The following is a 115343-nucleotide window of genomic DNA, read 5'->3' on the forward strand; positions in this document are numbered from 1 at the left end:
TCACTTGAAACTCACGCTTTTGGCATTCTTCTTCAATAGCGTGTAGCACTTGCGTCGTCAACATATGAAGCATATTAAACACAATGACGCCGATCGTCGCTGTTGTCTTTTGCTTCAAACTGCGGGCGATCACGTTCGGCTGGTAGCCGAGTTCTTCGATCGCCTGGGCAATGCGCTTTCTTGTTTCTTCACTCATATATTCATAGCGTTTATTCAAATATTGCGAGACCGTGCTTTTGGAAACGTTGGCCAGTTTCGCGACATCAGCCATCGTTACTTTTTTCAACAGAATCCCTCTCTTGTACTAAATCGATTTAGTTCAAAAGCGCTTTCATAAACCGGTTTAGCTTTATTATAAAACAAGTGAAAGCGGTTTACAACTATTTTCTTTATTTTATTATTCTCTCTACCCGCGGGGGTGGCAGACTTCTTTTCACACCGCCACCCACAAGAAGCTTATGAAAATAACAACCGAGCAACATATACAACACCGGTCACGGTAATGGCGCTTAATAGCGTTGACAGAAGCACCGCCTGGGCGGCGTAGTCGGGATGGCAATCATACTCGAGCGCATACAGCGCCGTGTTGCGTGAACAAGGATAGGAACTGGCGATGAGCAACGCCTGAGCAGTCACCCCCTCAATCCCTAACAGAAAGATGAATGCCGCAGCCAATAGCGGCGAAAAGAGCAGGCGTCCAAACACGCTCGCATACAACAGTGGCGGCAAAGCGGTAAAACGAGCGTAAGCGATTTGTGCTCCTAATGTAAAGAGGGCAATAGCTAAAAACGCATCAGCGATGCGTTGAAGTGGAGTCCATAAAAATGATGGAACCGGGACATGCAGCCAACGGCAAACGACGCCTAGCAACAACGCATGAAGAACCGGATTTTTCCATAGCTCGGCAACCCACTTTCCTTTTTTCCCGTTTCCTGAAACAAACTGATAAACGCCATATGTATTGGTGAGAAAGTTTTGAAATATGGTCACGACAATTTGAATGGCTGCCCCGAGTGGTTGTTGGTGAAACACAAGTTGGCTGACAGGAATGCCAAAGTTGCCAGAGTTATTCAGAACAATCGTATTTTGAAACACTGCCGCCCTGCTTCGTTCGAGTTTGAACAATTTTGCCATCATCATACTCAAAACGATCAACCCGCTGCTTTGTAAAAGAAGAAAACCGAATATAGCCGCCAACACTTTCCCGTTCAACTCGCTGTCATACACGTTGATGAACGCGACCACTGGCAACAGCACATACATATTCAGTTTGGACAATGTATTCATGTCAAAATGAAACAAACGGTGCAATAGCGCTCCCACTCCGACAATGAGCAACATAGGAACCATCACTTGAAGCAAAATGCCACTAAAAACGGCCAACACTCTCCCCCGCTTTCTTTGTGCATATGGAAGCCGCTATGCTTTTCTAAACGAGAACCTTGCTTACCCTCTCTTTCTATAAATCCGTTCCGGGCGTCCGACCGATCCATAAGCAATATCGGCCAGCACTTGTCCTGTGGAGACAAGGTACTCTAAATACCGACGAGCCGTCGTTCGGCTCATACCAATTTGCTGTCCGACTTCTTCGGCCGTCACTCCATCCCGGCATTGTTTCACGACAACTAGCACTTTTTCAAGCGTCAACGGCTGGATGCCCTTTGGTAACGAGGGCTGCTCCTTGGCCGACAGTTCTCTCCCTATCAGTTCATCGACATCTTCTTGGCCGATCCATTCTTTCTCTTTCATCCATTGCTGCATTTTGTCATGGTAATCTTTATAGCGATTTAATGTTTCGGCAAAACGGTTGAACATAATCGGTTTGATGATATAATCAAATACTCCGCCATGCAGCGCCTGTTTCAACGTATCAATTTCCCGTGCTGCTGTGATCATGATAATATCAATATTAGAAAAACGTTGACGAACCCATTTCAAGAAAGAGATACCGTTCATATCTGGAAAATAGACGTCAAGCAACAATACGTCCGGCCGCAACACTTCGGTCAGTTCCCTTGCCTCTTCGGCGTTCGTGGCAATGCCAACAACTTCATACCCTTCTACTTTTTCCACAAAGCGTCGGTTAATCTCGGCAATACGATGGTCGTCTTCGATAATCAGCACGCGAATCATCGACTCTCTATCCCCCTCTCAATGGTGATTGGCGTCGGCCAGCTGCTTCGGAATAATGACGGTAAACACCGTTCCCTCCCCTTGTTTCGATTGATAAGTGATTTGCCCGTCAAGCATTTCCAGCGCCTTCTTGACAAGATCAAGTCCATACCCACGGAGTCCGCTGGCTTTGGTCGAAAAACCGCGGTCGTATATTCGTTCTGCCACAGCCGGATCGATGCCTAATCCGTTATCTTCGACTTCAATAATCAAGTCATTGCCGAGGTCGGTCAAAAAAACGGTCACTCGCTTCTCTTCTTTTCCGTTGTGAAGAACCGCTTCCATCGCGTTATCCAACAAGTTGCCGATAATCGTCACCAAATGATCGCGATCCATCCATGGAGGTACATCTCGAAAACTGCTTTCCCGATCAATTTCAAATGCTATTTTTAACTCATTGGCACGGTTGAATTTGCCAAGCAGCAGTCCACCAATGATAGGGTCAGGGATTTCTTTCATGACAAATCGAACGATGTTTTGCTGCAAGTCTGTTTCCTTTGTGATGAGTTCTAGCGCCTCTTCGTATGATTCAAGCTGAATCAGGCCTGAGATTAAATACAGTTTGTTGGAAAACTCATGCGTTTGCGCGCGTAATGCATCGGCATAGGTTCGCAGCTGTGACAGCTCTTTCGTCAGGCGGTACAACTCCGACTTGTTGCGAAACGTCGATACCGCTCCGATCACCCGTCCTTGCTTGTTTTTGATCGGAATCCTGTTCGCAATGACGGTCTCTCCTCCTAAAACCATCTCATCATCATATTCCGCTTGTCCCGTTCGAATTACTTCAGGCAGCCGGGAATGGGGAATCAGTTGCAAGATAGGCGTTCCTAATACGTTACGCTCATTGTCATAGCCCAGCAACTTCAAAGCAGTTTGATTGACCATCGTAATTGTCCCTTCTTGATTGATGGCGACGATTCCTTCACGAATCGCCTCTAAAATTGCCTGTTTTTCTTGGTACAACAAGCCGATTTCTTCCGGTTCAAGGCCGTGAATCGATTTTTTCACTGCCTTAGCAATCGCCACCGCACCAACTGCCCCAAACAAAAGTGCAAGAACGGAAAAAAAGAAAATCTTCATGCTATACGACCACACGGTGCGCTGAATATCTTCTAACAAAAACCCGACCGAAACAATGCCGATCACGCTTCCGTTCTCATCAAAAATCGGCGCCTTCCCGCGGATGGCTGGACCGAGTGAACCGACCGCCTCAGAAATAATGGATTTGCCTTTCAGTACCTCCTTGTTATCTCCCCCAATCATTGACTTCCCAATTCGTTCCGTCAGCGGATGGGCATAACGAATGCCTTGTCGGTTGCCGATCACTACGTATTCCGCCCCTGTCTTTTGGCGAATGCGCTCTGCAAACGGCTGCAAACGCACGGACGGATTTGAGTCACGAAATGCCTCGCGCACAAGCGGAGTCGAAGCGACCGTCTCCGCTACATTCAGCGCCCGCATTCCGATTTGCTCTTTCAGTGTAGCAGCAAACATATGTTGAAACAAAAAAGTCAGAAAAATGATCACAAATAATAGCAGGGAACAAATAATGACCATTAACCTTGTCTGAAGCTTCATAGTCCTTCCTCTCAAAATAGAAAATAAAGAAAGACCGTCCGCGTGTTAGGCGAAACGTCTTTCTTCCTTAATTATTACATATCTTCTATTACATATCTTCGTTGACGATGATCGATTTTCCTCGTAGTTTCATGACCATTGGCACAGCGATCCACAAAAAGGCAATGATCAATAAAACAAGAGAAATCGGCTTTTCAACGAAAACGAGGTAATCCCCGTTCGATGCTGTCAAGGCCCGGCGCATATTGTTTTCGATCATCGGCCCGAGCACTAGTCCTAAAACGAGCGGCGCGAGCGGATAGTCATGTTGAGCGAGCCAATAGCCAAGCAGACCAAACGCCAGCAGCAGGAACACATCAAACGTCGTCACTTGCACCGCATACACGCCGAACACGGAAATGGCAATAATCAGCGGCAGCAAATATTTCGTCGGCGTCTGGATAATTTTCGCGAACACTTTGACGAGCGGCATGTTGAGGATTAACAACATTACATTGCCGATAAACATACTGGCAATCAACCCCCAGGCCACTTCAGGATGCTCGTCAAACAAAAGCGGGCCGGGTTGGACGTTGTACATAATAAGCGCGCCCATGAGAATCGCTGTCGTCCCCGATCCTGGGATACCGAGCGTCAAAAGCGGAATCATTGCCCCCCCGGATGCACCATTGTTCGCTGACTCCGGAGCCGCCACTCCTGCGATTGCTCCTTTACCAAAATTCTCTGGATGTTTACTCACTTTCTTTTCAAGAATGTAGGAGAAAAAGGAAGCTAGTGTTGCTCCGGCTCCTGGCAGCACACCGGTGAAAAACCCAAGCAGCGACCCGCGAGCGATCGGTCCCGCACTTTCTCTCAAGTCCGATTTGGTCGGCAAGATACGCCCGATTTTGGCAATTTCCCCGTCGTTCTTCTCATTATGGAGAATGGACTTGAACACCTCTCCTAATGCAAATAGACCAACTGCTACTGTTAAAAACTCCAAGCCTCCATATAAATAGGAAATGTCATACGTAAAACGTGCCACGCCGGAAACGTTGTCAAGTCCAATCGTAGAAAGCAACAAACCACACACGGTCATGATCCACGCTTTTGTCATCGATTTGCCGGCCAGCCCGCTCACCGCCGCCAACCCAAGCATCATCAGCGAAAAATATTCCGCCGGACCAAACTTCAACGCAACATTCGATAACGGCTCAGCTAATAATACAAGGCCGATTAGCGCAACGATTCCGGCGACAAAAGAGCCGATCGCGGCAATGGCGAGCGCCACCCCCGCTCTTCCTTGGCGGGCCATCTGATAGCCATCAAGCGTCGTAACGACCGACGAAGACTCCCCGGGTGTATTAAGCAAAATCGATGTCGTCGAGCCACCATACATCGCGCCGTAATACACACCGGCCAGCAAAATGATTGAACTTGCTGCCGCCTGTTCCGGGCTAAGACCAGACGTCATCGACGCTGTTACAGGAATGAGCAGCGCCACCCCGCTTATTGGACCGATCCCAGGCAGCACACCGACCGTCGTGCCGATCAGCACTCCAATAAAAGCAAACAGCAAGTTATGCGGCTGCAACGCCGTCTGAAATCCATCGAGTAAAAACGATAGCGTGCTCATGCTGCCCCTCCTTTCATTGGAACCACACCGGCCAACTTGGCAATGTTCCTTGCAACAGTTTGACATAAAGGCCGTAGACACCTAGCGAAAAACCAGCCGCAACAACAACCGACTTCCATAATGTTCCTTTCGCCATCGTTTGAAATCCGACCACGAGGAAAAGAAAAGTCATAATCACGTAACCAATGGTTTCCATCAAAGCTGCGTACAAGATGGCGGCGACCAAAATGATGAGAAACTTTTTATATTGTCGTGGCGGTTTCTTATCTGCCGCCTCCGCATAGCGCCGTGTTTCAAACAACAGTTTGACACTTAATAACACAAGAATGAGTCCAAGCAAAAATGGAAACACGTTCGGTCCCACCACACTACCATAAGCGCTTTTCGATAGGCGCAAGCTTTCCACCATAAACAAGGCGCCAATCGCTAAGAATGCCACGGCCGCGATCCGGTCAGCTGTTTTATTCATCCCTTCACCTCCGGCTTTTTTGCGAAAAAGGGGAAGGATCTTCTTCCCCCTTTGTTTACTTGTACATGCCAAGCGACTTCAGAAGGTCCCCGACTTGTTGCTCTTGCTCTTGCAAAAACTTCGTAAACTCATCCGAATTGCGATACTCTGCTTCCCAACCTTGTTTTTGCAGCTCTTCCTTCCATTTCTCGTGCTCAGACAACTTTTTCAATGTCTCTTCCCAAAACGCTTTCGCTTCTCGAGACATGTCTTTTGGTCCAAAAATCCCACGCCAAATTGTAAATTCCGCATCAATGTCAAGCTCTTTCATCGTCGGCACATCTTTGAGTACACCGTCAAGGCGCTCTGGAGCCGAAACCGCCAACACCCGCACTTTTCCGGCTTTCAAATACTCACCGACCGAAGACGCATCGGTTGCGATCACATCAGCATTGCCGCCAAGCAACGCAGCCATCGCCTCGCCACCACCATCGTACGAAACATATTTGATCGATTTCGGATCAATGCCAGCTTTATAGATTGGCAGAATGGCGACTAAATGATCCATCGAGCCCGGTGCTGATCCTCCAGCTACAGTGACCGATTTCGGATCTTGTTTAATCACGTCGAGCAATTGGGTCAATGTTTGAAACTTTGAATCGGCCTTAACTACAATGGCTCCGAAATCTTTCGTCAATTGAGCAAGCGGCGTCGTGTCTTTGTAGCCAAACGGGCTGTTTCCTTCTTTTTTCAAATTGTTAATAATAATGGGTGGTGAGTTGACAAATAATTTATAATCGTTTTTTGCTTCTTGGGTAGCGTATTCGGCCATAAAGACCGCCCCGCCACCGCCCGGTTTGTTTTCAACGATCATCGTCTGTTTAACAAGACCTGACTCATCGAGCACTTTCGTGATTGCGCGAGCCGTTAAATCCCAACCGCCGCCCGCTCCGGACGGAGCAACAATAGTAATTGGCTTCGTCGGGTAATTCGTAGCAGACGAGTTGGACGGTTTGGACCCTGCCGATTCATTTCCTCCACATGCCGCCAGTGCTAGCGTCATCATTGCAGCCGCTAGTAAACCCCTCCATCTTGTTTTTTTCATCCTCCCTTGCCCCCCTTGCTTTTGATAACGTTTTCAAAGATAACGTTATCACACTACTATATGAAGTGTGAAGTTTTTGAAAATAAAATGAATTTTGTTCATTTTGTTCATGACAACGTAAACTCAAAAAAGAGGATTTGTAAGGACTTACTCCCCCCGTCTTACTTTATCTCACGGAGCTTCGATGACAGAATGAACAAGAGAAATAGGAACATTGGTGAAGGGGAAGCCTTTCTTAAGATTCTGCATAAAAACAGAAACTATAGTGAAAACGAAGATTCGTTTTGATCGATAGCATTGTAACGGAAAAGACGATAATCGGCATGTTCATATTCACAAAAAAATGCCGCCAGCCGTGAAGGCTAGCGGTAAAACGAGACGAACCCCTTATCTTTATTGCTCTTTTTGCATCTTCTTATATTCTTCCTTCACCGCCACGACGAGCGGATGGCTATTGTCAAGCCCGGCATATTGGACGAGCGCCCCTTCGACACCGCTCTGTTCGATCGTTTGCTGGAGAGCAGTTGCTTCGGCATCGCCGGTCTCATCAAACAACAGCAGCGCAGCAATGCCTTTGACAAGTCCGGACGGCACACGTTCGAATAAAGTGTAATATTGCACAGCCGGTGCGACAAGCCGATCGTTCGGCCCGAGCTTGCGGATTGGTGAACGGGCGACGCGGACGATGTCATCGGAAAGGGACGGATTGGTGAAACGTCCGATCGTCGTTTCAATATACGAACGGTGCTCTTGTTCATCCCAGCCGTGCTTTTTCACTAAGACGGCGCCTGACTCGCGGAGCGCCTGCTCGACACTCTCCCGGATGCCGCTATCCTTCATCGCTTCCTGAACCGTTCGGTATTGTTTTTGATAACCTAAATAGGCAGCCAACGCATGGCCGGTATTAACTGTAAACAATTTGCGCTCGATATACGGTCCTAGGTCAGCGACAAAATGTGCCCCTTGAATCGGGGGAACGGCGCCGATAGTGTTTTTCGTCTCAATCGCCCATTCGAAAAACGGCTCAACCGTGACGGCGAGTGGATCGTCATACGTCTGATTCGGCACAATGCGGTCGACCGCGCAGTTAAGGAACCCGACACATTCTTCCACCAGCTGCCGTCCGGCTTCGGAAAGATGGGTAACGACATGCTGTTTCAGCGTTTCCGTGCCGCCGATCATATTTTCGCATGCAATGACGTGAAGCGGCTTCTGATGAACCGTGAATCGTCGCTCCAATCCGGCGGCGATGACGGGCGCAATGACCGGCAAAATGTGCGGGCCGACGGCAGTCGTCACCAAATCAGCGGACGCGATCGCCTCAATGACATCATCCTGTTCGGTTTGACTGTTGAGTGCGGAAACACCGCGCACCCATTGTTCTTCCTGCCGCTCGCCGGCAATAATAACGCGATACTCTCCCCGCTCCTTCAGCAGGCGGACAATTTGTTCGTTGACATCGACAAACACGACATCATATCCCGACGCTGCAAGCAGGCTGCCGATAAAACCGCGGCCAATATTGCCTGCGCCGAAGTGAACGGCCCTCATCAGCCGTTCACCTCATTAAGCAGCGTAAGAATTTCCTCCGCTGTTTTGGCGTTCGCCATAGCCGCAACATTGTCCGCTTCCGCGCAGACGAGCGCGAGTTTCGAAAGAATGTCTAAATGTTCTCCGTCTTTTCCGGCGATGCCGATGACAATCGTTGCTTGGTTGCCCCCGCCAAAGTCGACGCCTCCTGGAACTTGCACGATCGAAATGCCGGACTGCTTAACGAGCGATTTCGCTTCTTCCGTTCCGTGCGGGATAGCGACATTGTTGCCGATATACGTAGTCGTCAACTGTTCGCGCTCAAGCATTGCATCAATATACGATGGATCCACATACCCTTGCTTGACGAGCACTTCGCCAGCTAGGCGAATGGCTTCTTCTTTCGTTTTTGGTTGAGCATTTAGCACAATGTTTTCTTTCTTTAAAATTGAATAAGCCAACATGACCTTCACTCCTTCATTGTTGTCCAATAATGATCGAAAAATTGTTCTAAATGGCTGCTAACGAGCGAATATACCTCGTTTTCGCCGCCACGAACCAACGTGGCCGTGCTTTGTTCGTCCTTGACGAGCAAAGTGCTCACTTGGCTCAATACGGAAAGCATCTCTTCATCCGCATCGGCAGGGCCAAGAAGCAGTACAACCGTGTTTACTTCCATCGGCTCCCCGTCCATGCCTGCCACCGTTTGTGGTTCATCAAGCCGGTACATCGTCAGCGATGGACGAAGGACAGAGAAACTGCGGGCGTGGTAAAGCGCCAGCTTCGTGCCGGGAACGCCGAGCCCGCCTAGCGACTCGCGGCGCTCCAGCTCCTCGATGACGACTTTGGCATCGACAAGAACCCCGTTTCGCTCGAGGCGACGGCACGCGTTCATCAATAATTCATGGATCGAACGACAAGTGACCATCTCAAGGAGAAAACCGTCCAAAAGATGGATGATCGTCTCACTGATGCGTCGAACGGCTTTCATCGTGGCGAGCATCGACCGATTTCGACGTGCAATGGACTCGTTTTCCCTCCGCTTTTCCACAGCTGTTTTCCGTTCCAACCGCTGGCGGATCGCCCGCGCTTCCTCTTCGGTGAGCATTGGACTGACGATGACATGCGGCCCGTACTCTTCCGGAAGCGGCACGGTCGAAATGACGAGGTCGTACGCCCGCAAATCTTTCTTTTTCAATTCAAAGACAGACGCCTGCTCCATGACAGTGATATCCGGAATCGCTCTTTTCAGCCTTGTCGCTAAAATTTTCGCCGTTCCGAGCCCGCTCGAACAAATAACGAGCGCCCGCCAACCTTTTTTCTCCCGCATGAGCGCAGCCGCAAAATGGAGCACCAAGTAACCGATCTCCTCCTCCGGCACCGGAATGTAGCCAAACAGCTGCTTCGTTCCATTGGCGACAACCGCAAACAGCTCCGGATAGTCTTTCCTAATTTGATCCAGGAGCGGATTGGCGACCCCCATCCCGTGCTCTAAACGGTACAACGCCGGTTTTAAGTGAACGACGAGATCTTCGTATAGCGTGCGGTCGGTGGACAGATCGACTCCAAGCTCACGGCTGACGAAACGAATGAGCTGTTGCGCTTTCATGCCGACAACCAAACTCGGCTCCTCCATCATCATTCCTTGACGGCTGCGCCATTTCGCTCCCATTAAATGCATCGTCATATAGCCGATTTCTTCTTTTGGAATGTTAATGCCAAAAGCTCTTTCCAACGATTCAGCGAGCATTTCGGCGATCGCAAATTCTTTCGCTGCCTGGAGCGTCCGCAAATCGTGCGGGTCGAAATGAATCGCTTCCCCCCGCTTGATGCGCTCGATGGCGAGCGCCAAATGGACGACGAAGGCGATGTACGAACTGTCCGCCATCGTAAATGGGAGCTTTTCTTTTACTTGCTCGATTTGTTTCTCAATGATGGCAAGCTTTTTTCGATCCACAAGCCCGAGCAGCTTTTCCGCCACCGTATCAAGCGGATCATCTGACCGCTTCTGAATCGTCTCTTTCATCAGCTCCAAAAACTCGTGTTCATTGACATGGCGGAATAGCAGTTCGCTAATGAGACGCCGTTTCGCTGATTCGGAACCGGCAAGCTCCACCCCGTACCCGCGCTTGCGAATGAGCGAAAGCCCGTACGCTTTGAGCGTTTGTTCCAATTTGTCCAAATCCAAACTGACAGTGGCAACCGTGACGTTCAAGTCGTTCGCCAGTGAGACGAGTTTCACTGGCTCACCGGCTTCTAACAAGGCGATTAAAATCATCAACTGCCGTTCTTCCGGCGTATATTCACGGTGAGAAAGATGAAGCAGCTCGGCAGCCAGCGCCTGCTTTTGTTTCTCTTCCCCAACGAGACGAATGCCGACCCCTGCTTTTTTCACCAGCTCAAGTCCGTAGTGCCGCAAAACGGATTCGAGGCCTTGCAAATCGCGGTGGATCGTGCGGGTGCTGACATTCAGCTCTTCGGCCAGCTCGCCGACTGTTATCTCTCGCCCTCCTACTAACAAACGCTCAAGCAGCTTTCGCTCCCGCGCCGATACGTACATCGCCGTTCACCTCCTATCTTGGGGCGTTACTGTTGACATTTTTAAAATGTTTGATTCTCTTCTCCTTCTTATTGTAAGGGCTTTTTTTCCGATTTTACAATGATTAGATGTTTTATTTTCGTCATTGTTATTGTTGACAGTTTTTAATTTCGCATACCTCGGCCGTTTTCGTCGTTTGAAAAGATGTCTGCCAGTCAAGCTGATGCGTGCAGGCCGAGACAAAGGAATGCCGTTCGCGCAAGGTGTAAATAAAGACGCAGAGGTGCCATGATTCCCCTGCGTCTACTGCTATGTTATGCGTTTTGTTTTAACTGTTCGATCAACTCATCGTATTTCGGACTGTTCAAGAAGTTTTCGACCGATACGTGGTAAGCGTTTGGCAATTTTGCTTTCGCCCGGTCGGTTAAATTTTGATGGGTGATAACAATATCGGCGTCTGCCGGCAGTTGGTTGATCGCGGTGTTCGTTACTTCGATACTGAGTCCAGCCTTTTGCACTTTGTTTCGCAAAATCGATGCTCCCATCGCACTCGATCCCATTCCTGCGTCACACGCGAACACAATTTTTTTCACACGGTCAGGAACCGCTGAAGCGACGCCTGCCGAAGCAGCTTCATCTTTTTGTTGCAGAGTTGCAGCTACTTGGCTCTTTTTCCCTTTCAGCTGTTCCATTTTTTCCGCTGCTTTCGTCAAATCTTCTTCCTCTTCGTTTTGTTTTGCTGTTTTTAAGCAAATCGAAGCTACGAGGAATGACACCGCTGTGGCGACAAACACGCCAGCAAGCACACTGAAGTAATTCCCTTTCGGTGTCATCGCCAGCAGGGCAAAAATGCTTCCTGGCGACGGCACGGCTACCAGTCCGGCGTGGAGAACCGTAAACGTGAACACTCCGCTCACTCCGCCGGCAATTACCGCTAACATTAAGATCGGGCGCATAAGAATGTACGGGAAGTAAATTTCATGAATCCCGCCTAGAAAGTGGATAATAGCCGCCCCCGGTGCCGATTGTTTTGCCATTCCTTTGCCAAACAGGCAGTACGCCAGCAAAATACCGAGTCCTGGACCAGGGTTGGTTTCCAACAAGAATAAAATCGATTTTCCGGTTTGCGCCGCTTGCTCGACGCCAAGTGGGCTTAAAATCCCATGGTTGATCGCGTTATTCAAGAACAGCACTTTCCCTGGCTCAATGAAAATACTCGCCAGCGGCAACAAGTGCCAATCGATAATTTTTTCTACTCCAGAGGCTAATGTTTTGCTGATGGCGGTGACGACCGGACCGATTCCTTTAAAGGCGAGCAACGTCAACAGAGCGCCGATAATCCCGGCCGAGAAGTTGTTAACAAGCATCTCAAACCCTTGCTTCACTTTTCCTTGGAAGAGGGCGTCCACTTTTTTCATCACATAGCCGCCAAGCGGACCCATGATCATTGCACCTAAAAACATCGGAATTTCCGAGCCGACGATCACCCCCATCGTCGCCGTTGCCCCGACGACGCCACCGCGGACGTCATAAATCATTTTGCCGCCTGTATATCCAATTAATAGTGGCAGCAAATACGTAATCATTGGCCCGACGAGCTTGGCAAACGTCTCATTTGGCCACCAGCCAGTCGGGATAAATAACGCCGTAATTAACCCCCAAGCGATAAAGGCTCCGATATTCGGCATAATCATGCCGCTCAAATAACTGCCAAACCGTTGAATCTTCACACGGAAGCCTGTTTCATTTCCGGTTGTATGCGTCATGAAGATGTTCCTCCTTTTTTGCTTGACTGTACTTCTATATTACAAACGCTTACAACCGACCTTCAATGATAAGTAAATGTGATTTTGTCAAGAGGACTATTGACATGTTTTAAAAAAGAAAAACACCTAGCTTAGTAGGCGAGACGACAGCGCTTCTTCGACTAACTACAAAACCTCCTAGCAAAGATGCTTAGCGAAAAAATCCATTTTTAAGCAAAGTGCCTAACAGCGACTTCACTCCTATTATTTTCCTGGGAATCAAAACCTAATTGTGCCGCTTGGCCGTAAGGAAAATCATTTAGATAACATTCTAGCCACCTGCTCATCAATGACCACTCGGTATCAAACGCTTTTTCTCCAATCATCATCTTGATCTCTCCTGTGTGTAGTTTTCCGTAATAAACTTTGGGCAAGATCACGATCTTTTACACAATATAGCAAGCTTCCTCATCGCCCCATCTTTTGAGCTCTGCTTTTCCATAACGGCGCGGGGAGTGCTCATGAACCATTTCGTTGTGAACCTTTGTTCACCAAACTCGTCGGATCTACCCAACAAAGCGCGATGGGATAAGTGTTGGAGGCGGTTGAAAACTCTCAAGTGATTGGGAACATGTTGTTGTCAACCTTGACTTGCTCGATATTCTCTACACCACAAAATGGAAAAACAACTTCAAAGAAGCAACCCTAACAAAAAGTCGTCTGTCCTCAGTGAAAGACCCAATATAGAATAACGAATCCATTAGATGCTTAGCAGTGAAAGGGGGTGTCTCTTTGCTTTTGAGACCCCCCCTTTACCATTAATGTCTCGCCGTCACCATTTTCTTTCTCGTGTAAAATTCAACGCCGTCGCGGCCATTGGCGTGGAGGTCGCCGTAAAACGAGTTTTTGTAGCCGGAGAACGGGAAAAACGCCATCGGTGCCGGGACGGCGACGTTGACACCAAGCATGCCGGCGTCGATTTCTTCGCGGAACTGGCGGATCGCTTTGGCACTATCCGTGTAAATGCAGGCGCCGTTGGCGAATTCCGACCGGTTGGCGATTTCAATCGCTTCATCCAAATCGCGGGCGCGGACAACCGACAAAACCGGGGCGAAAATTTCATCGGTCCAAATCGTCATACCCGGCTTGACATGGTCGAAAATCGTCGGGCCGACAAAATACCCTTTCCCGCTTGTCGCAGCGTCGCGGCGGCCATCGCGGACGAGCAGCGCTCCTTCTCTTTCACCGATTTCAATGTATTTGATCGTTCGTTCTTTATGCGACTCACGGATAACCGGGCCTAAGAAGACGCCTTGGTCAAGCCCGTTGCCAATTTGAATACGATCGGCAGCCTTTTTGAGCCGCTCCACCAACTCGTCAGCGATATCGCCGACGGCAACAACGACCGAGCACGCCATGCACCGCTCACCCGCTGAACCAAAAGCGGCGTTGATGATGTTCGTTACCGCCATATCGAGGTCGGCATCAGGCATGACGATCGAATGGTTTTTCGCGCCGGCAAGCGCCTGCACCCGCTTGCCATAGGCGGCAGCTGTTTTGTATACATACTCTGCGACCGGTTGTGAGCCGACAAACGAGACGGCTTTAATGTCTTTATGTTCTAAAATGCCGTTCACGACCTCGTGCGCCCCATGGACAATATTCAGCACCCCTGCAGGCAAACCGGCTTCGGTGAACAGCTCAGCCAGGCGATTGGCAAGTAGCGGTGTCCGTTCAGACGGTTTCAACACAAACGTGTTGCCGCAAGCGATGGCAAGTGGGAACATCCAGCACGGCACCATCATCGGGAAGTTAAACGGCGTAATGCCGGCGACGACACCAAGCGGATAGCGGTACATGCCCGATTCGATGCCGGTCGCGATGTCGGGCAACTGCTGGCCCATCATGAGCGTCGGAATCCCAGCCGCAAACTCGACACATTCAATGCCGCGCTGCACTTCACCGTACGCATCCTCGTATACTTTGCCGTTTTCCAGTGTCACGAGACGGGCAAGTTCTTCCCAATGCTCGACAAGCAGCTGCTGGTAGCGGAACAAAATGCGGGCACGGCGCGGGACCGGCACTTTGCGCCATTCACGGAACGCCTCTTTGGCGGCCGCGACCGCCGCATCAAGTTCCTCGCGCGAAGAGATCGGCACTTTCGCCAGCACTTCTCCTGTCGCCGGATTCGGCACAATTTCTTCTTTTCCAGATGTCGAAGCGACCCATTGACCACCAATAAAGTTTTTCAACGTCTTTGTTTCGGTTACAGAGCTCATCAATAAAACCACCTTTCTAGAAAATAGAGTATAAGAGAATAGCCAAGAACATACCGGCGAGCGGAATGACAACCGAAAGAACGAATATCGGTTTATACGTCCGCTCATGTGTTTCATGACAGACGGCGCGAATTGTCGTCACAATATACCCGTTATGCGGCAGCGAATCAAGCCCTCCGGAAGCAAGCGCCGCCACCCGATGCATGGCACCGGGGTCAAGCCCTTTCGCCATATAGATCGGCGCTAAGATTGGCAAGGCAATACCGAGACCGCCAGAAGCCGACCCGGTCATGCCACAAATAATCGTGACAGCCAACCCCAATCCGAGCAGTTCCGGTCCGGGAATGTTCACGAGGACGTCAACCGCTTTTTGAAAGGCTGGCACATTTTTCGCGACCTCCCCGAAGCCGACGACGGCGCACGTATTAGCGGCAGCAACTAACGCATCTTGAGTGCCGGACGCCATGGACTCCCAAAATTTGCGAACGAATTTCGCGTTTAACACCCAACAAAGCACAATACCAAGGATAAGTGACGCGACCCCTGCTGAAGTCGAAGAAATGAATTTTGCCAAAATGTTTAATGAAACGATCACCACCACTAACGGAAGCATCGCGCACACAATGTTCGGCAGCGGACGGCCGGCACCTTGCTCGATCGAAGCGGCAACTTCACTCACTTCGCCGGAAATGTCATCAGTCCGATATGGTAAAGAAAATGTTTCACCGTTTTGTTTCGCTTTTTGGACAACACGCGTTAAATAGAGCGAACCAGTCACGGCAATCGTTGCACCGACAAAAAGGCCTACCCATCCCCCAGCTCCCGGCGTTGTATGGAAAAATTGCGTCGGAATGATGTTTTGAATCTCCGGCGAATACGGAGAGGTCATTGTGAACGAAACCGAACCGAATACCATGGCGGCCGGAATAAAACGATGCGGCGTATTCGACTGCCGGAACAGTGACACAGCGATCGGGTAAACGGAAAAGCCGACAACAAACAGGCTAACGCCGCCGTATGTCATAATGGCGCAGGCAGCAACGACCGCCAATACAGCATGTTTAGCGCCAAACTTCTCTTTGACCCAATGAGCAATGGAGTCGGCAGATCCGGTGTCTTCCATCACCTTGCCAAAAATGGCCCCGGCCAAGAAGATAAGGAACCAACTGGCGAAATAGCCGGTAAAGCCCGTCATGTAGCTTTCCATCAAAGCTTTTTCTAAGTTTAAGCCGCCTGTCAGCGCGACAAGAATCGAACTGATCAGCGCGGCAATAATGATATTGATCCCCCTCATTGTCAAAAAGATCAACAACCCTAATGAGGCCAATAAACCAATCATCCCCAACATCCTCTTCCCCCTCGTTTGACCGTCTCTTCATTAATGACTGACCGTGTTCGTATCATACCGATAGTCGTAACAAATATGATACAGCGCGACAATTTCCTCATGAGTCGGCACTCTCGGGTTGTTGCTAGGGCTGCCGCTCGCAAGCGCGTCGGCCGCCATTTTATCGACCGCTTTGTCAAACGCCGTTTTGTCAATGCCCCATGTTTTCATATTCGGGATGTGCAAATCCCGGCAAAGCTGCTTCACTTCCTCAACGAGCGCATCGGCTGCTTCGGCGTCGGAAACGTCTTTAAGTTGTGGATTAATGAGCCGGGCAATTACCGCCAACCGTTCTGTGGCGCTCTCTTTCGTAAATTCGAGTACTCCCGGCAAAAGCATCGCATTGGACACGCCGTGCGGCACGTGGAAGAGCGCGCCGATCGGCCGCGACATGCCGTGTACAAGCGTCACTGAGGCGTTGGAAAACGCCATGCCAGCCTTCATGGCGGCGATCGCCATTTTCTCTCGCGCTTCAATGTCTTGTCCGTTTTCATACGCCCGGCGCAAATGGCCGATGATCGCTTCAATGGCGGATAGCGCCAACACATCGGTCACCGGGTGAGCGCGACGGGAAATATATGCCTCGATCGAGTGGCAGAGCGCATCGACACCAGTCGCTGCGGTCACAGAAGGCGGACAGGAAACGGTAAGAAGCGGGTCAACGATGGCCACCGCCGGAAGGAGCGCCGGCTGGGAAATCATCATTTTGACATCCGTTTTCGTATCAATAATAACTGTCACTTTCGTCACTTCTGAACCGGTACCGGCCGTCGTCGGAATAGCAATGAGCGGCACTGGTTTTTTCGTGAACATCTTGGCGTTGCCAACGTAGTCACTGATCGTTCCCTCATTCGTCATCATCACTGCCACCGCCTTGGCGGCATCAATGCTGCTGCCGCCGCCGATGGCAACGATGACATCGCATTGTTCGCTCCGGCAGACATCAAGCGCTTCTTTCACATGAACATCCGTCGGTTCCGTGTCGACCCTTGTGTACGTGGCCAACGGCAGCCCCGCTTCCCGCAAATATTGCTCACAGCGTGCGACAAGACCGATGTTCTCCATCACCGGGTCACTGACAATGAGCGCTTTCGTTCCAAGTGTTTTCGCTTGACGACCGACTTCGCGAAACGTATCGCGCCCATAAATGACCCGATTCGGCACTAATAACTCGTACATGATTTCCCCTCCTTTAATTTGACAACGCTTTCAACACATTCTGTATGCAAACTTCGTGCCAAGCTATAGTAGAGCCACAATTAAGAATTTTTCATCTTCTTAAAAGAACATCTCCCTACAACTTCCCAACAATCTCCCTACACTACCCGACACTTTTCCGACATTCCTTCACTCTCGCCACAAAAAACAACGGCGCCACTGCCGTTGTTGATCATCCCGAACCGAGAAACCTTCCTACTTAGAAAGTGGGGAATTTCATAGAAAAGGCGACTGAAAAATCCTATCCATCTTGATCTTCGTTATGCTTGAAGGCGGCTGTGCGAAGGGGGAGATGATGATTTTTCCCCCGCCTTCTAGGCTCTTGTGTAGGTGAAGGGCGTTCAAAACCCGTATTTTTTCAGCTTCTCATATAAGGTAGACCGATGAATGCCAAGCCTCCTTGCCGCTTCCGCCTTATTGCCATTCGCCGCAACAAGAGCAGCGGCGATTCGTTCACGTTCGGATTGATAGACTATTTCTTTCCATCGGTCAGCGATATTCGCACCGCCATCCGGCATTGGTGTGACCGATGGTTGAATAGTTGACAAATAGGCAGGCAAATGTTCGCGCTCAATGTTCTCCCCTTCCACCATACTAATCAACCACTCGACGACATTGACTAGCTCACGAATGTTGCCCGGCCATGAATAGTTGATCAGCACCTCCATCGCCTCTTTGGCAAACGATTTCGATACAACGCCAAACTGCCGGCAAAGCCGTTCCATGTGATGAGCAAGCAGCGCCGGAATATCCGTTTTCCGCTCACGCAACGGCGGGAGATGGATGCGGATAATATTTAAGCGATAAAACAAATCTTCTCGAAACGTTCCGTCCCGCACCATCTCCTCGAGCGGCTTGTTCGTTGCGGCAATGATGCGCACATCCACCTCTGTCTCAGATAATCCGCCGACTTTCTCCACTTTCTTTTCCTCAAGCACGCGTAAAATTTTCGCCTGCATAGCAAGCGGCATATCACCGATTTCGTCTAGAAACAGCGTCCCTCCGTGGGCGAGCTGAAACTTGCCGGGCTTCCCCCCTTTTTTTGCACCGGTGAACGCCCCGTCCTCATAGCCGAACAGCTCCGCTTCCAAAAGGGCTTCCGGGATGGCCGCGCAATTCACACTGACAAACGGCCCGTCCGCATGCGCACCCGCCTCATGGATCGCCCGCGCGACCACTTCTTTCCCCGTTCCGCTTTCGCCGGTAATCAATACGGTCGATGGCACGCGCGCCGCCCGACGAATCATCTGCTTTACCGCAGCGATCGTCGGATGACGGCCAATGATGCGCTCAACTCCTACTGCAGCAGATGCAACCGCCTCTTGTTTTGACGCTTCCGCCTCGTTTTTCTCCTTCCTGCTTGCCTCGCGCGACAGCTCTTGCAGACGTTGAAAAATGGCGTACACTTCCGATACCCCTTGAAAAATCAACATCCCGACTGCCCCGATTACTTTGCCGTCACGCCAAATCGGGATGCGGTGCACGACCATCGGTTGACCGTAAATTTTTTGAATATATCCGCGTTCCGGAATGCCGGATTGTACACAAATGTGCAAACGAGTATTTTCGATCACTTCCGTTACATGTTTCCCAATGGCGTCTTCCCGGCGAATGCCGAGAAACTGGCAGTACGCCCTATTAATTTCCCGCACCATACCGTTTCCATCGACGACAACGACCCCTTCATACGCCGCATCTAACACCGTTTTCATCGTTTCAGCTAGACGGTGCGTCTCTTCCAACTCGCGCCGCAGCCGTTCAAGCTCGGCTGCCGCACCCGAATCACCTTCTCCGTCGGACGTTTCCATGCTGTCTTCTTTCGGCTCCGTCTTACCATCCATAGAAAACGCGGCCAATACATCTCCTATCAACGCCATACGGTCCATTTCCTTCGCTATCGCCCGCAGTAACATCCGCCACGTACATCGTCCAACGCTCCGTCCATGTTCATCAACCACATCAACAGCCGCCATCCCGTGTTCTGAAAAGAGCTGGATGGCCTCTTGCACAGTTTGATGGCAGCCGAGGACTAGCGAGGTTCCATGACTGATCGCCATCGTCATCCCCCCTGACCATTGTCTCTTCCGATATCGTTCGCCATTGGAGACCAAAATCCTTTTTTCTTGGGAAGATGGATGGTGGTGGACGGCGAGGTGCCATACAAATCCGTAAGATTTCCTCAAGAATCGCTAGACGAGCGATTTTTTCATCCACCTAAAAAAACCATTATCCCCTGCCATTCACGAAGAAATGGAATCCAATGTTTGCAAGAGCCCCTCTATTTGACACCGCGTCTCCATGAAATGACTAAGCCCTCAAGACATCATAACCAACAATGCCCTCCTGAAGGCTGACAACAAGCGGACGTTTCGTCCATGAAAAAAGGAGACAGGCATCACCAACTGTCTCCATTTCCGATTACGCCAAAATCCCCCTCTATTTTCTCAAGCACTTCTTCGCTAAGCACCACATCGACCGCCTTGACGTTTTCTTCCACTTGTTACGGACAGCTGGCGCCGATGAAGGTGCTGGTGATATTTGCGTATTGAATATATTGAGAAATAAATCTTCCTATACGTATGATTCTTTCACTTTCAAGCGCACCTTTTCTTTCACACGAGGATTGACTAAATATCTTGGGTAACATCCTGATAGTACATCGGCAACATTCTGAGCTGTTTTTCGTTTTAATTCCATTTCGGATTCCTCAGAATACCAAGCAATATGCGGTGTAATCACTACATTCTCCATCTGAAGAAGAGGATTATCAGGGTGAATCGGCTCGTATTCGGTGACATCAAGTCCCGCACCGGAAATCTTCCCATCTTGCAAGGCGCGAATTAGAGATGACTCATCAATAACGGGACCGCGGGCTGTATTGACAATGATTAGTTCCTTTTTTGCTAGATGAAACTGTTCATCACTGATCATACCTTTTGTCTCTTTGGTTAAGGGGGCATGCACAGAAATGTAGTCCGATTGCCGGAATAAATCGTTGAGTTCCACTAAATGAACATTGAACTGCCTAGCCACTTTCGCAGGAATATATGGATCATAGGCGATGACATATAAGCCGAGAGATTGAGCCTTTTTCGCTAACGCTTGAGGAATTCTTCCAAACCCTACAAGACCGAGCGTTCTTCCCCTTAACCGGTAAATTGGTTTGCCGACATTGAAATTCCATACTCCGCTTTTCACTTCGTCATTTAACTTAACAATTTTTCGGGCTAACGAAAGCAGCAATGCTAATGCATGATCTGATACTTCATCCACTGAATAGTCCGTTACATTGGCTACAATAATGCCCTTCTCAGTGGCGGCGTCCACATCGACAGTGTTGACACCGACTCCGTACCGAGAAATCACTTTACATTTCTCTAATTGGTCAATCACCTTTGCAGATATCGGAGCATATTGGTTGATAATAGCATCGGCATCCTTGCAAACGGCGATGACTTCTTCCTCTGTGTAACACTGAGCGACTACGAAATCGACATTAAGCGGCGAAAGCACTTCCTGCTCGGGTTTCAATGTTTGAAATTCATAGTCTGTCACTACTACTTTGTACTTTTTCATTTTGTCCTCCCCTATTCCCTACAAAACGGTAGAAGTTAGAGGGCTGCTGTAGGCACTGTATCCCTACCACTCAGCAACTGAACCGTCAACATGGCGCCAAACTGGATTTTTCCAGGTGTGTCCAATCTCGCTCATTTCCCTTACATACTCTTCATGAATCTCGATTCCTAATCCAGGTCCTTGCGGGATTTTGACATATCCATTTTGATATTCAAAGACGGAAGGATCCACTAAATAATCAAGGAGATCATTTCCTTGGTTGTAGTGAATGCCAAGGCTTTGTTCTTGAATAAACGCGTTATAAGATACGGCATCGACCTGCAAAGAGGCTGCTAACGCAATCGGCCCCAACGGGCAGTGCGGTGCCAAAGCGACGTCGTAGGCCTCAGCCATCACGGCAATTTTTCTCACTTCAGTAATTCCGCCAGCATGGGAAAGGTCCGGCTGAATCATATCAACATAGCCCTCGGATAAAATCGTTTTAAAATCCCAACGGGAAAACATCCGTTCTCCGGTGGCAATGGGGATAGTGGTGTGCTTGGCGATCTCCTTTAATGCTTCATTATGTTCTGGCAATACAGGTTCTTCGATAAACAGCGGATGATACGGTTCAAGCTCTTTTGCCAAAATTTTTGCCATTGGTTTATGAACGCGTCCGTGAAAATCGATGCCAATCCCGAACTCTTTGCCCACCACTTGGCGCACTGCAGCCACCCTTTCAACCGTTTCGTCAATCTTTTTATAAGAATCAATATATTGAAGCTCCTCGGTCGCATTCATTTTCACCGCTGTAAATCCTGCTTCTTTCGCTTTTTTTGCTGCCTCGGCAACGTCGCTTGGGCGATCGCCGCCAATCCAGCTGTAAACCCGAATGGAATGGCGAACCGGGCCGCCGAGCAGTTGATGAACCGGGGCATTGAAGTATTTCCCTTTGATATCCCAAAGCGCTTGGTCAATCCCAGAGATGGCGCTCATTAAAACAGGGCCCCCACGGTAAAATCCCCCCCGGTAAAGGACGGTCCAATGATCCTCAATCGCTAATGGATCCTTTCCGATTAAATAATCGCCTAGCTCCTCTACTGCCGCTCGTACAGTATTGGCTCTCCCTTCAACAATCGGTTCACCCCATCCAGCAATTCCTTCATCCGTACTGATTTTTAGGAACAACCATCGAGGTGGGACAAGAAAAGTCTCGAACTTCGTAATCTTCACGTTCCTATTCCCCCTCTCTTACGGCTGCGTTTCTAACCGTTTCGACAAATCTCTTTGCCGTTTCTGTAAGAAGGTTGAATCTCCCTTCCTCAATGACCCGTTTATCCAGTAAAGCGCTGCCGACTCCTATGGCTGCGGCGCCGTTGCGGATAAACTCCGCTGCATTCTCCAACGTTACACCACCTGTCGGCATCAACGGAATATGCCCTAACGGTCCTCTTAACTCTTTAAAATATTGGGGCCCTAAGGAGCCTGCCGGAAATACTTTCAAAAGGTCAGCTCCCATCTGATAAGCCTTAACGATTTCGGTCGGCGTCATCACACCGGGAATGGAAATTTTTCCGTATCGGTTCGTTAAAGAGATCGTCTCTTGATCAAAAATAGGTGAAAAAATAAAGTCTGAACCGGCTTCGATGGCTCTCTTTGCGGTCTCGGCATCTAAGACTGTCCCTGCGCCGATGGTCGCCTTTGCTCCGAACGTTTCCTTCAGCGCAGCAATCATCTCAAAACTGCCTGGCGTATCAACCGTCACTTCGAGTACCTCGACTCCTCCAGCGATAAGAGCCTCAGCAATCTGAAATATTTGCGACCGTTTCGGTTTTCGGATCACCGCCACCAATTTGACCGTTTTTAACCGGTTTAAATGGAAAATTTTATCCATTATCCCTCCCCCTCATCGCTTCACATCTCGATGATGTACGGCGCCTTGTAAAAATTCTTCGAGCTCTCCCTCGTTTGGCAGTCCTTCCACATCCCCGTTTATCCCTACAACGATCGCCCCAACTGCATTTCCGCGCTTCACGACATCAGGAATCGACTCATTCCGTAAAAGCCCGCTAATCACTCCGGCTGCAAAACCGTCTCCTGCTCCTACCGGATCTACAAGTTGCGGCACGGCAAACCCTTTGACATATCCACTTTCACATTTAAACCGATAATACGCTCCTTGCTCCCCTAGTTTGATAATGACCAGCTTCTCGTTGCCAAAAAAGCGTGCGATCTCCTCGGGCGTGTTCCGGCCAGACAACCATTCGCCTTCGTCAAGCCCTGGCAAAACAACATCTGCTTCCGCCGCTATTGCCAGCAGTACAGGCCTTGCCTCTTCGAGCGTCCATAGCTTGAGGCGAATGTTAGGATCAAAAACGATTTTTACTTTGTATTTCTTTGCGATTTCTATAGCTTTAAAAACGGCTTCCCGGCAAGACAAGCTAAGAGCAGGGGTAATTCCTGTCAGATGAAGAAACTTCGCGCGGCCAATATACCCCTCATCCAAATCGTCCGGAGACAACAAACTAGCTGCTGATTGTTTACGGTAATAATATACTTTGATATCGGTGGACGAACGTTTTTCTTTGAAGAAAATTCCGGTCGGGGCTTCATCGGTATAAATACAGCGAGACGTATCAACTCCTTCGCCTCTCACAAATTTATGAATATATCTTCCGAATGGATCATTTCCTAGTTTGCTAAACCAACCGACAGAATGGCCAAGCCTTTGCAATCCGATGGCAACATTCGATTCCGCTCCCCCGATTTGCTTATAAAAATGGCTGCTATACTCAAGCGGAGTCATCGGTTCGGACGTCAATAAGACCATTGTTTCTCCGAATGTTACCACATCGAGTTCTTTCATAATGAGTCCCTCCGCGTATTCGCTTTATCTAGCGACATGAAAAACGGTTAGGTGAGATTAAAATGTTGGGCCGATTCTCCAAATGCCAAAATCATGCTGTTTTAAGATCTCAGATTTAGTCAATTTCCCTGAAGCTGTAAGAAGCAGTTCATCGAAAATTCTTCTTCCCACTGACTCAAGCGACTCTTTCCCTTCAATGATCGTACCGGCATTGATATCCATATTTTCTCTCATTCTTTCAAACATCGAGGTATTCGTCGCAATTTTAATAACCGGCGCAATCGGCGAACCGGTCGGCGTGCCGCGCCCACTTGTAAACAGAACAATTTGCGCTCCACCAGCCACCATCCCTGTCAGCTGTTCAATGTCGTGCCCAGGAGTATCCATCCAGACTAGTCCCTTTTTCGTTGGCCGTTCGGCATAATGAATCAACTCTTGCAACGGTCTCGTCCCGGCCTTGGCCGCCGCCCCGAGCGATTTCTCTTCAAGAGTTGTAAGCCCTCCTTTTCGATTTCCGGGGCTCGGATTTCCAGTACGAATATCTACTCCCATTGCAATCGCACGCTTTTCCATGGCCTCGATCACCTCGTACACCTTTTTAGCCACCCGGTCATCTACAGCCCGATTGGCTAGAAGGTGCTCTGCCCCAATCAATTCTGTCGTTTCCGCTAAAATGGCTGTTCCTCCTCGGTCGACGATCATATCGCTCACATATCCGACCGCTGGGTTAGCGGAAAGCCCGGAACATGCATCCGATCCCCCACATTCAGTTCCTACGATCAATTCGCTGACGTCAAACGGTTCGCGCACCAAAGCGGAAGCGTCTTGCACCATTTGAGCGGCAATTCTTGCCGCCTCAGCGATCGCGCCAAGGGTTCCTCCATGGTTTTGAATCGACACGAGCTCAACGGGCTTGCCGCTTTTGGCAATTTCCTGAGCCACGCTTCTTCCTTGGTGAGTTTCACAGCCAAGTCCCATCACTACTACACCGTACACATTCGGGTTCGTTCCCATGCCAACGTACGTACGGAACGTTTGTTCATAATCGGCTCCAACTTGAGCGCACCCATGCTGATGAATGAAGGAGACGGTACCGTGGACGAGCTCTGTCACCTGTTTCGCTGCTTGGGTCGCGCAGACAATCGTCGGCAAAATCAGCACATGGTTTCGAACTCCGACCCGGCCATCAGGGCGTCTATACCCCCAAAATTGAGCGGTCTTCATGCTCCTTATCTCCCCTTCCCCTTTTTCCTTCAACGTTATGCACGTGCACATGCTCCCCTTCCGCAATATCGCTAGAGGCGACGCCGATCACTTCTCCGTATTTCAAAATGTCTTCCCCTTTTTTGATCGACACAATCGCAAACTTATGACCAAACTCGATGTTTTGTTTTATCGTCATATCGTACTCTCGATCTTGACGGGTGACTTTGACTATGCTTCCCGCCGGAATATTGTCCAAGGCAGTAGCAACATTATCCTTTTGGTTTAATATAACGAACCGGTAAGAAGACATCGTATCGCTCCTTCCCCTCGTTCAAATCCCGGCATTTTCCATCACAACCGGAACACCCAATCCCTCAGCACCTAATTTAGATGTAACGGCTTCGGGATTATATTGTTCAATGATCCGCATGCCTAGTGCCGCCCGCCGAACTCTTTCCCGGCATAACTCAATGTTTACGGATTCCAAGTGTTTTCCAGATGGGTAGACATCCGGGTGATTGCGTAAACCGAACTTAATATAAACAGGTGCTAAAATGCGAATGATCTCTGGAATTTCATAATGTCTGATGAATCCGCCAAATCCATCAGGCGCTTCCACATATACATCGAGCGGCAGATCAACCGCTTGACGGATCGCCGCCAGCTTCGGCAAAGTTAAAGCAGTCGGAACATTGTACGTATCAGCCCCTAACTGCTCCATCAGCTTGATCGATACAGGGTTGGAAGCCATCATTTGCACGGACACTTTGACGACAAAATTTTGCGGCAAGATTCCTCGCTGTTTCATTTCCTTTGTCAGAAGCAGCAGCCCTTCATCCGCCACCAATGCTCCTCTTACCCCTAATTTCACCGCCCTCTTCAAATCTTCAATAGCATAGACTAACTGATCCATTCCTTCATGTCTAAGCCCAGCCGCTTTTCCAGAGGGAGTGAACGGCAGCGCACTAATATCCCACGTGCCTCTCGGACCGACGAATAGGCTAAGCTCTATCCCACGGTTAGCACACATCTCACACATGTCACTAATCTCCTCATCCGTCAACAGCATGATTCCACTCCCTTGCGACACCCGGTGAATCGTGACCCCTAGACGTTCTGCCTCTTCAAGAACAGCCTGCAACGCCCGCGGTCCTTCGACACTCGGAATTTCCACCCGATATTGCGCCCCGTCAGGGAACCGTTTGGAAGAAGTGGGGAGATCATAGCAATCTCCCGACGGATAGCCTAGCGATTCGAGAAACTCCCTCGTTTCTTTCATAAACATGTTTTTAACACCCTTTCATTTTCTGTTTTTCGGAAAAACAAGGCGATTCCTTGCCTCTCTATATGATTGAATGTTATTTTTATTCAGAAATATTCGGATGCGATCTTCCAACTCATCACATTCCTTCACAGGCGGCCGCAACGCCGTATGTCGGCCAAGAATAAGCTGATGAACCGCTTCTTTAATGGCGATATATAACGGTTGGGAAAGCTCGTAAATTGCCATAAGCTTCAAGATTGATTCATTGGCCTTTAACGTCTCCTCATATTGTTGGGCATGAAAACTCTCAAACAACTGAACCGACAGCTCCGGCAGAAAAACAGCTGTGCCATTAATAGCACCAGCAGCTCCCATTTGCAAGGACGGAAGAAGAAGGTCATCGAAAGCAGCAAACACGGCGAAATCTTCTCTTTGTTCTTTAATACGGATCAATTGCCGAATATGCCCCAGCTTCTCCGTTGTATCTTTGATTCCTACAATATTCTCGTGCTCGACCGCCAACCTTAACACAAGATCAGGAGACAAATCCTGTCCAGTGAGCAAAGGGATATTATAAATCAACAACGGAATGCGAATGCTCTTCGCCACACTTGTATAGTAGTCATACAGTTGACGATCTGTATATTTCCAGTAAAATGGGTTGACAACAAGCACCCCGCTCGCCCCTATTGATTCAGCATGTTGTGATAAATATATCGTCTCCTTTAATGAAGTTGAACCCGTGCCAATCAAAACCGGAACACGCCCATCTACGTATCGTACCATTCTTTCGGCGAAAACTTTTCTCTCCTCGGATGTTAAGGAGGAAAACTCTCCTGTGCTCCCCATATAGAGCAGCCCATGAACTCCCTGTTGAATCAAATAATCAGCAAGAAAATAGTTGGCTTCCCAATCAAACCCACGCTTCTCATCGAATAAAGTGACAACTGGGGGAATAATACCTTTCCACTTGCAAGCCATCCTCTCTCACCCTCTCATCATTTGGCTGCATCTTCCCCAATATAACAGGAAAGGCTAAAGCGGAAGCAAAAGAAAACATTCCAATGAATGTCTTTTGCCACCAGATGACTGGCTAAATCACTACTCTTCTAAAAATGCTTTACTCCTAAGAACAGACCTGCAATTAACGTCGAAACGACTCCCACCTCCATTCATCATTCTTCTTTTATCTTTTTTCTAGCCTGTTGAGCAGCTTCTGCGTAAACATCTAGAAACGCTGCTTGATGAGCGAGGGCTGCTTCTTTCACATCCTCATACTCTGGCATCTGCCTAATCACCTTTCCTTGATGAATAGCCTGTTTAACGCGAATATTCCCATACGATGTAGCAACAGACACGACCTCTCTCTCTAAAACCTTGCGCATCCAAATATCCTTTCGAATGCCAAGAGTCGTTGTCTCTTTCAGCACAAATTGCTCACACTGTTCTACATGAGGTGCTGAAGCCAAAACCGTTAACAGAACGCCAGGACGGTTTTTCTTCATAAAAACAGGAGTATAATATACATCGAGTGCTCCCTTTTGAAAAAGTCGATCCATCACATATCCAAGCGCTTCTCCTGGCATATCGTCGAGCTGGCACTCAAGAATATAAACGGTCTCTTCTTCTAAATGGGATGATGACAGACTATCCGCTCGTGCATGAGTCCCCTCTCCGATTACTACTCGCAGCACATTGGGTTGATCGGGCAAGTCGCGCGCCCCAGCGCCATATCCAATTGCTGATACTTTCATCGAAGGAAGAGGCCCGTATGAGTTCACTTGGCTTTTGATAATCCCAGCTCCGGTCGGGGTTGTTAACTCAAACGACAAGTGGCTAGATCGGATGGGCACGCCTTGAAGAATTTCTAACGTTGCCGGGGCTGGAACAGGATATGTACCATGTGCACAGCAAATCGACCCACATCCTAGCGGAACAGGGGCAGAAACAATATAATCGACATTAAGTTCCGTAAGGGCAACCGCTGTAGCGACGATGTCGACAATAGAATCAACAGCTCCCACCTCGTGGAAATGAACTTTTTCAACAGGCATGCCATGGATTTTTGCCTCGGCAACAGCGATGCAATGAAAAATTTGTTTGCTTCTTTTTTTGACTTCCGAACTTAACTCCGAGCGGCAAATCATATCGATAATATCAGAATAATGCCTATGGGCGTGATGGCTCTCATGGTCATGATGATCCATAGCACTCTCTTGCATCATCACCTCGAATTTTGTAGCATAAATCCCCTTTTTTACTACTCTATCCCATCGCAATTGATAGCCTGACAATGGCAGTTTTTTCAGTTCCGCCTCAATTTTCTCCGGCGGCACACCCGCATCCACCAGAGCACCTACCGTCATATCACCGCTAATTCCGGAAAAACAGTCCAAGTACAAAATCCTCATTTTTCTTCTCTCCCTAACGTTTTGGCCTCGGCGACAGCCTGCTCAATAACAGCCATGATCGTAGCAGCGTAATATCCTGCGCCAAACCCGTTATCAATATTGACGACGGAAACACCGCTCGCACACGAATTCAACATGGTAAGCAACGCTGAGAGCCCTTGGAAACTAGCTCCATATCCCACGCTTGTAGGAACAGCGATGACTGGTTTGGAAACAAGCCCGCCGACTACGCTGGCAAGCGCTCCTTCCATCCCAGCAACGACAATGACGACACTCGAACGCTCGATCATCTCGATGTTGTCGAGTAATCGGTGAATACCCGCAACGCCTACATCATATATTCGCTTCACTTTGCATCCTAATAATTCAGCCGTTACTGCCGCCTCCTCGGCGATAGGAACATCTGACGTTCCTGCGCTGACAACTGCTATATACCCGTGTTTTTTTGTTTCTACATAATCCTGGGAAATCCAATAGAAAATATGACAATCATCTCTGTATTGAAAATGTTCCTCTGGATAGCGCGCTTTGAGAGTAGCCATTAGGTAAGATGCTTTTTCTGAATCAACACGTGTAGCAAACACCTTTTGATGGAATTTCATTAATCGTTCAAAAATACCAAGCAAATGTTCCTTTGATTTCCCCTCTCCAAAAATAATCTCCGGAAATCCTTTTCTTCTCTCCCGCTGAATATCTAAAGTGGCATATCCGATATGATCATAGGAGGCTAGTGTTCGATATGCTTCCTCTACTGAAATGCTTCCTTCTTTTAACTTGTTCAACGTTTCTTTTATAATTTCGCTCATTTCACCATTTCCTTTTCTAGCATCTCATTCATGCTTCCAGACTTATATCCTCTGAGGTCAAGAGTTACATATAAAAAACCTAACTCTTTCAGTTTATGATAGATCGCCTGATGATACTTGATCGCCATCTCCATTTCTTCCGGCAACACTTCGATTCTTGCTATTTCTCCATGGTGGCGGACACGAATCTGGCGGAAGCCGAGATTTAAAAGGAACTCTTCCGATTGATCAAGCTGCTCAATTTTCTCTTTTGTAATTTTTTGTCCATAAGGGATGCGGGAAGATAAACAAGCAAACGACGGTTTATCCCACGTTTCCAGTTCCATTTCTTTCGATAGAATACGAATCTCCTTTTTGTAAAGCTGCACTTCTTGAAGCGGACTCCGCACTCCGAGTTGTCTAGCTGCCTGAAGTCCTGGGCGGTATTCGCCTAAATCATCCATATTGGAACCATCAACAACAGTGTACATGTGGCCATATTTGCGAGCCAATTCCCCTAAATGAGTGTACAAGTTGTGCTTGCAATGGAAACAGCGATGGAGGTCGTTTTTGACAAAATCCTCGTTCTCCAGTTCATGAATTTGGATTTTTATATGTTTGACTCCTATTTGTTCAGCCAGTTTAGTCGCATGTTGTACTTCACGAGCCGGAAATGTTTCGGAAACAGCAGTCACAGCCAGCACTTGATCACCAAGCGCCTCTTTTGTCATTGCTAATAAAAATGTGCTATCTACCCCGCCGGAAAAAGCAACCAATACATTTCCCATCTCCTTGAGAAGATGAACTAGTTGTTCCCGCTTTTGCCATAAATGTTCTGCCAACCTGCTCTCCCCCTTTCTGTTGTGGCCGTCTCTAAACTTTTTGACAAGAAGGTGCCCCAAGGAAATGGGACACCTATTGTTATCGTCCAAAGCGCATGAAAATCATCATCGAGGTATTTTTTCTGCGCAATTAAGCTTTTACAAATACTGTTTTGATCGATGTGAAAAACTCGATAGCTGCCTGCCCTTGTTCCCGTGAATGGGAGCTTGATTGCTTCATTCCGCCAAACGGCGCTTGAAACTCGACTCCTGCCGTTTCTGCGTTCACTTTGATCAACCCTGCCTCAATGTCTTTGATGAATTCCAAAGCATTCCCAATATTCTTTGTGTAAATCGAGGCACTCAACCCGTACTCTGTATCATTCGCCAGTTTAATGGCCTCTTCAATACTGTCGACTTGAATCAACGCCAGCACAGGGCCGAAGATTTCTTCGCGGGCAATCGTCATCTGAAGATCCACATCTTCAAAAATCGTTGGCTCGACAAAAAAGCCGTTGGCCAGTTCTCCTTCGAGGCATCGGTTTCCACCGTAAATAAGCTTGGCTCCTTCGGACTTTCCTTTCTCAATATAGGACAAAACCGTATGGAACTGCGATTCGCTCGCGCACGGCCCCATCCATGTTTCAGCGTCCAGTCCGTTTCCAATTTTCAGCTGCTTCACCCGTTCGAGAAGTTTTGCTTTAAACGGTTCATACACTTCCCGTTCAATAAAGACGCGGCTCGTCGCTGTACATTTTTGCCCCGTCGAACGCAAACCGCCGCTGATCGTTCCTTCGACCGCCAGATCCAAATCAGCATCTTTGGCCACAATGACCGGGTTCTTTCCGCCCATCTCGAGCTGATATTTGGCCCCACGTTCAAACGCCGCTCTCCCCACTTGCTTTCCAACCGTGTTCGAGCCGGTAAAGGTGACGCCATCAATATCCGGGTGGTTCGCAATCCCTTGGCCAACGACCGAGCCGGATCCGCACACCATATTAACGACCCCTTTTGGGAAACCTGCCTCATGGAAGCATTCGATCACTTTCGCCGCCGTCACCGCCGTTTCGCTGGCCGGTTTGAGCACGACGGTATTCCCATACACAAGCGCCGGCGCCATTTTCCAGATCGGAATTGCCACAGGGAAATTCCACGGCGAAATGACCCCAACAACTCCGAGCGGAACACGGGTCGTAAACAGGAGCCCCTCGCTGTCGCTTGATGGGATCACATCACCGATTTTTCGTGCTCCTTCCCCCGCATAGTAACGCAATATATGCACGCCTCTCATCGTCTCCGCTTTCGCTTCCGCAAGCGTTTTCCCCATTTCCCTTGTCATTGTTTCGGCAATGTCCTGGAGACGTTGTTCTAAAATGTGAGCCGCTTTGTACAAATACTCTCCTCTCTCGACACCGGACCGTTTCCACCATGATGTTTGCGCCTGCTTCGCTGCGGTTACCGCCTCGTTGACATCCTCTAACGTCGAGCGTTGAACATATCCGACGATGTCATGTCGATTGGCCGGATTGATGCTCGGTTCTACGTTGTTGCTCACTGAACTGACCCAATTGCCGTTAATGTAGTTGAAATACGTTTTGATTTCTGTTTGTACCTTCATCTTCTCTTCTCCCCTTCTCCTTTTATCGTTTATTTTTAGTTGGCCACTGCTTGTTGGGCCAACGATTGAACTGGATTGGACAACACCCCGATCTCAGGGATCTCAATTTCAATCCGATCCCCTTCTTGGAGGGTGAACTGGTTAGGCGGAACGATGCATGTGCCCGTTAATAATACAGTGCCATCAAACACCTCATTATCGCGAATCAAGAAAGAGACTAACTCATCGTATCTTCTTTTCAACTGTCTTGTATTCGCGCTTTCTTCCACAACAAGTTGGTCGTTGCGGTAAATCCGGCAAGTCATTTGCAGGTTGTATGGATCTTCTACCGTCTCCGCCAGGCGGATGGCAGGTCCAATGGCGCACGAATGTTTCCATATTTTCGCCTGCGGCAAATACAGCGGGTTTTCCCCCTCGATATCCCGGCAGCTCATGTCGTTTCCGATCGTATACCCGACAATTTCGCCTTCCCTTGTGATTACCAACCCTACCTCGGGCTCAGGAATTTGCCAGTTCGAATCACTTCGCAAATAAATGGGAGCGTTCGGGCCAATCGTTCGGGCTGCGGTGGATTTAAAAAAGATCTCCGGCCTTTCCGCGTTGTATACCCGGTCGTAGCACGTCTCCTGTCCGGTTGTTTTTTCAGACGTTTCATAGTTCCTTGCCTCACGGCTTTTTTCGTAGGTGACTCCCGAAGCCCATACCTCAGGAGCGACAATCGGAACGAGCAAATTCAGCTCAGCCACCTCTTTTTCAATCCCCCGTTTTCCGCTGATGAGCGTTTGGATGTAGCGGAACGTAGACAGTTGGTGACGCTTTGCCTCACGAACCACATCCATAAACTCAGTAAACGGAAGCGGATGCACAGCATTGTCATCCGTCACTGCAGCTAATACAACACGTGAATCCTCGACATAGCGAATCACTCTCATAAACCTCTCCCCTTATTACTTGTTTTATATTAAAAAACTCTGTTTTATCATTTTGTTAGAAAGAACCGGCCATATTACACAGACAAATGGCCATGTTGGACATATCCCATTTCTGTCGAGATCTGTTCCGCTGCCCTTTGCAGCAGCTGAATTTCTTCGTTTAGCACAGTATCATTTACTTTGGCAGAAGGCTGGGACATGCTGATTGCTGCAATAACATTCCTCGAATGGTCACGAATCGGAACAGCGACACAAGTAATTCCCGGTTCATTTTCCTCTCTATCCAAAGCATAGCCGCTGCTCCGAACTCGTTCGAGTTCTTTAAGGAATTCCTCTTCACTAGTAATTGTATTGGCGGTATGGCGCTTATAAACATAGCCATTTAAAAGTTCTTTAAGTTCCTTATCACTTTTGAAGGCCACCAGCACCTTTCCTACCGCACTGCTGTGAATAGGAACTCTCCTTCCAATTCTTGAGTACAAAACTGTTCCGGACGTTCCCTCTACCTTGTCGATATAAATTCCTTCTTTTCCATCGAGAATAACAAGATGCACCGTGTTCCCTGTTTTCATCGAAATGTCAATTAAATATTTCTTGGAAACAGAGCGAATATCGAGATGACGAATCACTAAGTTTCCTCTCTCAAACAGCTTCATGCCTAACCGATATTTTCCGTTCTCTGGATTTTGCTCAATATAATGGTGGTGCTGCAGCGTTTTCAGCAACGAATGTACCGTGCTTTTATGAAGCTGCATACGTTCACTAATATCGGTAATTTTGAGTTCAGTCTCGTACTCGTCGAACAAATCTAAAATACGAAGAGCTCGATCGACTGCTTGGATTAATGGCAATGCTTTCACCCTCTTTTCTAGAAGTTTTGCGGACTATGCAATCAGGGAATTTGCCTTGGTTCTATTATAATACAGGAGGGTGAAAAGCTCGAATCACTTCGGTCCACCCGTTATGATTTTTTCACTGTTGGAAGAATGATATCCTTTTTGTAATCATATACCGCCTCTTCAGCAATGTGGAGCGGAACAACGCCATGGGCAGCGTCGGTATGTCCGATTAGCCGGTTGCTTGCCGCAATGCGCCGTTGACGTTGACGCATGTTGGCCATGCGTTGATTGGCGATTTCTTCTCTTTCCTGTTTCACCCCTTCAAACTCGAATACAAGTTTCCCATGTTGGAACGCCCCTTCATTGACGAATTCGATTTTCCGTTCGCGAAGGCCAATATATAGAAGATCTCCTGTCTTTAAGTACAAAATCCCTCCCCCGCGAATGGCTTCGGGAGTCATGTGCCCGATAGCCGCCCCATATGTGACACCGGAGTAACGCCCGTCACTGATCAGAGTGGCAAGCCGTTTTAACTGGCGGTTCGCATTAATATGTTGCATCGGGGTGAACATTTCTGGCATGCCGAACGCTTCCGGTCCTTGGCCAGCGATGACTACTGCAATTTTTAACGCCCCTTCTTTCACCATCGCATCAAACAAATCATCATATTCACGATGTTTCCACTCCTCAAACCAATGCGGGGCATTATGTTTCAATGCAGCGATCAAGCTTTGATGACGGAAGCAACGGCTCCGTTTCAACTTTTCAAGCAAGTGAACATCGAGCAGCCCCTCATTCGCCTCATCCTCGTTTTCATAATACAGGACAAAGGCAATTTTCTTGTCAAATTCATCAATTTGTTTTGTCGACATACCGCTGATTTTCACGACCGCACTTTCAAAGAAGTTCCCTGATAGAACGTCGACGCCGCTAAACGGCCGTCTCGGCTTGGACAAAATGATCGGGTTGTTTTCGACGTTCTCGGCTGACAACTGCGCTTGATTGACGGCGAGTCTTTCCCGCCAAGTCGTCCCGGTGACAGTTGGGGCATCGATATCCATCGGCACCCCATTGCTCATTAATTCATGGAATACGGTTTCCATTCCCCTTATTTTCCCGCTGCAGCATTGAACCGCCAACGCGAAAATATCTCTTCCCTCAGTTAAACTGTAGTCAAACAAATCAGGAACCGGTACTTCATGGTGGATGCGGTCGTACTCCCACAAATCGAACCGATATCCCCCATACAGCATGGCTGCCACAATATGCATCATAATGTTCGTTGATCCGCCGGTGGCGCTATGAATGCGAATCGCGTTTTTAATATTGGCCGCCATAAGATTGGCCACACCATACACCGGATCATTCATTAAATCGACAAAGCTGTCGAGGGCCGCGTTAATCTGTTCTTGTGTCGGCGGGGCCGTCAACAGTTCCAAAGCAGGATGGACCAAGCCTAATCCGGCGATTAAATGCCGAGAGCTGTTGCCGGTTCCGTTAAAGGCGCAAACGCCGCCCTGGCTGTCACATGTCGCTACAGCCAATCGTTTTTCATAGTCTTCGTGCTGCTCTTTTGTAATGATTCCTTTTCCTCTCGCCCGCTCGAGCACTCCTTGAAAAGCTGTGTTGGAAGAACATTGTAAAATATATGCCAGTGCATCCCGCAAATCATACGCGATGTCTTCTTCCCCAGCTAATTCCGCCCGTCGGGCGACTTCCTCCAGTTCGGCATACAACTTGGGTGGGATCGTTCCTCCTTGTAATACATGGGATGGCGCAAAGGTGGCGAAGAAAGGCGCCTCTCCTCGCTCCCGACGGACACGGTCAAGATGTGCCAAAGCGCTGACGACGCCGAGCGGCTGCTTGTCGCATCCTTGAATGACAAAAGCACCGTGGTAGCTATGGGCTTCCAACTGGTTCACGATCATTTGCGCCACCGCATTGCGACTTTGCAGCGAATAGCTCATTCCCTGGTTGCTCTGCGCCGTTCCGTCGCACATGACCGGTGTCGAAAACTGAAACGGCACTCCCCCGTTTTGCCAAATCCGAATGGCTGCCCGGGCAATCGTTTGAAAATCCATGATGTGCGCGGGATGGTCCGGCGATCCCCCTATGATCGCAATCCGGGGGGCGTTGTGGTGCAGCCTATCGTAGATTTCCTCTAACGTCCAGTCTGGCTGCATCCCTTTTAACTCGGAACCTAAAATTTGTTTTGAACGGTCGAGCAATCCGGCTACACATATTGGCTCATTCGCCTTCCCTTGAACATTATCGCGGTATGGGTTGATCTGGCTTTCAATACGTGGATAAACAACCGCCGCCATTTCAAATCCTCCTCGCCCCATATGATTTAATTTGAAAAGTCCATCGCCATTGGCGCTGATAAAATCTCAATTCCTTCTGTTCGATATGCCTCATCTAAAAGACTTTCAGAAATCCAAATCTCCCTAAGTGCCAATGTATTTTTGATCCTGACCATTCTTACTTTTTTGATATCAAAGGCATTACATGTTTTAATCGCTGCTTTCACTGCCAGTTCTTCTGTGTCTAAGAACATGGGCAATTTGACGACGGAGACGACCGTGCTTGTCAGAGCGTTTGCATACCCTTTTTCCCAGATGATCTGTTCTTTTACTTTTTTGGTTGTAATATCGGCTAGACCGATTCCGTTGGCATTGCCATCTGTTTTTTCCGACAGCCCCAACACGACGATCCGCGCAATGTCCGGACCGCCGCTTGCATAAGGGGTCGCATACCGACCTGTAATGTTTGGGTCCATTCCGTCTCCGGAAATATCTTTTCCGATTTCATCGACGACAAGCACGTCAATCGGGTTAAACATAATTCTCGGCATAAGCGATTTGGCCTCAATGAGCAGTTCAGGCTCCACCGTTTCAAATTGCTCAGCTGGCACCGTCACAATTTTGGCGGGACGGTCATACGCATTCTCTAACACTGCAACGCCAAAAATAATCGGCGCCTTCTGTATTACAATTTTCGCCATATCCACCACATGCCGTGCCATGTATTTGAAACTATACTGATGGGCTGCTTCCGCACCTTTTTGCTTGCCGAGACCAATCGTAATCATCTTCATCAACCCGCTTTCAACAGGTCCACGAAACGCTGTATGGGGCTTGACCCGATTGACGACGATAATTTTGTCTGCTTCGTATGCCAGTTTGTCTATGTAGACAGGCAGTCCATTTTCCAACCTTCCGACTTCAACAACATCCATATTTGAACGGATCGGCGCCCTAACAAACTCTTCCGTCACCCCTAAATGGGCCAACACCTCTTTCTGCCCTTCCGCTGTCGCCCCACCGTGGCTCCCCATTGCCGGCACGATAAACGGGTTGCCGCCCGCCTGCTTGACTGCGCTCACGACTTCCCGGACAATCGTCGGTATATCGGCAATCCCGCGGCTTCCGACAGCGATGGCGACTTGGTCGCCTGGGGAAATCCGCTCGAGGACGTCAGCCTCCTTGATGCTTTGGCGGACTGCCTCAGGAACATTGGAAATCTCCGGGGCATAGAAATGTTGTCTTACCTTTACCATTTTAGGAATGGGAATATGTTTGAGCATATCATTAATGATTTTCATCTATTCTTCCCTCAACCTTTGAATTGTTCGCTCGATCCCTAGCACATTTTAGAAAGGGGGAGGGCAAATACAGCTCATTGCCCCCTCGACCTAACAACCACCAACTTCACTACTGCTTACTGGCGAATTTTATCCAACTCGTTGTATAGTTCGTTTACAAGATCGTCTCCGAATTTTTTTGCATATGTTTCAACAACCGGTTGAATGATTTCCGCCATTTTTTGACGTTCTTGATCGCTAATTTCATTAATTTTTACGCCTGTCTTTTTCAACTCATCCAATGCTTTTTGATCCTCTTCCCGGCTCAGCTGCCGTTGATATTTCCCTGCTTCGATGGCAGCTTCCTGCAAAATCTTTTGTTCCTCAGACGACAGCGTATCCCAAAACTTCTTGCTGACAAGGAACACAAACGGAGTATAAACGTGTTTGGTTAAGCTTAAATGTTTTTGCACTTCGTAAAACTTGTTCGATTTAATCGTTGCCAACGGATTTTCTTGACCATCAATCGTATGGCTTTCCAATGCAGTGAACACTTCCGAGAAAGGCATTGGCGTCGGATTGGCACCAAGTTCTTTAAACGCATCAATATGCACTTCGTTTTGCATTGTCCGTAATTTCAATCCTTTAAAGTCATCCGCTGTCTCGATAGCACGTTTGCTATTCGTTACATGACGGAATCCGTTTTCCCAATAGCCAAGCCCTATCAATCCATATTCAGGCAGTTTTTTCAATAGTTTTTGGCCTATCGGTCCGTCCAAAATGGCATCCGCTTCTTCGAGCGTGTTAAAGAGAAACGGAAAATCAAAAATACCAAATTCCTTCATAATTCCAACCAATGGCGAAGTAGACGGGATCGTAATTTCTTGTGTGCCGGCTTGAAGCGCTTCCGTCATTTTTAAGTCATCGCCCAAAGTAGCGCTGAAGTATGTTTGAACTTTTAATTTTCCGCCACTTTTCTGCTCAACAATCTCTTTGAACTTAAGCAATCCTTGGCCTTCGGGATGGTCTTCGTTTAGACCGATGCCCGCCTTTATTACCCGTTGTTGGATCCCCTTGTCTGTACCGCTCCCTTGGGTCGTTCCTGAGCTGCAGGCAGTCAGGAAAAGCAATCCCATGGCCATACAGCCAGCCATCATCTTTCTAAGTACATTCCTCTTTTTCATCGGTTTCAATCCCCCTAGTTATAAATGGCATTTATCAATTGCCCGCAAACCACTCAAGTGGCACAGTGACGAGCGATGGGAAGAAAATGAGCAACAGAAGCAAAAGCGTTTCCGCTAATAAGAACGGCCAAATCCCTTTCAGAATATCTTCCATCCCGATTTTCCCGACTCCGCAGGCGACGTTTAGCACCGTACCAACCGGCGGGGTGAGCAACCCGATGCTGCAGTTTAGAATAAACAGCACCCCGAAATACACCGGATCGATCCCTGCTTTTTCGATAATCGGCATAAGCACCGGAGTTAAAATAAGCACCGTCGGTGTCAAATCCATCGCCGTCCCGACCAACAGCACCAGCGCATTAATGGCTAACAAAAGCACCAACGGATGTTCTATAAACGGCGCCAACACATCCGTGACAATGGACGGAATATTGGCAACTGTGATCAGCCACGCTGACACCATAGCTGCCGCCACCAAAAACATGACGACGCTCGTCGTTTTTGACGCGGCCACGAGCACATGGAACAAATTCCGGACTTTCAGTTCCCGGTAAATGCACAAACCGACAAACAGGGCGTAAAAGGCGGCTACTACCGCAGCCTCTGTCGGCGTAAACACCCCTCCGCGAAGCCCACCGACGATAATCACCGGCAACAACAGCGCCCAAAACGCTTCACGAGCCGCCTGCCAAATCTCTTTCGCCGACTGACGTGGAAGCACTTCCAATTGATCTCTCCGGGTCACCAGCCACCAGCAAACCGCCAAGATAATCCCAAGCAAAATGCCTGGGACGATGCCGGCCATAAACAGCTTCGTAATCGACACCCCGCTAGTCACCCCGAAAAGGATCATCGGAATGCTCGGCGGAATGATCGGAGCAATGATGCCCCCGGCGGCAATGAGGCCTGTCGAACGGTTGCGATTGTATCCAGCCTTGACCATCATCGGGATGAGAATGGCGCCGAGCGCTGCCGTGTCAGCTACCGCGGAACCAGACAGGCCGGCAAATAAAACGCCAGCGATAATGGCAACATACCCCAACCCGCCGCGGATGTGGCCGACAAGCGCCAAGGCAAAGCGGACGATCCGCTTTGAAATGCCCCCAGCGTTCATCAACTCCCCAGCGAGAATAAAGAATGGAATGGCCATCAGCGGGAAGTTGTCCGCTCCGCTGATCAAGTTTTGGGCGATGATTTGTGTATCAAAAATATTCAGGTAAAACATGAGTGCAACCCCGCTGACGAGCAACGCAAACGCAATCGGCATCCCGATCGCCATCACGCCAAGGAGCGATCCGATAAACACAACTAATGCCATCTACCTCTCACCTCCAACGGCGTCCTGTTTTCGTTCCTGTGGCAGCTCTGTTGCCTCACTGTGAGCAACGGCGATGATTTCTTCTTCCGATTCTTTCATTCTCGTCAGCTCATCAATCGCTTCGGGACGAAACAGCGCCTGATAAATATGAAACAAAGTGACGATGCCCATGCCAATACTCACGACAAGCCCGGTTCCATAAATAAACGCCATCGGCAAGCCGGTCGCCGGAGCCCGGCTTCCGATACTGCTGAGCGTAATTTTCCAGCTTCCGTCAAGAAGCAAGTAGAGCACGTAAAGGATGATGGCATTGCTGATGATAAAAACAACCTGCTTGGCGCGGGGCGGTAGTTTCTTCAGCAAGATGTCGACGCCCAAATGGTTGTTATCCTTTAAAGCACCAATAGCTCCAAAAAACGACAGCCAAATAAAAAGGAAGCGAGACATTTCTTCCGACCAGGTGATACCGGAGTTGAATCCGTACCGCAACACAACGTTGCCGAATACTAAAATACACATAAAGGCAAGCGCTACCGCCATCAATACATTCAACGTGGTATCTAATATTTTCCCGATTCTTCTTAACAATTTAATCACCCTTTTAACTGTAGCCTGGTTTATTTCGCCTCTGCTTTGATTCTCTTATACAGGTCTTCGGCCCAATCGTATTTCTTGAACAGCTCATCATACAACGGCTGTACTGCTTCTTCCATTTGTTTTACAAACTTATCATCAGGAGTGGTGAACTTAATGCCATGTTCTTGTAAAAACTTCTTGTCTTCTTCGTAGCTTTTTTCCATCAACTCAAATTCATAATCTGCCGCCTCTTTGGCTGCTTCTTGAATGATTTTCCGCTGTTCGTCAGTCAAGCTGTCCCAAAACTTTTTATTGACCACATACACATTCGGGCTAAACATATGTTTCGACTCTAATACATCCGTTTGAACTTCGTACCATCCCGAAGCTCGTAATGTGGCGATTGGATTATCCTGTCCGTCTACTACCTTTTGCTCTAAGGCGGTGAAAACTTCCGAAATCGGTAGCGGGGTGACGTTTGCTCCTAGAAGTTTCCCGATCGTAATATAATTCGGAATGTTTGGCATTCGCAGACGTAATCCTTTAAAATCTTTGATTGAGTCGATCGTTCTATTCGATGAAAACATGCGAAATCCATTTGCACTCCACGCCAACGGAACAACACCATGTTTTGTCTCGAGTTCTGCGGTGATTTCCTCCCCGATCGGGCCGTTCAGCACGTTCTTTACATGCTCAAAATCTTTGAATAAAAATGGCCATTCTGGAACTCCCATTTTCGCGATATCATTTTGCATAATCAATCCCGGAATCCCCATTTCAATTGTGCCGTTGCGAACACCATTGTAGAACTCCTGCTCTGCCCCTAACGCACTGTTAGGGTAAATCTCCACTTTGAGACTTCCTCTAGATTTTTCCTCAACTATTTTTTTAAACTTTTCACGCAAGGCGACATTTTGCGGGTGATTTTCAGCAAAATAGTTGGCTACTTTAATCACTTTGGCTCCACCTGATCGTCCATTTCCGGCTGTCGATTTTGTGGTTTCTGAGCTTCCACAACCTGAAAGCAGCAAAAGCAGTACAGTAAAAAATAGAAACAGAATTGCCCTCCTCTTCACTAACTATCAACCCCTTTCTAACTTGTTTTTATATTAAGATTGAAAAGACAACCCACGGCAAATTTTTAAGCGCTTTCAAAATATACTTTTTATGACTCCATAGCACATAGAAAGGGAACTATTCGGATGGACATAAACATTTCAGTAGTTTTATATAGTAAAACATGGTTTTGAAAAAGATATAAAAAAATATAGTTTTATATTATAAAACTATATTTTTTAATGTAATACAATTCAACCGTTGTTTTTATATTAATTCAAATTTTCTAAATAGTCAACAGATAGAATGAGTTTTTTTTCACTCAACTTTTATATATAACGTTAGGTTATAATCCTTATTCGAAGCTTATTACGAGAAACCTAGAAAAGATGCAACCCTGCTTTTCAACATACTTTTTCATATATTTATAAAAAATGCCATCCTCCCGAATACCCTCTGGTCTTCGAAAGGATGGTCTCAATCTTTTCTTATAGTGCCTTTTTACGCCAAAATCCCCTCGATTTTCTCAAGCACCTCTTCGCTAAGCACCACATCGACCGCCTTGACGTTTTCTTCCACTTGTTCCGGACGGCTGGCGCCGATTAAGGCGCTGGCAACGTTCGGTTGGCGCAACACCCAAGCGAGAGCAAGCTGCGATAACGTAATGCCGAGCTCAGCAGCGACTTTTTCCAGCTGTTCTACTTTTATTAACACTTCGTCATTCAAGAATCCTTGGATAAACGTGTTTGCTTTCGGATCGGCGGCGCGGCTGTCAGCCGGCAACGCTTGTCCTCGCTTGTATTTGCCGGTCAACACCCCTTGCGCAAGCGGTGAGAAGACGATTTGGCTGATGCCGTTTTGTTCACATACCGGGATGACTTCTTTTTCGATGTACCGATGGAGCATGTTGTACTGTGGCTGATTGACAACGATCCGGTCAAGCAAGTAGTGATCGGCTACGCCGAGCGCTTCTTGAATTTGCTGAGCTGTCCATTCGCTGACGCCGACATAAAGCACTTTCCCTTGGCGGACAAGATCATCGATCGTGCGCAGCGTTTCATCGACCGGCGTCTCTTTGTCATAACGATGGCAGTAGTAAATATCCACGTAATCAAGCTGCAGCCGTTTTAAGCTCGCATGAAGCTGCTCAAACACATGTTTGCGCGACAAGCCGCGGTCATTCGGTCCGTCGCCCATCGGCCAAAACACTTTCGTCGCGATGACGTACGACTCACGCGGATATTTGCGCAGCGCCTCGCCGACAATCTTTTCCGCTTCCCCGCGTGCATACACATTCGCCGTGTCAAACGAGTTAATCCCAAGCTCATACGCTTTGTCAATGACGCGGACCGCCGTTTCTTTTTCCACCGAGTTGCCATATGTAAGCCAGCTGCCTAAACTGATTTCACTCACTTTGAGCCCGGTGCGGCCGAGTTTTCGGTACTTCATTTTCCTTCTCCTCCCCTTTAATGCAATCAATGCCAAACAGATTACTCTCTCATTATAATCCTCAGCTGTTTCTTTGCAAAGGAATTTGCCTGACTATTCAAAATGATCAATGAAAGGGAAACTGACGCTGCATCCTCCGGCCGCCTACGGAAACGAGCAAAGAAGCACAATGAATGGAACAGCACATCCCGTGGGCTCATCTTGCAGACGTTTCCCCCTCTCTTCCCTCGGCCTCACCGATGATAGTAACCTGACATGTGAGCACTTCGCGTCAAGGTCGTTCGATTTTGCGGATATCCGTCAGTACATGAAAAAGCTCCAATGAATATATAGAGAGACAGAATGCCTCATGAATGTACGGAGGTTTTTCATGACTTTTTTCTCGAACGGAAACGCGTCTAACTGATGATGACACCGTCTTCAACAGTGGTATCATCGTTTTCTCTCACCGTGCCAGCGGCCGACGGTGTCTCCTACTAGCAACGAATGAGACAAAACCGTCGGCCGCCGTGAATGTATCGAAGCAACGGCATATCTTCCTCGATCACCTGACCGATGACATTGACTCTATCGTCAGCCGGGAGATCGACCAAAGTAATTTGCAGTTCGCCGGCGTAACGGCCATACCGTTCATTGTCAATCGTGATGCTGCCTGTTCGGCGAGGCGCGGCGGGGATAGACTGCAGCGCTTCTTTCGGCCAAACAAGGGAGCGGCGCGATTCAGCGGAGCGGATCACATCGCGGGCAGCATCGCGCCGATTTGTATGCACCGTCTCGACAACAGACAACCACTCCACTCGTACGATCGGCCGGTAGCGGATGGGGATAACGCCGGACCGCACCCAATCCATGCGCCTAAGCACCCCATCCGATACGGCGAGGTCGCCGATAAACACCTTCTTTATCCCATAGGTTTCCACAAGCTCGATATAGGCGTAGACGGGATCAGCTTCCCGGTGAGCTTCTAACGTTGGCAACCCTTCATAAAGCGGTCCGCGCTTTTTGGCATCACCGGGAATAAACGCGCCAATCTCCTCAATGCCATACCGGCGCAACCGTTGATTTTGCGCCAACACCGTCTCTCCTCCCAGCCCTGTTTCCGGACGAGGATAAAAATTATGCCACGCTTCCACATTGGATTTGTCTGCTTGATAAGAAGCAAGCTCTTTACATTCCCACTCTGTCATCGTGCTGGCGTTCAGCACGACTTTCACTTGCTTGGATAACGAAGCGGCTTCTTTCATAGAAAAACCGTCATCCAGCCGCAGCCCGACGATTCCCCAACGCCTGAGCACCGCCGCAATGTCGGCATCAGCTGACAGACGTGACAGGACAGTGGGGGTGACATCGGCCACGACACCGATTCCATAGCAGGAAGCGAACTGGCCAATGCGATCAAGCTTTCTTTGCTCCTCAAGCTCTTGGCCTTTTGAAACATGCAACGAAGTGAACAACTGTTTCGCCCCAAGCCGCGCTGCAAGCTGAAATGTTTCTTCGATTTGCTCGAGCGGCTGAAAAAGGTAGAAAGAAAAGGAAAGCATCGCCATCCCCCATTAAATATGTGCCGCCATTTCTTCTTTAAACCCGAACCAATACGTAAATAGGAAGCCAAACGTGTATGAAATGACGAGTCCGATGAAATAAATCACATACTTTGTATCAGCAATGAGCGGAATCAGTGACAGCCCGGATACGCCGATGCCAAGCGCCGCCGTTTTCATCACTGCTTGAAATGCACCACCGACCGCCGCCCCAAGGCACGCGGTAACAAACGGCCACCCAAGCGGTAATGTTACCCCGTACAATAGCGGCTCCCCAATGCCTAAAAATCCAACTGGCAACGCCCCTTTGATAATGTTACGAAGCCGTTTATTTTTTGTTTTGACGTATACGGCAATCGCCGCTCCAACTTGACCGGCTCCAGCCATCGCCAATACCGGCAGTAGCGGTGTCGAGCCCAATTTTTGAATCAATTCCATGTGAATAGGGGTTAATCCGTGATGCAGTCCGACCATCACAAGCGGCAAAAACGTTCCGGCCAACACGGCGCCAGCGACTACTCCACCGATATCGAGCACTGCTTTCAGCCCGCTGGTAATCGCTAACGACAACCAACCGGCAAGCGGCTGTACAGCGATCAAGGTAAATAAACAGACGATTAATACGGTAATGAGCGGTGTGACGATAATATCGACCGCATTTGGCACAAACGAACGCACCCGTTTTTCGACTACCGCCATGAGCCAGGCGGCAAGCAAGACCGCAAACAGTCCTCCCCTTCCAGGCGTAAGCGCTTCCCCAAATAATTTTATATCGCCCATCGCTGGGTTGAATACGAGAATACCAGCAATCGCCCCTAATACAGGAGTGCCGCCAAACTCTTTCGCTGTATTATATCCCACTAACACGCCAAGCGAAGCAAAAATTCCGCCGCCTATCAAAAGCAACAGTTGCAGCCACGTCGTCTGCGGATCAACGCCGGCGTTTTTCGCAAAGTTGGCAATTCCGTTAATAATCCCCGATGCAACCAGCCCAGGAATAAGCGGGATGAAGATGCTGCCGATTTTGCGAAGCAATCGCTTTAGCGGCGTTTGCTGACGCGCTTTGACTTCCGCTTTTGTCCGCTCCGCGATGTCCTCAATTCCATCTTCAATCACTTCTCCAAGTTCTAAACCGGTAAGCTCGCATAACGCAGCCGCTACTTTATTGACAACGCCCGGGCCCACGACGATTTGCAACGTCTCATCCTCAATGACTCCCATGACCCCTTCGATCTGTTTTAAGGAGTCAATGTTCGCTTTGCCCGGATCGCGCAACGATACACGCACCCGCGTCATGCAATGGGCAACGCGGGTGATGTTTTCTTTCCCCCCAACATACTGAAGTATCGATGCTGCTATTTGTTGTTCTCGAGTCATGATATTTCTCTCCCCCCTTATTCGTTATTCAAGCGCTTTACGTACAAACCCTTCGGCTTGCTGCAGTCGTTCTTTTGCTTCTTCATAACCGCATTGGCGCAAAATCATAACGATCGCTGTTTTCACCTCCCCTTTTGCTTGTTCATAATAGCGGGACGCTTCTTCGGCGCTGACTCCTGTCGCCTCTATTAAAATGCGCTTTGCCCGCTTTTTTAACTTTTCGTTTGTCGCCTGTACATCGACCATCCAGTTTCCATACACTTTGCCAATACCGACCATCGATGCAGTAGAAATCATGTTGAGTACCATTTTTTGGGCTGTCCCAGCTTTTAACCTCGTTGAACCAGCCAACACTTCCGGTCCTGTTTCAATTTCCACCGCCGCATCGGCATACTGGCTAATGACGGCTCCTTTATTGCAGGCGATGCTTCCTGTCGCCGCACCGATTTGTTTGGCATAGCGAAGTGCGCTGACTACATATGGCGTTCGGCCGCTCGCTGCAATGCCAATAACGACATCGTTTTCCGTCAAGCCCACTGCCTGCAGATCACGAACAGCGGCCTCTTCATCATCTTCGGCTCCTTCCACGGCCTCCGAAATCGCTTTCAACCCTCCGGCAAGAATCGCCTGCACCATGGACGGTTCGGTTCCAAACGTTGGCGGACATTCTACCGCATCAAGCAATCCGAGCCGGCCGCTCGTACCCGCCCCAACATAAATCAATCGCCCCCCACGCCGAAATGCGGCGATGACAAGATGAACGATTTTTTCAATACAATCAAGCTGCTTGGATACTGCGATGACCGCGGCTCGGTCTTCCTCGTTCATGACGCGTAAAATTTCTCTTGTCGTCATTCCATCCAAATGTTTCGTCTTTTCGTTTCGTTGTTCTGTCGCAAGATGCTCAAGCAATCTGGTCACCTCTTTAACGAAATTATGTTTCATAATTATATTATAAATTTATGAAATAAAATATCAATCTATTCTTTTTTCATTTGAAACATTCCTACAAAAAAAGCGGGCTCGCCTCAAGCCCGCTTTACCTTCGCAACCGCACCACTTCTTCTCTTGTCTGGTGAAATCGTTCAATGACTCGGCTCCCCACACGATGGAACATGATTAAATAGAGCGCATCGATCACGTTGAGCTGCACCATTCTCGATGCCATACTGCCGATGCGATGGTCTTGCTCGACATCCGGCAGTGCAAGCCGAATATCCGCTTCCTTATATAACGGCGAGGCCGGATCAAGCTTTGTAATGGCAATGACCGTCGCCTGCTGCTTTTTTGCAAACCGGGCGATCTCCAATACATCTTTCGTCCGCCCTGACGTCGATATGGCCACGAACACATCTCCTTCTTTCAAATGGGCCACCAGTGGCAGCATCGTATGAAAATCAGGCGACGTTGCCGCCATGTAGCCAAGCTTCGTAAACTTATAACTAGCGTCCACCGCTGCAGCTGCAGAACCGCCGACTCCATAAAACACCACCCTCTCGGCTTTCATCATCGCCTCAGCAGCTTTTTCCAACTCGCGCTTATCGAGTGTTGTCGTTGTCGCCTCAATGGCCGCCTTATTCACATAGGTCACTTTCATAAACAGCTCATACGGCGCATTCGGTTTGTCAATGATGGAAAAATCATTAATGTTCATATCCGCCATCGTCAACTCGCGGACAAGTGCCAACTTCAGTCCTGGAAAACTGCCGATACCGACCGCCTTGCAAAAGCGGGTGACGCTCGCCTCGCTTGTATCAGCCGCCTGCGCCAATTCTTTTGTCGTCATATTCGGCACGAGCTCAGCATAGTCGAGGACATAGAGGGCAACCTTTTTTTCCGCCGGCGAAAACCGTTCCAATTGCTGCTCAATTTTCGCTAAAATACTGATTTCGTTCATCGTTTTCTCCTTTCCCGCTAGCCATTTTTATTCTCATCTTATCATGGATAACTCTTGTTCTCCACGTGCCGGCTTTTTCTTATTTCTCGCAAACATAAAAAGCACCGTATAAGGTCGCCAACTATTTAGAAAAATAAATACTCGAACAAAAAATGTTTGAATTCGAGATATATATTTGCTATGATAATGATGTGATGATAACGATAACAAGAGGGGGAGAACGATGACGACATTTCAACTTGACAAAGCGCACAGCTCGGTCACTTTCCAAGTCCGACATATGATGATTTCCAAAGCAAAAGGGGAATTCACCAACTTTGACATCGATGTGCAAGGAGATATCAACGAGCTCGAGTCACTGAAAGTAAAGGTAACGGTCGACGCTGCTTCGATTGATACAAAAAATGCCGACCGTGACAATCATCTCCGTTCGGCTGACTTTTTCGATGTCGAGAACCATCCGACGATCACCTTCGTCAGCGATTCGGTGCGCAAACTGTCCGACACGGAATATGAAGTGACCGGACAGCTGACGATTCGCGGCGTGACGAGAACGGAAACGTTCAAAGTCGAATACAACGGTCAAGTGAAAAACCCGCTCACTGGTGGCATCACTGCCGGTTTTGACGTCGAAGGAAAAATCAATCGCGAAGATTACGGATTAGTATGGAACGTCGCGCTCGAAACCGGCGGATTCCTCGTCGGGAAAGAAGTGAACCTTGCCGCTAGTTTTGAGTTTGCTCTCAGCTGAACAGCCAAATCGAAGAAAGGTGTCCCGAAACAACAACGGGACACCTTTTCTTGCTATGATCAAACAGCTTCGCCATTGTACATTTTGTTCCGCTTCATTGCGCCGTATATCCACCATCAATCACGACGGCCTGTCCAGTGACGCCTTTCGCTTGTTCGCCCGCCAAAAAGAGAACGTAATGGGCGACTTCTTCAACGGACAAGAGCCGCCGCTGCGGCACAAGCGGATAAATCACTTCCTCAAGCACTTTCTCAAGCGGCACCTTTCTTGTCGCCGCCAAATCGGTAAGTTGGTTACGGACGAGTTCCGTATCGACATAGCCCGGACAAAGTGCGTTCACCGTAATGCCGTACGGTGCCCCTTCTAGCGCCGCCACTTTCGTTAAGCCGATCACTCCATGTTTTGCGCTGTTGTAAGCTGCTTTTCCAGCAAACCCGATCAATCCGTTGATCGACGCCATGTTGATGATGCGGCCGTAGCGCTGCTCCTTCATGAGCGGAAACGCGTGCTTGATCGCCAAAAACGGGCCGATGAGCATGACGCGGATCAACTGCTCAAACTTCTCGGTCGGAAAGTCTTCGATATTGGCGACATATTGCAAACCAGCATTGTTCACGACAATATCGAGATGTCCCCATCGTTTGACCGCTTCATGGATGGCTTGCTTCACCTCTTCTTCCACCGTCACATCACATTTGACACCAACGGCTTCGCAACCTAGTTGCCGCAACGATTCAGCAGCCTGTCCTACCTCGTCCTGCCTCAAGTCGGCAAGCACCACTTTTGCGCCGTTTGTTGCCAACGCTTTCGCCACTTCATAACCAATTCCCCGCGCTGCCCCAGTGATGAGGGCTGTGCGATTTTCCATCATTCCCCATCCCCCTGCTTTATTTGTTTATACACGTCATCGTATTGTTGGGCCAAGTCAAAATCAAGCTTCGTCAACCCTTTCGCCCGCCATGATGACAGTTTTACTGTGATGAGCTTGTAGTCGATCGAAATGAACGGATGGTGGTTCGCGTTTTCGGAAATCAAAGCGATTTGACGGACGAACTCGATTCCTTGCAAATAGTCTTGAAAACGGTATTTTTTCACGATCCACCGCTCGTCAGTGAGCTTCCAGCCATCGACTTTCGCGAGCAGCGCTTGCACTTCCGTTTCCGGTAACCGCACCTTTCTCCCTCGCTCTCTATATGTTGAAATATGCCGATCTGCGAAACCGGCAAATCAGCGATCGCAAGGTGACATCCTATTCACCTGCGATGGGCTGATGGATAAACAAAGAAATCGGTACCACGCGACAAGAGCACTCCATCATCCCAGTTGACATTCTCTTAATACGTATACCGCTCGTTTGGATTCCCGGACGGTTCTCAGTCTATTTCCATCAGTTTTGCCTCTATTATACCATCAGACGGCTGCGGCTGGCATAGAACAGAGACGTTTCACACGTGAAACGGGGCGCGTCATCTCGGGCGGGTGGAATCATCCTTTCCCCAGTTAAAAAAGCCCTCTCCCCCTCTCACAGTATCCTAAGCAACAGGAGCACATCGTGGGAAATAGCTAGCGATCCCGGTGATTGAACCTCTCGTTTCCTTCAGGCAGCTGTTTATGTTTCGATTTGATGACGCAGCCATGGGGAACGGATGACTTCCAAATCGATAAGACATTGTCCCATTTCGTCAGCTGACAGCCAGACCGGCACTTGACCGTACAAGCACAACGACCTGCCCTTCCTGTTCAGTTCCATGGCGCCGTCGGTATTCTTCCAGCTGCTCAAGCTCGCTTCGCCAGATCGTGAACTCGATCGGGAACATTTGAACCGCTGCATGGAAAAGGAGGTACTTTGTTCAGCGTAGGTACCGGTAATCAAGTGCCGCTTGATTTTCGCCATGCCGTCGTTTGCCTCTGTTGCTTTTTTGTTAATGTAGCCAAAAAGACAAACGGCAGGTGCACGGTTAATCGTCAAGCGGCCCGAACTTTTGCTCGTAATGAGCCAGCGCTAACAGCGGGAAAATGTAACGATAGCTATGGTAGTGGATGTAAAAGGCGCCGGCCATTCCTTGCCCGACCGGATAGGAAGCCGTCCAGTCCGGATGATGAAGCAAACGAAATAAGGCGCGAAAGCCGGCTTTCATTTCCAGGGTTGGACGCTCGGCAGCGGCGACTAAGGCATCAAGCGCCCAAGCGGTATGAACTGGCGTGCTGTCGCCAAGCGGCACGTACGTTTTCGCTCCGTCGCTTTTGCACGATTCTCCCCAGCCGCCGTCATCGTTTTGGATGCTTAACAACCAGCGGACAGCTTTTTGCAGGGCGGGATGGTGAGCCGGGACGCCAACGGCTGTAAGCCCGGTGATGGCCGCCCATGTTCCATATATATAGCAAATTCCCCAGCGGCCGTACCACGAGCCGTTTCTTTCTTGATGGCTCAGCAGCCAGTCGACAGCGCGAGAGACGGCGCGCTGGTCTTTCGTTAAGCCAGCAAATGTCCCGAAATATTCGAGCGTCCGCCCGGTTAGGTCGGCTGTTGACGGATCCATCAGCAAAAACTCCGCCCCTTCGATCGGCAAATAGCGCCAAAAGCGGGAGCTCACGTTTTTTTCAAACGCCGCAAAGCCCCCGTCATCATTTTGCATTGAAAACAGCCATTGGTTAGCTCGGTCCCACGCATGGCGAAACGCCGTCTCTTTCGCTGCCGCCTGACGGATGGCACGCAATGCGGCGGTCGTATCGTCGACATCTGGATTCATTGTATTGACATCGGAAAACCCCCAGCCGCCTGGTGTGCTGTACGGGTTATGCACCGCCCAGTCGCCGTAGCGGACGTTCTGGCGTGACAACAAATAACGGTTCGCCTTTTCGATCGCCCGGTCGGTCATCGGCACGCCTGCTTCTTGCAACGTATAGCTCGCTAACGCCGTATTCCAAACCGAAGCAGTCGTATATTGCAGATGCACATGTCCATCGATCGTTGTACGCAATGAGCGCAACCCGCGGACAGCCTGCCTAATGCGCGGATCGTCGTTCCGATAGCCGAGCGCAAGCAGCGCAAAAATGAATAAAAAAGTTGAACTGAAATAGCTATACAGCGTTCCGTCCGGTTCGATATGCTCGAACAGATAACGAACCGCACGCTGTTTGGCAGCTTGATGAAGCTGGGCTGGAAGCCCGATGAGCGACCGCTTGACGTACGTTAGCAGCGATCGACTTTCCGGCATCCCCCAATCACCGCGGGAGGCAAACAAATCAGAAAGATCCGGACTTTTGTCCGTTTTCCGGCTGTAGCGGCTGTCGGCCGCGATCAAAAGCGGGATCATATTCGCTCTTCCGTAGACAGATAGATCATACATATTGAGTGGAAATGACGGCGGAAGCAAGAAAAATTCCAGCGGCAGCGGGAAACGGCCTGGCCACGGGTACTGCCCGGTCAACGCGAGCATAACCTTTGTAAACAAGTGGACGCGGTCGAGGCCACCCATGTCTAAAATTCGCCTTTTCGCTTTTTGCATATGCCGATCGGTTGGCTGGCGATAGCCGGAGTAAAGCAGCGCATAGTACGCTTCCACTGTGGCGGTTACGTTGCCGTCACCTTCATCCGCAAACAGCTTCCATGCCCCATTTGCCTCCTGCCGGCTCTCAATCCGCTCGACGAGCGCCTGAATCAACGGTTCATCATTTATGTCAAGCGTCCGCAATAAAATGATCATATAAGCGTCTGTCGAAATGCCTGTTTCAAACGGAAATCGCCACGATCCGTCAGCCGCTTGCGACCGTTTGAGCGCGGTAATCAACGCACTTCGTTCACCGGCCACCGTGCATCGCCTTCCTTTTTCACGAAACTCCGTTTCCTTCCATATTTATTCGTCTGGCGGGCCGTCGATGCACTGAAAGGGGGATCGCTATGCGCTGCCTGAGACCGAAAACGTCATCCCTTCCCCTTTCCCTTGTTGACGTCTATCAGGAATTAAAGAAAAAACGAAAGAAAGGACAAGAGACTGTATCCGAACGCGACTTAACTGCCAAAGAACGGCAGTTAATCAGCCGCATTCGGGCGGTGACCGCAGAACACAACGAAAACAATGTGACCCGGACGGCGGCGTATCTTGATTTTTACTTGCGCCATCGCGAAATTCATTGGGCGTTTTTAGGACATATGGTGTCGCGCAACGGTGGTTGGAATATGACTGACTTAAAAGGGGAGCTGCTCATGCGGCTGCTTTCTGAAGACGAGCAGCGATCATTTTTTTCCTTTTTGGAGCGCGGCAACTGGCTTATTTTCCAAGATATTTATCCACAATTTTTGTTATACGAAGAGAGCCAAAAGCAAGACCGGCCGCTCTTCTATTTATTGCCGTATATTGGCGTTTCAACGTTCATGGAAACGATATGGAACCATTTTTGGCAGCGCGGCGATCCATACGTGCTGGCAATCGCCCTGGTGATTAACGAACAAAGCTATTTGGAACAACGAGTCATTCAACATCCTGTATTTCAGCAAACAGTCTTTCAGACACTCAAGTTTAAACTGCAAGAGCTGCTCCATTTCAGTCACATCTTGTTCCCGTATGACGACGGCCAAGGCGGCACCGCCCTGATCGGCGAAACGCTCCATCAGTTTGAATCGCTCCATGAACGCATTTTGCTCGGTAAACGGCTATACTCGATTTTGTTTGATAATGAAGAAACGCTAAAAAATACGGTGTGCTGGGCTGTCAACCGACCACACACCGGCTCACGCAAAGATTATTGGCCGCATTTATTTAATGATGTATGCGAATCGTTTCCAAGGGAACCGTACCGCCGCCGCATCCGCGACTGCCAAATCGTTCCCGGCGCCCCGCGCCTGTACAGCCCGCAGCTTCGTCATGCGTGGAAAAACGTCGCCCACGAGGTGGCCGAGCCGGGCGACTGGTTTACAGACCCGCACGTTGTCCGCTATCTCATTAAAACGGAACAACCGATCAATGGGGAGATCGTTCATGCGTATTGTGAAACACTTGAAAAAATCGAACTGGCAATCATCGCCAAAAATGCCTTCTTTCATGCGCGCTAGGCGCCGCGCCTATATCGCCTCGGCGCTGCTTGCCTCTTGGGTGGGAACATACCTGGATTTGTATTTGACCGGAAAAGGGTTGTACGCCTTTCCGAAGCGCCCGTTCCCATCCGTCTTCTCCATCGATATTTTCTTTACGATGGTCGTTCTTCCGCTATGCACCGTCTTGTTTCTTTGGCTGATGGAGCGGCTTAGCCGTCTCGGCCACCTTGGATTGATCATTGCGTCGGCCGCGCTGATGACAGCATTCGAAACGAAAGCGGAAGCGTACGGTTTGTTCGTTCACTCTGCTGCGTGGAGTCATTTATATTCTTTCGCCGGGTACGGCTTGTTTCTCACGATCATCTGGAATTTTTATCAACGATTTCATCGGATTGACTAGCACAGCTGCGCATAAACAAGCGGATCGCAAGCCACGATAACAACGAAACGAACCGCCGGTGAACAGCAAGCAGACTGTTGTCGAGTAGGAGGAACTTGATTGAAAGGAAAACAAGCGGCTTTTTTGTGCTCCGTCATCATCGCCATTGGTGTCGTTCTAATGGTGAGGACAACAATCGTCGGAGACGCAGCCAAAACAAGAAGGGAAACGGTCATCGTCATCTATTTGGCCGGCGACTCCACTGTCGCCGCCGCCCCCCGCTCCCGCGCTCCGCGAGCTGGATGGGGGGAGATGCTTGACGACTGGTTTGACGATCGCGTGATCGTCAAAAACATGGCCGCTTCCGGGCGAAGCGCGAAAAGTTTTGCCGAGGAAGGATGGCTCGACCACATTTTGCGTGACATCAAAAAAGGTGATTATTTGTTTATTCAGTTTGGCCATAATGACGAAAAAATGAACGATCCAGCTCGTTATACCGAACCGTTCACCTCTTATCAAGCGTACTTAAAACGGTATATTGACGGCGCCCGCGCCAAAGGGGCGATTCCTGTTCTCATTACTCCCGTCGAGCGGCGGCGCTTTTCTGCTGATGGGCGAGCTCTCGATTCCCACGGACTTTACCCTGCTGCCATGAAAGCACTCGGAAAAAATGAACACGTTCCGGTCATTGATTTGACGGCAAAAAGCAAACAGCGGTTTGAACAGCTTGGGCCGGAACGGACGAAGCGGTGGTTTTTATGGCTTAAACCAGGCGAACACCCCAATTACCCGAAAGGCATCAAAGACAATACCCACTTTCATGAACGGGGGGCGAAAGAAATCGCCCGTTTAGTCGTTGAAGGGATCGTTGAGCTTGATCTCCCTCTTCGCCACCACCTCATCCGTTCGCCGAAACAAGAATCTGTACGAAATCGTTAAGCCGAGCCGCCTCCTGCCCTTGGCCGCACGCGTCATGACATCAACAACGCTCCAAGTGCATTTCCTCCGCACTCGCCCGATCCACTAGGACGGGCGCTTTTTTCTCCCTTCGCTCCCGCTAGGCACTGTCGATGACTGGCGTACCACCTGTCCTTTCCGCCTACCGGACGCTTCCGACGTATGGCGCTTTGCTTTTCATAGGTGAATGGTATGTTTTATTCAATAAGCGGTGGTATAGGGACGCGAGCACTTGCTGGAACAGCATGCCGAGCACGACCGGTACGCTTACCGGTGGCGGAAAATAGGTCATAGCAAGCACGGCACCGGCGCTAATGTTGCGCATCCCCCCGGTAAACGTCAACGTAATAATATCCGGTGGGGCAAATTTCAGCCAACGAGCCGCCATCCAAGAAAGAAAATAACCAGAGCTTGCAATCACCAAGACGAGAAATGCCATAAAAAACAGCCGGACGTCAACACGGCCAAAATACGGGGCAACGACCGCGCTGTTCATCATGACGACAAGCGCAAGCGCCAGTTTGGAAAACGGAGACAACACGGCTGCGAGCCGCTCGTTCGCTCGGACGGACAGCCGCTCCCCTACGAGCATGCCGCTTAGAGAGGGCAAAATGATCATGAAAACCAGGCCGAGCATCATCTGTCCAACATCCATCTCCACCGCGCTCCCTGCGAGCAACAACAACGTCAGCGGCACAGCGAGGGGTGATAAAAACGTATCGATTAAAATGATGGAAAGGGCGAGCGCCAAATTCCCGCGGCCGAGCGATACCCAAATAAAGCTTGTTACCCCAGTTGGAATAGCTGCAGCCAACACAAACCCAATCACTGTTAACCGGTCGCCGCCAAAAAACAGATGGCCCAGCCCAAACGCCCAAAGCGGGATGACGAAGTGAAGAAGGCACAGCGCCGCAACGATCGGGCCAGGATGGATGAGCACTTCTTTCAACTCAGCCAAACGCAAGCGCAAACTGCCGCTAAACGTCATAAACGCAAACAGCCACGGCACAAGCACGGCATGGCTGCTCAATTCATCCGATAACCAAATGCCGGCCACCACGCTCGCCGGCGTAAGAAACGGCAACGCTTTCTCAAGACGGCGGTTGATCGATTGCCACATTGGTTTCATCTCCAAATCTAATCATGAGCGATGATCATTCACTTACATCTTTTAATTATACATCGTCATCGCCTAATTGAAATGCCCCATTTTCCCATGAAACCGATAGCCGACAATGAGGTGGTGGCCGCACGTGACGTTGCTTACTTCACTACTTTTTCCCCGATCTTTTCAGCCGGCAGCAAAATCTCATTTCGTTTGACGTCGTACAACCCGTATGGAATTAACCGAAGACCCGGCAAAAAGTCGCATGTCAAAAACAACAACGTATACAAAATATCATGGAACGGAAACCCACGTTCTTGAAGAGCGGACAGCAGCTCATCATGGAAACGGACGGCCGTGTCAAACGAATCATCGGTTGTCATCATGCCGGTAAACGGCAACGGAATCTCCACCACCGGCCGGCCACCATCGATAACAACAATTCCACCGCCCATTTCGAGCACCCGTTTCGCTGCTGCGGCCATCGCTTCCGGTTGTTTACCGATAACGAGAAGCTCGGTAGTTGTATTGTAGGTCGACGCCATGCCATCAATATCGAGGGCAAACCGCTCCAAAATAGCTTTAGCGACCCATTGCCCGTTGCGGTCGATGAGCGCAGCATACAACAGCCCCGGATGGTGGGACAGATCTGCATAGCCATCAACAGACGGAAGAGCTACATCTTTCCGTTCGGTAATGACATTGCTTTTAAAATACATAACCGGCACCGGCTGATCGGATTCCGAGTGCGGATAACGATATAAACGCTCGTCATCAAGCCGTTCTTTTGCAAATAAAAACGGTTTTTTCGATACGTATCGCTTCCAATCGATTTCAGGCAACGGCGCAAGCAGCTTGCCATCACGGGCGACGATACGGCCTTTGGCGATCACAAGCGACGGTTGGAAAGTAACAAGATCCGGAAGCAGAAGAATGTCCGCCAGTTTTCCCGGGGCGATGCCGCCGATTTCATCGTCTAGCTGCAAATACGTCGCCGCATTGATCGTCGCCATTTGCAAGGCTGTCATCGGCGGAACGCCAAGTTCCACAGCCTTCCGTACCAATCCATCGACAAACCCTTCCCGCTCAATAAATCCTGGGTGCGGTCCATCTGTAGTCATCGTAATCCGTTGCGTGCTCACTTTTTTCTCGGTAATTAAGCGGATAATTTCCGGAAAATCCGGGCGGAGCGAGCTATGGCGAAGCGTCGTCCACATGCCGAGTCGGAGCCGATGGAGCGCTTCTTCAGCCGTGATGGCTTCATGACAGGCGCTGACGCCGCTGGCGGCAATGCTGTTTAGTTTTTCATACGAACAGCCGGCTGTATGGCCATCAACGACCTTTCCGGCGCGTTTCGCCGCTTCAATCGTTTCGAGTAAAAATGGGTCACCTTGATACAACAGCGGCCATCTTGTCACTTCGGCCGTCCCAACGACTTCGTCCATTGCCAGCAGTTCTTGGATGTGTCGTGGATCAAACCAGTCGCGCTCGCCAGGGAAATCTGCTTGCGACACGAGGCGGACAAGCCAAAAGAAATGACCGGGCAGAACCTGCAAATCCTCGATCAGCTGTCGAAATCCATCGACGCCAAAATGCAAGTAAAAAAACAAGTTGTCATTTACGGTAGTTGTCGTACCAAGAGGTAGTACTTTGGCGGTCATGCTGACGGGATTGTAAAGCACCCACGGATGGGCATGCGGCTCAATAAACCCGGGAGACACATACATCCCTTCTGCATCAATCACAATCGTATGCTCATCGACCGCGACTTCTTTTTCCCCAACATAGGCGATCGCATCATGATAAATAGCGACGTTTTGGCGCAAAAATTCACCCGAATAGACGTTGACAACCGTTCCGCCTTTGATGACGATATCGGCCGGGCGGCGCCCTTGTGCCACTTCAATCAGTTCGGTTCGCTTCGCTGTTCGAATCAAAGAACCTCCCCCTTTCGCAGCTTATCGCAACGATAAGCCAAGACGCAACGATGCGAACTTGGCTTTCAGCACCCATTAGGCATTGAGCAACGGGTTAATGTAGGCGCACTCCCCTATGCCGTCTTCTTCAAGCAGTTGCCGGACGTCATCCGGAATGGGAACCGCAAACATGCGCCCGTTTTCCTCTTTCACCCAGCCTCTTAGTTCAAAACCGTGGCCGGTTCTTACTTCTTCGCGGAATACCTCATGGCGCAGCTTAATCGTTTTGCGACTCACTTCTTCCACCGTCGTTTTAATCGTAATAATGTCATCGTAATATAGTGGACGTTCAAACGTACAGCCGACATCGAGCAGTGGAAGAATGATGTTTTGTTCTTTCATCAATTTCGCCGGCGGCAGCCCGATGCTGCGGAAAAATTGATGACCGGCAATATCAAACCATTTAAAGTAATTCGGATAATAAACGATGCCGGCTGCATCCGTGTCACCAAAATTCACACGAACCTGAAATTCGTTCCGTTTCATGGTCAATCGTTCCTCTCACCTTATTGATTGATGCTCTGTTGCTTCAACAATTGCCGCAATTTAAAACGCTGGATTTTTCCTGTAGCTGTTTTCGGGAGTTCGTCAATAAATTCGATGATGCGCGGGTATTTATAGTGGGCTAGCTGTTGTTTCGTAAACTGTTTCAGTTCTTCTTCCTTCTTTGCGGATGGTGTTACTCCGTCTTTCAGAACGACAAACGCCTTCGGAACGGTCAATCCTTTTTCATTGTCTACCCCGACGACCGCGACTTCCAACACATCTTCATGCTGCAGCAGGCAGTTTTCAATTTCAATCGGGGAAACCCAAATGCCTCCGACTTTCAACATATCATCGGAACGTCCGCAATACCAGTAATACCCTTCTTCATCACGGTAATACTTATCCCCAATATACAGCCATTCACCGACGAATTTTTGTTTGTTTTGTTCATGAAGATTCCAATATCCATGAGCGACCGAGTCGCCGCGAATAATTAAGTCTCCGACCTCATTCGGCGGCAGCTCATTTCCTTGTCCATCGATGATTTTCACGTCGTAACCTGGCACCGCTTTTCCGGAACTGCCTGGTTTGACATCACCAATGCGGTTGGAAATAAAAATGTGCAACGCTTCGGTCGAACCGATGCCGTCTAAAATGTCAACGCCAAATAACTTTTTCCATTTATAATAAAAAGAAGGAGGTAATGCTTCACCGGCAGACACACAAACGCGCAATGAACGAACATCAAATTGCCGACCTGTTTTTTCCACATAATCAATCATGGCGCCATACAACGTCGGCACGCCGAAAAAGATCGTGGGCTTGTACGTTTCAATGGCCTGAAACATTGTTTCCGGCAACGGACGTTCTTTGATGAGTACGGTCGAGGCGCCACTGCCGAGCGGAAAATACATCCCCCCGCCAAGACCATAGGCAAAATACAGCTTGGATGCAGAAAGGCAACGGTCATGTTCGTTCATTTCCAGCACTTGTTTGGCGTATGTGTTTAATGCATACTCCATATCGTGCTGCAAATGAATGACCCCTTTTGGCTCTCCGGTGCTTCCTGAACTGAACAGCCAAAACGCGGCGTCATCCTTATTCGTCGGAGCTGCGGTAAGCTCTTTAGCGGCACGTTGAATCAATTGATGGTACGAGAGTGTTCCTTCCAACACTTTGTTGGCGCTTTCATAAATGACAATCACATGCTCCAAAAAAGCAAACCGCTCTCGAGCCGGCTCGAGTTGTTCCCATAAGTCTTCGTGAATGACCAACCCTTTCGCCCGGCTGTTGTTTAAAAAGTATTCATAATCCGACGACTGCATCATCGTATTGACCGGGATCGGCACCGCCCCAATTTTAATGGCGCCGAAAAACGTGTAAATAAACTCCGGCGTATCATGACAAACCATAATCAGCCGGTCTTCAAGCTTATAGCCAAGCTCCCGCAGCATGTTGCCGGCCTGGTTCACTTTTTCTTGCAAAGTTCGGTACGAAATTTGCTCGTCGCGGTAATAAATCGCCGTTTTATCTCCTAATCCGCTGTGAACATGATGATCAATGAACAGCCCTGCCGCGTTGTACAGCCTTCCGAACCCGCGCAATTCCATCGCTCACCATCCCATTTCTATAAAAATTGGACTGCTTGATAAATATGCATGAGGAAGCCCTTGGAAATGGATGAACCGGCTTCCCATTTCAAGGGCTTCATAACAGTGTCGCTTAAACTCCTTTCCAATTCGGTTGGCGTTTTTCCAAAAATGCACTCAATCCTTCTTTGGCGTCTTCCGAACGGAACAACAAGTTTTGCAGCTCGCCTTCATAGCGGATCGCCACGTTCAGCGGCATTTCTTTCCCGTTCATGATCGACAGCTTGATGTTCGAAATCGCATACGTCGCGCTGTTGACAAGTTTGCGCGCGTACTCCCGCGTCCGCTCTCTCGTTTCTGCCTGCGGGAACACCCGGTTCACCAACCCGATATCCAGCGCTTCTTGCGGAGTGATCGTTTCCCCGGTAATGTTCATATCCAACGCACGCGAATAGCCGACCAACCGCGCCAGCCGCTGCGTTCCTCCCGTCCCGGCCAACACCCCGAGCGTCACTTCCGGCAGCCCGATTTTCCCGGCCTCATCGCCCATAAACCGCAAGTCGCACGCTAACGCCATCTCCAAGCCCCCGCCGACTGTATGCCCTTCTAAGCAGGCGATGTACACTTGCGGCGAGCGGGCGATTTTATCGAGCGTCTCGTTGCAGAACAGGCAAAATTGCGTTTTGAACCGCGGATCGGCCGAACGTAAAAAGTTAATGTCCGCCCCAGCCGAGAAAAACTTCGGCACATCGCTCATGATAATGACCACTTTGATGTCCGGATCGAAGCGAATGTCATCAATCGCCGCGTTGAACTCCTTGTAAAATTCCAAATCATACGAGTTCGACTTGTTAATATGCAAGTGAATTTCCGCAATCCCCTCTTCTTTAACGACCGTCAAATATTGTTTCTTCGTTTCTACAGCTACCATTCTCTTATTCTCCTTCCCTATCAATTTTTTGATGTTGTGATGCAGGCAACTTTCCAATAACCCGTTTTTGAAAGTTCATTTCCATCTTTGTCTTTCCGAAAGCATCAAGCGCACCGTTCGTTTTGTGTCTGTCTTTCTCACCTCCTGTTATGTCTTCCTTATTTCAACTGAACAAATGGTTCAGCAGCAACCGCTTTCAATTCTTGCTGCAAGCGTGCAACGAGTTGGACCCCTTTCGGCAAATAGCCTTCCTGCTGAAGCTCTTCCTTTGTCTCAACCTCTTTTAGCCAAACGGCCGCTTCATTCGCTGCAGCATTCAACGCTTGGCGGAAACGGTGCGGAACGGCACCTTGATCATGGATGAGCTGCTGCGCCCAATTTTTCGCATAAACGATATGATCCTGCTGTTCACGGACTAGCTTTTGAATTTTGGAAACAACGGTCGGATGGTTCGCCTGGAGCGCCGATTGTAAGACAGCATCAATCGCCGTGTTCACGGTATACAAGGCAGCAATGAGTGTGATCCAGTTATGAACGTTTACCGCGCTTTCCATCGCTTTTCCGGATTGTCCGTAAATTTCTGGTTTTTTTCCTTTTCCCCCACGCAAATCAAAACACCAGTTGTACAACAAACGCGCGTGTCCTAATTCTCCTTGAGCCATCGCGATCGCTGCCAGTGTCGCTTCCAAATTCGGACCGCTGACCCCGACCTCTACAAGACGGTCGCCAAGAACGTATTTATTGTCAGCGATCGTTTCAAGCAGCTCAATGAGCGAATGTACACTAGGCTGTCTCTGTTCCACTTCTCCCTCTCCCCCTTCTAGGCAAATAGCCATTTTGGTTTTCTCACCCAAACGAGTCCGCTGCGGTCGACAACAACCATTTCTGCCCAGTCCTCTTCATCGTACGTAAAGGAAGCATACACTTTCGCCAGCTCTTCATTTTCTGCTTCCACCGTGCCGATATGGGCCAGTTGGTCCCCCCGCTTTACACGGGCGAAAATATCAAACGTTTTTCGTTGTTGGGCCGCTGTCATGCTGAGCTCACCCCCCAATATTTTAATTTTTCGCGTCCTTCCGGGCTGATCCGGTCAACCGTCCACGGCGGATCCCAGACGACGTGAATATGCACATCGTGAATTTCTTCTTCCTTAAGCAAACGGTCGCGGATATCTTGCTCGATCCATTCCATACAGGCGCACGATACCGCCGTATACGTCATGGTGACATGCAATTCATCGTCACTTTTTTCGATGTTGTAAATCAATCCCATGTCGACAACACTGATCGGAAATTCCGGATCCATCACTTCTTTCAATGCCTGCCAATATTTTTCCGTGTCCTGTTTGCCCATCACACCGCTTCCTTTCGTAATTGCTCAAGCTCTTTGGCCCCTTTTTGAATCCGCGCGACGAATTCTTTATTTTTCGGGCCTCGCTGTTTAAACCGTTTAATGACGTTATCCCACGTATCCGGCTGATCAAACAGCCATTTTTTATTCACCGGGTCAAACTTGCACGGGAACGGCACATCCAGCACGTATTTTTGTTGTTCTTCATCATAATGGGCAGGAACTTTGACACCGATCGATTCACAGAACGGAACTGCCGTTGACAACCATTTTTGCCGCAGCTCATCGTTCGACCGTCCTTTTAGCCGGTATTCAAGCTGCGCCGAGCGACTTTTCAGTCGATCTTCCACCCCGAAAAACTCAAGCGCCATTAAAAACATCCAATCGACGGCTTTCTGTACTTCCTCACGCAAGTTCGGATCTTGCATGGCTGTTCTCATAATGATTTCGCCGTTTCTGAGGTGAAACAACTCTTCTTTGTCGACTTTCACGAGCGCCCGCTTCCACGGCCCGTAGGACGTATGTTCAAACGCGTCACCAAGAAGTGTGTAGCCCGCCCGGTCAAAAAACGCGTTAAAGACACCAAGTTCAATCCAGTTTGACAGCTCAAAGTCAAAAGCGTACGGATTTTTCCAACGGTGCGCTTCTCTCTCGTAAAGCAGCCGGTCGACATCTTCCCCTAAATCTTTCAACAACCGGTAAGCGATGTGGGCATGACCGATTTCATCTTGCATGATGGCCAATGCCGTAATTTTGCTGTTGAGCGTCGGTGCTTGATCATACACGGTTAATAACGGCGGAACGCTTAACAGTTCGGTATCACCGACAATCGTCAATGTTTGTTTCAATGCTGTTAAATACTCCTCATTCATATCCTCGATTCCTTCAACGATAAATCCATTTTGGACTTTTTCTTTGAGCAACGCCGCTTGATCCATTTCCTCACCCTCTTTATTACGTTTTTTAAACTATCGTATTCTGTACATAATATTAATACACTATAAACTCTATTGTCAACTTAAAAATAGAAAAAATCTGAAAATTTTATTTTTCTCTATTTTCCTTAGGTTATCTAAATATCTTGCTCATTTTCTTTAATCAATCTCCTTAGATCATCCCTTATAACACACAATGTTTGTTTTCCGTCCGTATATTTTTCATGCAATTAAATGCATGCAACACGAGACCACGCTGTTTAACTCGCCAAAAAAAAAGAGCCTAGCTGCCTGTACAGCTGGCTATTCGTTATGACGCATACACGATCACATCGTGATATTCCTCTTTTTGTACTTGGCCAATGGATCGCAAATATTCCAAATGCGCTAACGTTTCTGCCACCGCAAACCGCCATTGATGTGCTGTCAGCGGCTTATGGCCGAACACGAGATTAGCTACTTCATAGGCGGTGCACCCTCCTTTTGTCAGCGCTTTCATCTTTTGCAATCGTTGTTCGTGATGGCGGAAAATATCGCCGATCCGCTCGCGAAATTGACGAATCACTGCGCCATGGGCGGGCAGGGCAACATCAACATCGAGCTCCTCCACTTTACGCAAAGAAGAAAAATATTGCTCTAACGGGTTCGGATGAGCACCCGGCCATACGCTAATATTTGGGGTAATGCGGTCAAGAACATGATCTGATACTAACAGTTGGCGCGACTCTGGCTGATAAAAACTGACTAGACCGTCACTATGTCCCGGAACCGGAATGACCGTCCAACGCCGCTGCCCAAGCACAATTTCATGGCGATCTAAAATCGTTAGCACTGGAAACGGGCTGACGCGCAACGACAACCTCCACATGTTCTCTTCTATTTCAGACACAAGTTCATCTGGAACGCCATGACGGAGAAACAGCGCAGCGACTTCGCTCGCTTGGGCGCTCTCTTCCCCCCATACCCGCTCGGCCATCGCATAATCCGGTTCACTAATCCATATCGGCGCTTCCGTCTGTTGCTGCATCCAACCGGCAAGACCAAAATGATCAGGATGAAAATGAGTGATGTAAATGGCGCGAATGTGCCGCGGCTTGATTCCTAATTGCCGGAATGCCGCTTCCCAAGCGCGCATGGCTTCAGGCCAACGAAATCCAACGTCGATCAAACTCCAACCGTCCGCCTCTCGACATACGTAACAATACACATACTTCATCGGAAACGGAACAGGAATCGGAACGCGATAAATTCCATCCCCCACTGTTTCAATTTCTTTATGTAGCATTTCTATTTCCTCTCCCCTCTATATGATTCTCTTTGTCTCTCCCCGCATGCAACAGCCAATCGAAAGACGAATCCTCCGATTTTTTCAGCCCAATCGCTAAAAGACCGGTGATTTCATAGGTCATTGTGTGATAGGAATCTTTCAATATGAAAAGGCGCACAACCTAAAACTTTCTTCAAATTTGCGTTCTGCTAATTATAGCGCTTTTCACCCCCTTTAAAAAAGTGAGAGTACAAAAAGACATTTCTCTAGTATATAAATCTTGATTGTTTAGAGTTCGCCAAAACGACCACTATCAAGAAATCACGCTTTCCACCAGCGCTCTAAATTATCTCCATAAACGGGTTGATCGCCCTATCGCGATTGAACACCGACTCACGGTCCGGAGCAGGCTCAAACAACGTTTCAAAGTAACGAATGGCGGGAATAGCAAGCAGCTGATGGACATTGAAAAACAACTCCCGAGCTCTCGTCCCGCTCCAATCATCGGGCAATAAGTCATGTGGAAACCCCGGGTCAATAAAGAAAAAGCTCCGGTATTCATGTACGAGTTTTGTTCGCTCAATAAAACATTCGCGATCGGTCAATTCATTGTTCCAAGCTTGCTTTTGAAACTCCTCATACTTTCGTTCGTACGTTTCAATAAATTTGTCATACTCTTTGGCGATATAAGCAAAATCCCAACCGCGTTCGATGATTTGTTCGTTGCTGTGTGACACGATGGAGTCCGCCGTAAACAAAATGACATATGGCTCTAAATGATAATCTTTTATCCATTCCATGACTTGTGGTTCAATCGGATTCGGGCTCGCCCATGTCCCGTGAGAAATAAGACCAAACCCCATCAAACTTAATTCTTTGCGGATTTGGCTGCGCAGCTCCCGTTTTTCTTCTGGAACGGAATACGTTAACACGCGCCAACGGCCATCCCATTTGTAGTTTCGCAACGAATAGACGCGTGTGAATCCATCCATCATTGTCCGCTTCCCTTTTGGCGTCAGTGAGTAATAGCTGTTATTGCCGATTTTCCGCACCTCAAAAAATTCTTGTTGCACCATCCTGAGCGCCGCCCCACGAATGGACGACTCGGAAATGCCGAAGTGGGACATCATCTGGATCAAACTTCCAATCCAAACTTCATTCCCATAATGTTGAATATATTCTCCAAATAGCGTAAACATAAGTGCCCTTGGCTTCATTACGACAACACCTGTCTTTTTTCAGATTTTTCTTTTATTATGTTACATTTTCCCACTCTTTTTCAATCGAGAATAATTGTTTTTACACAAAAATATATCGACCAAACCGGCCGATATGCATAAAAAATATGTTTAAACCCCTTCCCAATTTGGCTGACGTTTTTCCAAAAATGCACTCAATCCTTCTTTGGCGTCTTCCGAACGGAACAACAAGTTTTGCAGCTCGCCTTCATAGCGGATCGCCACGTTCAGCGGCATTTCTTTCCCGTTCATGATCGACAGCTTGATGTTCGAAATCGCATACGTCGCGCTGTTGACAAGTTTGCGTGCGTACTCCCGCGTCCGCTCTCTCGTTTCTGCCTGCGGGAACACCCGGTTCACCAACCCGATATCCAGCGCTTCTTGTGGAGTGATCGTTTCCCCGGTAATGTTCATATCCAACGCACGCGAATAGCCGACCAACCGTGCCAGCCGCTGCGTTCCTCCCGTCCCGGCCAACACCCCGAGCGTCACTTCCGGCAGCCCGATTTTCCCGGCTTCATCGCCCATAAACCGCAAGTCGCACGCTAACGCCATCTCCAAGCCCCCGCCGACTGTATGCCCTTCTAAGCAGGCGATGTACACTTGCGGCGAGCGGGCGATTTTATCGAGCGTCTCGTTGCAGAACAGGCAAAATTGCGTTTTGAACCGCGGATCGGCCGAACGTAAAAAGTTGATGTCCGCCCCAGCCGAGAAAAACTTCGGCACATCGCTCATGATAATGACCACTTTGATGTCCGGATCGAAGCGAATGTCATCAATCGCCGCGTTAAACTCCTTGTAAAATTCCAAATCATACGAGTTCGACTTGTTAATATGCAAGTGAATTTCCGCAATCCCCTCTTCTTTAACGACCGTCAAATATTTTTTCTCCACTGTTAGGACATTCGCCATTTTCATCCCTCCATAAACAATAGAATGATATATGTTAAACACTGCTTATCATAGACAGGCTGTCTTGTTAAATGCCAAACAAGTTCAATGGCTTGCTGCCGATATAAGAGACGACACTTTTCGTTTCGGTGTACAAATTTAACGTTTCAAGCGCCAGCTCACGGCCAAATCCCGACTGTTTGTACCCGCCAAATGGCGTACCTGGGAAAGCGGAAATCGGCGAGTTCACCATGACAATTCCAGCTCGGATGCGCGAAGCGACGCGATGGGCTCTTCCGTGGTCTTTCGTCCATACAGCCGACCCTAAGCCGAAAATCGTCTCGTTCGCTTGTTGAATGACCTCTTCTTCGTCGCGAAACTTCATGACGACAACGACCGGCCCGAAAATTTCTTCCTGTGCCACGCGCATGTCATTTTTGACGTTTCCGATCACTGTCGGCATATACCAGTAGCCTTTCTCGAACTCTTCACCTTCGGGAATTTTTCCCCCGTACAAAACCTCGCCGCCTTCTTCTACTGCCAGCTTCACATAGCTGTCAATTACTTGCTGATGGCTTCGCGAAATGACCGCTCCCATATGTACCCCTTTTTCAAACGGGTTACCGACGCGGATGCGGGAAGCTTTTTCAAGAAATTTCTCCATAAACTCATCGTAAATGGCTTCGTGTACAAATAGCCGTGAGCGCGCTTCGCACGATTGCCCCGTATTGTAAAAAATGCCGTAAAGTGAACCATTGACAGCCGCTTCTATATCACAATCGTCAAACACGATATTTGGGGATTTCCCGCCGAGTTCGAGCGTCACCCGCTTCAACGTGCCAGAGGCGCGGCGCATAATGTCTTTGCCGGTTTCCGTCTCCCCGGTGAAAGCCACTTTATCAATCCCCGGGTGTTCGATCATATACGGACCGATTTTGGAACCGCTTCCCGTAATCACGTTAACAACCCCATCAGGAACCCCAGCTTCTTGGCAAATTTCCGCCAACATGTAAGCAGTGATCGGCGTGTAACTGGCCGGCTTTAACACGACTGTACATCCTGCCGCCAGTGCTGGGGCCACCTTCCAAGCCGCCATCATCAACGGATAGTTCCACGGGATAATTTGGCCGCATACGCCAACCGGCTCTTTCACTGTATAGTTGAAAAATCCGTTTGGAACTTGGTTGGTATCCCCTTGCAGCGTGATCGCCGCGGCCGCGTAAAATTCAAAATCCTCAATCGCCTGCAAAATTTGCCCTTTCGCTGCATCGACGGTTTTGCCGCTATTTAGCACTTCCGCGTACACGAAATCGTCGAATCGCTCTCTCATAAGGCTGGCGATTTGATTCAGCAAGCGTCCCCGTTTCGCAGCCGTCATTTTCGGCCATTTTCCCGATTCAAACGCCACGCGCGCCGCTTCGACAGCCCGGTCTACGTCCGCTTTTGTCGCCTTGGCGACCGTCGCGATCACTTCTTCTGTCGCCGGATTGATCACCTCAAACACTTCGCCGTTGCTGCTTTCGACATGCTGGCCATTAATGAACAACGGATAATGTCTCTTAATCTTCATGAATGGCCTCCCCTTTCCCCTTGTCATCGTTTCTCCATCTTACCCGTTCAAACACACTTTTGCATCGATGGCAATAATATTGCGACACAAGCTGAGCGGTTCCAAACATCGATAATGGCACCACATTCACCGAACCGCAAAATGAACAGCGTACCTCCTTACGTGCCGGCATCCGTCAGACACCTCTTTCGTTTTATTATGTTTTATTTAATATCGTATATTTAACATAATACTATATAAACCAACAACGCTTTGTCAATAATTCATACTGAAAAAACAGAATTTTTTGCTTTCAGCACTATCATCTATGTGCAATCACGCTCAGAAAATGAGTTTTTCTCAGTTCGAAACAACGAATTTTTTAACGTTACACTGCCGTTCACTGTATGAATTTCTTATTTTCACTTCTATGAAATGAAGACGATCGTTTAAATTTCCATAAAAATAAGACGGTGCTACGCACCGTCCCCACTGCTTTCGATCATTCCCGTTTCGTTTATGTATTTCGGGCGCGTCAACAAGCCTCTCACCCATTGGATCTGCGTGTTTCATCACTTTCCTCTTCAAGCAACGACAAAATCCATTCTTTTAAATCAATGACGCGCAAATGCTTCGGTGCTGAATTTGTTCCGGTGACGATCATCGGGATGAGCGAATCGTGACGATGCAATGCGCCATGGCTCGCCCCGCCGACATGGGTCGGTGACCCCTCGCCGATAAATTCAAATCCCGGAGCGGCGCTGGCAATCAGAAACGCCCCTCGGTGCGACGTCAAAGAACTATACAACCGAGCCAACGCGTCTGGATAGTCACCGTATGAAATGCGTCCGCTGCTAATCGTCAAATCGAGCACTCCTAGCTCCCCTTGGACATCCCACCGCTGCTCGTACTCGTCTATTTGCGCTCCGCCTGGCCGAAACATGAGTTTGCCGCCCCGAACGCCTGAAATGACGTGCGCTATGTTTCCCTCCAACCAGGCGATGACATCGATCCGATCGTCCTGCTGCAACACCTCGGCAAGTTTCACTAATGGAGCACGTTGTGGATCAAGCGTATAAATAAAAGCCATACGCTCATTCACCGCCAGAACGAGTTCGTCGTCGTTTTGCACTCCGCGTTTAAGCGCCATCACTTTGTACGGCTGAAGCAATCGGCGCAAGTCGATGAGCGCTTTGTTCCGGTCGGCGCGAATCGGTGCTTGCCCATTATCTCCGATGATCATCCAACATTGGTCGCGAAGCGCTTCCTCCCAACTCGGATAACAGTTTAAGATGGCTTGCAGCTGCTTGTCCGTTTGAGCGATCCCTTTCGTATCCATCGGCCCGTGCTTATGAACCATTTTGTCCATATCCGGAAAATAAACAATGGTAAAAGGCGGCAAACGGTCTGTCCGAATAAGATGAATGAGCTCTTGAGCAGAGAATCGATTGTTAAATCCATACCGTTGCCAAAAGTGGCCGTTCTGTTTTGATGGGCCGATCCGTGCAAATGATCCGTATGTAAACAAGCGAGCGCCATGCGTTTTCCGCCTAGTGCGAAATGGCTTGAACAAAGTGAGCAGCGCCGGCAGGCGAAGCGGATGATCTGTATTTCCGCGATACAAAAGCACGTTAATCGAGGCGCTTTCCTTTCCTTTGGCTGCTAGCTCCTCGTGGATCGTCGCGATACTCTGGCTTAAATGTTCGTTGTTCAAGCGGTATAACATATCATCGATCGCCCGCAAAAGACCAAGTTTCCATAACTCACGCACATGGCTTCCATAGTTGATCAACCGTTTTTCCTCGTCATGAAACCAAACAAGTCCAGGCACCCGGTGGACGTCCGCATACACCCCGGTCAAAAGTGAACTGTCGACCGTAACCGACATCGTCGGGAACGAAGTAACCACGTTCGGGTATACCGCCCCTTTTTCCATGAAAAACTGAAAAGCCGGGGCTGTTCCTTCGCCCACTGCTTTTTCTAGGGCGGGATACATTAATGAATCAATGATCAACAGAATAATCCGTTTTGGCACCGTTCATCTCCCTTTCACGATTATGTCGCCAAACCGCTGTAGAAAATCCCTTCCTACAGCGTTAGTTTAGCCAATATACATGAGAGGAAACCAAAGCGGGGGCATACTAACAGAAAAGGCCGGCAGTCACAGTGCTGCCGGCCGATTAAGCAAAAGAACAACAATCGTTATGTTTTCTCCTCATCTCTTGGCTGCCAAGGGGCCGTTTCTTGGGCGAATTCTGTTGTAGCGAGCGGCGCTGTTTCCATTCGGCGTTCCATCCATCGGTTTAAGCTGCGAATCATATTTTGCATAGGCATCCGGGACATCGGCGCCATACGCGTGCCTCTTTTGGCACCAAGCATCGCGGCGGCAACAGCGCCGAAACCTAAGCTGATAAGTGCCCATATAGCGTTATTGTTTCGCCGTCGTCTAGGAAGCATGAACCATTGATTCCATAGACCGCGCCGAACAGTGAACCATCGGGATAAGCGATCCATCACACATACACCTCCTTTGCCTAGCGGCTCCTGTTCAACGGTTAATATACGTTGCTGATGGAAAGTCATACGTGGAAAACGTTAGCGGACATGAACGGCCCGAATTGGCTAAAAAGATGCATAACAGTCGAAAACGATATTTGGGCGTATGGTGAAAAAGAGGAAAAAGGAGGCGCAAGCACGCAGATAAAAACGAACCGGCAACGAATGGTGCCTCTCTTGGGGGGGGCAAGCTTCATAGCGGTTGGGAGCGCCTTAGCTATAAAATGGAAACTTGTCCAAACGTGAAAGGATGGCCGAAACAGAAGACCATCCGTTTTACTTCACTTCGTACGCTGTCCATGTCGGCGGTTTAATTTTTGCCGACAATGAGATAATTTTCTCTTTCACTCGGTTTGCTTCTTTTCCCGTAAGCGGCATCGGTTGATAATTGTTTCTTGTTGTCACCGACGAAATACAAAACGGGATGATGCGAATTTCTTTCTTCTCGGTCTGCTCGCCGTTTTGGAAATAAAACGTCTGCTGGAAGACAAACGTATCTTTGTCGCTCGGGTTTTTGTTTCCGCCAAATATAAAGTTACCGAGGCTGTAAACAATCATTTTGCCTTTATACTCTTCAATTCCTTGAACGACGTGCGGATGGTGGCCGACAACTAAATCGGCGCCGCTGTCAATCGCAAAGCGGCCGAGCGCTTTTTGTGTGCTGTTTGGCACATAGCTTCGTTCCACTCCCCAATGGAAATGAATGAGAACGAGATCGGCTCCTTCGTTTCGTAAGGCGAGAATGTCATCGGCAATTTGTTTGCGCAATGTACTTGTATCGCTCCAGCCTTCATAGCCAAGCGCTCCAATTTGAATGCCTTTGACAGTTTTCATCAGCCGGAGCGTCCGACCGAAATAGCCGATCTTTTCTTTTTTTAGATTGGCAATCGTATCATTATACCCTTGTTGCAAATAATCGTACGTATGATTGTTGGCCAAGTTGACAGCGTCAATGCCGCCATAAGTTAAAATTTTCGCATAGCTCGGATCACCGCGGAAACGAAATTGTTTGTTGGCCTTGCGCGTCGCAGTCGTCAGCGTCGTTTCCAAGTTGACAGTCGTAAAATCATCTTTTTGGAAGATCGGCTCAATATATTTTGTAAAGTAGCGCAAGCCATGCTTCTTCGCTTCATCGTCAAACGAATACATATAACCGTAATTTTCGTCGCGTCCAAGCGTCACATCGCCCGCTGCACTTAACGTGATGCTCACCTGTGAGGCACGTGCTATAGCCGCTTTGTCAGCTGGACTGGGCAGCGGCGGATGCGCAGCCACCGGCTTTGTCGCCTCGCTCCCTGTCGCTAACACCTCTTGAGCGCCACGCTCAGAGGCATTGCTGCATGAAAATAAACATAGCGATAAAATCAATATAAGTGCTGCATTTCTTCCCCTAACCAATGCATTCATTCCCCATTCCCCTATCTACCAATCGGTCTTTCCTCATGCAAGCAGAACGCCGAAAATTCAGCCTATGATACACCCGCTCCTCCCTTTCCCCACCGTCTAAGCCACCAAATGATCAGCTTTATACTTTTTCGACGATTTTCCCTTGTCTTCCTTTTTTGTCATTCTTTTTTATCTCATGAATGGTGAACCATTTACGGGCGATGCCCCCCTTATCTTTGGTATAATGAATATGTATGTATTTCCTCGCTAATTCCACACTTTGTACTCCCCTTTCTGCTCTGGGAATGTCCGAAACGATCCGATGGAAAAAGGCGTACTCACACAAGGCAGCTTCTTCATTAGTTAGCCAACCTTATGCGAAACATTGCGAACGATATGGCAGCGATGGAGCAGGGCATACAGACGACGAAGCAAGATATGAACGCCATGAAACAAGACATGAAAACATGAAGCAAGATAGAAACGGGATATGGACACTATGAGACAAGAAGTAGAGGCAGTAAAATAAAATAAAGAAGAAACGAATGGACAAACAGGAAGAAAAGCTTCATGGGCTGAAAGAAAATCAACCGATTCATCAAAAAGCCACACGAGATAGCCCCGTGTGGCTTTGCTTGCATCCTCATACGTCAATTCCATCAATTCTCCCCTTGCAATGCTCGACTCGTTGCTTCCACTGCTTTATTGAGGGTATCTTGCGCGTCAACTCCTTCGTATAACCGTTCCATCGCCTTCACGATACGTTGCCGCGATTCCGGAAAGACCGTGATGAGCGCCCCTTGGGTGGCAGGGGTTGATTTTGTTCCATGCAGCTGATCGACGGTCACTTTTAACTGCAGGTATCTGTGCCATTCATCTTTGACAAGCGGTTCCTCATAGGCTACCGGGTGGATGGCAAAATAACCCGTCCGCACATGCCACTCGGCTTGAACCGGAGCGGTTGTCAAGTATTTCATGAACTCCCACGCCGCCTTTTATTCCGCTTCGCTGCTTCCTTTTATCATCCAAAGCGAGACTCCTCCGATAATTGCCCCCTTGGCGTTTGACCCCATCCGGAACAGGCAAATAGGAGACACCAACATCAAACGGTGAATGATTGATCACTGTTTTGACACCAGCGGACAAATCCAAGTACATCGCCACTTTCCCCACTTGAAAAGCGGCGCGCATATCATCCCAGTTTTGACCGGCGTGATAAAACGTGCCGCCCCGGTGCATGTTGCGGATCAGCTCAAACACCCGTTTTCCTTCCTCTTTATTAAACACTGCCTTCGTTGCATCGCCGCTTCGACCGTTATCACTGTTCACATCCAATCCCCCTTACACCGCCACCATTTCTTCAAAAAACCCGCCGTAGTTCAACATTGAAAATCCGTATTGCACTGTTTCGTTTCCTTCTTCGTCAGCTTTTTCTCAGCTTCTTTCAGCTCACTGTAGGTAAGCGGGGGCTTCTTTGGATCGAGCTCGGCCTCGTGAAATGCATGTTTATTGTAAACCCGAGTTCGACAGTTTTGAGGCCATTTTAGGCAAATGAAAATGGCCAAAATGCTGTTATATCAAAGATTTCGCGATGCGGATCCTAGAAAAAAACACTGAATTTCATAGGCACACGACTTGTTTATTTTAACTTTTAAAACAGCTGAATATCGGTTATAATATAGGCATGTACATACGGCGAGTAACACGCAAAAACAAAGATGGAACGACCGTGGCGTATCTCCAGCTTGCTCACAACGAATGGGATCCGAAGGCCAAATATGCGAAAGCGAAGGTGATTTATTCGTTTGGGCGCGAAGACGAGGTGGATCGCGCTGTCTTGGAGCGTCTGGCCAAAAGCATTTCGCGATTCCTTTCTCCTGAGCAGGCTTGGGAAATCGAGACGTTGACAGGAGAAGTGTCGGATGACTTTCAGTTTCAATCAAGCAAACGCCTTGGTGGCGCTTGGCTTTTGGATCAGCTCTGGAGACAACTGGGATTGGGAGAGATTCTCCACTCCTTGTTTGCCTCCCGACATCATCAGATTCCGTTGGAACGGCTGATTTTTGCCATGGTGGCGAATCGTGCCCTTCATCCGTCAAGCAAGTTGGCGATGGAGGAGTGGGTGGAGAAAGACGTGCATATCCCTCATCTTCCCCAAGTCGCCAGCCACCAGTTGTACCGGGCGATGGATGAGCTGCTGGCTGTGCAGCCGGAATTGGAACGCCAAGTGTTCCATGCCGTGGCCGATTTATTGAACCTGGAAGTCGATTTGATTTACTTTGATACGACTTCGTCGTACTTCGAAGTGGATCCATCCGAAACACCAGAAGGAGAATCGCTTCGAAAGCAGGGGTTTTCCAAAGATAAGCGTCCCGATTTGGTCCAAATCGTCATTGGACTGGCCGTTACCCGGGAAGGAGTCCCCATTCGCGCTTGGGTATGGCCTGGCAATACGATGGATATGACGGTCATCAAACAGGTGAAACAAGACTTGATTGGCTGGAAGCTTGGGCGTGTGATCAGCGTGATGGACCGCGGATTTTCGTCTGAAGAGAATTTGCGAATCTTGCAACAGGCCGGGGGACACTACATTGTCGGCGAAAAAATGCGGTCCGGCAAAGCCGCCGTCGAAGAGGCCCTAAACCGTCGCGGGCGCTACCAACAAGTTCGCGAGAACTTGCATATCAAAGAAATCATCGTGGGCGACGGAGAAGCGCGTCAGCGCTATGTTCTCGTGTACAATCCCAGCGAAGCCGAACGCCAACGCAAGGAACGGGAAACGCTGCTCGAATCGCTGAAAGAGGAGTTGGAGGGGCTTCGCCAACTCCCCAATGAAGCTCATCATAAGGCCACCTGCCGGCTGCGTTCCCATCCGTCCTACGGAAAATACTTGCGTCAATTGAAGGATGGAACGCTTCGCATCGACAAGCAAGCGGTTCGTGAAGCGGAAACGTACGATGGCAAATATCTCATCCGAACCTCCGATGACACCTTGTCTGCCGAGGATGTCGCGCTCGGGTATAAGCAACTGGTGGATATCGAGCAGGCCTTTCGGACGTTGAAATCAACACTCGAGCTGCGCCCCATGTATCATCGCTTGGAAGACCGTATCCGGGCGCATGTGCTGCTCAGTTGGCTGGCTCTCTTGCTGGTTCGGATCGTGGAGATCCGAACTCATGAATCGTGGCCGAAAGTAAGAGACGAATGCGAGCGTCTCATGCTTGGACATTTTTCTTCAAAAAACGGCGACCTTTATCAACGAACCGAACTGACGGCCAAACAAGCGCTATTCCTTGCGGCTCTAGGGCTGGAACCTCCTCCAAAGATTCTAGGCATCCACCCTCGCACCTAGATACACGCCCGAAGTGTGCCCAAATGCCTCCGATCCCTTTTGTATCAAGGGGCGAGAGGCATTTTGTTTGCCTAGTGACTGTCGAACTCGGGGTAAATACTGTCTAGACCTATTTTTTGATTTACGAGAAGAGTTTTTAGGGTAAAAAAAGACGCCCTGCTAACGCAGAGCGTCCTGCTTTTGAATTCCATTCTTTTCACTAAGTAACGACAAACCATCATCCAATCGCGATTAACGAACTCCTCTCATCAATCGCTGGATGCTTGGCGCTAGCGCGAATAAGATGAGACTCAATACGATGGCCGCCCCGCCGATCGTGCCAAAATACGCCGTTTCGTTTTCCGGCGTGTAAAAACGGACGAGTTGGGCGTTGATCGCTTGCGCTGCAGCGTTCGATAAAAACCAAAGGCTCATTGTTTGCGCCGAAAACGCCGCAGGGGCGAGTTTCGTCGTTGCCGACAGGCCGACTGGCGACAGACAAAGCTCACCGAGCACGACGATGAAATAGCTCAACACAAGCCAAATCGGATGGACGAGTTCTCCGGCGCTGAAATAACCTGGTACAAGGATGACGATAAACGACAGGCCAGCAAGCAAAAGACCAAGAGCAAATTTTTGCGGAATCGTCGGCTGCCGTTTACCAAGTTTCACCCACATCCAAGCGAATACTGGTGCTAAGGTGATAATAAACAACGGGTTCAGCGATTGGAACCAAGCCGGTGAAAGATGAATGCCAGCAACATCCAACTGTGTCCGTTTATCGGCATAATTCGCCAAAATGGTCGAACCTTGTTCTTGGATGGCCCAAAACATCGCCGAAGCGACAAACAGCGGTATGTAAGCAATGACGCGCGACCGCTCTTCGTCCGTCGTCTTCGGGCTGCGGTACATCACGACAAAATAAATAGTTGGAATGATGATACCTAAAATACCAACAAGCGAAATAAACGTTTCAATGGTAAACCAACCGTTTGGAATCAAGATAGCAAGCAATACAGCAATGACAATCGCTGCAACCGCAACGATCACAGTCGTTTTTTTCTTTTCAGCTGGCGTCAGCGGGTTCGGTACATACGTCCCAGCCAACCCGAGATTTTTCTTTCTTGTCGCCACAAATACAATAAGCCCAAGAAACATTCCAACAGCTGCGAGCCCGAAACCAAGATGGAAGTTGTATTTCATGCCGGCCGTGCCGACGACAAGCGGAGCCAAAAACGCCCCGAGGTTAATGCCCATGTAAAAAATGCTGAATCCAGCGTCGCGGCGGTCATCGCCCGGTTGATACATATCGCCAACAATGCTGGAGACGTTCGGTTTTAATAACCCTGTGCCAAGGACGATGAGCGCCATCGACACAAACAGCGCCGCCACCCCACCCGGGATCGCTAACGCAATATGACCGGCCATAATGAGAATGCCGCCATAAAAGACTGCCTTTGATGTTCCGAACACCCGGTCGGCAAGCCAGCCGCCGATAATGCCCGACATGTACACAAGCGCACCATAAATCGACGTAATCGCAAGCGCCAAATGCTCGTCGAGTCCTAATCCACCTTTCGACACTTCATAATACATGTAATACACTAAAATGGCCTTCATGCCATAGTACGAGAAGCGCTCCCAAAATTCTGTAAAAAAGAGCGTGAACAGCCCTTTCGGATGGCCGAAAAAGCCTCGCTGTGGAACGCTGGCAGCGATTTCTCGCTTATCGATTGGTGACATCAAAACCCCTCCTTCAATTCTTTTACTATAATAATTTATTATGTTTATATTGTCAAAAAACTTTTTGTAAAAAACTATAATTTATTTAACAAAAATGAGATTCTATCTTTTTATCTGAATAATACTATTTTGATAAAAATAATGAATGGTCGGAATATAATTTTCATCCCCGCCTACGCTCATGTTGAAGAAAGTGCCACATCGAGGCTGTCATCCCTCCAATACCTTTGCCGGCCAGCAGCAAGCCGCTGTTCGCCTTCTCATTTCTTCATCCGTTCACACTTTGTCCACACCGATAAATGACGATCGCGTCTCCATCAAAGCTTAGATCCTTGAAACAAGCATGAAACGCCCGCGCTTCACACGCGGGCGTTTAGTTACGACAGACGACTTTTTGGGAGCGATGGAACAGGAAGAACAACAATGAAAAAGGACGTTTTCCGTTTGCATCATCCCCCCTTTATACAAAACAACGAGTTGAAGGGGGATGCTCTCCGTGCAACGGAAAACGTCCGAAGACTACTCCTTCATAAAATCTGTACAAAAGCTGATTGGATGAAAGCACGTTGCTGAGAGCCGCCTCTAGTCTGCTCGGGCATTACTTTCTGTCTGTCATGACGTTTCATTTCGTCAACCTTTAAGAGTCATTCATGACTTTTTCTATTGCATGCAAAACACGCGCCGGCGTTGGCAAATAGTCATCTTCATGAGCGAAGAACGGCACGGGGACATCAAATCCAGTCACCCTTTCGGCCGGTGCTTTTTGATAGAAAAACGATGTATCGTTGATGACAGCCAAAATATCATTGGCCAATCCACCTGTAGCGTGCGCTTCTTGAACAATCACTGTTCTTCCTGTCTTTTGCACTGACTCGGCGATCATATCTTTGTCAAGAGGATAAAGTGTACGAAGATCAATGACATCAGCATCAATTCCCTTTTTCGCTGCGGCTTCTGCCGCCTTCATAGCGACCGGCACCATCGCTCCCCACGCGATGACCGTCACGTCCTCCCCTTCGCGCAGTTTTTTTCCTTTGCCGATGTCAACCGTATACTTTCCTTCAGGAACGTCTTCGCGGAACGCCCGATAGTTGCGCATCGGCTCTAAAAACAGCACAGGGTCTGGACCTTCAATCGCAGCGATCAACAGCCCTTTGGCGTCATACGGCGACGACGGGCAAACGACTTTCACCCCTGGCATATGGGTAAACAGCGCTTCCGTGCTGTCTGAATGAATTTCCGGAGCTCGCACGCCTGCGCCATATGGAGCACGAATCACCAATGGAACCGTAAAATGCCCCCTCGTCCGCGAGCGCATACGCGCCGCGTGGGTCATGATTTGTTCATAGGCTGGATAAATAAAACCTAAAAATTGAATTTCGACAACAGGACGAAAGCCATTTAGCGCCATTCCAATCGCTGCACCTGTAAACCCCGCCTCGCTTAACGGAGTGTCAATCACCCTCTCCTCACCAAACTCCTGAAGCAGTCCGTCGGTGGCACGAAACACACCGCCGTTTCTTCCTACGTCTTCCCCGAGCAAAACGACATCGTCGCGCTCTTTTAACATGATGCGAAGCGCATCATTGACCGCCTGCACGAGTGTGAGCGATTTTGTGCTTACTTTTACACTCATCCTTCCATCACCCGTTTCCAATGAAGATAAGCCTCTTTCTGCTCAGCAATCGTCCACGTCGGTTCAGCGAATACGTAATCAAACATGTCAGACGCGTTGGCTTTTGGATAGCGCTCCATCTCAGCCACCGCCTGCTCGATCTCCGCGTTGACTTCTTCCTGTACTTGATTTGCCCATTGTTCATTCCACCAGCCTTCCCTTTGCATCAATCGCACCACCCGCTTGATGGGGTCAGTGGTTTCACGCCGTTTCTTGCTCTCTTCTTGGTCACGGTATCTTGACGGATCGTCGGACGTCGTATGAGCGCCATAGCGCCATGTTACCGCTTCGATTAACGTCGGTCCTCCTCCGTGTCTCGCTCGTTCGAGCGCCTCAGCTGTTTGAAAATACACGGCAAACACGTCATTTCCATCGATGCGGACACCAGGGATGTCGTACGCCAACGCTTTTTGTGCAATCGTCTTTGACCTCATCTGGCGGGTGATCGGAACGGAAATCGCATATTGGTTGTTTTGATTGAAAAAGACGACAGGAGCATTGAAAACGCTCGCAAAATTCAATCCCTCATGAAAATCTCCTTCCGATGTCGCTCCATCCCCGAAGTACACAATGACGGCATTTTTCGTTCCCTTCCATTTCTCAGCACACGCTGCTCCCGCCGCATGGGGAAGCTGCGTGGCAATCGGAACGCTCGGCGGAACGATTTTTTTCCCTTTAGGCGGAACACACCCTTCTGTCCGCCCCTTCCAATACAAAAGTGTGTTCACTAAAGACCGGCCAAACGTCATCATCGCCCCGTGATCGCGGTAAGTCGGAAACATCCAATCCTCATCGTTGAGCGCTAGCGCACTTCCAACTTGACATGCCTCTTGCCCTTCGTACGGCACATAAGTGCCGATGCGCCCTTGCCGTTGAAGACTGACACATTTTCTATCAAACGTTCTCGTACGAATCAGATGGCGATACATCACCATCGTCAATTCTTTTGTTATTCGTTCGCGATACTCGGGCTGCACTACTGTTCCTTCTTCATTCAATACTTGCCAAATCGGAAAGTCCCGTTCCATAACATTCCTCCTCTCCATGATTGGCTCATTGTATAAGCATCTGACCGCTCGATTAGCTCAATACCGCCCGATCACTCGCTAGTTGTTCCCCACGGATGCGTCGGAATTCCGCCAATAGTTTTTCTACTGTTAAGCTTTTCTTTTCATGTTCATCTACCTCTAAAATGATCTGTCCTTTATCCATCATGATGAGACGGTTTCCTAAATCGATGGCTTGTTGCATATGATGAGTAACCATCAATGTGGTTAATTGATAGCGCGCAACAATCTCTTTAGTTAAGTGAGTCACCAGCTCCGCCCTTGCTGGGTCAAGTGCTGCTGTATGTTCATCAAGCAACAAAATGTCCGGTTCAGTAAATGTCGCCATCAGCAACGACAACGCCTGTCGCTCGCCGCCTGAAAGCAAGCCGACTTTCGTTTGAAGACGGTTTTCTAAACCAAGGTGGAGCGTAGAGAGCGCCTCTCGAAAGTCATCGCGCCGCTTTTTCGTCACTCCGCGGCGAAGTGTGCGCTTTTGACGACGCGCATACGCCATCGCCAAATTCTCCTCAATCGTCATGTTCGGCGCTGTTCCCGCCATCGGATCTTGAAACACCCTTCCGATATAGCGGGAACGAACATATTCTGGCATCATGGTGACATCTTGACCGTTAATAGAAATCGTTCCTTCATCAGGAAACAGCACTCCGGAAATCAAATTCATCAACGTCGACTTGCCCGCTCCGTTGCTGCCGATAATGGTGACAAAATCGCCCTTTTGCAGCGTTAAGTTAATATTTTGAAGCGCTATTTTTTCATCCGGAGTTCCTTCATGAAATATCTTATAAATTCCTTTTAACTGCAACATCTCCTTCACCCCTTTCGGCAGCAGCAGCCACAAAGGCTTGTGCCCGCTCTCGCCTTTTTTCCTCTTTGTACTTTTTCTCCCGTTGGTGCCGCACCATTTGCGGAACAACAAGGGCCAAAATAACGATGCATGCCGTAATGAGCTTCACATCTCCCGTTTCTAAAAATTGCGCACGCAATGCAAGGCTCACTACAATCCGGTAAATGATCGCCCCGCCGATCACAGCGAATGTGGCGCGCGCGATCGTTTTTGTTCCAAATATCGCTTCACCGATAATGACGGAAGCAAGGCCAATAATAATCATGCCGATCCCCATGCCGACATCGGCAAAAGCGCCGTATTGGGCAATGAGCGCACCTGAGAACGCCACCATGGCATTGGAAAGGCCTAATCCCAACACAATAAGCAAATTCGTATTTGCCGAAAAGCTGCGAATCATGCGTGGGTTATCGCCAGTGGCCCGAATGGCGAGCCCAATTTCTGTCTGCAAAAACCAATCGGTGAACCATTTAAACAGCAGCACAAGCAATGTCATCGACAGAAGAATTCCCCATGTTTTCGCCACAGCCGGTTCAAGGCCGATTTTCGTCCCCCATTCTTGAACGTTCGTAAAGATCGTTTCTTGATTGAGAAGCGGTACATTCGAACGTCCCATGATGCGAAGATTGATCGAATACAGCGCGATCATCATTAAAATTCCCGATAAAAGTGAGTTGATTTTCCCCATCGTATGAAGAAGCCCGGTCATGCATCCGGCAATGAATCCTACGAAAAGGGCCAGACATGTTGCCACCAACGGATGAACACCGCTGACAATCAGCGTTGCCGCCACCGCCGCACCTGTCACAAAGCTACCATCCACTGTTAAATCGGGAAAATCCAAAATACGGAACGACAAATACACCCCTAACGCCATAATGGCATAAATAATTCCTGATTCGATCGCACCAGTAATTGCTGTCAACAAGAGCGGTCATCCTTTCGAATTGGTTTATTCGATGTATTCGGCCATTTGATCCCATTCGGGCTTCAGTTTGATCCCTTGTTTTTCCGCCGCTTGCTTATTGATTACAAGTTTTAATTTTTTTGGATATTCCGGTTTGATTTCCGCTGGTTTTGCTTCCCCTTTTAAAATCGCTACCGCCATTTCACCAGCTTGATAGCCGATATCATAGTAGTCAAACCCGTACGCCGCAAAGCATCCTCGTTTTAATGAATCAAGCTCCCCGGTAAAAACAGGGATTTTTTTCTCATTGGCAACGCTTACAACTGACTCAATGGCAGATACAACCGTATTATCTGTTACGATATAAAACACATCTGCTTTGCCTACTAACGACTCGGCTGCCTGCTTCACCTCTGCTGTTGTCGAAACAGACGCTTCTACCAGCTTCAAATCCGTTTGTTTTGCAGCCTCTTTCACTTTTTCAATTTGGGCCAAAGAGTTTTGTTCGCCTGCGTTATAAATGAGTCCCACTGTTTTAGCGTCCGTTTGCTCATCAATAAATTGAATTGTTTTTCGAATCGCATCGGGATGACTATCGGTTGTTCCGGTAATGTTGTCCCCCGCTTGATCCATTGATGGGACTAGACTGGCACCGACCGGATCTGTAACAGATGTAAACACGATCGGAATGTCCTTTGTTGCATTGAGCGCACTTTGGGCACTCGGAGTCGAATTGGCGAAAATCAAGTCAACCCCATCCGATACAAAATTATTGGCGATCGTTTGACTATTGTTCATGTCTCCTTGGGCATTTTGGATATTGTACTGAACATTTTCTCCCTCTTTAAATCCCCCGTCTTCTAACGCCTTCTTAAATCCGTCGAAGGCAGCATCCAATGATGGATGTTGAATAATTTGCGTGACACCAATAGTAACTGTTTTCTCCCCCTTTCCGTTCTCTTTCGTGCCACTTGTTGCACTCTGTTCTTCTCCTTTACACCCCGAGAGTACCAATATGCTGAAAAGGATCGGTACACCGAAACGTTTGATCGTCTGTTTCATCCATATTCCCCCTTCTCCTTGAATGGTATTGTCAAAAGTTTATCCTCCACACTCACTGTTTTTCATTGAGTTTCAACGGTGAGAATAAAAAAAGCTTGCCACCCCCGTTGTTTTAGGCCATCATTGAGGTAACCCCACACCCAACACCCAAAACAAAGGAGTGACAAGCTTGTTACCTCAATTATTAGCCTATTTGCTCGAAATAATCAAGTCCCAACATCAAATCATTGTCTATTTAATTGGTGCCTTATTAGGAAAATCCTTAAGCCGCAAAGACATGGACGAACCGGTTCGAAAACCGTACCGAAAACTTCAAGTCGATGACCTTCCCATCATCGATGTCCCAGAAACACTCGACTACCGGCAGCTTTTAGCCGACTACGAAGCCCGGCACGGCCGTCCGTTGCCGCCGATCCAACGCCGGGACAACGCTAAACACCGTGTTCCGGATTCGTTGACGTGTCCCCGTTGCCAGGCGCCGTCATCCTACCTGTACACCAACAACGGCGGAAAAGGGCAGTACCAATGCAAAGTGTGCCAATGCCGGTTCAACCATCGAAATCGGTTCAAAAAGCAAGCGGTCTTTCGTTGCCCGCACTGCTTCCAAACGCTTGAGAAAATCAAAGAACGCAAGGACTACTACATCTACAAATGCAAGAACAACGACTGCCCGTTTTACCAAAAGAACCTTCGCCGGATGAGCCAAAAAGAACGCCAACGGTTCCAGCAGAACCCTCAAGCCTTCAAGGTGCGGTATCTGTTCCGTGAGTTTTTGTTTGACTTTCAACCATTGGCCCCATCGTCGCCGAAAAAGCCAAAGGTCGATTTGTCTCGTCTGGCGGTGTCGTCGCACACCCTCGGACTCGTGTTGACGTACTACGTTAACTATGGGATGTCCTCCAGACAGACAGCCGGAATCATGAAGGATGTGCATGGCGTGTCGATCTCCCATCAGACGGTACTCAACTACGCCAATAGCGTCGCGCTCATGATTCAGCCATTTGTCGACCAGTTCCCGTACGAGCTGTCCGGCTCGTTCTGTGGGGATGAGACGTATATTCGCGTGAAAGGACGCTGGCATTACCTGTTTTTTATGTTTGATGCCGTGAAAAAAGTGGTGTTGTCGTATCGCGTCTCGCCCCACCGGGATGCGTTGTCGGCCATCCGGGCCATCGATGACGTCCTGCGAAAGCTGTCGTCCATCCCGGACGATTTGTCGTTCGTCGTCGACGGCAATCCCATTTACCTGCTGGCGCAGCACTTTTTTGCCCAGCACGGGATTCCGTTTGACGTCCGCCAAGTGATCGGACTGACCAATGAGGATCCGGTGTCCGAAGAGTTCCGCGCGCTCAAACAAATCATCGAGCGATTCAACCGGACGTTTAAAGGCAACTATCGGCCGACTCACGGATTTGGCGCGGAAGAAGGATCGGTCTCCTTTGTCACGCTGTTTGTGGCGTATTTCAACTTCCTGCGCCCGCACGGTGCACTCGAAGGCCGGGTTCCTGTCGTCATCCCGGAGCTCGCCGATCTGCCCCATATGCCGGCCCGGTGGACGAAGCTGATCGCCATGGCTCAAGATTTCCTCCAACAAGAGGCAGCCTAACTTTTTTGTCCGCCGGAGCCCATGGATCAGAAGAACAGCCGGATTCGGCGAAGCGAACCCTTGACCAACCGAACCTCGTCAAAGGTAAAATTCGGTAAGGGCAAGGGCGGCTTTCCTATGCCCTCTTTTTTGTCCCCGTCGCCCTTGACGTCCCTTTCACACCTTTGGCGGGTGTTGGTCAAGGGCGAATCCGGCTCCAAGGATGCCTTACGATGCTCCATGGGATGGCGGATGTGGAGTTTTCATAAAACTTTTGACGCTACCCCTTGAATAGCCATTGGCTAGATTGGTAGCTTTTTATTACTGAATTTTCTGCAAAAGATCTCTATAAAAAGTGGGCATACCCCTGGTGTATCTGCATGAAAATTCGTTCATTTTTAGGTATGAAAGCGACTCTTTCCGATCCGTTTTCTCCTCTCCTAACGACGGATATCCCACTTCGGCCGTTTTTGATGCGCAAAGAAATGATTACGTTGTTTACGCTTTTCGAGCCGCTCTTCACAAAATTGATCGGCGGCGTCCATCGTCGTTATCCCTTCCGATTCAGCTCGTGTATAAATGGCGAGCAGTGTATCATAAATCGCTTTCGTTTTCGCCAACACTCGCTCTTTGTTCGCTCCGTACAGTTCATCGGCCACCTGAATCAGCCCGCCGGCGTTGACAATGTAATCGGGAGCATATACAATGCCTCTTTCTTTCAACATACGGGCATGGCGTTTGTCGACCAACTGGTTGTTCGCTGACCCGACGACCGCTTTTACCCGCAGGCTGGCGGCTGTTTCATCGTTTATGACACCGCCAAATGCACACGGGACAAACACATCAGCATTGACGCGATAAATCTCCGTCCCATTGACAGGTTTTACTAACGCTCCGATTTGTTTCCCATACGCCACCACCTCTTCAACCGCTGCTTCGTTCAAATCGCATACATACAGATCAGCCCCTTCTTCAAGTAAGCGAAACGCCACTTTTTTTCCCACTTTCCCAAGCCCTTGCACCGCGTATGTTTTTCCGTGCAAATTTTTGTTGCCAAACGCAACATAGTTCGTCGCTTGGATACCGTAAATGACACCGGCAGCAGTCGGCACCGATGAGTCGCCGCTTCCTCCATACGCTTCGGGGACGCCAACAATGCAGTTTGTCTCCTTCAGCGCATGCACGAAATCATCCGGTGTCGTCCCCATATCAGTGCCGGTGTAAAAGCGCCCACCTAGCGACTCAACGAATTGACCGAAAGCTCGAAACAATTCCGGTGATTTGTCTTTGCGCGGATCACCGATGATTACCGCTTTGCCGCCGCCAAAGTCGACATCGGCAGCCAAGCATTTATACGTCATCCCTTTGGACAGTCGAAGCACATCCGCTAACGCCTCTTCCGTTGTCGCATACGGATACATCCGACAGCCGCCAAGCGCCGGTCCAAGCGCCGTGCTATGAATGGCGATGATCGCGTTCAGCCCGGTCGCTTCATCATGACAAAACACAATTTGTTCATGCTCACGCATTTGTTCAAATAAGTCGAAGCTCTGTGCCCTTTCTGATGACAACATGACATTCATCGCTTCCCTCTCCCCTTTGCTTTACCGCTTGAAAGCGTTTTCAAGTTAATATAACAAAAAATATACAAACGTTATAAAATCGTTATACTATTTCAATAGTAACTATGGTGGTTATAAGTGTCAACCCCCTTCCCAACCATTTTCTTTCGTCAAAAAAAGACGCCGTTTGACAGGCGTCTTTTTAATATCAGGAAAATATAGCGGATAATGAGCGCCATTGTGCTTTTGCTTCGGTCATCATTTGTTCAAACAACTCAGCGACGGTTGGCACATCATCGATGAGGCCGGCGATTTGTCCAGCATTGATAAACCCTTCCTGAAAATCCCCAGAGAGCGCGCCACGGCGATGGCGTTCTTCAGACGTATATTCTTGGAATTGCTCAGGCAGCATGCCTTGCCGCTCATATTCAAGCAGCTTCTCAGCATACGGCGTGCGCATAATGCGGCGGACGCGCCCGACCGAACGACCGACGATGACCGTTTCGTTGTCTTTCGCTTTGATAAGTTCCTGTTTATACGCTTCATGAAACGGAGCTTCTTTCGTTGCTACAAGCCTTGTGCCTAGCTGCACCCCTTGGGCGCCGAGAGCCATCGCAGCGAGCAAACCACGCCCATCACCAATGCCGCCGGCGGCGATGACAGGAATGCGAACAGCACTTACAATTTGTGGAATAAGCGTCATCGTTGTCAACTCGAGCGGTGAGTTGATCCCTGCCGCTTCATACCCTTCGGCAACGACGATATCCGCTCCAGCTGCCTCCGCCTTTTTCGCTTGGTTGACCGATGCAGTAACAACCATAACTTTGATGCCGTGTGCGGCAAACTGTGGAATCCATGGCGCAGGGTTACCGGCAGAAAGGGAAACAACAGGCACTTGATGTTTGATGACAAGCTCGGCCATTTCGGCAGCGTGCGGTGTCACTTGCAACGGAATGTTCACCGCAAACGGTCGGCTTGTCCGCTGTTTCGTTTCGACAATCAGCGTCTCCACCTCATCGGGTGGCATCGTTCCGACCCCAATCGTTCCTAGTCCCCCCGCCTCGGACACGGCGCTTGCCAGCTCAGCATTGCTGATGTTGCCCATCCCCCCTTGGATGATCGGATAACGAAGACCGAGCAGTCGACAAACATCATTCATAACATTCCCACCTCGTAAAAAATATGTTATACTAATCATAACGATACCATATTTTTGGGGGGATGGGAATGCTTTATCCGTATAACGGAAAAAAACCGAACGTTCACGAAAGCGTCTTTATCGCACCTGGAGCTCGAGTCATTGGCGATGTCACCGTCGGAGAAGAATCAACGATTTGGTTTAATGCCGTGTTGCGCGGTGATGAAGGGCCGATTACAATCGGTGCGCGAACGAGCATTCAAGACAACACGACATGTCATTTGTACGAAGGCTCTCCGCTTGTTATCGAAGATGAAGTGACCGTGGGACATAATGTCGTACTCCATGGCTGCACAATCCGGCGCCGCTCAATCATTGGCATGGGATCAACTATTTTGGATGGAGCTGAAATCGGGGAGGAATGCATTATTGGCGCCAACACCCTCATCCCGTCCGGCAAAAAAATTCCACCACGTTCGCTTGTGGTCGGCTCTCCAGGCCAAGTTGTGCGTGAATTAACGGACAAAGACTTGGCGCTTATTCAGCTGTCGATCGATACATACGTCCAAAAAGGGAAAGAGTACCGAAAACAACTGACAGCTGCTGAGTCAACTGACAAAGAAACAAGCAAACAAGTTTAAAGCGGTTTCAAAATCGTTGCGGCGCGTGTAGGGAAAGTTGGGAATCATCTCGCAGACAAAGTCGCGTACCATCCCTCTTTCCCACCGCTCTATTCCGTTTTCTGTCTCGGGCATCGTGGGCATTGGCAAAATGTTCATCATTACACAAAACGAGATGCATAGCTTGGCTTGAGCCATGCACCACGAATTCACTCAAACGACACCTTTTCTTTCTCCTGTTCTCCCTTTTTGCCAAGCTCCGCTCCTTCTCGAAATACCGCCTCAAAAAAGCGGCTGGCTGGCGCGGCAAGCTGTTGGTAGTAGTCATTGAACAAGGCAGCGGCATGGCTTCCCATCCACTCGTCTGGCAGCAATTCCTCAGGTAACCCCGGATCGATAAATAAAAACTTCCGATATTCATGAACGAGCTTCGTCCGTTCAACGAAACATTCCGCATCTGACATTTCGCCACGTTCGATTTTATGTTTATCAATCACGTATTTTTGACTATAAGTGACGATAAACTGCTCATATTTTTGATTGATTTCTTCTAAGTTCCAACACTTTTCGACGAGCTGTTTGTTCATGTGCGGCCCATCATACTCAGCAAGGAAAAAGTCAACGTACGGGTGAATATGATACTTGTCAATTAAGTCATACACTTGCTGCTCCAAATTATTCGGCGAGATCCAACAGCTGTTCGAAATCGTGCCAAACCCGCTCCAAACAAGCTCCTTTCGCAATTCGTCGCGCAAATGCCGCTTGTCTTCAGGAATCGTATAAATGAGAATGCGCCATTTGCCGTCCCAATGCTCGGGCCGCGTTTTATAAATGCGGCGCGCCGCCTCTTCCATCCGCTTCACACCGCGCTCAGTGAGTGAGTAATAGCTTTTATTGCCGCGTTTTTCAGCCCGAATCCAACCTTGTTTGCTCATGCGTGACACCGCTGCCCGCACCGCTTGGTCATTATGGCCAAACTCGCGAAGGAGGCGGATTAAGCTCCCGATCCAAATTTCACCGCCGTAATGGCGGATGTAGTCGCCGTAAATCGTGAAAATCATCGAGCGTGTATTCATCTGGACGGACTCCCTTTACCTTGTTTTCGAAATATAATCGTAACAAACTTTTATAACGGTGGCAAGTCGGGCGAGAAAAAAGCGGAATAAAAAGAGCCGCACCGCTGAAGGCAGGCGGCTCCCGACGGTTGCGAACAGGCGGCATTGGACGGAATGATCGAATGGCCGGCATTGAGGAAACAGCGGCACACTCAAGCATCCCTTCATCATGACTAGGTATCTCTCAACCCCTAGCCCAACGCTCTCACTGTTCGTCCGCATTTTTGACAATCGTTGCGATCCCTTGGCCGACGCCGATGCACATCGTCGCCAAGCCATAGGTGACGCCTCGTTTTTGCATTTCATAAATCAACGTCGTCAATATGCGGGCACCACTCGCCCCAAGCGGATGGCCAAGGGCAATCGCTCCGCCGTTGACGTTGACTTTCTCTCGGTCAAGCTCAAGCTGACGAATGCACTCGAGCGCTTGCGAAGCGAACGCTTCGTTCAGCTCGACAAGCCCGATATCATCAACGGACAGGCCGGCGCGGCGCAGCGCTTTGCGCGTCGCAAAAATCGGACCGATTCCCATTACGGCTGGTTCAACGCCGGCGACGGCTGACGTCACATATTTGGCTAACGGCTTCAAGCCGAGCGCTTTCGCTTTATCGGCACTCATCAACAACAGCGCCGCCGCCCCGTCGTTCACTCCAGAAGCATTGCCGGCTGTCACCGTGCCGTTTTCAAACAGCGGCGGCAGTTTTGCCAGCTTCTCAAGCGTCGTATCCGGGCGCGGATGCTCATCCTTGTCGACAACAATCTGGTTGCCTTTCCGATCATAGTACACAACTGGCACCAATTCATCCGCAAACCGGTTCGTTTCCATCGCCCGTTTCGCTTTCATTTGGCTCTCATAGGCAAACTCGTCCTGCGCCTCGCGCGTAATGCCAAACCGCTTCGCTACGTTTTCCGCCGTTTGTGGCATGCTGTCGGTGCCGTACATTTCCTGCATTTTCGGATTGATAAAGCGCCAGCCGATCGTTGTATCATACATTTCGATATTGCCGCGTGGAAAATCACTTGACGGCTTCGCCATCACAAACGGAGCGCGCGTCATGCTTTCCACGCCGCCGGCGATCATAATATCCGCCTCATCGGCGAAAATGGCCCGCGCTGCATAATTAACAGCATCGAGCCCGGAACCGCACAACCGATTGATCGTTACCCCCGCTACTTCCTTCGGCAATCCGGCTAAAAGTGCGGCCATGCGGGCAACGTTCCGGTTGTCTTCACCGGCTTGATTCGCATTACCGAAGACGACGTCATCAATTTGTTCCACCGGCAAGTTCGGATTCCGCTCGATCAGCGCGCGAATAACGACGGCGGCCAAATCGTCCGGCCGCACCTCTTTTAATGCCCCTTTGTAGCGGCCGATCGGTGTGCGCACAGCATCAACAATGACAACCTCTCTTCCCATCTTTTCTCCCCCTTGCCAACCGTAGCCGAGCGATCGGCTTGTCAGTCGTTTTCTCGATTCGTATAATCATAGACACCACGGCCAGTTTTGCGGCCAAGACGGCCGGCCTTCACGTATTGTTCAAGCAGCGGCGCTGGGCGATACTTTTCACCTAATTTTTCATGCAAATATTTTAAGTTGTTCAACCGTGTATCAAGCCCGACTAAATCAGCCAGCTCAAACGGGCCCATTGGAAAATTCAGGCCAAGTTTAATGGCTTTATCGATTTCTTCCGGCGTACCCACTCCTTCTTGAAGCATATAGAACGCTTCATTACCGACAAGCGCGCTGATTCGGCTTGTCACAAACCCCGGAAACTCATTGACAACAACGGTCTCTTTCCCCATTCGCTCAGCGACTTCTTTCACGACTTGCGCCGTCTCATCACTCGTCTCCAAGCCGCGGATAATTTCAACGAGCTTCATTTTATGCACCGGGTTGAAAAAGTGCATGGCGATCACTCGATCCGGCCGCTTCGTAAACGAGCCGATCTCCGTCGGGCTCATCGTGGACGTATTGGTGGCCAAATAACAAGATGCCGGCGCATGAGCATCGATTGTCTCAAATACTTGTTTTTTCAACTCTAGCTTTTCCGGTACTGCCTCAATAACCAAATCAGCTCCCTGTACCGCAGCAACTAGATCAAGCGAATACGAAAGACGCGTCTCCGCTTCTTGGCGCGCGCCAGGCGTCAATTTTCCTCGAGCGACCGCTTGTTCAAAAATGGAAGTGATTTCGTTCCGAGCACTGTCTAGTTGTTCTTGCTTCACATCAACCAACGTCGTCTGAAACCCTCCGACAGCGCCAACGTAAGCAATTCCTCTCCCCATCACGCCGCTGCCGACAACAACAAGACGTTCGATCATCGTCTTCCCCCTCTCCTATTTCACGTGTATAGCGGTGAACACTGCAAGTCGTCGGATGCTCGTCGCCAAACGGCGGAACCGTTTCCAACAACAACGATGGGGCACGGCCAACGGCCAAACACACCCCATCGCCGGTTGTCGCACACTCTATAAACTAAGACGTCATCCAAATGACAGTGTTGGCAGTCGTCTTAGACGCCAAACGGGTTGAGCGGACGCGGCCCGTAATACGACAGCACGCTCTTCGTCTCAGTATACAAATCAAGCGCTTCGACAGACAGCTCACGCCCAAATCCGGACTGTTTGTAACCGCCAAATGGCGTACCCGGGAAAGCGGAGAACGGACTGTTCACCATCACAATGCCGGAGCGCAGCTGTTTGGCGACGCGAACAGCACGCCCATGATCCTTTGTCCAGATAGCGGCAGCGAGCCCATAATCGCTGTCATTCGCCAGTTCAACCGCCTCGGCCTCATCGCGAAACTTCATCACAACAACAACTGGCCCAAAAATTTCTTCGCGAACCGCTTTCATTTGGTGATTTACGTTCGTCAAAATTGTCGGCTCATACCAATAACCATTTTCAAAGCCGGCGACCACCGCTTCTTTCCCACCGGCAGCGATCGTCGCTCCGTCGGCAACCGCCGATTGTACATATTCGTCAATCACCTCAAGCTGTCCACGGCTGATAATCGCCCCCACATGCGTGCTGGCATCAAACGGATTGCCGAGTTTCAACTGCTTCGTTTTAGCGACAAACGCTTCCATAAATTCATCATAGATGTCTTCGTGCACATACAAGCGGGACCGCGCCTCACAAGACTGACCGCTGTTATAGAAAATTCCGAACAACGAACCAGCGACAGCAGCCTCCAAATCAGCGTCCGCAAACACTAGGCTTGGCGACTTACCGCCCAACTCGAGTGTCACCCGTTTTAGGGTTTTCGACGCCTTCTCCATAATTTCCTTCCCAACCGGCGTCGATCCGGTAAACGCTACTTTGTCGACAAGCGGATGTTCAACTAAATAGTCTCCAACTTCCGCCCCAGCGCCAGTCACCACATTGACGACACCTTCCGGCACCCCAGCTTCATAACAAATTTCCGCCAGCACAAGGCAAGTGAGTGGCGTCAACGAAGCTGGTTTGACGACGACAGAACATCCGGCAGCAAGCGCTGGAGCAATTTTCCATGCTGCCATCATAAGCGGATAGTTCCATGGAATAATTTGCGCGCATACGCCAACCGGCTCTTTTTCCGTATAGTTGTGAAACGCCCCAGGCATCGGATTGACCGCTCCGCGATGGCCGATGATCGCCCCTGCGAAAAACTCGAAGTCTTCAATCGCTTGCATCACTTGACCTTGGGCAGCCGACAACGCTTTTCCCGTATTTAAAATCTCCAACTCTACTAATTCATTGAATCGTTCACGCATGAGCGCAGCGATTTGATATAAAATGCGCGCCCGTTTTTGTACCGGGAAATGGCGCCATTTCCCGCGGTCAAACGCTTGCCGCGCTGCCTGTACCGCCCGCTCAGCATCCTCACGCGTTCCTTTAGCGACGCGGGCAACCGGTTCGCCCGTCGCCGGATTGGTGACGACAAACGTTTCTCCTGAAACACTTTCCACCCGCTCGCCGTTAATAATCAGCTGATAAACATCGCGTTTCGTCGGCATTCGCTCCATTTTCTTTTGTTTGACAGTTGCCATCATTTCTTCCCCCTTGCTTAGTTTCCCTGGAATATTGGTTTCCGTTTCTCAAAAAACGCCTTGACGCCTTCGCGGTGGTCTGCCGTCAATCCAGCAATGCGTTGGCATTCTGCTTCTCGTTCGAGGTAACGGTCAAACGTCGCTTCTTGACTTTCGTGAAGCAACCGTTTCACAAGTCCAATCGCCTTCGTCGGCATAGCAGCCAATCGCTCGGCAAACTGCCTCACTTCCTCTTCCCAACGATCTTGCGGAATGACGGTTGTCGCTAGTCCGAGCGCGACGGCTTCCGTAGCCGCTACTTTTTCCCCAAGCACAGCAAGTTCAAGCGCCTTTGCCGTCCCAATGAGGCGCGGCAAATAATACAGGTGACCAGCATCCGGCACAAGTCCCACATGGATAAATGCCGGGGCGAAACTCGCTTTTTCCGAGAGAAGACGGAAATCACACGCGAGCGCTAAGCTCATGCCCGCACCGGCCGCTACCCCATTCACCGCGGCGACAACCGGTTTTTCTAGGCTGTGGAGCGCTTTCATCATCGGTGCGTATCGAGTGCGCAGCACTTCCCCATGATCCATCTCTTCCGTTACGCCGCTCAAATCTTCCCCAGCACAAAACGCCCGTCCTGCGCCTGTGATGACCACACAACGGACATCACGATCTGCTCCGGCCTGTTTTAGCGCCTTTGTCATTTCCTTGTTCATTTGTTCCGTAAAAGAGTTGAGCTGCTCCGGGCGGTTGAGCGTCAGCCAAGCAACTTGGCCATCCACTTCATATCGAATTGTCTCGTACATGAGGCGCCCCCCTTATTTCCCACGGAATTGCGGTTTTCGTTTTTCAAGAAACGCCGCCATTCCTTCTTTTTGGTCTTCTGAAGCAAACAAAAGGTAGAAGTTTTTCCGCTCAAACTGCATGCCTTCATAGAGCGGATAGTCTACTGCTTTTTGCACTGCTTCTTTGATAAGGCGAAGGGCTAGCGGCGGCTGTTCGGCAAGGCGCCGGGCAAGCCGCATCGTCTCTTCCATTAACAGTTCCGGACTCACAACGCGGGTGACGACACCCAATGCATGCGCCTCTTTCGCCGATAAGCGCTCCCCCGTCCATAACCACGCGAGCGCCTGTTTCGGTCCGATGAGCTTCGTCAACCGCTGCGTACCTCCCGCCCCTGGCATAACGCCAAGGTTAACCTCTGGAAAACCGAATTCCGCCGCGGCGGAGGCGATGATCAAATCACAGGACAACGCCAGCTCGAATCCGCCGCCGAGCGCTAAGCCGTTGACGGCAGCGATCATCGGCGTTTTTACAAGCGAAAGGCGATCCCAATCCGCAAATTGGTTCAACCACTCGAGCCGAACCGGATCATCGTTGGCCATCTCTTGAATATCCGCCCCAGCAGCGAACGCCCGCCCACGCCCGGTGAGCACGATGACGCGCACTTCTTCATCCCGATCGAACGATTCGACCGCCGCAACAATTTCTGACACCATTTGGCGACTGAGCGCATTCAATACATTCGGACGGGCGAGTTCAATGACGCCAACCGGCCCCTCTTGGCGCACAGCGATCGAAACGAACTCACTCATGTTCCACTTCCTCACCAACCATAAAGGTGACAAGATCCCCGGCAAATGACATGACATCTTTTGCTGATGCTTTCGCTTCTTTTGTTTTCATCGCCTCTTGGAACGCCTCTTGGTTGTCGTAATACATTTCGCATAACAAATAATAGTCACTTTCCGTCCCCATCGGCGTCCCTGTAATTTTCGTGACCTTGATTTTTCGAAGGCCAGGGATTTTTTCCGTCAGCGGCACATGCGTGTTGTAATAATGAGCATCAAACTGCTCTTTATCTTTCGGCTGTTTGTACAAGGCGATCATTTTAAACAACGTCACCATCCCCTTTCTATTCCATTGCTAAAGGCAGTACAGGCTTCATGGCTTCAAACGGATTTTTGCATTGCCTACAGTAGAAAATGCTGCGGCAAGCTGTCGGACCAAATAGATTTTCCATGACAGTCCGTTCCGCCCCACAATACGGGCATTCCACTTGCCAAGCTCCCGGCTCCATTTGCCGCGGCGGCGGAGCAATGCCAAACTGCTTTAACCGCTCCCGTCCCACTTCGCTAATTCGGTCGGACGTCCAGGGCGGATGGCGCAGAAATTCGACCGTCACCGCTTGTGCCCCCGCCTGCTTCACCGCTTCCTCCACCCGTGAGCGAATGATGTCAAGCGCCGGGCATCCAAGAAACGTCGGCAGCAAATGAATCGAGACCATGTCATCACGAATCTCAACTTGTTCCACCATGCCGAGGTCAACAATGCTGACAGAATCGATTTCCGGATCTTTCACCGTTTCTAACGCTCTCCAAACCTCTTCGTTTGTCATGGTTCTCCCTCTCACGTTTCGGTTGCCTATATGCTTCCCGCCCCTTGCCAAGGGCGGCATTGTGCGCCGTTTCGCCTTTCATGCAGCCGGCTGTGCTTGCTGCCAACCCGAGGGGGGCAGGAAAGCGGCGGCACCGTCTTTTGCGAAACAGAGTGCAACTGCTTACCATATAGCTTGCGGAACGGAGCGATAAACTTCTGACAGCGTCGCCAACGCGTCATCCAAATCCGGCGTATGCTCACCGTTGCGGCCGTTACCGTGCTTCATACCAAACGGCATCGGCCACTCCAGACCTACTTCGGCAAACGCTGGCGCCAGCGCTGCGATCGTTTTTTCCGTTAATACGTCTTCCCCTTCGATCAGTCCCCATCGCTCCATCTCCGCCCCTCTTGCCCCAAGCGTCAACACACCGGCAAAATCGGCGGCTACGTCTTGAATGGCTTTTATCATTCGCGTCCGCGCTTCACCAGGGGCATTTGTCAACTGGACGAACCACGTATGCCAATGAAGCAAATGATAGTGAAGCTCGACTTGGACTTTCGCCGCCACTTCCGCGAGCGGCTTGTACGCACTTTTTCTCAGTGACTCGAGACGGATGTGCTTCGCTTGCGTGTAAAAATATTGGCGGACGACAGTGAACGCCCAGTCATAGCGGGGTTCGCGCAAATAATGTCCCGGACCGTTCGGCAGTTCAAGGAGCACGGCGTTACGCCGCTCCGTGGCCGGCCGGGCATGTGCTAGTTCATCAGCCGTCCCAAGGCCAAACTCCTCGAGCAGCTGATAATACATGGCGGCATGGCCCATCGTATCTTGATTGATCGAAGAAAACGCAATATCTTCCTCAATATGCGGTGCCAATCCAAGCCATTCTGAACCGCGATACGCAAGTAAAAAATCATCATCTGCAAGCTGGAACAACAATTCAACAAGCGCTTCCTGACCATCGGGATGAAAATACATCGATTTTTCGCTCATCGCCGAATCTCGCCTTTCCATGATAAAATTTCTTTCTCATCGAACACGTTTTGCTCGTATTTGCGCCACCGCTTTTTCAAATCCCCATATCCCCTCGTTAACCGATAATCTTTGTTGTCAAGCCGCTTAAGCGCAACTTTTTCCTCTTCATTGATCCGCCGGATATAATCCCGCTTCACCACCCAAAGGTCGGCAACTGGCTCGCGGCGCATAAAGTTTTCTTGCGCCATCACGAGGGCGAGCTCCTCGTTCGGGGCGAGCAGACTGAACTGGTGTTGAAGCGGGGCCTCTGGTGTTCTGCGGCTGAACACTTCGAACACTTGGTAAAAGCCTTGTTCTTTCCCCATCACGGTCATCCCCCTTTCACCCAACTGTCCGTACAGCGCTGAGCGCTTCACGCACCCACGCGTTCTGTTTATGCGCAATCCTTCGCAGCTCGAGCCGTTCTTGCGATTTCGGTCCGTTGTTGCGGATGATCTCTTTAAATTTCTCCCAATCCGGTTGCCGGTAAATCCACTTCCCTTGCGTTTTGTCAAAATGCATCGTCTCGTCAGGAAGCTTCAATCCGAGCGCCCAAATGCGCGGCACGTATTTCGTAAAGTAGTCTTGGCGCAATTGTTCATTCGTTTTTGTACGGATGCGGTATTTGATCGTAATATCCTGCTTGGATGTTCCCGTCGTTTCTGCCGTCGGTGGACCGAAAAACATGAGAAGTGCCTCCCACCAACGGTTGAGCGCTTCTTGAAGCATGTCTTTTTGCTCCTTCGTTCCTTCAGCTAGCGCCAAAATGATCGATTCTCCGTGTTGGGCATGAAACACTTCCTCAGCACAAATGCGCTTCAACGCCCGTGCGTACGGCCCATATGATGCATCAAGCATGTTCGTCTGCGTCATAATCGCCGCTCCATCAACAAGCCAGCCAATCAACCCGGCATCCGCCCATGTCGGCGCTGGCATATGGAAGACGTTATGGAACTTCAGCCGCTCGTTCAATAAATCTTGGATAATGTCTTCCCGCGTTTTGCCAAGCGGCGCCATCAAATCTTCCGCCACCCGAATCAGCAGCTGGCCGTGCCCCATTTCGTCCTGCACTTTAGCCATAATGCCTAGCTTTCGCCGCAATGTCGGCGCTTTCGGCACCCATTCCTTTTCCGGAAGCGCTCCCATAATTTCGCTAACCGCATGCATCGCAACGAGTTTAATGAGCGTCATCCGATATTCATCCGGCATCCAATCGTCCGCTTCGATTTTCTCCCCCGCTTCGATGCGGCGCATGAACAGTTCATGTTTCTCGTCCTCAGACAGACGAGTGAACGTCATGATCGTCCCCATCATTCATCCCCCTATTAAATATAATTAAAAATCATATAACGTTTATCTAACGTTATTATATTTTAATGTTATATAATTTTGCAATCTTTTTTTTCTACTTTTCTTTCAATTCAAACGGATTGTTTCGCTTCGAACTTACGTCGGTCGATGACACGCACCGCTTTCCCTTCTGAACGAGGGAGGGTTTTCGGAGGATGGAGACGAACACCAATCGAAACGAGACAGTGTGTTTTCAACAGCGATTGAACTCGCCGAGCAAGCGCAACGGCCTGCTCACTTTGTAAATCGCCGCCGATCTGGCTGTAAAAATCATCTGTCACTTCCGCGTGCAACTCCACCGCTTCCAAATGACCGTGGCGGAACCGGTGTAGCTGATAGTGCGGAGCCAGTTCCGAAACACGAAGCAGATGGTGTTCAATTTCTGATGGGAACACATTGACGCCACGAATGATAATCATATCGTCAACACGTCCCTTCACCCGTGACATGCGCACCGTTGTTCGCCCGCAAGCACATCGCTCCCTTGTCACCGAAGCAATATCGCCCGTCCGATAGCGGATGACTGGAAACGCCTCTTTCGTCAAACTCGTAAAGACAAGCTCTCCTTCTTCCCCTTCCCCTACCGGTTCAAGTGTGTTCGGATTAATGACCTCGACAAAGAAATGGTCTTCGGCGATATGAAGCCCATCTTGCGCTTCATGACATTCCATAGCCACCCCAGGGCCAATCACTTCACTTAACCCATAAATGTCGCACGCTTTGATGTCAAATGTCTCTTCAAGCGTGCGCCGCATCTCTTCCGACCACGGCTCCGCTCCAAAAATCCCGTATTTCAGCGATGTTTGCCGCGGATCTTTGCCCAACTCTTTCATCCGCTCAGCAATGTTCAACACATAGGACGGTGTCCCGCAAATGATGGTCGGGCGGAAATCTTCAATAATCATTATTTGCCGTTCCGTATTGCCGCCAGAAACAGGAACAGTGACCGCTCCGAGCCGCTCACTGCCGTAATGAAGCCCGAGCCCGCCGGTAAATAACCCGTATCCGTACGCATTGTGAACGACATCTCCCGGCTTTCCACCGGCTATCGCCAACGCCCGCGCTACAATATCGGCCCAATGATCAATGTCACGCTTTGTATAGGCGACAACGGTCGGTTTTCCACTCGTGCCGCTTGACGCATGCAAACGGACGCATTGAGTGAGATCAACTGCTAGCAAACCGAACGGATAATGCGCGCGCAAATCGCTTTTTGTCGTAAACGGCAGCCTGCGCACATCATCCAATGTCCGGATATCCTCAGGTTTCACTCCTGCTTCGTCAAATCGCTCACGATAAAATGGCACCCGCTCATACACGCGTTCCGCCGTTGCCCGGAGCCGGCTGAGCTGGAGCCCTTCAAGCTCACTGCGCTCGGCCCTCTCAATGTCATGCAAAATCATCCTTCCTGACTCCCCCTTAATATAAAGCGTTTTCAAAGATACAAAAATATATAACGTTATATTAACGTTATATAAATTACATATCACACCTAACTTTAAAATAGTATGAATATTATAAAATGTCAATATGATTTTTCTTGTATGAACGGGGAATGGGATCAGATAGCTGTCCCTCCGAGGCAAAACAAGATCGATTGGTGATGTAGGTCGAATGAGAAAAAGCGCCCCGTTTTTCTTTCGGGACGCCCGTTTTTTACCAAGTCGCAGCCATGGCTATATTTCCTCTCACTCTTCATGGAATATTTACCTAAATAAGCGCGCATCAGACAAGACATCGAACAGAAGTGTTTGCTTCCTCGTGAGGATTTGACGACAAAAACGGTTTTTCGCTCGCTTCACAATGGTGGATACACCACATTGCGAAGCAAATTGTGCAGGCTCACGGCGGAACCATCGAAGTCAAAAGCCAACGGGGAAAAGGAACCTCGTTTACTCTTTTTCTTCCCATCCAACCAAACGAGGGCGATATATCATGATGAAAAAGCCTGCCTGTTTTCACTCGTCCAGGCAGGCTTTCTCTTTTACGGCAGGGCGCTCATTCATCGGAAGCCGCTGCTGCCTTAAAGCTTCATAACCCCCCCTGTGCTCGCTGAAGTGACGTGCTTCGAGTAGCGGGCGAGATACCCGGTTTTTACTTTCGGCTCAAAGCCTTTCCAGTTCGCTTTGCGCCGTTCAAGCTCTTCGTCAGACAATTTGACATTGATCGTCCGCTTGACCGTGTCGATTTCGATTATATCGCCGTCTTCGATGAACGCGATCGGTCCGCCTTCTGCTGCCTCCGGAGAGACGTGCCCGATCGACAAGCCGCGCGAAGCACCGGAGAACCGCCCGTCAGTGACAAGCGCCACTTTTGTGCCGAGCCCCATGCCGACAATTTGTGAGGTTGGCGCGAGCATTTCCGGCATGCCTGGGCCACCTTTTGGCCCTTCGTAACGGATGACGACGACATGGCCTGGCTTGATTTTGCCGCTGGCGATGCCTTCAAGAGCTTCTTCCTGCGAATCGAAGACGATGGCTGGCCCTTCATGGCGCGTGATGCCGCCTTGAACCGCGCCGGTTTTAATGACCGCTCCGTCCGGTGCTAAGTTGCCGAACAAAATGGTGAGCCCGCCCGTTTCCGAATACGGGTTATCGATTGGCCGGATGACATCATAGTTTTTCACTTCACAGCCGGCAATGTTTTCGCCAAGCGTTTTACCGGTGACAGTGAGCGTGTCTAAATGGAGTGCGCCTTCTTTTTTCGACAATTCATTGAGCACCGCCGAGACGCCGCCCGCTTCGTGCAAGTCTTCAATATAATGGACATCCGATGCCGGAGCGAGCTTCGCTAAATGCGGCACGCGTGACGCCACTTCGTTAATCCGCTCGAGCGAATAGTCAATGCCGGCTTCGTTGGCGATGGCCAACGTATGTAGTACCGTATTCGTCGAGCCGCCAAGCGCCATATCGAGCGCGAACGCGTTATCGATTGCTTTTTCCGTGACAATGTCGCGCGGTTTAATATCATGTTCGATCAAATACATAAGCTGTTTCGCCGATTCGCGGACAAGCTCTTTACGCGCCGGGTCAACCGCTAAAATCGTCCCGTTGCCTGGTAAGGCGAGCCCGAGCGCTTCGGCCAAACAGTTCATTGAATTGGCCGTGAACATGCCCGAACACGACCCGCACGTCGGACAGCCGTACTGTTCGAGTTCCATCAGTCCTTTCTCATCGAGCGAGCCGCCTAAATACGCCCCGACTCCTTCAAATACGGACGAGAGTGAAATTTTCCGCCCATCTTTCGTTACGCCGGCTTTCATCGGCCCGCCGCTGACAAAAATCGTCGGGATGTTGAGCCGCATCGCTGCCATCATCATTCCTGGCGTAATTTTGTCGCAGTTCGGAATGCACACCATACCGTCAAACCAATGCGCGGAAACAACCGTTTCAATCGAGTCGGCGATAATTTCCCGGCTCGGAAGCGAATAGCGCATCCCGATATGCCCCATCGCGATGCCATCATCAACGCCGATCGTATTCATTTCAAACGGCACGCCACCCGCTTCACGGATCGCTTCCTTGACGATTTTTCCAAACTCTTGTAAATGGACGTGTCCAGGGATAATGTCAATATATGAGTTGACCACCGCAATAAACGGTTTGTCAAAATCTTCTTCTTTCACGCCAGCCGCTCGCAATAAACTTCGGTGCGGAGCGCGGTCGAATCCTTTTTTAATCATGTCGCTGCGCCGTGTTTTCATGAAGAGTCCCTCCATCGTTCAGATTAATAGGTTGCTAGTATTGTACCACTTTTTTTAATAAATTGACAATTACCTTTATTCTGAATGCGTTTTCATTGTTTTGTCTAGAGTAAGGCAACGTAAAAATAGGCTGCTCCCCTTGACATCAACAACGTTTAGGGGCATAATTTCTTACAAACTATAAAATTGTTGAACCTATCCTTGACAATCAACGAATGAGAACGGCACGGGACTAGTAAACCGAGGGAACGCGCCAGAGAGTGGAACCCATAGGCTGGAAGGTTCCTCGCGGGAAGCCGGTTGAACCTGCCCTAGACGGCCGCTTATGCAAACATAAGCCGCATGCCTGCGTTACAGGCTAGAGGTGGGCGCTTTGTGCGCCAAAAAAGGTGGTACCGCGGAACGCTTTTCCGTCCTTTTCAAAGAGGAGGAAAAGCGTTTTTTTATTGTCCTCTTCCCAGTTGTGGTCAAGAGACAGTGGAATAGACGACAGAAAAAATCCAAAGGAGGGAATGCGATGAAACGGCAGCGCGTCGTTGTGAAAATCGGGAGCAGCTCACTCACCGATCCAAAAGGCGGCCTTTGCCATGATAAACTGCTTGATCATGTTCAAGCGATCGCTTATATGAAACAGCTCGGCCATGACATCATTCTCATCACATCCGGTGCAGTTGCGGCCGGCTTCGGGCCGTTAGGCTACCCAACGCGGCCGACGACGATCGCCGGCAAACAGGCGGCTGCTGCCGTCGGACAAAGCTTATTGATGCAGGCGTACAGCGCACAGCTCGCCCAATTCGGCTTCACCGCCGCCCAGTTGTTGTTGACGCGCAGCGATTTTTACAGCCGTGAGCGATTTCGCAACTTGTTTGCCACGATCACCACATTACTCGAACACGGCGCCGTGCCGATCATTAACGAAAACGACTCCGTTTCCGTCGAAGAGTTGACGTTCGGCGACAATGATATGTTGTCAGCGCTTGTGGCAGGCTTCTTGCATGCCGATGCGCTCGTTTTGCTCACTGACATTAACGGGCTGTACGACGCCAATCCGAAAACGAACCCGCAGGCGAAGAAATACGCCTTTTTGCCAGAGATTACGAGCGAGATGCTCGCCTCAGCTGGCGGCAGCGGCTCGACTGTCGGCACCGGTGGCATGCGCTCAAAGCTGTTAGCTGCGCAAAAAGCTCTCTCCTTCGGCGTCAGCGTCTTCATCGGCACGGGAAGCGGCAAAGAAAAACTGGCTGATATTTTAGCTGGAAAAGGCGACGGTACATACATCGGTGTTCCTTTTCCGAAACAGATGCAAATGCGCAAGCAATGGATCGCTTATCACGCCCCCGTTTCCGGCACAATCACTGTGGACAGCGGCGCCGAGGAAGCGCTGCTTGACCGCGGGAAAAGTTTGCTGCCGGCCGGCGTCACGGCGGTTTCCGGCGACTTTCATGCGATGGATGTCGTCGATGTCATCAACGAAAAAGGTGTTACCATCGGCCGCGGTCAAGTATATTACGCCGCCGCCGATTTGAAAAAAGTGAAAGGGCGGCCGAGCGAAGAAGCGCGGCAATACTCTTACCTTCACCGCCCGGAAGTCATCCACCGCGACAATTGGGTTACTTTGCGAAAGGAGCGTGTCAAAAGATGAACGAATTGCTCGAAAAAGCCGAACGGTTGAAAACGGCGTCACAAACGTTGGCCATGCTGTCGACAGAAGAAAAAAACGCGGCATTAGAACAGATCGCCAAAGCCATCGACCGCAAACGCGCCGTCATTTTAGCGGAAAACGAAAAGGATATGGCCGCCGGCCGCGCGCAAGGGCTGTCACCGGCTTTGCTTGATCGGCTGCAGCTCACGAATGAACGGATCGATCAAATCATCAGCGGTGTCCGCCAAGTCGCCTCATTGCCGGATCCGGTTGGAGAAATCATCGAGGAGTGGACGCGGCCAAACGGCCTTCGCATCCAAACAGTGCGCGTGCCGCTTGGGGTGATCGGCATGGTATATGAAGCGCGCCCGAACGTGACAGTTGACGCTGTCAGCCTTTGTCTGAAAACAGGCAACGCCGTCCTGCTCCGCGGCAGCTCATCAGCGCTTCATTCCAACAAAGCACTTGTCAGCGTCATGAAAGAGGCACTTCGCACAACGGCCATCCCGGAAACAGCCATTGAGCTGCTCGAAGACACGAGCCGGGAAACAGCCCAGCGCATGTTCCGCCTAAACGATTATCTCGATGTCCTCATTCCGCGTGGCGGGGCGGGGCTCATTCGCTCGGTCGTTGAAAATGCCACCGTACCGGTGCTTGAGACCGGTGTCGGCAACTGCCATATTTTCGTTGATGAATCGGCCGAACGATCGATGGCGATCGATATCGTCTTAAACGCTAAATTGCAGCGTCCATCTGTCTGCAACGCCATCGAAACCGTGCTCATTCATGAGCGGTGGCCGTACGTCGGCGAACTGCTTGAGGCGCTTCATGCTCGCGGTGTTGAGCTTCGCGGCGACCGACGCCTTGCCGCCGCCTATCCGTTCGTCACCGAAGCGACGGAAGAAGACTGGCATACAGAATATTTGGCGCCGATTTTAGCGATCAAACTCGTCACTGATGTCGATGAAGCGATTCAACATATCCACCGCTACGGAACGAAACATTCCGAAGCGATCATCACGGAAAACGAAGCGCATGTCCGCCGCTTTTTCCAAGCGGTCGACGCGGCGGTGTTATACCATAACGCATCCACCCGCTTCACCGATGGTGAACAGTTCGGCTACGGGGCGGAAATCGGAATCAGCACGCAAAAGCTGCACGCGCGCGGACCGATGGGGCTTGTTGCCATCACCACAACGAAATCGCTCGTATACGGGACGGGGCAAATCCGAACGGTTTGACCGGGACGGGGAAGCGGAACAATCCGCTTCCCCGTCCTTTTGATGTATACCATCGCGAAAAGATCCAACATGCCGTTGATGGATTTTCGCAGCAATGAACAGCGTTTTTCCTACAAAAAACGTCCGGGCCGCACATGGCTTCCGGATTGTTTTTATCGTTTGCTCCGTTTTCCGTCAACGTTCGCTTGTCGATTCCACAAACACCCAACAGCGACTGCCGATGAAATTGACCGCCATACCAGCCATCGTGGCCGCACCTTTCGCGAACCAAAGCGGCCCGAACGGTTCGGCCACCAACAAGACAACGAGCGACACACCAAGTGATAGGCCGTTGACAACAAGAAACCGGAACAACTCCCCGATATTCGCCTTTTGCCGCATTTGAAACGTCCAACGCCGATTCCAAATGTAGCTGTTTATCACCCCAGCGCCATAAGAAACGACTTGCGCAGCGGCCGCTGGAACACCTGCAGCAGTGAGCAGAAAAAAGACAACAAAGTCAACGATCGTATTGCTTGCCCCAACAACGGCAAAACGCCATGCTGTTTGTTTTTCTTTACGGAATGTACGAAGCATTTCGTTCATGTTTCGTTCCGACTCCCCATGTTTCGTTGATGACATAAAGTGGCCGCTCTTTCCCCTCTTCATTCATTCGCCCCATCTATTTTCTAATGATGCCAAGTATCATCATCACCCCATTGCAAAGAGGCATCACGACCAACAATGACGCCCAACCGGCAACCGTTGAATGCGTAAACCATTATAGGACAACCATCATGCCGACGGCACTTCCCACCGACTGCCAAAACACAAATACGTTCGCCAGCTTGAGCGGTTTGTGCGAAAACGACGTGATCCATTGAGCGAAAAGCGAATCATTTTTTTGAGCGGATCCTTTGTCTCACCAGCCGCGGCTCTCTCCTATTCGACCGCCGTCTGCCGGAGGCCGAGCCAACTTGCCGCGAACAAACCGGCTGCGCTCTTTCATATAGACTAACTGATCGCACACCTTTCGGTCAATCAAGCGAAAATCGTCGGTATCTACGAGAATGTCAATTTCAGTCACTGAGCGCAATACGCGATAAAACATATAGGCGAGGCGGTCCATTGTTTGAATCGTGTCTCTCCTTTTCACTTCACGCGTCGAGCATAAACGACATCATATCCTTCTTTCCAACGGGCGATCATTTCGAAAACCAATTCAGGAGGAATCCGAACAACAGCTTCGTCAAGCGAGGCACGATCCTAAAAAGCGGGAGACAAGCGGTTCGAATGCATCGAACCAACACGCGGCTGCTTGCGTCCCAAATCGTCAAAGCTGACTTCCTCGCTCGCCCCTCCAAACGAATGACAACGCCGCGTTTGGGCTGACCAAAAATGAACTCCCCCATAAAAGCCATCGGCCGCCAAGCTGTAAGTCTATGGCGGCCGATCGTGCTTCTTCTTTATTTAATGACCTAGTCGTTCGAAATTATACTTACACTGGAGGATAGATCATTTTGAAGCGAGAAGCTGATCAGAATATAATAAAAAAACGAGTTAGTCAACTCGTTTTTCATCATAAGAAATTCAGCTCGCTCTTTTGTCGGTACCGTCAAGAATTTTGTGTAATGTAATGGGGTAGGGTTTCTCTGAAATGGATTTGAATTGATAGGGGACTGATTTTCTCCACACAGGAGACTGAATATTCAGTCTCCTGTGTGGAAAGGGAGAATCCCCCTATTTTGTTTATTTACAGTATTTGGTTAATGATAACGTTCTTCAAACATTCGTTGAAGGGCTTCATGCGCTTCGGCAAATCCTCGCAACTTTCGCCCTGCCCATTTCTCGTTAAAGTCCTGTATCGTCAAATATACGACTTTTTCAGCGGCTTCTAAACTGCTCAAACTGTTCATCGGTTTTAGGCGTTTCCGAATCTCCTTGATCGTTCGTTCGATGGCATTGGTCGTATAAATCACACTTCGAATACTGCTTGGATAGTCCATAAAGGTGAGAAGGACATCCAACTCATTTGCCCAAGATTGGACTTCCCTTGGGTATTTGTGAGACCATTTGGATTGAAACTGTTGAAACATCTCCAATGCGATTTCTTTATTCGGAGAACGATAAATGAGTTTCAGGTCCTCCGCCATTTCGAATTGATCTTTTTTCCGAACACGGCTGAGGGTGTTGCGGACTTTGTGCACGACACAGCGCTGCACATCGGCTTTCGGATACACCGCCTTAAAGGCTTCCTCCAACCCCGGAAGGCCATCGAAGACGCCAAGAAGCACTTCCTTGACGCCTCTTTTGTAGAGCTGTTGGAGAATCTCCTGCCATACATAGGCGCTTTCTTGTCCTCCTACGAAGAAATCAAGAATTTCACGATACCCTTCTTCGTTCACCCCCAATACCACATAAATAACTTCTTTCTCTACCGTATCCCGGCGAAGTTTCACGTACAAGCCGTCCAAATATAAGACCGAATAACGCTGGTGTAGTGGACGAGCGTGCCATTTCTCGATGTCTTCCTTCACGACATCGGTAATCCGGCTGATCGTCGCAGGAGAATAGGTGCTTCCTAGAATTCGTTCGATAAACTTGCCAATTTCACGCGTGCTCATGCCACTTTGGTACATCCTGATGATGGCTTCCTCCAGCCAGCCCGTGTGGCGTTGGTAAGGGGCAAACAGCTGCGTTTGAAATTCTCCGTTTCGGTCTCTAGGGACCAAAAGACCTTCAATCCGACCGTATTGCGTATCTAGATTTCTCTGATAGTAGCCGTTTCTCATATTCGACGTTCCAGCCTGTTCAATTTCGAGGAAATTTTTAATTTCTTCCCGCATGATCAGTTCTAATTTTTCCTTTACAAACTGACGAATAACACTTTCCAGTTGATTTGCCCAGTCTACATTCGGTATACTTCTTTTAGACATAGGTAGGGTTCTCCTTTCTCTGGAATGTTTTGGTCCAAATCAGAGAATACCCTACCTTTTTTCTTTTGGTCTAGCAAAATGCTTTACACAAAATTTTATACATCATCCTTTTGTCCTCTCTTATTGCTTTTGAATAGTACTGAGCGAAATTTATTGAAACTCTCATAGGATATAATAATACCGATTAAGGAATGACAAAGTGAAAATATACGCAGCCTTAATAAAAGACAAAACTAAGGAGAGCTCATAAGTTGAGATGGATTTTTGCTATAATATTGATGCTGATTGGGCTTTTTTATCTTCCTTGACCATTGATCAAATGAACAATATAGGTCATATCATTGTGAGAATTGTAGGATTTGGAAGTATTTTTGTTGCTGGTTTCATTGTTAGGGGGAAGAAAGAAGAATAATAAAATAGTCAACCTTCTTATTAACCATGTTATTGAAATATTGTCTCTGTTAAAAGAGATTATCGATAGTGGATACTTTTCCTCATATCATTTTCCTAAGAACAAGTATTCAGAAGACTTTGTCGCAAGAGACCGTACAAAACCAACGATCCCCAAAGTTTCTTGTATAGGGTATGGTGAAAAATCATTGGCTCTAAACGATCGATCTTCTGCCAACGTGCGTGTAGCTTTCATATAGTGTGGAAAGGCGATGAACAAGAGTGAAACTCCCTAATGGAATAACCGGCTTTTATCATGCAAACGTCGATCCCCCTCCTCCTCAAGTAGATGGGAAACCATTCAAGCAATTATGTTTTGATGTTGCCATTCGCAGCGGTGGAAAGGTCATTGATTTTAAAAGCTCGCAATATCCAGCCAATTTTTATTATGCGCAAGTTCAGATGGTCGATGATCCATTGTATATATTGCTTAATGCCCATTATCCTTACCTTGCTGTTGCATCGACAGTTGAATGTGGAAACATCCAATTTATCGACCATCCTGTTATTGATGAGCAGTTTTCTCCGTTTTATCAAGTATTGCAATCAGCCGAACTAAACGCTCCGATTCACCCCAATTTGATATCGGGATTGAACAGTGCAGAATTGGAGCAAATTTCCTACTGGAAACCGAAAACCATCGGAGAAATCATCTTTAACTACTGGGATTAAACCATCCAGGAACCCCCATAAAAAAGGAGTTCCTGTCTTCTTTTCAAAAGCCAACATAAACATTGAACAGAGCAAACACACCACTTCATCGGTTTGGTTCGTACACATCCCACATCCATTTGATCGACTCAACGATTTGATCGGCCGCTTGTTCGGCTTCAAGCTCATTGATGACCACGCGGGAATGATGGAGAGCGTAAGCCGACTGCCGCTGGAAAAACAGCTGCTCCACCTCTTCCAACGTTTTGTTTTTCAACACCGGGCGGCTGTCGACAATGAGCGGCAGCCGTTCCTCTTTCCAATAATCCCATGACAAGTCAAGAAAAAAGACGATGCCATGAGCGAGGCACGCGCGTCGCACCTCCTCCTGCAAATACGCACCGCCGCCGAGCGACAAAATTTTCAGCCTCGTATTCGTGCATAAATCGACGATGAGTTCCCGTTCCACTTTTCGAAAGTACGCTTCTCCTTTTTGCGCAAATATCTCAGGAATCGACATCCCTTGTCGCCGCTCAATTTCCGCATCGACATCGATAAAATCGCGATACAGCTTTTTCGCGACCAGCTGCCCGATCGTCGTTTTTCCCGCTCCCATAAAGCCGATTAAAATGATGTTTCGCTCGCGGAGCGGGATGGCGGTTTGCCTATTCATGGTGCACTCCCCTTTCTCCTTCAACCAACAACTCATTGTCTTTCCGTATGTAACCCAACGAATCAACGGCTATATTTTTGCAATACCGACAGCACCGCCCGTACGTCCTCCATCGGAATTTGCCCCGGAGCGGAGCTTTGTTTCCCAACGGCGAACGTAATCGCCGAGCCAAACAGCCATCCGACGAGCCGCGTCATCGCGCCTAACCCACCCATCGACATCGTAATAAGCGGAATGGAAAGCTCGCGCCGCGCCTGTTGCGTCGCCTCTAGCAACACCAGCACATCTTCCGGAGACGTCGGCATGGCGGCCACTTTCGCAATGTCAGCGCCGCCCTGCTCGGCCCGACGCATGATGTCCACCAACATCTCTTTCGACGGCGTACCGTCAAAATGATGGCTTGAAATGATAAGCCGCACCCCGCATTCATGGGCGGTACGGCGCACATCGGCGATACGCTCCCCGTAAGCCAGCTCGCAGTCAATGAGATCCACGGCTCCGCTTTCACACACCACTTTCATTACTTGCTGCTTTTCCTCTTCATCAAGCGGAATCGGCTGTCCTCCTTCCCGCTCCGAACGGATAGTAAACAAAATCGGGATGTCCCCCGCCACACGCCGCAGCTCGTTTGCTACCTCCAGCACACGCTCCTGATCGCCGATGTGGCGAAAAAAATCGGCCCGCCATTCAATCAAATCTGGCTTCTTTCGGCAAACCTCCTCCGCTTCGCGCAGCACTTGCCCAACATCCTCCCCGACCACCGGGGCGCAAAGGCATGGCTCATCGCCGCCGATGACCGCATTTCGAACTTTGATGATGTTCGCTGAAATATCCATCCATCGTTCCCCCATTCATGACTTTGCCAAATCAAACACGGCGGCTAGCCGTCTAAAAGACAGAGCCACACAAATCAAACCGTCCGCCTTCCGGTGAACAGCTGGAAGGCAACATCCATCTCCTTTGATCCAATCTAATATTCTTGCTTCTCTTTCATTCAATGATTTTCATGCTTTGTGATCATCGCAAAAATCATTTCGTCGGCCGCCCACCTCTTAGTAGAAATATAACTGAAAAATCATTCCTAAGCAATGTTCGAATAGTCGAAATGTTCCTGTGAGCCTTCGGTTTATCCGTCATCGACGCCTCTTTTACGACCAATCCGAACATCGCCCTTCTTTACATTTCGATGTCTCTCGACACTTTAGCTATCATATCATCACTCGCTTACAACCTCCCAACGTTTATCGCTTCTAAAGGGACTGTCGAAACATGGATCGGTCTTTTGACGTTTGGCAACCATTCCATGGACACTGTCGTGCCGATCACCGAAGTGACCGCTTCGTTTATGTACACGTTTCTCGTCGCTGCGATCATTTTGCTCACCGATATCTTCAGCGATATTTTCCTGCTCACCGATTTAGAGACGATTGAGCCGATGGACGAGCCGGCAAATAAGGCAGACATTTCACGATCAAACGGACACTAACAAAAAAGCGTCCTCCTCCCGGCGTAAAAACCGAGCAAGGACGCCTTTTTCTTTCTCATCATCAGCTAGCCTCTATCTCCCTAAAAGACAAACATTTCCTCATGTGACTACAACAACTTTTTCATCGTTCTAGGCCAAAAACCCAGGAACACAGCAACCATTCCTCTTCCCGAGTTTTCATACCACCCACAAAACGCTTTCTCCCAACATACATCCACCCGTTTCGAAGAAACATGGCGAGACGGATGGTTCTGATCCTCTAAACGAGGCCTATCTCTTTCAACAGCTCCTTCATTTTACCATTGATTTTCTAAGGCGGTAAGGGGCCATTTTGCACACCCCTTTCACCCCCCCAAAAAATAAAATGTGGTTATGTTAACTTGTACAACTGACCAAAATCGTCAAACGTCCAAAGCATGGAGCTATCAATACAATGTTTCGAAAACCGAAGGAAAAAGAGGCTTGCACACCCCTGCCGTTTTTCCGGCCATTTTGGGGTGTGCAAAACGGAAAGAAGCCGCCCGCTACACGATCAAGTTGTTCCACGGGAGATGATCGAAAGGTGTGCCAATGACGTACTTGTTTTCGTAGCTTTCCACCGTTAGCTCATATACGCGCAAGGAATCCCCTTCCCCGATCCACGGCCGGGCTCCTTCCACCATTTCCTTTGCCTCTTTCGCAGTCAAATACGCTTCGAATACGCTTTTTTGCACCCGAATGCCGTCGTTCAGCAACCACTTGGCAAGTTTATTTCTCTTTTTTATGTCTTCCATTTTTCCAAAATTTTCGCCTAGATCTCTTTAACCAATTCATCTGGAGAGGAAATGTCATCCATAAGAATCTCATCGATGCCAGCATCTCTGTTGTTTTTGCCCATCGCTCCTACACCTTCTGATACAGTGAATTCTCAAAAAAGACAGTTGGCTGCCCCCATCATTCTCCTTAACCAAAATATTCAAGATTCGATCAGTCCCTTCTATTTTCATACACTTCGTCTAGCAGTAATGATTTTTACACAAAAAATCCTGCCAGCATTGGCTAGCAGGAAAGCAGAAAACGCACCTGAACGATGCTTGTCATACCTTGATGGTTCAACAATCAAGAACACCACCCATTGTTAAGTTCGTGGCAATATCAAGGGTGATTCCTCCCTCGTTATACGAATAGCGTACGCTGAACGAAACGATGCGCCCTCCTTCCCCGATTTCACGAGCTCGTTTCGCTACTTTCTCACAACGTTCCAACACAACCGTTAACATTTCATTTTCCCGCCAGGAATTGCGCAGTACATGAAGGGATTGACCAAGTCAAACAAGTATTGATTAATATAGAGTGAAGACTAGAAGAAATGAGGGAGAACGTTGGCACGAGTTTTATACATAGAAGATGAACAGGAAATCGGCCGTTGGGTGACGATGAACCTTACGGAACGTGGGCATCATGTGACTTGGCTTCAGTCCGGAGAAGAGATCGAAGAACACTTGGCCCATTGCGACCTTGTCATTTTGGATGTGATGCTGCCGGGGCTGGACGGCTTTTCCATCGGCAAACGGATAAAAAAGGAGCAGCCAGATCTGCCGATTTTGATGCTTTCGGCGCGGACTGCCATTGAGGACAAAGTGGAAGGATTGAGTTTCGCTGATGATTATCTGACCAAGCCGTTCCACCCCGATGAGTTGGCCGCCCGCGTGGAGGTTTTGCTCCGGCGCTTCAACAAAAACGATGAAATCCTGAAACTGAAGCATTTGACCATCCATACAAAAGATATGCGCATCGTCAATCATGAAACGGGAGAAGAAATTCTACTGACAGGAAAACAATATCAAATTTTCCAATACTTCCTTCGCCATCTCAATCAAATTTTGACAAAAGAGCAGTTATACGAGGGTGTTTGGGGTGAGCCTTATATTGAAGGAGATAAAACATTGATGGTGCACATCCGTTATCTTCGTGAAAAACTGGAAAAAGATCCAAAAAACCCAGAAATCATTGAAACGATCCGGGGAATCGGTTATCGGGTGAGAAAATGAAAAGCGTAAAACGATTGCGGTCGCTGACGGCAAAATATATGGCCATTATTTTAACCGCTCTGTTTCTCATCTATCTTCTTATCATCGGAACTAGCCTTTTGGTCTTCAATGTCTATGACCATAAAGACCCAGAAACGTTGCAGATCGAAAAAGCCTGGCACCAGGATGCCCGTAGTCTCAAAAACCCCGGAAGCGAAGATATCAACCGGATGTTTGAAAAATGGCAAAACCGTTATCCGAAAGCGCGCTTGTTTTGGGTGGACAGCAACGGCCGGCTCGCCGCCGGGAGGAACCTTGCTGCGGATATTCCGAAACATTGGAATGCCGCCTATACCGCCAACTTCATCAAAGCGCGTTATGACAACGACCCTTTTACGGTCATTGCCTTTCCAAACAATGATGCATCCTATGGATTCGTCGTTTTTGAAATCGAGCGGAAGCTGCTTCAACCCGCATTTACTGAAGCCAATGCCGACTTTATGTATTTTATTGTTCCCGGGGGAATTGTGTTATTTGTGACCGTCTCGTATTTGTTTTTCTTGGGGATCCGCAAACGTCTCCTTTATTTGCAACAGGCCATGGAGATACGGGACGTGGACGGATTGCCAGTAGCCATCACGGTGAGAAAACAGGATGAAATCGGCCAACTGGAGATGGCCTTCAATCAAATGGTGGATGAGCTCCGAGAAAGCCGGAAACGGGAAGAAGCGGAAGAGCAGCTGCGGAAAGAACTGATCGCCAATTTATCCCATGATTTGCGTACGCCGCTGACCAAAATCCGGGCGCATGCCTATACGTTGGAGAAAGAGGCTTTGACTCCAGTAGCAAGACAAGCTGTCAACATGATCGAACAGTCGGTTTCGAAAATGGACCGATTGATCGAGAATTTGATATCGTATACGCTTTTAAACGCCAAAAAATTGAAATATGAACCGACTCCGACGGATGTGGTCCGGCTTGCCCGTTCCTTCATCGCCGCCTGGTATCCAGCTTTTGAAAAAGAAGGTTTTTTTATAGATGTCCAGCTGGATGATTTGGAACAAAAACATTGGAACGTCGATCCGCTTTGGATGGAACGGATTTTTGACAATTTGTTTCAAAATATCATCCGCCACGCCAAGGACGGAAAATATATCGGGTTGAAAACGAAAAAAACCGATTCTTATGACGCGTTGGTCGTGCTTGACCGTGGCAAAGGATTCCGGCACAAAAGTTCCGAAAAAGGGGCGGGAATCGGGCTTGCCATTGTGGATTTGATGGTGAAGAAGATGGAGTTGGACTGGAAAATCGAATCATCGGAAACCGGGACAATCATAACAATCATTCATTATCGATCATGCTAGGAAAGGAATCCATTTCCTTTCCTTTTTTATTTTTAAACAAATTTTAAACTGTCTCGACACCTCATTTTAACCTTCGATTCCTATGATGGTATAGCGAGGTGATGGAAGGATGGAATATATCGTCGAAACTCATCATTTGACGAAACGGTTTGGAAAGGAGATCGCCGTAAACGCCCTGAACCTGAAAATTCCCAGAGGGGAAGTATACGGGTTTTTAGGTCCGAACGGAGCGGGGAAATCGACAACTCTCCGGATGCTTCTAGGCCTCATGAGACCGACGGCTGGATCGATCCGGATTTTTGGCAAAGACTTAAAAAAAGAGCGGATTTCCATTCTTCGGAATGTTGGGTCATTGGTGGAAAGCCCGTCTTATTACTCCCACTTGACCGCCTATGAAAATTTGGAAGCCATGCGAAAAATCTTGGGCTCCCCCAAAGAAAAAATTGATGAAGTTCTGGACCTTGTCCGCCTGAGTAACGCTGCCGATAAAAAGGTAAAAGGCTTTTCTCTTGGGATGAAACAACGATTGGGGATTGCGATGGCATTGTTGAACGATCCAAAATTGCTGATTCTGGATGAACCGACAAACGGCCTCGACCCTTCAGGAATCATTGAAATGCGGAATTTAATCAAGCGTTTACCGAAAGAAAAAGACATCACCGTGCTGATTTCAAGCCACTTACTTTCTGAAATCGATCAAGTCGCTACCTACGTCGGTGTCATTTCGAAAGGAAAGCTGATTTTCCAAGATTCCATTAAAGCCATGCGCAATAAAGCCCAGCTGAAAATCCGATTAAAAGTGAGCGACGCCAACAATGCCTACCGTTCTTTGCTGGCAAAAGGAATAAAAACACACTATCAGGATCACATCATTTATTTGTATGAACAGTCGGATGAAGCGGTTGCCGCAGTGGTCGAAACCCTCGTCGATGAAGGATACTCGGTTTACCGGGTGGAAGAAGAGCATCAATCACTGGAAGACATTTTCCTAAAAATGACCGCAGGTGGTGACGACAGATGATCATGAAACTGCTTGCGACCGATTTTTTGAAAATCAAACGGAAAGGATTATGGTTTTTGACCATTCTAGGTCCACTTGGTGTCGTCTTGCTGCAGTGGGTCAATTACGAGCTCGTCCCCGGCAGGAGAGAATGGCTCCTTCAAAGAAGCGATGATGATTGGCTGTTTTATTTGCAAAATGTCAACAGCTTCACACCGCTTGCACTGGTACTCGGGATCACTATTTTGACATCCCTTGCAGCCAGTATCGAAAATGAGACGAACGCCTGGAAACAACTTATCGCTTTACCGATATCGAAAATGGGGGTGTTTTTGTCCAAATTCACGGTATTGGCATTCTTGTTGGCTATCGCTTCAGTTCTATTATTCTTTTTCACATGGCTTTTAGGTATTTATTTGGATCTCGGTGCTGTCATACCGTACGCGCAAATCGCCACATTCAGCTTCTACCCATATTTTGCATCACTTCCTTTGTTGGCTTTGCATCTTTGGGTAGCAACCG

The 115343-nt window shown here is 49.2% G+C and carries 107 protein-coding genes and 2 pseudogenes (2 of these 109 cut by a window edge); 17 read left to right on the forward strand and 92 right to left on the reverse strand.

Annotation, left to right across the window (positions count from 1 at the left end):
* From NSQ22_RS10330 to NSQ22_RS10510, 37 genes are all read right to left on the reverse strand, one after another.
* Window positions 1-286: the 5' portion of a LacI family DNA-binding transcriptional regulator gene (locus NSQ22_RS10330; RefSeq protein WP_011887551.1), read on the reverse strand. The gene continues 719 nt to the left of window position 1, outside the view; only the first 286 of its 1005 coding nucleotides appear in the window; its start codon is at window positions 284-286; its stop codon lies beyond the left edge, outside the window.
* A 170-nt stretch (window positions 287-456) separates the two neighbouring features.
* A complete protein-coding gene (locus NSQ22_RS10335) occupies window positions 457-1383 on the reverse strand; it encodes an AEC family transporter (RefSeq protein WP_008879996.1) in 927 nt (308 codons plus the stop codon).
* A gap of 63 nt (window positions 1384-1446) precedes the next feature.
* A complete protein-coding gene (locus NSQ22_RS10340) occupies window positions 1447-2133 on the reverse strand; it encodes a response regulator (protein ID WP_011887552.1) in 687 nt (228 codons plus the stop codon).
* Between the two features lie 18 nt (window positions 2134-2151).
* The gene (locus tag NSQ22_RS10345) at window positions 2152-3750 is read right to left on the reverse strand and encodes a sensor histidine kinase (RefSeq protein ID WP_327986747.1); all 1599 of its coding nucleotides are present in this window, start codon (window positions 3748-3750) and stop codon (window positions 2152-2154) included.
* Between the two features lie 88 nt (window positions 3751-3838).
* The gene (locus NSQ22_RS10350) at window positions 3839-5365 is read right to left on the reverse strand and encodes a tripartite tricarboxylate transporter permease (protein WP_008879991.1); all 1527 of its coding nucleotides are present in this window, start codon (window positions 5363-5365) and stop codon (window positions 3839-3841) included.
* 13 nt (window positions 5366-5378) lie between these two features.
* Complete coding sequence (locus NSQ22_RS10355) at window positions 5379-5834, reverse strand: tripartite tricarboxylate transporter TctB family protein (protein WP_008879990.1); 456 nt, start codon at window positions 5832-5834, stop codon at window positions 5379-5381.
* A gap of 55 nt (window positions 5835-5889) precedes the next feature.
* Window positions 5890-6918 carry a tripartite tricarboxylate transporter substrate binding protein gene (locus NSQ22_RS10360; RefSeq protein ID WP_008879989.1) on the reverse strand — a complete coding sequence of 343 codons (1029 nt, stop codon included), beginning with the start codon at window positions 6916-6918 and terminating at the stop codon, window positions 5890-5892.
* Between the two features lie 393 nt (window positions 6919-7311).
* A complete protein-coding gene (locus tag NSQ22_RS10365; protein WP_339263401.1) occupies window positions 7312-8469 on the reverse strand; it encodes a mannitol-1-phosphate 5-dehydrogenase in 1158 nt (385 codons plus the stop codon).
* Window positions 8469-8912: a PTS sugar transporter subunit IIA gene (locus tag NSQ22_RS10370; RefSeq protein ID WP_008879987.1), complete on the reverse strand. Its 444-nt coding sequence runs from the start codon at window positions 8910-8912 to the stop codon at window positions 8469-8471. The genes NSQ22_RS10365 and NSQ22_RS10370 overlap by 1 nt, the downstream gene beginning before the upstream one ends.
* 5 nt (window positions 8913-8917) lie before the next feature.
* Window positions 8918-11008 (reverse strand): BglG family transcription antiterminator, encoded by a 2091-nt coding sequence (locus NSQ22_RS10375; protein WP_339263402.1) that lies wholly within the window; start codon window positions 11006-11008, stop codon window positions 8918-8920.
* A gap of 293 nt (window positions 11009-11301) precedes the next feature.
* A complete protein-coding gene (locus tag NSQ22_RS10380) occupies window positions 11302-12753 on the reverse strand; it encodes a PTS mannitol transporter subunit IICB (RefSeq protein WP_008879985.1) in 1452 nt (483 codons plus the stop codon).
* A gap of 209 nt (window positions 12754-12962) precedes the next feature.
* Window positions 12963-13121: a hypothetical protein gene (locus NSQ22_RS10385; RefSeq protein ID WP_157663119.1), complete on the reverse strand. Its 159-nt coding sequence runs from the start codon at window positions 13119-13121 to the stop codon at window positions 12963-12965.
* A 429-nt stretch (window positions 13122-13550) separates the two neighbouring features.
* Window positions 13551-15011 carry a CoA-acylating methylmalonate-semialdehyde dehydrogenase gene (locus tag NSQ22_RS10390; protein ID WP_008879983.1) on the reverse strand — a complete coding sequence of 487 codons (1461 nt, stop codon included), beginning with the start codon at window positions 15009-15011 and terminating at the stop codon, window positions 13551-13553.
* A gap of 16 nt (window positions 15012-15027) precedes the next feature.
* Complete coding sequence (locus tag NSQ22_RS10395) at window positions 15028-16359, reverse strand: SLC13 family permease (protein WP_060475923.1); 1332 nt, start codon at window positions 16357-16359, stop codon at window positions 15028-15030.
* Window positions 16360-16389: 30 nt separating this feature from the next.
* Window positions 16390-17577 (reverse strand): iron-containing alcohol dehydrogenase, encoded by a 1188-nt coding sequence (locus NSQ22_RS10400; protein ID WP_339263404.1) that lies wholly within the window; start codon window positions 17575-17577, stop codon window positions 16390-16392.
* A gap of 380 nt (window positions 17578-17957) precedes the next feature.
* Window positions 17958-19673 carry a sigma-54-dependent Fis family transcriptional regulator gene (locus NSQ22_RS10405; RefSeq protein WP_008879980.1) on the reverse strand — a complete coding sequence of 572 codons (1716 nt, stop codon included), beginning with the start codon at window positions 19671-19673 and terminating at the stop codon, window positions 17958-17960.
* A gap of 514 nt (window positions 19674-20187) precedes the next feature.
* A complete protein-coding gene (locus tag NSQ22_RS10410; protein ID WP_087960088.1) occupies window positions 20188-21192 on the reverse strand; it encodes a C-terminal binding protein in 1005 nt (334 codons plus the stop codon).
* Window positions 21193-21255: 63 nt separating this feature from the next.
* The gene (gene dgoD / locus NSQ22_RS10415) at window positions 21256-22404 is read right to left on the reverse strand and encodes a galactonate dehydratase (RefSeq protein WP_081157259.1); all 1149 of its coding nucleotides are present in this window, start codon (window positions 22402-22404) and stop codon (window positions 21256-21258) included.
* A 4-nt stretch (window positions 22405-22408) separates the two neighbouring features.
* Complete coding sequence (locus NSQ22_RS10420; RefSeq protein WP_011887565.1) at window positions 22409-23065, reverse strand: bifunctional 4-hydroxy-2-oxoglutarate aldolase/2-dehydro-3-deoxy-phosphogluconate aldolase; 657 nt, start codon at window positions 23063-23065, stop codon at window positions 22409-22411.
* Window positions 23066-23077: 12 nt separating this feature from the next.
* Window positions 23078-24037, reverse strand: a complete 960-nt coding sequence (locus NSQ22_RS10425; protein WP_327054412.1) for a sugar kinase — start codon at window positions 24035-24037, stop codon at window positions 23078-23080.
* A 57-nt stretch (window positions 24038-24094) separates the two neighbouring features.
* Window positions 24095-25261: a UxaA family hydrolase gene (locus NSQ22_RS10430; RefSeq protein ID WP_008879975.1), complete on the reverse strand. Its 1167-nt coding sequence runs from the start codon at window positions 25259-25261 to the stop codon at window positions 24095-24097.
* On the reverse strand, window positions 25233-25553 hold the full coding sequence (locus NSQ22_RS10435; protein ID WP_008879974.1) for a UxaA family hydrolase: 321 nt from the start codon (window positions 25551-25553) through the stop codon (window positions 25233-25235). The genes NSQ22_RS10430 and NSQ22_RS10435 overlap by 29 nt, the downstream gene beginning before the upstream one ends.
* A gap of 21 nt (window positions 25554-25574) precedes the next feature.
* Complete coding sequence (locus NSQ22_RS10440) at window positions 25575-26528, reverse strand: U32 family peptidase (RefSeq protein ID WP_011887568.1); 954 nt, start codon at window positions 26526-26528, stop codon at window positions 25575-25577.
* Window positions 26529-26543: 15 nt separating this feature from the next.
* Entirely contained in the window at window positions 26544-27488 is a 945-nt protein-coding gene (locus NSQ22_RS10445; RefSeq protein WP_008879972.1) for a dihydrodipicolinate synthase family protein, read from the reverse strand.
* A gap of 194 nt (window positions 27489-27682) precedes the next feature.
* Complete coding sequence (gene larC, locus NSQ22_RS10450; RefSeq protein ID WP_008879971.1) at window positions 27683-28918, reverse strand: nickel pincer cofactor biosynthesis protein LarC; 1236 nt, start codon at window positions 28916-28918, stop codon at window positions 27683-27685.
* Window positions 28915-29724, reverse strand: coding sequence for a nickel pincer cofactor biosynthesis protein LarB (gene larB / locus NSQ22_RS10455; protein WP_008879970.1), 810 nt, complete (start codon window positions 29722-29724; stop codon window positions 28915-28917). The genes larC and larB overlap by 4 nt, the downstream gene beginning before the upstream one ends.
* A complete protein-coding gene (gene larE, locus NSQ22_RS10460) occupies window positions 29721-30545 on the reverse strand; it encodes an ATP-dependent sacrificial sulfur transferase LarE (protein ID WP_339263408.1) in 825 nt (274 codons plus the stop codon). Before larE ends, larB begins: the two co-directional genes overlap by 4 nt.
* 130 nt (window positions 30546-30675) lie before the next feature.
* Window positions 30676-32142, reverse strand: coding sequence for an alpha-ketoglutaric semialdehyde dehydrogenase GucD (gucD, locus tag NSQ22_RS10465; RefSeq protein ID WP_008879968.1), 1467 nt, complete (start codon window positions 32140-32142; stop codon window positions 30676-30678).
* Between the two features lie 35 nt (window positions 32143-32177).
* Entirely contained in the window at window positions 32178-33074 is an 897-nt protein-coding gene (locus NSQ22_RS10470) for a fumarylacetoacetate hydrolase family protein (protein ID WP_087960089.1), read from the reverse strand.
* Between the two features lie 74 nt (window positions 33075-33148).
* A complete protein-coding gene (locus tag NSQ22_RS10475; RefSeq protein WP_011887572.1) occupies window positions 33149-33925 on the reverse strand; it encodes an IclR family transcriptional regulator in 777 nt (258 codons plus the stop codon).
* Between the two features lie 110 nt (window positions 33926-34035).
* Window positions 34036-36237: a dihydroxy-acid dehydratase gene (locus NSQ22_RS10480; RefSeq protein WP_011887573.1), complete on the reverse strand. Its 2202-nt coding sequence runs from the start codon at window positions 36235-36237 to the stop codon at window positions 34036-34038.
* A 26-nt stretch (window positions 36238-36263) separates the two neighbouring features.
* Window positions 36264-37517, reverse strand: coding sequence for a lactate racemase domain-containing protein (locus NSQ22_RS10485; RefSeq protein ID WP_060475933.1), 1254 nt, complete (start codon window positions 37515-37517; stop codon window positions 36264-36266).
* A 116-nt stretch (window positions 37518-37633) separates the two neighbouring features.
* A complete protein-coding gene (locus NSQ22_RS10490; protein ID WP_087960091.1) occupies window positions 37634-38680 on the reverse strand; it encodes a TRAP transporter substrate-binding protein in 1047 nt (348 codons plus the stop codon).
* Window positions 38681-38714: 34 nt separating this feature from the next.
* Window positions 38715-39998, reverse strand: a complete 1284-nt coding sequence (locus NSQ22_RS10495) for a TRAP transporter large permease subunit (RefSeq protein WP_060475935.1) — start codon at window positions 39996-39998, stop codon at window positions 38715-38717.
* Window positions 39999-40586: a TRAP transporter small permease gene (locus NSQ22_RS10500; protein ID WP_011887576.1), complete on the reverse strand. Its 588-nt coding sequence runs from the start codon at window positions 40584-40586 to the stop codon at window positions 39999-40001. It abuts the gene before it with no gap.
* A gap of 29 nt (window positions 40587-40615) precedes the next feature.
* On the reverse strand, window positions 40616-41650 hold the full coding sequence (locus NSQ22_RS10505) for a TRAP transporter substrate-binding protein (protein ID WP_029761710.1): 1035 nt from the start codon (window positions 41648-41650) through the stop codon (window positions 40616-40618).
* A gap of 481 nt (window positions 41651-42131) precedes the next feature.
* Entirely contained in the window at window positions 42132-43079 is a 948-nt protein-coding gene (locus tag NSQ22_RS10510; protein WP_008880654.1) for an aldo/keto reductase family protein, read from the reverse strand.
* A gap of 169 nt (window positions 43080-43248) precedes the next feature.
* Here NSQ22_RS10510 and NSQ22_RS10515 point away from each other — a divergent pair, with 169 nt between their 5' ends.
* Window positions 43249-43404 carry a DNA-binding domain-containing protein gene (locus NSQ22_RS10515; protein ID WP_223812932.1) on the forward strand — a complete coding sequence of 52 codons (156 nt, stop codon included), beginning with the start codon at window positions 43249-43251 and terminating at the stop codon, window positions 43402-43404.
* A gap of 151 nt (window positions 43405-43555) precedes the next feature.
* Here the strand turns inward: NSQ22_RS10515 and NSQ22_RS10520 are convergent, their stop codons facing one another.
* The 4 genes from NSQ22_RS10520 to NSQ22_RS10535 form a co-directional block, all read right to left on the reverse strand.
* A complete protein-coding gene (locus NSQ22_RS10520; RefSeq protein WP_008880653.1) occupies window positions 43556-44620 on the reverse strand; it encodes a MupG family TIM beta-alpha barrel fold protein in 1065 nt (354 codons plus the stop codon).
* Window positions 44621-44632: 12 nt separating this feature from the next.
* Window positions 44633-45997 carry a PTS transporter subunit EIIC gene (locus NSQ22_RS10525; RefSeq protein ID WP_339263410.1) on the reverse strand — a complete coding sequence of 455 codons (1365 nt, stop codon included), beginning with the start codon at window positions 45995-45997 and terminating at the stop codon, window positions 44633-44635.
* Between the two features lie 24 nt (window positions 45998-46021).
* Complete coding sequence (gene murQ, locus NSQ22_RS10530; RefSeq protein WP_339263411.1) at window positions 46022-46909, reverse strand: N-acetylmuramic acid 6-phosphate etherase; 888 nt, start codon at window positions 46907-46909, stop codon at window positions 46022-46024.
* A gap of 127 nt (window positions 46910-47036) precedes the next feature.
* On the reverse strand, window positions 47037-47894 hold the full coding sequence (locus NSQ22_RS10535) for a MurR/RpiR family transcriptional regulator (protein ID WP_011887578.1): 858 nt from the start codon (window positions 47892-47894) through the stop codon (window positions 47037-47039).
* Between the two features lie 223 nt (window positions 47895-48117).
* Here NSQ22_RS10535 and NSQ22_RS10540 point away from each other — a divergent pair, with 223 nt between their 5' ends.
* Window positions 48118-48645 carry a YceI family protein gene (locus NSQ22_RS10540; RefSeq protein ID WP_008880649.1) on the forward strand — a complete coding sequence of 176 codons (528 nt, stop codon included), beginning with the start codon at window positions 48118-48120 and terminating at the stop codon, window positions 48643-48645.
* A gap of 94 nt (window positions 48646-48739) precedes the next feature.
* Here NSQ22_RS10540 and NSQ22_RS10545 read toward each other — a convergent pair whose 3' ends face one another.
* From NSQ22_RS10545 to shc, 3 genes are all read right to left on the reverse strand, one after another.
* Complete coding sequence (locus NSQ22_RS10545; RefSeq protein WP_008880648.1) at window positions 48740-49516, reverse strand: 3-hydroxybutyrate dehydrogenase; 777 nt, start codon at window positions 49514-49516, stop codon at window positions 48740-48742.
* A complete protein-coding gene (locus NSQ22_RS10550) occupies window positions 49513-49818 on the reverse strand; it encodes a 4a-hydroxytetrahydrobiopterin dehydratase (protein WP_008880647.1) in 306 nt (101 codons plus the stop codon). Before NSQ22_RS10550 ends, NSQ22_RS10545 begins: the two co-directional genes overlap by 4 nt.
* Window positions 49819-50603: 785 nt before the next feature.
* The gene (gene shc, locus NSQ22_RS10555; protein ID WP_008880646.1) at window positions 50604-52457 is read right to left on the reverse strand and encodes a squalene--hopene cyclase; all 1854 of its coding nucleotides are present in this window, start codon (window positions 52455-52457) and stop codon (window positions 50604-50606) included.
* A gap of 89 nt (window positions 52458-52546) precedes the next feature.
* On the opposite strand from shc, the gene NSQ22_RS10560 reads away from it, so the two are divergent.
* The 3 genes from NSQ22_RS10560 to NSQ22_RS10570 all read left to right on the forward strand — a co-directional run bounded on the left by NSQ22_RS10560 (window position 52547) and on the right by NSQ22_RS10570 (window position 54998).
* Window positions 52547-53698, forward strand: a complete 1152-nt coding sequence (locus NSQ22_RS10560; protein ID WP_008880645.1) for a DUF2515 domain-containing protein — start codon at window positions 52547-52549, stop codon at window positions 53696-53698.
* Window positions 53688-54080, forward strand: coding sequence for a CBO0543 family protein (locus NSQ22_RS10565; RefSeq protein WP_087960093.1), 393 nt, complete (start codon window positions 53688-53690; stop codon window positions 54078-54080). The genes NSQ22_RS10560 and NSQ22_RS10565 overlap by 11 nt, the downstream gene beginning before the upstream one ends.
* 99 nt (window positions 54081-54179) lie before the next feature.
* Complete coding sequence (locus NSQ22_RS10570) at window positions 54180-54998, forward strand: rhamnogalacturonan acetylesterase (protein WP_029761702.1); 819 nt, start codon at window positions 54180-54182, stop codon at window positions 54996-54998.
* Window positions 54999-55158: 160 nt separating this feature from the next.
* On the opposite strand, the gene NSQ22_RS10575 is transcribed toward NSQ22_RS10570, so the two are convergent.
* The 20 genes and pseudogenes from NSQ22_RS10575 to NSQ22_RS10670 form a co-directional block, all read right to left on the reverse strand.
* Window positions 55159-56136: a bile acid:sodium symporter family protein gene (locus NSQ22_RS10575; RefSeq protein ID WP_087960094.1), complete on the reverse strand. Its 978-nt coding sequence runs from the start codon at window positions 56134-56136 to the stop codon at window positions 55159-55161.
* Window positions 56137-56279: 143 nt separating this feature from the next.
* Window positions 56280-58058 (reverse strand): adenine deaminase C-terminal domain-containing protein, encoded by a 1779-nt coding sequence (locus NSQ22_RS10580; protein ID WP_087960095.1) that lies wholly within the window; start codon window positions 58056-58058, stop codon window positions 56280-56282.
* Window positions 58059-58133: 75 nt separating this feature from the next.
* Window positions 58134-58583, reverse strand: coding sequence for a thioesterase family protein (locus tag NSQ22_RS10585; RefSeq protein WP_060475941.1), 450 nt, complete (start codon window positions 58581-58583; stop codon window positions 58134-58136).
* Window positions 58584-58603: 20 nt separating this feature from the next.
* The gene (locus NSQ22_RS10590) at window positions 58604-60193 is read right to left on the reverse strand and encodes a benzoate-CoA ligase family protein (protein ID WP_087960096.1); all 1590 of its coding nucleotides are present in this window, start codon (window positions 60191-60193) and stop codon (window positions 58604-58606) included.
* Window positions 60194-60305: 112 nt separating this feature from the next.
* Window positions 60306-61103: an enoyl-CoA hydratase/isomerase family protein gene (locus NSQ22_RS10595; protein WP_008880638.1), complete on the reverse strand. Its 798-nt coding sequence runs from the start codon at window positions 61101-61103 to the stop codon at window positions 60306-60308.
* Window positions 61104-61261: 158 nt separating this feature from the next.
* Complete coding sequence (locus tag NSQ22_RS10600) at window positions 61262-61939, reverse strand: Phenylacetic acid catabolic protein (RefSeq protein WP_099233526.1); 678 nt, start codon at window positions 61937-61939, stop codon at window positions 61262-61264.
* On the reverse strand, window positions 61924-62139 hold the full coding sequence (locus NSQ22_RS10605) for a hypothetical protein (protein ID WP_008880636.1): 216 nt from the start codon (window positions 62137-62139) through the stop codon (window positions 61924-61926). The genes NSQ22_RS10600 and NSQ22_RS10605 overlap by 16 nt, the downstream gene beginning before the upstream one ends.
* Window positions 62136-62456, reverse strand: a complete 321-nt coding sequence (locus NSQ22_RS10610) for a metal-sulfur cluster assembly factor (protein WP_008880635.1) — start codon at window positions 62454-62456, stop codon at window positions 62136-62138. The genes NSQ22_RS10605 and NSQ22_RS10610 overlap by 4 nt, the downstream gene beginning before the upstream one ends.
* The gene (locus NSQ22_RS10615) at window positions 62456-63391 is read right to left on the reverse strand and encodes a Phenylacetic acid catabolic protein (RefSeq protein WP_008880634.1); all 936 of its coding nucleotides are present in this window, start codon (window positions 63389-63391) and stop codon (window positions 62456-62458) included. The genes NSQ22_RS10610 and NSQ22_RS10615 overlap by 1 nt, the downstream gene beginning before the upstream one ends.
* A 307-nt stretch (window positions 63392-63698) precedes the next feature.
* The gene (locus tag NSQ22_RS10620) at window positions 63699-64673 is read right to left on the reverse strand and encodes an MBL fold metallo-hydrolase (RefSeq protein ID WP_008880633.1); all 975 of its coding nucleotides are present in this window, start codon (window positions 64671-64673) and stop codon (window positions 63699-63701) included.
* A gap of 323 nt (window positions 64674-64996) precedes the next feature.
* The gene (locus NSQ22_RS10625; protein WP_011887583.1) at window positions 64997-65872 is read right to left on the reverse strand and encodes a PaaX family transcriptional regulator C-terminal domain-containing protein; all 876 of its coding nucleotides are present in this window, start codon (window positions 65870-65872) and stop codon (window positions 64997-64999) included.
* Window positions 65873-66004: 132 nt separating this feature from the next.
* Entirely contained in the window at window positions 66005-66805 is an 801-nt protein-coding gene (locus tag NSQ22_RS10630; RefSeq protein WP_060475943.1) for an enoyl-CoA hydratase/isomerase family protein, read from the reverse strand.
* A gap of 67 nt (window positions 66806-66872) precedes the next feature.
* The gene (locus tag NSQ22_RS10635; RefSeq protein ID WP_339263419.1) at window positions 66873-68354 is read right to left on the reverse strand and encodes an aldehyde dehydrogenase family protein; all 1482 of its coding nucleotides are present in this window, start codon (window positions 68352-68354) and stop codon (window positions 66873-66875) included.
* The gene (locus tag NSQ22_RS10640; protein ID WP_008880628.1) at window positions 68344-68526 is read right to left on the reverse strand and encodes a hypothetical protein; all 183 of its coding nucleotides are present in this window, start codon (window positions 68524-68526) and stop codon (window positions 68344-68346) included. The genes NSQ22_RS10635 and NSQ22_RS10640 overlap by 11 nt, the downstream gene beginning before the upstream one ends.
* A 354-nt stretch (window positions 68527-68880) precedes the next feature.
* A complete protein-coding gene (locus NSQ22_RS10645) occupies window positions 68881-70368 on the reverse strand; it encodes an alkaline phosphatase family protein (protein WP_008880627.1) in 1488 nt (495 codons plus the stop codon).
* A 167-nt stretch (window positions 70369-70535) separates the two neighbouring features.
* Window positions 70536-70847, reverse strand: coding sequence for a hypothetical protein (locus NSQ22_RS10650; RefSeq protein WP_008880626.1), 312 nt, complete (start codon window positions 70845-70847; stop codon window positions 70536-70538).
* Between the two features lie 318 nt (window positions 70848-71165).
* Window positions 71166-72296, reverse strand: a complete 1131-nt coding sequence (locus tag NSQ22_RS10655; protein WP_008880625.1) for a CapA family protein — start codon at window positions 72294-72296, stop codon at window positions 71166-71168.
* Between the two features lie 118 nt (window positions 72297-72414).
* Window positions 72415-72552, reverse strand: coding sequence for a hypothetical protein (locus NSQ22_RS10660; RefSeq protein WP_155121017.1), 138 nt, complete (start codon window positions 72550-72552; stop codon window positions 72415-72417).
* A gap of 86 nt (window positions 72553-72638) precedes the next feature.
* Window positions 72639-72935, reverse strand: coding sequence for a hypothetical protein (locus tag NSQ22_RS10665; RefSeq protein ID WP_008880623.1), 297 nt, complete (start codon window positions 72933-72935; stop codon window positions 72639-72641).
* Window positions 72935-73792: pseudogene (locus NSQ22_RS10670) on the reverse strand (extracellular solute-binding protein); the annotation flags it as partial. The pseudogene NSQ22_RS10670 and the gene NSQ22_RS10665, both read right to left, overlap by 1 nt.
* Window positions 73793-73959: 167 nt before the next feature.
* Here NSQ22_RS10670 and NSQ22_RS10675 point away from each other — a divergent pair.
* Window positions 73960-75627, forward strand: coding sequence for an IS1634 family transposase (locus NSQ22_RS10675; protein WP_172437878.1), 1668 nt, complete (start codon window positions 73960-73962; stop codon window positions 75625-75627).
* Window positions 75628-75858: 231 nt separating this feature from the next.
* Here NSQ22_RS10675 and NSQ22_RS10680 read toward each other — a convergent pair whose 3' ends face one another.
* The 6 genes from NSQ22_RS10680 to NSQ22_RS10705 all read right to left on the reverse strand — a co-directional run bounded on the left by NSQ22_RS10680 (window position 75859) and on the right by NSQ22_RS10705 (window position 82907).
* Window positions 75859-77349, reverse strand: a complete 1491-nt coding sequence (locus tag NSQ22_RS10680) for a peptide MFS transporter (RefSeq protein ID WP_029761808.1) — start codon at window positions 77347-77349, stop codon at window positions 75859-75861.
* A gap of 637 nt (window positions 77350-77986) precedes the next feature.
* The gene (locus tag NSQ22_RS10685; protein ID WP_339263423.1) at window positions 77987-78985 is read right to left on the reverse strand and encodes an alpha-ketoacid dehydrogenase subunit beta; all 999 of its coding nucleotides are present in this window, start codon (window positions 78983-78985) and stop codon (window positions 77987-77989) included.
* Window positions 78982-80052, reverse strand: coding sequence for a pyruvate dehydrogenase (acetyl-transferring) E1 component subunit alpha (gene pdhA, locus NSQ22_RS10690; RefSeq protein WP_339263425.1), 1071 nt, complete (start codon window positions 80050-80052; stop codon window positions 78982-78984). The genes NSQ22_RS10685 and pdhA overlap by 4 nt, the downstream gene beginning before the upstream one ends.
* A 52-nt stretch (window positions 80053-80104) precedes the next feature.
* The gene (locus NSQ22_RS10695) at window positions 80105-80899 is read right to left on the reverse strand and encodes an ABC transporter ATP-binding protein (RefSeq protein ID WP_011887592.1); all 795 of its coding nucleotides are present in this window, start codon (window positions 80897-80899) and stop codon (window positions 80105-80107) included.
* Window positions 80874-81866: an ABC transporter permease gene (locus tag NSQ22_RS10700; protein WP_008880613.1), complete on the reverse strand. Its 993-nt coding sequence runs from the start codon at window positions 81864-81866 to the stop codon at window positions 80874-80876. The genes NSQ22_RS10695 and NSQ22_RS10700 overlap by 26 nt, the downstream gene beginning before the upstream one ends.
* Window positions 81867-81890: 24 nt before the next feature.
* The gene (locus tag NSQ22_RS10705; protein WP_041264497.1) at window positions 81891-82907 is read right to left on the reverse strand and encodes an ABC transporter substrate-binding protein; all 1017 of its coding nucleotides are present in this window, start codon (window positions 82905-82907) and stop codon (window positions 81891-81893) included.
* Between the two features lie 169 nt (window positions 82908-83076).
* Between NSQ22_RS10705 and NSQ22_RS10710 the strand changes: the two genes are divergently transcribed.
* Window positions 83077-84513 carry a DDE-type integrase/transposase/recombinase gene (locus tag NSQ22_RS10710; protein WP_081157677.1) on the forward strand — a complete coding sequence of 479 codons (1437 nt, stop codon included), beginning with the start codon at window positions 83077-83079 and terminating at the stop codon, window positions 84511-84513.
* Window positions 84514-84932: 419 nt separating this feature from the next.
* On the opposite strand, the gene NSQ22_RS10715 is transcribed toward NSQ22_RS10710, so the two are convergent.
* Window positions 84933-86075 carry a Glu/Leu/Phe/Val dehydrogenase dimerization domain-containing protein gene (locus NSQ22_RS10715; RefSeq protein ID WP_008880611.1) on the reverse strand — a complete coding sequence of 381 codons (1143 nt, stop codon included), beginning with the start codon at window positions 86073-86075 and terminating at the stop codon, window positions 84933-84935.
* 187 nt (window positions 86076-86262) lie between these two features.
* Window positions 86263-87213, reverse strand: coding sequence for a nitronate monooxygenase (locus tag NSQ22_RS10720; RefSeq protein ID WP_008880610.1), 951 nt, complete (start codon window positions 87211-87213; stop codon window positions 86263-86265).
* A gap of 68 nt (window positions 87214-87281) precedes the next feature.
* Here NSQ22_RS10720 and NSQ22_RS10725 point away from each other — a divergent pair, with 68 nt between their 5' ends.
* Entirely contained in the window at window positions 87282-87833 is a 552-nt protein-coding gene (locus NSQ22_RS10725; RefSeq protein ID WP_029761802.1) for a gamma carbonic anhydrase family protein, read from the forward strand.
* Window positions 87834-88021: 188 nt separating this feature from the next.
* On the opposite strand, the gene paaX is transcribed toward NSQ22_RS10725, so the two are convergent.
* From paaX to ilvD, 13 genes are all read right to left on the reverse strand, one after another.
* On the reverse strand, window positions 88022-88888 hold the full coding sequence (gene paaX, locus NSQ22_RS10730; RefSeq protein WP_008880608.1) for a phenylacetic acid degradation operon negative regulatory protein PaaX: 867 nt from the start codon (window positions 88886-88888) through the stop codon (window positions 88022-88024).
* Window positions 88889-89132: 244 nt separating this feature from the next.
* Window positions 89133-90344 carry a 3-oxoadipyl-CoA thiolase gene (pcaF, locus tag NSQ22_RS10735; protein ID WP_029761801.1) on the reverse strand — a complete coding sequence of 404 codons (1212 nt, stop codon included), beginning with the start codon at window positions 90342-90344 and terminating at the stop codon, window positions 89133-89135.
* A 41-nt stretch (window positions 90345-90385) separates the two neighbouring features.
* The gene (locus NSQ22_RS10740; RefSeq protein WP_008880606.1) at window positions 90386-91249 is read right to left on the reverse strand and encodes a 3-hydroxyacyl-CoA dehydrogenase; all 864 of its coding nucleotides are present in this window, start codon (window positions 91247-91249) and stop codon (window positions 90386-90388) included.
* 191 nt (window positions 91250-91440) lie between these two features.
* Window positions 91441-92958, reverse strand: coding sequence for an aldehyde dehydrogenase family protein (locus NSQ22_RS10745; protein ID WP_236934171.1), 1518 nt, complete (start codon window positions 92956-92958; stop codon window positions 91441-91443).
* A 17-nt stretch (window positions 92959-92975) separates the two neighbouring features.
* The gene (locus tag NSQ22_RS10750) at window positions 92976-93749 is read right to left on the reverse strand and encodes an enoyl-CoA hydratase-related protein (protein WP_029761799.1); all 774 of its coding nucleotides are present in this window, start codon (window positions 93747-93749) and stop codon (window positions 92976-92978) included.
* A 12-nt stretch (window positions 93750-93761) separates the two neighbouring features.
* Window positions 93762-94538, reverse strand: a complete 777-nt coding sequence (locus tag NSQ22_RS10755; RefSeq protein ID WP_011887594.1) for an enoyl-CoA hydratase-related protein — start codon at window positions 94536-94538, stop codon at window positions 93762-93764.
* Entirely contained in the window at window positions 94531-94842 is a 312-nt protein-coding gene (locus tag NSQ22_RS10760) for an EthD family reductase (protein WP_029761798.1), read from the reverse strand. The genes NSQ22_RS10755 and NSQ22_RS10760 overlap by 8 nt, the downstream gene beginning before the upstream one ends.
* A 16-nt stretch (window positions 94843-94858) precedes the next feature.
* A complete protein-coding gene (gene paaD / locus NSQ22_RS10765; RefSeq protein WP_008880601.1) occupies window positions 94859-95341 on the reverse strand; it encodes a 1,2-phenylacetyl-CoA epoxidase subunit PaaD in 483 nt (160 codons plus the stop codon).
* Window positions 95342-95503: 162 nt separating this feature from the next.
* Window positions 95504-96337, reverse strand: a complete 834-nt coding sequence (paaC, locus tag NSQ22_RS10770) for a 1,2-phenylacetyl-CoA epoxidase subunit PaaC (protein ID WP_011887597.1) — start codon at window positions 96335-96337, stop codon at window positions 95504-95506.
* The gene (gene paaB, locus NSQ22_RS10775; RefSeq protein WP_011887598.1) at window positions 96313-96672 is read right to left on the reverse strand and encodes a 1,2-phenylacetyl-CoA epoxidase subunit PaaB; all 360 of its coding nucleotides are present in this window, start codon (window positions 96670-96672) and stop codon (window positions 96313-96315) included. Before paaB ends, paaC begins: the two co-directional genes overlap by 25 nt.
* Before the next feature lie 7 nt (window positions 96673-96679).
* Window positions 96680-97648, reverse strand: a complete 969-nt coding sequence (paaA, locus tag NSQ22_RS10780; protein ID WP_029761796.1) for a 1,2-phenylacetyl-CoA epoxidase subunit PaaA — start codon at window positions 97646-97648, stop codon at window positions 96680-96682.
* A gap of 110 nt (window positions 97649-97758) precedes the next feature.
* Entirely contained in the window at window positions 97759-99090 is a 1332-nt protein-coding gene (paaK, locus tag NSQ22_RS10785) for a phenylacetate--CoA ligase PaaK (protein WP_008880597.1), read from the reverse strand.
* A gap of 620 nt (window positions 99091-99710) precedes the next feature.
* Complete coding sequence (ilvD, locus tag NSQ22_RS10790) at window positions 99711-101390, reverse strand: dihydroxy-acid dehydratase (RefSeq protein ID WP_029761795.1); 1680 nt, start codon at window positions 101388-101390, stop codon at window positions 99711-99713.
* 517 nt (window positions 101391-101907) lie between these two features.
* On the opposite strand from ilvD, the gene proB reads away from it, so the two are divergent.
* Window positions 101908-103032, forward strand: coding sequence for a glutamate 5-kinase (proB, locus tag NSQ22_RS10795; protein ID WP_236934169.1), 1125 nt, complete (start codon window positions 101908-101910; stop codon window positions 103030-103032).
* The gene (locus tag NSQ22_RS10800; protein ID WP_339263432.1) at window positions 103029-104273 is read left to right on the forward strand and encodes a glutamate-5-semialdehyde dehydrogenase; all 1245 of its coding nucleotides are present in this window, start codon (window positions 103029-103031) and stop codon (window positions 104271-104273) included. The genes proB and NSQ22_RS10800 overlap by 4 nt, the downstream gene beginning before the upstream one ends.
* Window positions 104274-104447: 174 nt before the next feature.
* Here NSQ22_RS10800 and NSQ22_RS10805 read toward each other — a convergent pair whose 3' ends face one another.
* The 3 genes and pseudogenes from NSQ22_RS10805 to NSQ22_RS10815 all read right to left on the reverse strand — a co-directional run bounded on the left by NSQ22_RS10805 (window position 104448) and on the right by NSQ22_RS10815 (window position 107188).
* Window positions 104448-104858, reverse strand: a complete 411-nt coding sequence (locus tag NSQ22_RS10805; RefSeq protein WP_339263434.1) for a GtrA family protein — start codon at window positions 104856-104858, stop codon at window positions 104448-104450.
* Window positions 104830-105506, reverse strand: a pseudogene (locus NSQ22_RS10810) (glycosyltransferase); the annotation flags it as partial. The gene NSQ22_RS10805 and the pseudogene NSQ22_RS10810, both read right to left, overlap by 29 nt.
* A 512-nt stretch (window positions 105507-106018) precedes the next feature.
* Window positions 106019-107188: an IS256 family transposase gene (locus tag NSQ22_RS10815; RefSeq protein WP_087959910.1), complete on the reverse strand. Its 1170-nt coding sequence runs from the start codon at window positions 107186-107188 to the stop codon at window positions 106019-106021.
* Window positions 107189-107444: 256 nt separating this feature from the next.
* On the opposite strand from NSQ22_RS10815, the gene NSQ22_RS10820 reads away from it, so the two are divergent.
* Both NSQ22_RS10820 and NSQ22_RS10825 read left to right on the forward strand, forming a co-directional pair.
* The gene (locus NSQ22_RS10820; RefSeq protein ID WP_339263436.1) at window positions 107445-107600 is read left to right on the forward strand and encodes a hypothetical protein; all 156 of its coding nucleotides are present in this window, start codon (window positions 107445-107447) and stop codon (window positions 107598-107600) included.
* 260 nt (window positions 107601-107860) lie between these two features.
* Window positions 107861-108310 carry a hypothetical protein gene (locus NSQ22_RS10825; protein ID WP_081157574.1) on the forward strand — a complete coding sequence of 150 codons (450 nt, stop codon included), beginning with the start codon at window positions 107861-107863 and terminating at the stop codon, window positions 108308-108310.
* A gap of 85 nt (window positions 108311-108395) precedes the next feature.
* Here the strand turns inward: NSQ22_RS10825 and NSQ22_RS10830 are convergent, their stop codons facing one another.
* Together NSQ22_RS10830 and aroD are read right to left on the reverse strand one after the other, a co-directional pair.
* A complete protein-coding gene (locus NSQ22_RS10830; RefSeq protein WP_087960102.1) occupies window positions 108396-108962 on the reverse strand; it encodes a shikimate kinase in 567 nt (188 codons plus the stop codon).
* Between the two features lie 62 nt (window positions 108963-109024).
* Window positions 109025-109798, reverse strand: a complete 774-nt coding sequence (gene aroD, locus NSQ22_RS10835) for a type I 3-dehydroquinate dehydratase (protein WP_087960103.1) — start codon at window positions 109796-109798, stop codon at window positions 109025-109027.
* 350 nt (window positions 109799-110148) lie between these two features.
* Here aroD and NSQ22_RS10840 point away from each other — a divergent pair, with 350 nt between their 5' ends.
* Window positions 110149-110448, forward strand: coding sequence for a hypothetical protein (locus NSQ22_RS10840; protein WP_190300652.1), 300 nt, complete (start codon window positions 110149-110151; stop codon window positions 110446-110448).
* A 524-nt stretch (window positions 110449-110972) separates the two neighbouring features.
* Here the strand turns inward: NSQ22_RS10840 and cas2 are convergent.
* Window positions 110973-111221, reverse strand: a complete 249-nt coding sequence (gene cas2 / locus NSQ22_RS10845; RefSeq protein ID WP_253806215.1) for a CRISPR-associated endonuclease Cas2 — start codon at window positions 111219-111221, stop codon at window positions 110973-110975.
* A gap of 318 nt (window positions 111222-111539) precedes the next feature.
* Entirely contained in the window at window positions 111540-111707 is a 168-nt protein-coding gene (locus tag NSQ22_RS10850) for a hypothetical protein (RefSeq protein WP_339263441.1), read from the reverse strand.
* Window positions 111708-111809: 102 nt separating this feature from the next.
* On the opposite strand from NSQ22_RS10850, the gene NSQ22_RS10855 reads away from it, so the two are divergent.
* The 4 genes from NSQ22_RS10855 to NSQ22_RS10870 form a co-directional block, all read left to right on the forward strand.
* Window positions 111810-112478 carry a response regulator transcription factor gene (locus NSQ22_RS10855; RefSeq protein ID WP_008880569.1) on the forward strand — a complete coding sequence of 223 codons (669 nt, stop codon included), beginning with the start codon at window positions 111810-111812 and terminating at the stop codon, window positions 112476-112478.
* Window positions 112475-113821, forward strand: a complete 1347-nt coding sequence (locus tag NSQ22_RS10860) for a HAMP domain-containing sensor histidine kinase (RefSeq protein ID WP_339263442.1) — start codon at window positions 112475-112477, stop codon at window positions 113819-113821. Before NSQ22_RS10855 ends, NSQ22_RS10860 begins: the two co-directional genes overlap by 4 nt.
* 109 nt (window positions 113822-113930) lie before the next feature.
* Window positions 113931-114842 carry an ABC transporter ATP-binding protein gene (locus NSQ22_RS10865; protein WP_008880567.1) on the forward strand — a complete coding sequence of 304 codons (912 nt, stop codon included), beginning with the start codon at window positions 113931-113933 and terminating at the stop codon, window positions 114840-114842.
* Window positions 114839-115343 carry the 5' portion of an ABC transporter permease gene (locus tag NSQ22_RS10870; protein ID WP_008880566.1) on the forward strand. The gene runs 215 nt beyond the window's last position, so 505 of the gene's 720 nt are visible here — the first part of the coding sequence; the start codon lies at window positions 114839-114841; its stop codon lies beyond the right edge, outside the window. The genes NSQ22_RS10865 and NSQ22_RS10870 overlap by 4 nt, the downstream gene beginning before the upstream one ends.

The sequence above is a fragment of the Geobacillus sp. FSL K6-3411 genome (assembly GCF_037965715.1).
GTDB lineage: Bacteria > Bacillota > Bacilli > Bacillales > Anoxybacillaceae > Geobacillus > Geobacillus thermodenitrificans.

Coding starts and splice junctions, on each gene's coding strand:
- NSQ22_RS10630 (WP_060475943.1), bottom strand. CDS start 66,805: ATGGCGAATGTCCTAACAGTGGAGAAAAAATATTTGACGGTCGTTAAA.
- NSQ22_RS10850 (WP_339263441.1), bottom strand. CDS start 111,707: ATGTTAACGGTTGTGTTGGAACGTTGTGAGAAAGTAGCGAAACGAGCT.
- NSQ22_RS10830 (WP_087960102.1), bottom strand. CDS start 108,962: ATGAATAGGCAAACCGCCATCCCGCTCCGCGAGCGAAACATCATTTTA.
- NSQ22_RS10725 (WP_029761802.1), top strand. CDS start 87,282: ATGCTTTATCCGTATAACGGAAAAAAACCGAACGTTCACGAAAGCGTC.
- NSQ22_RS10445 (WP_008879972.1), bottom strand. CDS start 27,488: ATGGCTTGCAAGTGGAAAGGTATTATTCCCCCAGTTGTCACTTTATTC.
- NSQ22_RS10860 (WP_339263442.1), top strand. CDS start 112,475: ATGAAAAGCGTAAAACGATTGCGGTCGCTGACGGCAAAATATATGGCC.
- NSQ22_RS10520 (WP_008880653.1), bottom strand. CDS start 44,620: ATGCTTTCCTTTTCTTTCTACCTTTTTCAGCCGCTCGAGCAAATCGAA.
- NSQ22_RS10750 (WP_029761799.1), bottom strand. CDS start 93,749: ATGTACGAGACAATTCGATATGAAGTGGATGGCCAAGTTGCTTGGCTG.
- NSQ22_RS10755 (WP_011887594.1), bottom strand. CDS start 94,538: ATGAGTGAGTTCGTTTCGATCGCTGTGCGCCAAGAGGGGCCGGTTGGC.
- paaD (WP_008880601.1), bottom strand. CDS start 95,341: ATGACAAACGAAGAGGTTTGGAGAGCGTTAGAAACGGTGAAAGATCCG.
- NSQ22_RS10650 (WP_008880626.1), bottom strand. CDS start 70,847: ATGGATCGCTTATCCCGATGGTTCACTGTTCGGCGCGGTCTATGGAAT.
- NSQ22_RS10705 (WP_041264497.1), bottom strand. CDS start 82,907: ATGAAACAGACGATCAAACGTTTCGGTGTACCGATCCTTTTCAGCATA.
- NSQ22_RS10525 (WP_339263410.1), bottom strand. CDS start 45,997: ATGACTCGAGAACAACAAATAGCAGCATCGATACTTCAGTATGTTGGG.
- NSQ22_RS10695 (WP_011887592.1), bottom strand. CDS start 80,899: ATGTTGCAGTTAAAAGGAATTTATAAGATATTTCATGAAGGAACTCCG.
- NSQ22_RS10495 (WP_060475935.1), bottom strand. CDS start 39,998: ATGGCATTAGTTGTGTTTATCGGATCGCTCCTTGGCGTGATGGCGATC.
- NSQ22_RS10395 (WP_060475923.1), bottom strand. CDS start 16,359: ATGTTGGGGATGATTGGTTTATTGGCCTCATTAGGGTTGTTGATCTTT.
- NSQ22_RS10805 (WP_339263434.1), bottom strand. CDS start 104,858: ATGAACGAAATGCTTCGTACATTCCGTAAAGAAAAACAAACAGCATGG.
- paaA (WP_029761796.1), bottom strand. CDS start 97,648: ATGGGGACGATCATGACGTTCACTCGTCTGTCTGAGGACGAGAAACAT.
- NSQ22_RS10370 (WP_008879987.1), bottom strand. CDS start 8,912: ATGTTGGCTTATTCAATTTTAAAGAAAGAAAACATTGTGCTAAATGCT.
- NSQ22_RS10715 (WP_008880611.1), bottom strand. CDS start 86,075: ATGAATGTCATGTTGTCATCAGAAAGGGCACAGAGCTTCGACTTATTT.
- NSQ22_RS10405 (WP_008879980.1), bottom strand. CDS start 19,673: ATGGCGATCAGTCATGGAACCTCGCTAGTCCTCGGCTGCCATCAAACT.
- NSQ22_RS10740 (WP_008880606.1), bottom strand. CDS start 91,249: ATGATCGAACGTCTTGTTGTTGTCGGCAGCGGCGTGATGGGGAGAGGA.
- NSQ22_RS10380 (WP_008879985.1), bottom strand. CDS start 12,753: ATGACGCATACAACCGGAAATGAAACAGGCTTCCGTGTGAAGATTCAA.
- NSQ22_RS10590 (WP_087960096.1), bottom strand. CDS start 60,193: ATGGAATTGCGCGGGTTCGGAAGGCTGTACAACGCGGCAGGGCTGTTC.
- NSQ22_RS10360 (WP_008879989.1), bottom strand. CDS start 6,918: ATGAAAAAAACAAGATGGAGGGGTTTACTAGCGGCTGCAATGATGACG.
- NSQ22_RS10515 (WP_223812932.1), top strand. CDS start 43,249: ATGAATGGAACAGCACATCCCGTGGGCTCATCTTGCAGACGTTTCCCC.
- NSQ22_RS10575 (WP_087960094.1), bottom strand. CDS start 56,136: ATGTGGCAATCGATCAACCGCCGTCTTGAGAAAGCGTTGCCGTTTCTT.
- paaC (WP_011887597.1), bottom strand. CDS start 96,337: ATGGAAAGGCGAGATTCGGCGATGAGCGAAAAATCGATGTATTTTCAT.
- NSQ22_RS10440 (WP_011887568.1), bottom strand. CDS start 26,528: ATGTTTATGAAAGAAACGAGGGAGTTTCTCGAATCGCTAGGCTATCCG.
- ilvD (WP_029761795.1), bottom strand. CDS start 101,390: ATGAAAACACGGCGCAGCGACATGATTAAAAAAGGATTCGACCGCGCT.
- NSQ22_RS10625 (WP_011887583.1), bottom strand. CDS start 65,872: ATGAAGCCAAGGGCACTTATGTTTACGCTATTTGGAGAATATATTCAA.
- NSQ22_RS10470 (WP_087960089.1), bottom strand. CDS start 33,074: ATGAGAGTGATTCGCTATGTCGAGGATTCACGTGTTGTATTAGCTGCA.
- NSQ22_RS10620 (WP_008880633.1), bottom strand. CDS start 64,673: ATGCTACATAAAGAAATTGAAACAGTGGGGGATGGAATTTATCGCGTT.
- NSQ22_RS10815 (WP_087959910.1), bottom strand. CDS start 107,188: ATGTCTAAAAGAAGTATACCGAATGTAGACTGGGCAAATCAACTGGAA.
- NSQ22_RS10410 (WP_087960088.1), bottom strand. CDS start 21,192: ATGAAAAAGTACAAAGTAGTAGTGACAGACTATGAATTTCAAACATTG.
- NSQ22_RS10375 (WP_339263402.1), bottom strand. CDS start 11,008: ATGTACGTATCGGCGCGGGAGCGAAAGCTGCTTGAGCGTTTGTTAGTA.
- NSQ22_RS10565 (WP_087960093.1), top strand. CDS start 53,688: ATGCGCGCTAGGCGCCGCGCCTATATCGCCTCGGCGCTGCTTGCCTCT.
- NSQ22_RS10510 (WP_008880654.1), bottom strand. CDS start 43,079: ATGAAGTACCGAAAACTCGGCCGCACCGGGCTCAAAGTGAGTGAAATC.
- NSQ22_RS10865 (WP_008880567.1), top strand. CDS start 113,931: ATGGAATATATCGTCGAAACTCATCATTTGACGAAACGGTTTGGAAAG.
- NSQ22_RS10675 (WP_172437878.1), top strand. CDS start 73,960: ATGTACATACGGCGAGTAACACGCAAAAACAAAGATGGAACGACCGTG.
- pdhA (WP_339263425.1), bottom strand. CDS start 80,052: ATGGAACGGGACTTTCCGATTTGGCAAGTATTGAATGAAGAAGGAACA.
- NSQ22_RS10800 (WP_339263432.1), top strand. CDS start 103,029: ATGAACGAATTGCTCGAAAAAGCCGAACGGTTGAAAACGGCGTCACAA.
- NSQ22_RS10655 (WP_008880625.1), bottom strand. CDS start 72,296: ATGAATGCATTGGTTAGGGGAAGAAATGCAGCACTTATATTGATTTTA.
- NSQ22_RS10720 (WP_008880610.1), bottom strand. CDS start 87,213: ATGAATGATGTTTGTCGACTGCTCGGTCTTCGTTATCCGATCATCCAA.
- gucD (WP_008879968.1), bottom strand. CDS start 32,142: ATGAAGGTACAAACAGAAATCAAAACGTATTTCAACTACATTAACGGC.
- NSQ22_RS10635 (WP_339263419.1), bottom strand. CDS start 68,354: ATGAAGATTAAGAGACATTATCCGTTGTTCATTAATGGCCAGCATGTC.
- proB (WP_236934169.1), top strand. CDS start 101,908: ATGAAACGGCAGCGCGTCGTTGTGAAAATCGGGAGCAGCTCACTCACC.
- NSQ22_RS10665 (WP_008880623.1), bottom strand. CDS start 72,935: ATGGAATTGACGTATGAGGATGCAAGCAAAGCCACACGGGGCTATCTC.
- NSQ22_RS10600 (WP_099233526.1), bottom strand. CDS start 61,939: ATGGCTATTTGCCTAGAAGGGGGAGAGGGAGAAGTGGAACAGAGACAG.
- NSQ22_RS10365 (WP_339263401.1), bottom strand. CDS start 8,469: ATGAGGGCCGTTCACTTCGGCGCAGGCAATATTGGCCGCGGTTTTATC.
- NSQ22_RS10345 (WP_327986747.1), bottom strand. CDS start 3,750: ATGAAGCTTCAGACAAGGTTAATGGTCATTATTTGTTCCCTGCTATTA.
- paaB (WP_011887598.1), bottom strand. CDS start 96,672: ATGACCGTGATGGGGAAAGAACAAGGCTTTTACCAAGTGTTCGAAGTG.
- larB (WP_008879970.1), bottom strand. CDS start 29,724: ATGAGCGAAATTATAAAAGAAACGTTGAACAAGTTAAAAGAAGGAAGC.
- NSQ22_RS10820 (WP_339263436.1), top strand. CDS start 107,445: ATGGATTTTTGCTATAATATTGATGCTGATTGGGCTTTTTTATCTTCC.
- NSQ22_RS10685 (WP_339263423.1), bottom strand. CDS start 78,985: ATGAGTGTAAAAGTAAGCACAAAATCGCTCACACTCGTGCAGGCGGTC.
- NSQ22_RS10490 (WP_087960091.1), bottom strand. CDS start 38,680: ATGAAAAAGAGGAATGTACTTAGAAAGATGATGGCTGGCTGTATGGCC.
- NSQ22_RS10355 (WP_008879990.1), bottom strand. CDS start 5,834: ATGAATAAAACAGCTGACCGGATCGCGGCCGTGGCATTCTTAGCGATT.
- NSQ22_RS10400 (WP_339263404.1), bottom strand. CDS start 17,577: ATGTACGAGTTATTAGTGCCGAATCGGGTCATTTATGGGCGCGATACG.
- NSQ22_RS10545 (WP_008880648.1), bottom strand. CDS start 49,516: ATGATGGAAAATCGCACAGCCCTCATCACTGGGGCAGCGCGGGGAATT.
- NSQ22_RS10745 (WP_236934171.1), bottom strand. CDS start 92,958: ATGGCAACTGTCAAACAAAAGAAAATGGAGCGAATGCCGACGAAACGC.
- NSQ22_RS10385 (WP_157663119.1), bottom strand. CDS start 13,121: ATGATGATTGGAGAAAAAGCGTTTGATACCGAGTGGTCATTGATGAGC.
- NSQ22_RS10430 (WP_008879975.1), bottom strand. CDS start 25,261: ATGAAGACCGCTCAATTTTGGGGGTATAGACGCCCTGATGGCCGGGTC.
- NSQ22_RS10605 (WP_008880636.1), bottom strand. CDS start 62,139: ATGACAGCGGCCCAACAACGAAAAACGTTTGATATTTTCGCCCGTGTA.
- NSQ22_RS10680 (WP_029761808.1), bottom strand. CDS start 77,349: ATGTCACCAATCGATAAGCGAGAAATCGCTGCCAGCGTTCCACAGCGA.
- NSQ22_RS10485 (WP_060475933.1), bottom strand. CDS start 37,517: ATGAAAATCATTAATGATATGCTCAAACATATTCCCATTCCTAAAATG.
- pcaF (WP_029761801.1), bottom strand. CDS start 90,344: ATGGGAAGAGAGGTTGTCATTGTTGATGCTGTGCGCACACCGATCGGC.
- paaK (WP_008880597.1), bottom strand. CDS start 99,090: ATGATTTTGCATGACATTGAGAGGGCCGAGCGCAGTGAGCTTGAAGGG.
- NSQ22_RS10595 (WP_008880638.1), bottom strand. CDS start 61,103: ATGGTAGCTGTAGAAACGAAGAAACAATATTTGACGGTCGTTAAAGAA.
- paaX (WP_008880608.1), bottom strand. CDS start 88,888: ATGAATACACGCTCGATGATTTTCACGATTTACGGCGACTACATCCGC.
- NSQ22_RS10610 (WP_008880635.1), bottom strand. CDS start 62,456: ATGGGCAAACAGGACACGGAAAAATATTGGCAGGCATTGAAAGAAGTG.
- cas2 (WP_253806215.1), bottom strand. CDS start 111,221: ATGGAAGACATAAAAAAGAGAAATAAACTTGCCAAGTGGTTGCTGAAC.
- NSQ22_RS10390 (WP_008879983.1), bottom strand. CDS start 15,011: ATGAGCTCTGTAACCGAAACAAAGACGTTGAAAAACTTTATTGGTGGT.
- NSQ22_RS10585 (WP_060475941.1), bottom strand. CDS start 58,583: ATGAAACGGAACGAATTTCAGGTTCGTGTGAATTTTGGTGACACGGAT.
- larC (WP_008879971.1), bottom strand. CDS start 28,918: ATGAGGATTTTGTACTTGGACTGTTTTTCCGGAATTAGCGGTGATATG.
- aroD (WP_087960103.1), bottom strand. CDS start 109,798: ATGGATATTTCAGCGAACATCATCAAAGTTCGAAATGCGGTCATCGGC.
- NSQ22_RS10840 (WP_190300652.1), top strand. CDS start 110,149: ATGTCTCTCGACACTTTAGCTATCATATCATCACTCGCTTACAACCTC.
- NSQ22_RS10615 (WP_008880634.1), bottom strand. CDS start 63,391: ATGGATCAAGCGGCGTTGCTCAAAGAAAAAGTCCAAAATGGATTTATC.
- NSQ22_RS10540 (WP_008880649.1), top strand. CDS start 48,118: ATGACGACATTTCAACTTGACAAAGCGCACAGCTCGGTCACTTTCCAA.
- NSQ22_RS10435 (WP_008879974.1), bottom strand. CDS start 25,553: ATGTCTTCTTACCGGTTCGTTATATTAAACCAAAAGGATAATGTTGCT.
- NSQ22_RS10425 (WP_327054412.1), bottom strand. CDS start 24,037: ATGAAAGAACTCGATGTGGTAACATTCGGAGAAACAATGGTCTTATTG.
- NSQ22_RS10420 (WP_011887565.1), bottom strand. CDS start 23,065: ATGGATAAAATTTTCCATTTAAACCGGTTAAAAACGGTCAAATTGGTG.
- NSQ22_RS10350 (WP_008879991.1), bottom strand. CDS start 5,365: ATGAGCACGCTATCGTTTTTACTCGATGGATTTCAGACGGCGTTGCAG.
- NSQ22_RS10480 (WP_011887573.1), bottom strand. CDS start 36,237: ATGGCGGCGGTTGTTTATCCACGTATTGAAAGCCAGATCAACCCATAC.
- NSQ22_RS10535 (WP_011887578.1), bottom strand. CDS start 47,894: ATGAACGAAATCAGTATTTTAGCGAAAATTGAGCAGCAATTGGAACGG.
- NSQ22_RS10640 (WP_008880628.1), bottom strand. CDS start 68,526: ATGCCGGCACGTAAGGAGGTACGCTGTTCATTTTGCGGTTCGGTGAAT.
- NSQ22_RS10340 (WP_011887552.1), bottom strand. CDS start 2,133: ATGATTCGCGTGCTGATTATCGAAGACGACCATCGTATTGCCGAGATT.
- NSQ22_RS10560 (WP_008880645.1), top strand. CDS start 52,547: ATGCGCTGCCTGAGACCGAAAACGTCATCCCTTCCCCTTTCCCTTGTT.